This is a genomic window from Salegentibacter echinorum, from assembly GCF_900129445.1.
GTDB lineage: Bacteria > Bacteroidota > Bacteroidia > Flavobacteriales > Flavobacteriaceae > Salegentibacter > Salegentibacter echinorum.
The window spans coordinates 1-84,344 of the sequence record NZ_FQVT01000011.1; the positions used below are offsets into that span (position 1 = coordinate 1).

The window sequence follows — 84,344 nt, forward strand, 5'->3', positions numbered from 1 at the left end:
TTCGTTTTTGGACAAGAGATGGGCACTCAAAAAAGAATAATTATAGATGTAGGACACGGCGGAAAAGATTCTGGCGCAATTGGTATCAATGGCATCCTGGAAAAGGATGTGGTGCTGGATATTGCCAATGAAATCTTGAAGCTTAATAATGAACTGGAAGAACCGCTTGATATTTATTTGACCAGGTACAGCGATACGCTTATTTCATTATCGGATAGAACGAAGCTGTCGAAATCTCTAAAAGCTGATTTGTTTGTGTCGTTGCATTGTAATCATTCAGATAACCCTAATGCGAGAGGTGTGGAAGTTTATGTGGCAGGGGTAGAATCTAAATTCTCAGACGAATCGGTCTGGTTTGCTTTTCAGTTGCAGGAAGCGCTCAATACGAGGTTGAGTTTTGAGAGTCGAGGTGTAAAATTTGCTAATTTTCAAGTGCTACGGGAAACCACCGATACCGCTGTTGCCCTGCTTTTGGAATTGGGGTTTTTAAGCAATGCAGATGAATCTCATTATTTATCAAATCCTGCTAGCATTAAAAACCTGGCACAAATAATATATCAGTATCTACGCAAACTTTAAAAAAGCTAGTTATGAAAACACTATGGCATAAAATCTTTCAAAATCTTCAAGCTATTCTTAAACGCTATATCTTGGAAATTCTAAAAATCATGCCTTTAAAAAAGAAGTGAAAATTATGCTCTGGTAACCTAGGAAAAAGTTAATTAGATTGGCTTTGAATTTTTATCTACGTTTATCCTGACTGTGCTCTTCAAAAGCAATTAAATTAAATAATTCCCGCATGCGGCTGCGTACCCGACTCCCATAGCGGTTCTCCAGCTCTTCCGCATTGAGGTTAGTAGTGGCATGAGTTTTTAGCTTATGTCTGGTATCCAGATATAGTTCATAACGGGAAAGCAAAACTTCGCCCATAACGTTGAGATCTTTGCCATAAAATCTTCCGGCCGGTTCCACGCCCAGATCATCAAAACAATAGAATCTAGAATCTCCATAATCTTCAATGGTTTTAAAACCAAGATGGTTAAAACTAAAAGTTACATTCCGGCAGGGGATCATTTCATAAGGGCGTTGCCTGGGAACCAGGTGGCGCAGTAATTTCATAATACTCGTTTTTCCACAGCCAATGGGACCGGAAAGCAAAATGCCCTTGCTTAGATCTATCGCGTGTTTTTCACAGCTCCGCTTATCCCTTATAAAATAAGAGCACAACTTTAAGAGCAGGGCTTTATCCTTTTTATAAATTTTAAAATCTTTTCCAAAAAGCAGTTTGCCCTTAGCATCCAGGTAAATTAAAATTTTTGAAAAATCGTAATTCACCTGTTTTCCATCAAATTCCCCCAGGGAATATTCCACGCCACCTTCGATAATTTTAGAGGGGTTGTCCATAATTTTTCGTTTTAGTGGTTTTTAAATGATCCCAATCTTGATGATTCTTTCGATGTGAGGTTACGCTTTTATTCGCTTTTTTCCTTTTTTGGTATAATTTAGAGCGATTTATCCAATTTTTGGCCAACGCCTGCCAATTTTGAATCGCTGCCCCATCTCGGGTTCGCCAATTATTGGCACTATAATATTCAAAGAACTTTTTTCCTTCCTCAGCATTAAAACCATGTTCTTCAAAAAAATTAAAAACAGCCTGCCTGCCATTTGGTTTATTTATGTTTATAGTTTTAATATTGTTTATATTAGATACCAGCGCTTGTCCATTTTTGGGATGGTAGTGATTCAAAGCCTGTTCATTATCGGAACGGTCCTCTGTCACTACTTGTTCATCTTCTGGAGGGTTGCAGTTCATTACCGGTTCATCTTTGGGATAGTAGTGTTCCGCAAGCTGTTCTAATTCGGGACTGTAAGCTTTTGGTTCTTCAGCATCATTTTTGGGTACGACCGGATCAAATTCCGTGGTGTTTTCAAGAATCAACATCTTGATCTTACTTCCTTTAAATGGATTATTCGAAGGAAAATACGTAAGATAGCTCCATTTATGCAGGTCTCTAAGACAGCGATGATAGGTAGAATTAGAGCCAATTTTGGCTTTCTTCATCACTTCCCTGCGCCACACATAGAAATCCTTTGCGAAACGGGTATTGTTCCATTCCTGGAACAGCGCCATATATAAACTGACATGACTAGGGTTTAAACGGTCATCCTCGTAAAAAGTTGCAAAGGCTGCTTGTAGTGTTTTTATATAGTTCATCGCTTAAAAATTTAGTCCGTGTTGCACGCGGTTATCATCCATAACTTTTTGAATTTCTGCGGCATCATAATAAATAATGCCCCCTATTTTGGTGTAAGGCAAGGTGCCGTTGACCCTTAAGTTTTGGAGGGTTCCAGGGCTCACTTGCAAAAGGTCCATAACTGCTGCCGATTTTAGGTATTTCTTGCTACTTATTGGAGCATGTTGTTGGCTTAAAAGATTTTTAATGTCATCGAGCAATTCCATTTTGAATTCCCGAAGATCGTCGGTGGTAATAATACTTACTGGCATAATACATTGATTTTAAAGAAAGGGACTATCAAATTCTTTAACCTTTTAATTGATAGCGCCTGACCTGGTTTGACTTTCGTTCTACAAATTTGATAAAGATTATGCCCATTCTTTCACCAGATCTTTCGTAGTACGAAAAAAATTAACATGTAATAGATTATGCTCGAATATGGTATAGTTTGAAGGGAAGATATAGGTAGAGGGAATAGAATTTCCTATAAAATTAATTGGAAGTTAATTTTTCGTAGTAACGTTCTACTACGAAAAATCACTTTTCATCATCTTTGCGCATTCTTGCTATCAGGATGGTAGCAATCTCATAAAGATATTTAGCCTTTGGATCGGTCCGCCGCTTCATCTCCCCATAAGTTTTATAATAATTTGGAAGCTTAATATTAAGAAAATCTTCAAAAGCGGAAATTATAGTTTTAAGATCTGCGGTGCCGTGGTTAAAATCCCCTTTGAGATATAAGGCGTAGATTATTTCTACCAAGGAGGTTTTAGAACCGGTCCACAAGAGTAGTTTGGGTTGACGCTCCCTAAAATCTCCACTGCTTCCAGGTTGAATGAGTTCTAATTTTTCACGGATATAATGAATAAAACGATAAAGCGCCTGTACTTTAGCCCATAACATATCATGACTGGTGGAGAATTCCGGATTTTGGTAATAATTAATGGTTGGGGTAAATGAAAAATCCCTTCTTCCACCTCGACTGAAGAACTGAAAATCGAGATAATTATGGCTCTGTTCCATATAATTCACAAAACTGTTATTGGCAGAGAAAAACTTATTGATTTTTTTGATCTCCTTTTCCAAGAACCGTACTTTATGGGAATTTCCAGCTTTAGGTAACAACAATTCACAAGAACGCACCTCGGTAAAATAGATGAGATAACTCATGGGGATAGGTTTCATATTCTTGAAAAAATTAATTTCCACCTGACTATCCTCAAAATCATCCCGTTCCACTAACTTTTGCAGCTTGGATAAAGTTTTAACGCATAAGCTTATACCGTCTTCAGCCTTATTCAAATCGGTTTTTCCCGACTGAATTAAGCCTTCGATTTTTTCGATAAATACCGAAATCACTTTCTCGAACATAGGATTCGTATTGAGGGAAAACAAATAATACCGTTGCTGGGCTATTTTCAAGTTTGTTTTGTTTAGAATATTGGCGTAGCCTCATAAAAAGATAAATTAACACAAAGTGTAATACTTTTATTCAATAAGCCCCAATAATTACTAAAAATTCATACAATTCACAACTTTACCTTTAGAACATATAAGTATTTTGTCAAATTAATAGATTATATTTGATAACAATTTATCTGGCTTAGCCAGATATTCCTTCTTTAAAAACCATTCTTAACGAAAATAAGCCCCTCATGTTTGAAGGTAAGTATGGCACATATTGGATCACTGATGATATACTCTTCGTTGTATATAAAGCTGGCCTTGCAGTAACATTAAAGGTTGCAAAAGAGATTGTGAGTGATCGTCTAGAGGTTCAAAAAAATGTAGAATATCCAGTTTTTTGTGATATTACAGGAATAGTTAGTTCTAATTCCGAAGCTCGTTATTTTCTCTCACAGGAAGGAACTCTTCTAATCAAAGCACTGGCCATATATGCAACAGAACCGGTGAGCATTCGTCTTACTGAATTTTATCTTAAAACTCTTAGCCATAAGATACCAACAAAATTATTTGTAAATAAGAACCAATCAATAAGTTTCTTAAAACCTTATAGCAAATGATATAATAACTAAAATTTTAAAATTATGAGACGTGAATTTAATAGGGCAAATTTACGTGGCATCTATCGTATGTTAACAGAATGGGCAAAAGGTAATTTTGCTTATCAGATTAAACGAAGCCATCATCAGGATGAATTAGAAGGTTTGGTTGCATATTTTAACCAAACGGGAGAAGAATTGAATAACAATCGAAATCAATTTCTATGGCTTAATCGCCAAAATGAAATCATGGTTATTCAAACAGCTATCTTTTTACTTAATGATAATCTAGAAGTTATAGATTACAGCTATAAACATCCTGATAATAAAATAATTCCTTCCTATAAAATTCTAGGAAAACCCTTCAGAACTTTATTGGAGAAAAAAACTCAATCTCAATGGCAGGATAGAATAAAAGCTTTTAAAAAAGATAGAGCGCAGTCATTTAATATAATGCTGGAGTACCAATTTGATGAATCTTTAAAGTTAAATTTAAATTCAGTAGTCTCCAGGTTAATGGAAAATGTAAAGTCAAGTTTTATAGTAATATCCTTTCTATTAGATACTTCAATAGATTATTTTCCTGAATTACCTGAAAATGCAGAAATAAAAACCTTTTCAAAATGGGATCAAAAACTCTTTCACGAAATCCATATTTACATTATACATCATCTCGATGAACCATCAAGGTCTTTGGATGAACTAGCAAAACTTTTTAATACTAATGAATATAAAATCAAAACTGGGTTTAAAGAAATTTTTGGCTGTTCGCCATTTCAATACCATGCAGACCAACGTATTAAACACTGTAAAATCCTAATTGAAAATACAGACCTTAGTTTAACCGAAATCTCCATAAAAATGGGCTTTGCCTCTTATCCTCATTTCTCCAAAAACTTTAAGGAGAAAACTAAAATGTCACCTAGATATTATAAAAAGATTATACGAAACTCATAGATTTTGGATGAATTTATCCTAAATTGACAAGTTTATCTCACCTTTTGCTAAGTATTAATCCTGACATTTACCTTATTCAAATACAGTTAATTACAACTGGTTCGTGAAGCTTAATTCGAATAGTTTTTAAGAAGGTCTATAATTTTAATTTCTCGAAACAGTTTTTAAAAATATTATTGCGCGATGATGCAGGTGAGGCCGAATACCTGCTTTACAACGGCATTTTATTAACGTATAAATTTTACTATTATGAAATATTTAAAAATGATTTTACCGATGATGGCAATGGTATTTGCCATAGGATTAATGTTTGCAAACACACCGACTGAAATGGATCCGGATAATGATTACGTTCTTACTAATAATGGTGTTGTTACCATTGATGAAGTGGATTGCGGAGAAGGTGATATCCCATGTGAGGGACAGTTCTCTGGTGATAATAATCAGTATCCCATTTACGATGACCCAGCCTTAACTATAAGAAAAGAAGGTAGTGGGACAGACCTTGATTTGTAGGAGTGAGTAATAAGTAAGCCGGGCTACCCCGGCTTACTTTATTTCAAATTTCAAGGTTAATCCTAAGTAACTTTATTATTCTTTCTCATTTTTAAATACAAATTCATATAAATTTTCCTTCTTTAGATATTTTTTAGCAGTTTTCAAAATATCCTCAGGGGTTAGTTTTTTCAGATAGTTCTGCATTTCTTTATTATCCACCCATGGACTATTAAATCGAATATGGTTGTAAAGTTTTCTCTGGGTAAGAACTTGGCTATTTTTAAATCCATTGGACTCAAATTCCTGAATTTTACGATTTAAACTTTGCGACAGTAAATCCTCCGAAATTGGTGCTGATTTTAAACCAGTTATGATTATATGATATTCATTTCTAAGCTGATCCAATTCTTTAGCCGGAACATCGAACCTTCCTGCTATCTTAACTTGTCCTGCAGCATAGTTGAATTCCCCTAAAGCAGTTGGTGCATACATCGCATATCCTTTTACAAACCGTAACTCGTATAGCTTGATTTTTAATATGGCACCTAGAACCTCTACCCGTAGTTTCTCTTTCCAATTTTCATTCTTAATTGGCTCAAGAAAGAGTGACAAATACTTACTATTCTTCTTGTTATAAGTTCCTGGATATATAAATTCTTTATAAAAAGGGCCTTCAGGTAAAGATTTACTTATTATTTCAGTTGGCTGAGGAGAGCTTTTTTTATTTCCGGACAGGCTTCCGAGGTACTTATTTAGTTCTGGTAAAATTTCAAGAATCTTAAAATCCCCAGTGATCAAAAAAGTAAAGTCTTCTGTATTATTAAATAACTTGCGGTAAATTTCCAAACCTCTTTTTCTCTCTGTTTTATTCATTCCCAGAAAGCGCGCTGTTCCCCTTAGAACATCTGATCGATCTGTTAATTCATTTTTTATTTTTGTATTAAGATCAGCAAAACTTATATCGCCGCTTTTCGGATTCTCATACAACCTCTCTTCATTCAATTTCCAATCCTGAAACCCCTCCTCAGTAGCTTTAGTCTCCGTATAAAACAAATGGATGAGTTGTAACATGATTTCAAAATCCTCTGAATTAGCATCAATTCTAATTCCCGATTCCAAATTATGAATGTAGGGATATATGCCCAACCAAAAAATACTTTTATCGGAAAGAAAACGCTGAAGGTCAAATTTATTAAAACCACCAACGCCACTATTTTTAATAAATTCAGGAGCATTTGTGGCCGAAAAATAATCCTCTTTAGGAAAACTCAATGCACCTACTGAGCTAAAACCATGTATGAATATCTTATCTTTGCCCGCCCCACTTGGCTTGAACGGCTTCAAAATAAGTTTAATTCCATTTCTCAATTGTACTTCGGTTATTCCAGACAACTTTCTATCACTTTGAGAATACTCCCTGACTGGAAATGAACTTACCTCTGAAGCATTCATTAGGGTTTCGGGTACCTCTGGTGAAACATAAGGGTCTGTTGTTTTATTAAATGCATCTATAATGGTTGAACGTAGTCGTTTTTCTGAAAATATATCAGTCGGAAGTCCGGAAGGTACTATTAACCCTATATCCTCTGGCATTTCCAGGTTAGATTCGTTTATAAATTCATTAAAATCTTCCATGGTATATGTAGTTAACCAACTTTCCAGAGCATCTAATTTATTTTCAGGAAGTACCTCGCCATAAATGAAATGGTCCTTTATTTCATTTAACCAATAACTTGGGGCTTCAACCTTATCATCATTAGAAGATAAATTTGAAAGTTGTTGCTTTAACGCTTCTTGGTACTCATTTTTATTTACCCCATGCTCCTGAATTTGTTTAATAGAACAAATTGCTTTAATCAATGCTTTCAGATTTTTATCTTTACTGGTCTTTATATGAACTTCCAAAGCGGGAGGAATTCCCCCACTTTTATAGGTATGGGAAATTCGAATTTCGCTTTGGTTATTATAGATATTTGTTTTCTCCCTAAACCTTCTATTTAAAATTTCATGCAAAATGGACCATTTAACTAATCTCTTTATACCACTAAGCGCATGTAAGTCCTTGCTCGTTTTTGCGTCTCTATAATATAATCGAAAAACAGTACTGGAATCAGATATAGTGATTGAATCAGATTTCCGATTTATTACGGCAAAATTAGGAGGTTGTTCATAGAAAAGGGAATCAAAGTTTTTGATTTTTCTCGGATTATTTACCGGATTAATTTTAGAAAACCGTTTTTTAATCTCTGCAATTAAACTATCTGGATTTTCAATATTACCTACCACACTTACGGCCATAAGATCAGGCCGATACCAATCCTTATAAAAGCGTTTCAAAACCTCTCGTTGAAATGTTTTGATATGATCAAAAAAGCCATCCAAACTTTCACCTCCAGGAAATAATTCCGATCTTAACTGGCTTTTATTTAGGTTCTTTTGAAAATCATCCCCGCCTCTTACAATATATTCCTGCATATAAACACCTCGTTCCTTATTGATATCCTCTTCATTTAGTTTTAAGCGACCATTAGCTATATCTTCAAACCAAAGTAATCCGGTATTGAATGCCAAATTGTTGTTTATCGGAGCCTTAAACGTATATTCAGTAAGCCTTGCTCCGGAATGTCCATTGAAATCAAATTGGGAAGTGTTGATCTCATTCAATCGTCCAAAGTCATTGTGAATCCCTTGTGGAAAATGCTCACTGGCCTTAAATGCCATATGTTCTAAAAAATGTGCAAGACCTTGCTGATCAGCATCATGATTGTTGCTTCCTGCTTTAACGTATAAGCGTAATTGTAATTTGGGATGCGGCTTGGTAATAGGTTTTATATAGTAAGTCAAACCATTCTTCAACTGACCATAACGAATACTTTTATCAAGCTTATCCGATTCTATTGAGCCGCCTTGCCCAAATATGGATTGCATACTGCAGAGTAGGAACAATAACAAAAATATAATCTGATTTCGAATTTTCATTATAGAATTTTTAAATTTTAATAACCGGGATTTTGATTAAGGTTAGGGTTCTTCATAAGTTCTTCGGCAGGAATGGGAAATAACACATCCATACTATCCCAACCAGAAGTTTTTTCGCTAAGTACAGATAAAGCGCGTTCTGTACGTTTTAAATTCAACCAACGATGTCCCCATTCGGTAAAAAACTCCTTTCTCTTTTCTTCCCAAATAAGCATTGATAATTCATCTTTTCTGATATTAGGATCAGTATTTGAAATGAGTTCAAGACCCGCCCGGGCTCGTATTTTGTCTAGATCACTAATGGCCCCTTCTAAGTTATTTTGCATAAGCCTCGCCTCGGCACGAATTAAGTATTGTTCAGCAAGCCGCAATACCATGGAATATTCGGTTATATTCCCCATACTGCTCCTATCTTTATATTTGAATGGATAATAGTTGTCCGTATCTTCGTGGTAACCCACCCAATTCAATAGACGCTTATCCTGCTCTTCAAAGGTCTCCACAATTTCTGTGGTTAAAGCCACCTTTGTAAGGCTTGCCAAAACCGGATGAAAAATAAAGGTGGTTCCTTCATTGGTATAGGTGAGAATACCACCACTTCCACCTATTGGTGAAATTTGCCAAATTGCTTCTTTACTATTGGCAAGGAAAACTTGATTCAAATCATCTTTAAGCTCATAGGTATCGGTCTGGGCTATAACGTTACTGCTCAAGCGTTCTGCTTCTACCCAATTCCCGAGGAAAAGATGGACACGGGCTAGTAATGCTTCAGCCGCCGATTTATTTATGTGGGTGCGGTCGTCCTCCCGGTAAGTCACTTTAAGTAAATCAATAGCTTTTGTAAGATCTTGAGTTATTTGATCATAAATTTCATCGGTGGAATTTGCTGAAGCAAGACTGTTTTCGTTATAATCCGTTGTTAATATTAAAGGAACTTCCCCATACAAATTAACCAGATAAAAATAGGTGAAGGCTCTTATAAATTTTGCTTCCCCCTCCAGATTGCTCTTCACTTCTTTCGTTAAACTTTCCGAGATGGTAATACCTTCCAGAATCGAATTGGTCATATAAATTATATTATAAGTACTTGACCATATTGATAAGTTACGCGAATTGTTCGGTTGAATAGTGTTCTCTTCAAACTCTAAAAGATTCAAATTGTTTGGGTTTAGGTTTTTCAGCTCATCAGCTGCAAGACCCGCCAATACGTGAATACTAGTTTCTCTTCCCCCACCGGCATAAGAAGCCCGGAACAATTCGTTATAAATTCCGGTCATGGTGCTAATTGCCGTTTCATCATTGTTGAAAACCGTTTCACTTACAATTTTGTGATTAGGCGCTTCCACATCTAAAAACTCTTCGCAAGACCAGAGCGCATAACAGGCCATTATAGCCAGTAAGGTTTTTGTATATATTTTACTTTTCATAATATTTATAATTAAAAATTAAGTTGTATTCCTCCTGTAATAGACCGTAAACCTGCAAAAGCACTTCCCCGTCCGGGCTTTTCAGGATCCATTCCTTGATAGGAAGTTATAGTCAATAAGTTCTGCCCCCCGATAAAAAGTTTACCTGAGGATAATCCAAGGCTTCTCGTAAGAGTATCGGGAATCGCATAAGCCAAATTCAGTGTTTTTAACCGTAAATAGGAAGCATCAACAATAGGAAAGTCGGAGTTCAATACATTGTTATAAGCCCTTGAGGCAGCTATCGAACTTGAAATTTGCTGAAACCTTGATTCCGAACCTAAGGCTTGTACTACTTCAGTTCTTTGATTTTCCAGTGGGCCAGCATCAAAAAGAGCTAGCATTCCCTCTTGCTTCACAAATTGCCATAGGAATTGTAATGAGAAGTTTTTATAACTTATAGAATTATCAATCCCTCCAAAAAACTCAGAGTTTCGATCCCATATTAGAACCCTGTCTTTAAAGTCTAAAGTACCATCTTCATTGATATCTCTCACTTTATAATAATTTGTTTCAGGGTTTAATCCATCATACTCATATAAAAGAGATATGTTGAGAGGCTGTCCCACTCTATAAGTGTTGGCATAAGAAGATTCCTCAATATCTGGATAACTTATTAACTTATTCCTGGGAAAGGTGAGATTAAAAGAGGTTTGCCAACGAAACTCACCCGAACGGATATTAAAACTGGAAAATTCTATTTCCAGACCGGTATTTTCTACCGTAGCAGGTAAATTGGCTTGCACCGAAGAAAAGCCAGTTATGGCTGGAAGTGAAAAACCTACGAGTTGGCTTGAGGATCTATTACTATACCAACTTAAGCCCAGGTTAATCTTTCCCTTAAAAAGACCAAGTTCTAATGCTGCTTCAAGTTTTTTATTTACCTCCCAGGAGTAATTTGGATTGGAAAGTTGGTTGGGGTATAACCCGCCCGGTCCTATGGTAGATTCATAAGCATCAAAATAGCCGTAGTCCCCAATTTGATCGTTACCCGTAGTACCATAACTACCTCTTAACTTCCCAAAGGATATAAAAGGCAAAAAGTTTTCAATAAAAGTCTGCTCAGAAAATATCCAAGCCCCACCAACAGCCCCAAAATTAGCCCATCGTTTTCCTGGACCAAACCGAGAAGAACCATCCCTTCTCCCTGTTAGGTTGATATAGTACTTTTTATCCCAGTTAAAACCCAGACGGGCAAATATGGCATTGTAACGATAATCAAAATTTTGATTTAATGGGGAAAGAATATTCTCGGCTGCACTTAAATTTCCAATTAAGGCTTCCGAAACATAGCCTTCCCCCTGTAATCCCAGTTCATTATTTTCACTTTGTTGAAAAGTCCCACCTAAAAGAGCATCTAAATTTCCTTTTCCTATTTTATTATTATAGATGATTTGTGGCTCAATTATCCAGGAATTCCTTCGGTTTATACGATGATTAGAGCGATTTGTGAGGCTTTGCGAACTAGCGGGGTTGTATGATCTTTTCGGACGTTTCACCAGTTCATCCCCATTTAAATTGGTATAACCAAAATTAGATTTTATGCGAAATCCTTCTGCTAATTCATAGGAAACCACCAAATTGGAATTAAAATTGTTAATGCGTGTTTCACTATGGTTATGGAAACCGGTCAATGGATTGTCCAGACCTACTGCACTCCAATCTTCCCAGTTAAGTAGCCCAGTTTCAGTAAATAAAGAAGGTGCATTGGGAGCAAGTCTAAATGCCGGTTCAGAAAGGTTCATATACCCCACTAACTCATTATGGTCTGCCCCATAGTTGATCGAAAAATTAAGGTTCAGCCTTTTATTTTCAGACGAATGGTTTATGTTCGCTCCGGCCGTTACCTTTTGATAATCGTAATCTCCTAAATAAACAGATCCCTGGGAATGATAGGAGCCACTTAATCGAAAGCTTGTATTTTTGTTTCCACCAGTGGCATTTAGGTTGATATCGGTAACTGCAGAGGTACCTCCAAAAAATTGATCCTGCCAATCAGTATTTTGGTTTTGATCCCAAACCAGTAAATCATAAGCATTACTCTCCATAGGTTCTTCGCCGTCATTTTCAAAGGCACGTTGCCTGATTTGCAAATATTCTTCGGTATCCAATAAATCTAGCCGGTTAGGAACACTGGAAGCTCCGGTATAATAACGTGCTGATAATTCTGTTTTCCCTATCCGACCTTTTTTTGTGGTTATTAAAATAATACCATTAGCACCTCGGGAACCGTAAATAGCGGTGGCATCCGCATCTTTTAAAACCTCTATACTTTCAATATTAGATAGATTGAGAGTATTTAATGGATCTATTCTTCCGGTATCCAAATTGCTATAACTGTCAATGGGTGTAGAGTTCAAAGGCACCCCGTCAATAATATACAAAGGAAAATTTCCTTCTTCCCGAAGGCTGTTGGTTCCACGGATACGAATGGTGGAGGCATTTCCAGGCAAATTTCCATTAGATACAATCTCTACCCCCGCCATTCTACCTTGCAACGCCTGTAGCGGGCTTACCACAGGCTGCAACTCTATCTCTTCCGCAGTTACCCGGGAAATATTTCCTGTACTTTCCCTGCGTGTAGTATTGTAATACCCCGCATTAATTTTCACTTCACCCAGTGCCGAAATATCTTCCTGCAACTGAATATTTATTTCTTTTCGGTTATTTGTTTTTTCCCTGTGGGTTTTAAAGCCTATATAAGAAAAGACTAGAGTAGCATTTGTGGGGGCTACTATGGTATATTCTCCATCTAAATTGGTAACTGTTCCTTTTGAAGTAGCATCTATCGTAATGGTGACTCCCGGAATAGGCAAGCCTTTTTGATCACGCACTATCCCATAAACTTCCTGTTGTTGAAATATTGGATGTGCAGTATTTGCCGCAGTTGCGGTCATTGCCAGGAAAAAGAATGCCCCGACAACAATAATTAGAGCCACCCATTTGAGGCGCGAATAATTATTTTTCATAATTTTGTGTGGTATTTAAATGAAACTTTGTTTTATTTAAGCTTAGGCCTTCCCCACTAGACTCCAATCTTGCGGGAAGGCTTTTTGGCTTAATAGCTTTAACTAAGGCTAATTCACTTTTCTTTTCATTTGCAATTTTTTATAAACCGGCACCCTTTTACCGATTTTTTGAACTAAAATTTAATAATCTTACCCAAGGTCCATTAAGGACCCCGCCCAAAGCTGTTATTGAAAATAGGGCACAAAGACAGCCGCCCACGGGATTGTTTTGATTTTAGACCTGTCCCGCAACAGGTTTACGGTTAGAAGTATCTGTTTGCCCACGATTTGGGCTGCGAGACTTATTAATTGCAGAAGATTACTTTGAAATATAAGAAGAGAAACGGGTCTGTTTTTGCTAAACAAAAAGAGACGTGAAGACTCAACTTATGCTTTGAGGTACTGGTATACCCTGCACACAATAAGTGAGCCCACGTCCCGGGTCGTGAGCACTTCACCTATCCTCTCGTGTGCTAAAAATTACCAGTTTTCAAAGCGAGATTCAAAGCGAATGCTTCTAATATTTTATTTTAAGAAGTTTCGCAAAAATAATTTATTATTTCAAATATACACATTTTTTTAAATCATTCTCTATCGAGAATAGATAATTTTTGAATATTAACTTATTTGTTGGTTAAATAATTCCATTTTGGCCTCGAAGAACACCAAGTCTCAAGTAATTCAGCAACAAAAACTAATTAATAAATTAATCTGTAGATTCATTACGGAAAAATTTTTATCACCAACTCGAGACGAAAATGGTAGAGAGATATCGCAAAATGAATATTCGGAAATCATTGATATCTCGTCTTCTGTTTTGACAAAGATGAAAAATGAAGTAGGTTATAATATACCTTTGTCCACTATATATAGCATTTGTGAAAAGGAACAATTATCCTTATCAGATTTTTTTAGGCAATTCGAGCAAAGATTTCCTGAAGCTATTATAAAGTGATTAATATATTATTTATTGTACTAACCAACACTTATCAGTCCTTAATATCATATTCTCCTACTTGGAAAATTTGAGATCAGGTTATTATAAATAATGACACGCCTCTGGAAAATTTATTAGTTATGTGGAACCCACCAAATACCGAGATCCAAAAATCTAATAAAAAGGATAAACTGGAACAAAACTTCCTATTATCCCGTCAAATATAAAGGATATTAAGTATTTTTATCAGCATATAACAAGTTATGTGCAATTTGAACGAAACGACCAAAATTCAATAAAATAACAGAATATGAATAACGAATTATACGAAAACGAAAAAGTTGATTTATTTCAAGAACCTGCAGGAAATGAAACAAAATTAACCAATGAACAAATTAATGAAAAGTATAAAAAAGGTGAAGTAAGAATCATAACTGAACAAGCTCGTTATCCACTTAATACTATTGTGAATTTGGTAAATAGTGAAGATTATATTCTAAATCCAGAGTTTCAAAGAAGACATAGATGGGATGGAACAAGAAAATCAAAGCTCATAGAATCGTTTATAATGAACGTTCCAATTCCACCTATTTTCCTTTATGAAAGAGAATATTCTGTTTATGAAGTGATGGATGGCCTTCAAAGACTTACCGCAATATCTCAGTTTTACGAAGACAAGTTTGCATTACAAGATTTGGTTGAATGGAAAGAATTAAATGGTTTAAAATATTCTCAATTACCTGAGCAAATAAGAAAAGGAATTGACAGAAGATACATATCGTCAATAATATTACTGCAAGAGACTGCAAAATCTGAATCAGAAGCAAACAGATTAAAACAATTAGTTTTCGAGAGAATTAATAGTGGTGGAGAAAAATTAAAAGCTCAAGAAATAAGGAATGCTTTATTTCCAGGTGGTTTAAATGACTTAACGATAAGTCTTTCTCGAAACGTCTATTTCTGTAAATTATGGAATATTCCAGAACCTGACGAAACAGAATTAACAACAGGACAAGCTAGACAAGAAGTAATTGAAGACAAGTACTTTAAAGATATGTCGGATGCAGAACTAGTTCTTAGATTTTTTGCTTATCGTCAAATTGACCAATGGCAAGGGAACACAATGGAATATTTTTTAGATGAATTCTTAAAAAAGGGTAATGAACAATTTGATGAAAGTGTCTTAAATAATTTAAAAAAATTATTCAATGATACGATAGAGTTTGCATATGAATTATTCGATGAAAAGGCTTTTTGGCTTCATAGAAGTAGAGAGAATAAATGGTTTCATTACGAAAGACCTACTAAAATATTGTATGACCCAATGATGCAAGTATTAGCAAATAATTTGGACAAAAAATCTGAAATTTTAGCTAAAAAAAGTCAAATTATTGATGGACTAGCAGATTTTCATAAATCACAATATGATTCCTTTAAAGGACGTGATACAAATAAAACCAAAGTCTTAGAAAGAATTGAAGTACTAAATAAATATCTAAATAGTTTTATTAATGCGTAATATTTTAAGTGAATTCCAAAAGGAAATGGATTTGCTTAAATTATATATAGATTTTCAGAATGCGAGTTATAAAAATCAATCTAAAATTGAAAAATTAAAAACTGATTCTGTTTTAAAATCGCTTACGATATCTAAAATTAAGCAATTCGATTTTAACTCTCATATTATATCAATTTATGGTGCATATGAACATTTCGTCGAACAACTTTTTGTAAAATACTTAAATGTGATTTGTTCATTTATCACAAGTTATAATTTACTTCCAGAAGAGATTCAAAAAAATAATTTGAATAAAACTTTAGAAATTATTAAGCAATTAGATTATCGGAAAAATAAAAATGTTAAGCCTGAAAAATTAATCGAAATTTTACATAAAAATATAAATGAAAATTCTTCAGTAATTAATATTGACGCCTTTAAAAACCATAGTGCAAACTTTAGAATTTCAGTTATTGATACCTATTTTTCTGAAATAGGAATTAAAAACACATCCAGCTTAATTAGACAATATGAACCGTTAAAAAGTTTTTTAACTATTAATGTTTCTGATTTTGCATCCAAAAAAAACAATATTGTATTTCCAATTCTTGAACATATTTGTGACCTTAGAAATGATATTGCTCACGGAGTAAACAATGTTCAATTGATTAATAAATCAATTCTATTTGAGTATATCGATTTTATGAAAATATTTGCTACATCATTATTCGAATTAATAAACGATAACTATTTATCCAAAAAATTTGAGTCTAATAAAAATGAAATTGAAGTAATTAACATTTTCAATAAAGAAATATTGTGTTTTAATACTAAAGGGAATAAAATTGATAGAAATTCCAAAATATTAGTGAAATCAGAAAATCATTTTCCGAATGTATTTTTAGCAAATATTAAAGACATTCAGCATAATAATGTAAGTATTGACCAAACAGAACCAAATAATAATATTGACATTGGAATCTTAGTTGACAAAAAAATTAAAAACACTATGAACTTCAAACTAATTGCGGAATAAAAACTGCACATAATCGAGTAGACGGGTGACGACCTAATGGCCGCCACTGCGCCTCTCACACCACCGTACGTACGGGTCTCGTATACGGCGGTTCAATAATGAAACTTATCGATTATAGTATTCAATTAAACTAACATAACCTTTCATTTTTAAGCGTTCTACGGTAATGGTGGTACGCAAAATAGGACTTTGAGCTACTGCCCAACCGCCCATTCTGGTACGGCTCCAAGCATAGGCGTGGTCAAAGTCAATCCCCAAGCGAATCAGATTTTTCCGCTTTCGTTCGGGTTTCTTCCAATGATGCCAAATGCAATACCGTAAACGGTTTCTTAGCCATTCTTCAAGCTTTTTAAGCTTTCCTTGAATGGATGCTGGTCTGAAGTAATTTACCCAGCCTCGAAGTAGCAGGTTGATGCGTTGGATACGTTCTTCAAAACTCGCGGGTACCGTCTTTTTGGTCAGGTATTTAAGCTTTGCTTTAAACTCCTTCCATTTCGACAATCCTGCCACCAGTTGATATTTGCCTTTTTCCCCTTTCTTGTAGGTTGGCACAAAACCAAACCCCAATACTTGAAAATCTAAAGGTTTACGTATGCCACTCTTCTCCCTGTTTATGGGAAGCTGGAGCTTGTCCCGCAAGAATTTGTAGATACTGTTGCCTACTCGTTTTGCAGCTTTCTTACTTCTGACGTAGATACTGAAATCATCGGCATATCTTACATAACGATGTCCACGTTTTTCCAGTTCTTTATCCAGCTCGTTGAGCAGAATATTGGAAAGCAGTGGACTTAAAGGAGAGCCTTGTGGTACCCCTTTTCTGCGTTTATGTAGTTTACCGTCAATCAGTATTGGCGCTCTAAGAAATGAACGCAACAGCTTCATCGTTGGCTTGCACTTCACCTTTTTATAAATCAACTCCAAAAGAACATAGTGTTCCACTTCATCAAAGAAACTCTTTAAGTCGATATCCACTATGTACTGATAACCGGAGTTAATATTTTCAAGGCTCTGTCTCACGGCCTGATGAGCGTTGCGCTTTGGTCTGAACCCATAACTATGCTTCTGAAAGCTTGGCTCAAATACAGGTTGCAAAACTTGTTGCAGTGCTTGTTGAAACACCCTGTCCACAACTGTGGGAATACCGAGTAATCGTTTCTTCCCATTGCTTTTTGGTATTTCAACACCCAGTATTGGAGATACCTGATAGGACTCCCTTTCTATCTGATCGGTGTATTGCTTGCCGTGAGTTTGCAGAATGGATTTTAGTTCTATTACTTGAATTTCATCTACTCCTGCTGCTCCTTTATTGCAGTACACCTGCCGATAGGCAGCGTTTAGGTTCTTTTTACTTGTTAATTGTTTAATCATAAATCATTACAATCGATTCGCTGTCCCGCTTAATCAAGGGCTACTATCTTACTGGAACACTATCCGCAAGCGTAAGATTGCTCCCTCGTTTATTAAGGACCATTATCGTTCAGTCCTTCACCAACCTATCAGGTGGCTGGCTACTACGACGTCGGCTGATTTCTCCATATAGTTACACGTAACTTTAGAGACCTCCCCAGGTAAGAACATCTTCTTTCCCTCGATTCCTGCCAGATCTACTGTTTTGGTGTTCACTTTTAAGTGTTTCGGACGTCACAATGATGTGCTTGCTTATCCAACCTCACAGCCTCATATCTGGTTCCTGTTCGTCAGTACCGAGGTTTGTAGTCCTGCTTCCTTCACTTCCTGTCTCACGACAGACAAGCTTGCAGCTTACTAATGGTTCAAGGCGTTACCCCTGCCCACAAGGGACTTGCACCCTCTAGATTAATATCATATCTTCGATATGATAAAGATGCCCATGCTGGGCACACACAATGTGTATAAGTAATAGCGGTTTAAGTGATAAAACGAAAGCAAAAACATAAAATAAAGGTCAGTGCAAAACCAAAAGGTTTGTAAGTAGAAATCCGCTACTACTCATACACGAGACCGTTAGCGGTCAGGCAATAAAACGACCCGAGAAACAAATCGGGTTATTTTTAAAATATTGTATTTTAGCATTTGCTTAAATAAACAAGTTGACTATCTTTGTGTTTATGGAAAACAATTCTTGCATAAGACAACAAGCGGACATTAAACAAATCAACCGTTGTAAAGACCGAGTTGCAGAACTCAACGGCTCGTTTGACTACTTATCGAACGGACTTGAATTGGCGGGTAACAACGTCAGACTGAAAATCCTGTTCCTGCTTTATGAAGAGAAACAACTTTGCGTTTGCGACCTGAGTGATGTTCTTGGAATGACCATTTCGGCAGTTTCTCAACACCTGCGAAAACTCAAAGACCGAAAACTCATTGAAACAGAAAGGCAAGCACAGACCATTTTCTATTCGCTGACAAACGAATACAAAAACTTGCTTGAACCGTTTTTCATAATACTTGACGAAAACAAAATTTTGGAGACAATATGAAAAAGGACAATAAACTAATCGGAGCAGGAATTTTAACGGCATTCGCTGCTTCTCTATGCTGTATTACACCAGTTTTGGCACTAATTGCAGGAACAAGCGGACTTGCTGCCTCTTTTTCGTGGCTTGAACCTTTCCGACCGTATTTAATTGGTTTGACAATTTTGGTTCTTGGTTTTGCTTGGTATCAAAAACTAAAACCGAAAAAGGAAATAGACTGTGATTGTGAAACTGATGAAAAGCCAAAATTCATTCAGAGTAAAAAGTTTTTAGGAATTGTTACAGCATTCGCAATTGTAATGCTTGCCTTTCCTTACTATGCACATATTTTCTACCCTAAGACAGAAAAACAAGTAATAGTAGTTGACAAATCAAATTTACAGACCGTTGAGTTTACTATCAGCGGAATGACTTGTGCAGGATGCGAAGAACACGTAAACCACGAAGTGAACAAACTTTCAGGAATAATCAAATCAACTGCTTCATACGAGAATGGAAACGCAATCGTTGAATTTGACAACTCAAAAACTAACATAGCCGAAATCGAAATAGCAATTAACGGAACAGGATATTCAGTAAGAGACAAAAAGGAAAAATAAAATGGAAATAAAATTGCAATCAACAATCACTTGCCCCAACTGCGGACACAAAAAAGAAGAAACAATGCCGACAGATGCTTGCCAATACTTTTACGAGTGCGAAAACTGCAAAACTGTATTGAAACCACAACAAGGAGACTGCTGTGTTTATTGCAGTTATGGGAGCGAGAAATGTCCACCAATTCAACAAGACGAGAAATGTTGCTGACCGAAGAAAAAAAGCCCGAACCGCTAATCGAGTGGGCGGTTCCGTCATTAAATGACGGAGTGCACCCCTCACACCACTCAGCGTACGGGTCTCGTACTGAGCGGTTCACAATCCATCTTTTCAATCGCTCTTTACACCAATCGAAACTATTCTGTACTTTTTCAACAGGCTACAGATTTTCTTGGGAATCGGTCACCCAATTAATGAAAATCACTGCTCCCATCATAATTTTCAGAAGGATTGCGTTCAGTCCTTCCCCATCCGTGAGACCTATGCAGTTTTTCTGCACCTCGTTTCCAGTGGGTACTATGACGTCGGCTGACTTCTCCACTATGCCAACTCGTGACTGTGGAGACCTCCCCAGGTAAGAACATCTTCTTTCCCTCGATTCCTGCCAGATCTACTGTTTCGGTATTCACTTTAAAGTGTTTAGGACATCACAATGATGTGCTTGCTCATCCAACCTTACAGCCTCTTATCCAGTTCCTGTTCGTCAGTACCAAGGTTTGTAGTCCTGCTTCCTTCACTTCCTGTCTCACGTCAGACAAGCTTGCAGCTTACTAATGGTTCAAGGCGTTACACCTGCCCATAAGGGACTTGCACCCTCTAGATTAATATCATATCTTCGATATGATAAAGATGCCCATGCTGGGCACACACACGGCATATAAGCCATACCCTGTTGAAGATTAGTATTTTAATTCATATTTGTTTCTACGGGTACGGCTCATATACCCATTCCGTTAGGCGTCATTGATCACATAAACTATAATTTTAATGAAGATATATTTAGAGAAAATAATATTTGTTAATAGAGCTCCATTTGAAAACCTTGATTTAAACTTATATGAAAATGACATAAATGTACTAATGGCTGTAAATGGAAGTGGTAAAACAACAATACTATCTCATATTACAGATGCCTTTTATGAAATGGCAAAACCTCATTTTCAAAATGAATTTGAAGAAAATCAAAATAAATATTATAGGGTCTCATCAAATATTTATAATCTAAACTTTAATAATTTTTCCCTTGTCTATTTTAGGTTTATCACACCAGAAGGAAAAATTGACTATATCGATGTAAGAAATCAAATGAGCTCTGCAGACTATGACAGACACGTCCAGCTCGATGATAAAATACCATACAATGAAATAAATGGTGCACTCGTAAATGCCCACAACGTAAAAAAAGTTTCAAAAGAACTTAATAAAGATTCTGCTTTAAAAATTTTCAATAATAATGTTTTAACCTTTTTTCCCTCGTATAGGTATGAAAATCCTGGTTATTTAAATCAACCCTATGAAGTAAAGCTGGAATTCAAAAAAAGTTCAGGATTTGCTGGATATCTAAACAATCCCTTAGAGGTTATAACAGGTTTACCAGAATTGGCTAATTGGATTATGGATATAGTCTTAGATATGAGGATGAATCAGCAACTGCCAGACTTACTAATATTTAATAACCTGAACAATATCATTTCTCAAACTTTAAAATCCAAAGGCTTGCAAAACTGCCGATTTGGCGTTGGACCAAGGGGTTATGGTAATACAAGAATTCAAATAGTTGAAAATCAAGGAAAACAAGTATATCCAAACATCTTTAATTTGTCATCAGGTGAAAGCTCTTTGCTATGTATTTTTGGTGAAATTTTAAGACAAGCCGATAACAATAGAAGCAATACAATCCTTAGTCATATTCACGGAATCGTTCTTATCGATGAAATTGATAAGCATTTACATATAAGTCTACAAAAGGAAGTACTTCCAGAGTTATTAAGATTATTTCCAAATATTCAATTTATTCTAAGTTCTCATTCTCCCTTTTTAAGTATGGGGCTTGCCGAAAAACTCGAAAATAGATCAAAAATAATCGATTTAGATAATTTCGGAATTACCAAAGATCCATCAGAAAATAAAATGTATGAGGAAGTTTATGAAATGATGATTAATGAAAATAAAAGGTTTAAAAACCTTTATCAAAATCTAGAAAGCTCAATTAACAATAATAATAAAACCTTAATAATTACAGAAGGAAAAACAGATATACAGCATATTCAGAAATCTGCAGAAATATTAGGATCGTTTGATTTTGAGGTAGAATATTTTAATGCAGAGTCCGATTCTAAGTTATTAGCAATGTTAGAACAGCTATCCAAGCTTCCAAGGACAAGAAAAATAATTGGAATATTTGATAGAGATGTTCCTAAAACGGTTTCTAAAATTGAAAAAAATGGTAATACAACCTTGGAATATGGGAATAATGTTTATGCTTTTTGCCTGCCTATTCCGGAACACAGAGAGGGTTATACGAATGTGTCGATCGAATTCTATTATCCAGACAAAGATTTAAAGAAACCGCATAACGGAAAATGTCTTTACTTCAGTAATGAGTTAAATTTTAATAGCAATAGAAAACCTATATCTCCTATAAATGAACCAGAAGATGATTTAGACAAAAAAATTTGGTGTGAAAATATCGGAGATTTAGAATGGATTCATTCAAAATCAAGATTTGCAGATTTAGTGGTAAATAATCCAGAATTTATTTCAAATTTCAACTTTGATAGTTTCAAATTGGTTCACAAAAAAATAGAAGAAATCAACGCCGCCTAGTCGAGTAGGTAAAGGGGAATCTCACCCCTAAACCTCTCACAGAACCGTACGTGAACCTCTCAATTCATACGGCTCTTATTATACAGTCGATTTGGTCTATTTATTTAGACCAACTTATATCCCAATTCCCAGTGATAGAACAGATTCGGATACCCTCTCGTAATTTGTCGAAGCCATTTTGCTGCTTTAACTTTACTTCCTTTGAAGCTTTTATACTTGTTGAGTATCCATCTGATCATCCGGTTGTGTAAATAATAAAACACTGGCTGTAAGCTCCGGCGGCTTATCTTTCCATAATATTGAATCCAGCCTTTAGCTAAATCCTGTATGCCGCGTTGGGTTTTGTTATGGAATGCAAGTTCTCGCAGTTCTCTTGTAATGCGAACCTTTGATTTTCGGCTCATTTTACAGTCAAATTGAAGAAAACTACCGCCTCTTTTCAGCTTGAACCGTATAGGCTGAAAGCTGAAACCTAGAAAATCAAATTGCACAGGGTAACCCTTAAGGTTTCTGCCATCTTTCTTACAGTACACTATTTTCGTCTTTTCGGGATGCGCTTTTAAATCGCATTCTTCCAGACGGCTTTTTAATGCTGTAAGTATTTCAACGGCCTTCTTATTACTCCGGCAATGGATAATCAGGTCATCAGCATAACGCACCATTCTTTGCGATGGATGGTATTTCTCCAGCCACTTGTCCACACAATAATGCAAATATAAATTGGCAAGCAATGGACTGATTACCCCTCCTTGAGGAGTCCCTTTTCCATTGGGTGTCTTAACTGTTCCATCTTCAAGTATCACTGGAGCTTCCAGCCATCTTTTAATGTACAATAACACCCATTTCTCTGAAACGTGTCGTTCCAAAGCTTTCAGTAGAAGGCTATGGTTGACGTTTTCAAAGAATTCTTGAATATCCAAATCTATCACCCAGCTCAGGTATCGTACATTGTAACGTACTTTCTCAATAGCCAGATGTGCATTCCTGTTTGGACGGTATCCATAAGAATTATCTGAAAATATGGATTCAAGCCTGGGTTCTAAGTATTCCTTGATCACTTGTTGGGCAATCCTATCACTTACAGTGGGAATACCCAAAGGTCGGGTTTTACCTCCTGCCTTGGGAATATTAACCCGCTTTATCGCAGGCGCGAAGTAACTTCCAGATGCCAGTCTGTTCCACACCTTGTACAGTTCCTCAGAACGTATCCTATCGAAATCTGATAGGCTCTGTTGGTCTATTCCGGCACTTCCTCGGTTCCTTTTCACCTTCTTATAGGACGCCCACACCATTTCCTTGGTAATCGGTATCGACTTTGTTTGTTCTTTAAAAATCATCCTTACATTTTAAGTTGTTCTTAAATCTAAACTGTATAATTGAAGCCCTTCGCTCCGCTCCCATTACAGGAGTTTCATCACTACTACAACTTCATCCGCCACCTATGTGCTCGTCAGTAATCAACTTACAGGTATTTCCTGCTTGTGTTTTCCTTTTAGCATAGCACATAAGCTTCCTGTGGTTCCACAATAAAGCCTAGATAGAAGTCATGCCTGCTTTATGACGGTTGCCGTATAGACAGTAATTAGGTTGCCTCTACACTTATCCCTGACTCCTCGATATGAATCAGGTTTTGACAACGACTGGTCTTTTCGTCACTTCATCGCAAGGTTCGCTTTCGCTCATCTCTTCTAGCCTTACCTGACTATTTAAAATAGCCTTTTCTTCTATCGCTTCACACATCTTTGTTGCCTTGGATGCATCATAAAAGTGGTTTGATGAGTTTTCCTAAAAACCCTCATCGGAGGACCTACCTCCATCTTTATTATAGCTTACACAGCACACATTGAGTGGATGGCTCCGCCATCAAATGACGGAGTACATCCCTCACACCACCCAGCGCACATGTCTTCCCGAAAAGAAATCGGGACAGGCTGTACTTGGGCGGTTCGTAAACCATTCTTATTTCTAAAAGGAACGCGTTCGGTCTTTCCTAACTTGTGAGTATCCACTCCACCAAGTAGATATTGCTAGATCCCCTACCCTGTATATAGCTTTGCTTAAAAATAATTACAATGAGTAAAAAACAGGAAATGTTTACCTTGAACCAAAAGCTAACTCTATTTTTTATAGATAACTATTTTAAAAAACAATCTTATCTAAATCTTTGAATTTCATTGGTTTTATTAAATAAGAAGATACGATTTTATATTCCTTTGCTCTATTAATATCCGCGGAATCAACCGATGACGATAGGATATTAATTTTCACTTTAAGTTTATTTCTTTTCTCTAAAATTTTGTCTAACAATTCCCACCCATCCATAATAGGAATGTTAAGATCAAGAAATATTAGATATGTATTTTCGGTATAGCGTTCCAGGTAATTTAGGGCTTCATTACTTTTTTCAAAAATTAGGATTTCGGTATTAGGAAACTTTTTCTTTATGGTACATTGATTAATATAGTTCGTTATCGGATCGTCATCGATCAATAAGATCTGCTTCATGTTTAAATTTATTCGTCATTTCTACTATCTTTTTTACAACGGTATCCAACTCTTCCGCTGATTCGCCAATATAGTCCAGAATTTCTTCTAAGGTTTTCTCCCCGCCATTGGCATCTTTATATAAATAAACTAATCCTAAAATTCTCGAGAGTGGGGAGCGTATGGTGTGTGATTGCAACCACGCAATCTCCTGCAATTGTTCATTTTGTTTTCTTATACTTTGTGTTTGCCTTTTTGAATTGCTTATATCAAGGACTGAACCAACTACTTTAATAGGGTTCCTATCCTTATCTCTTAAAATATAACACCTGTCAACAAGGTAAACAATGGAATTATCTCTATTTAGTATTCTATATTCTCCATTCCAAAAATTCCTTTCTTCACACTTCAGTATTTCTTCAAATGAAGTACAGACACGCTCAAAATCTTCACTGTAAATTTTATTTGTCCAGGAATTATTTATGGACAATTTTTCTTTTGTATTATAATCTATATAATTTAAATAGCCTTCCCCTCTCGAAATTGTTTTATTCCGAAAATCCATCTCCCAGATTAATTCGTTGCTTGCTTTTTGAGCCAATACAAATCTTTCATTGCTTAATTTTAATTTTAGTTCTTGATTCTTTTTTTCGGTTATGTCCTGAATAATTCCCTCTATTCTATTTGGGGTATTGTCTTCGTCAGCAATTACCTTTATTTTTTGCTTTACCCACCTCATTTGCTTACTATCCGTTATAATTCGATGTTCAAATTCTGGATTTTGCCCCGGAATAACATATTTATCATATGGATTTTCCAAATAGTGCCTATCGTCTGGATGAAATGCTTTAATTATATTTTCCTTGGTGGGTATGAAGTTATTTTTTTCTTTTCCGTAAATTTTATAGGTTTCTTCACTCCAAACGGAAAGATCAGAATCTAAATCCCTACTCCAATATCCGATTTTTGCAATTTTCTGTGCTGCTTTTAGTTTTGTATAAGCCAAATTTAATTTTTCCTCCGACTTTATTTGTATGGTTATATCTTTAGCTACTAAGATTATATTTTTTGTCTCAGGAATAACTTTACCATTCCATTCCAACCATTTAATTTCTTTGCTCTTTGAGATAAATCTTGTCCGAAGTGACTGAAATACCTTATTTTTAAGAGCAAATTTGATTCTTGTTATTATATTTTTATCTTCATCCGGATGTAAAAAATTAAAAATATTACTACCTAATATTTCGAGAATAGGATATTGAAGAAGTTCTGTAAATGACTGATTACATTTTTTAATTACCCCCTTATAATCAACAATGCAATGAGGGTAAGGAGAAAGGTTGAAAAAATTATTGTAATTTTCTTCTACTACTTTTTGTTTTATAACTGGCCCAATATGCTTTCCAATATCTACTAGAAACTCAGTTTGACCCTTTAGCTCCTCTTTTCTGTATTTTGATAGACAAAGTAAACATCCTAGAACTTCCTCATTGTAGAAGATCGGTATTCCTATTCCTGTCTTAATATTAGCTTTTAAAGCATTGGATCTTCTAATAAATTTTTGGTTTTGCTGTAAATCATCCCAAATAATAGGACTCTGCTCCATCCAAATGTTTCCGGGTAGTCCCACTCCTGGTTTAAAACGATTTACTGCTTTAGTCATATAAAAATCTCCTTTTAATTTAACCTCGTTACTTAGGGAGCAAAATAAATCCATGTCACTTTTATCCTCCGACACTAACCAGATTTCAGCAATATTTATCGTTGAAAATCGCAACACCCTTCTTAACACTTCATTAAGACTTTCTAGCAAGGTTCCAGTTTGACTTGCAGAATTAACCAGAGATTTAATTATCTCTTTATTTAACCTTTCTTCTACTTTATGTGTAATATCATTAGATATAGCAATGATTCCTTGTATAGTAGGATCTGAAAGATCGTTAACAAGTTGAGTTTCTAGCCAACGCCATTTTTTATTTACATCCCTAAAACGGTAAGGTGGAATAAAAACATGTTTTGTATTATTTATTAAATTTAATGACTCTTTAACCTTAGGTAGATCTTCTAAATGAATAAAATTAAGTGCATTATTTCCAATAAACTCATTTACTTCTATACCTAATACCTCTTCTGCGTTCCCACTTACATACTTATAAAAACCTTTTTTATCAATTACGGCAATTAAACCTGATATATCCGCATCGAAGATCTTAGAGCGAACTTTTTTTTCCGTAATTTTTTCGTTTTCTCCGTTTAAACTACAATTCGAGGTACAATTTTCCTTCTCATTCTTATAATCCACTTTGACTACACAATCTCCTAAATCAGAAATAGTAAGCATAATGGCATTTTTTGACTGAAAAATTATCGGTTGATCCTTAACGCGTACAGCAATTTCTTTTTCATCTTTTCTCAGCTTGAGAATCTTCTCAAGCTGCGGTATTTTATTTTCTAATTTGCACGAACTTATGTCTTCCAGACTTAATTCCAGGAATTCATCAACGCTATACCCATATAATTTCTTAGCTTCTTTATTTATAGCTAAAATTTTTTGATTTTGTTTTTCATAAATCAAAATAGGATACGGTATTACTTGAAACAGAAGTTTATATTCTTCCATTTGTTCATCTCGGGATAGGGCACCTAACATAGATTCGGAGAATGTTAAAGACAACTCCAAATATAACTTTTTTTAAATTTTTAACAAAGGTAGTTACTGTTTTAACCAAATAAACAATAAGGCTTCAAATCATTTACGTTAAAAAACGCAATACAAGCTATAATCATGTGTTTTACATAAATTACAGATAAGCATGCGATAACTCACTTATTTTGGGAATAAAAGATTTTTGGAAGAAGAGTTTGGAAATAATAAATCCTTCAGGCTCTTTTAGTGGGGTATGTGCGCAGGATCCGTAATCGGTAATATCATAAATGACCAACTTATCCGAATCTCAACTTTCTGGTCCTTGAAAACTTTCTGGCCATTAGGTTCGTGCTTGGCCCCTTCAAGATTCTTATTTTTCTAAACAAATGCTGATAGGTTATTGCTGATACCATTATTTTTTGGATCTTTATATTTCTTCAACCGAGCTTCCAATTCGACGAACAAAATTTGAAATATAAATTTTCTTCGGGGATCAGCTCAAGTTGTTCTAGTGTTATTTTATTACAAACGGTTAAATTAAAGATTAAAGATAAAAAGGGGTTCTTCAGATATTAGGATAAAAGATGATAGTTTTGGGAATTTATTTTCTTAAGGATTAAGATATTAAAACAAACTCCCCTGCTCTATCATCTTCCACCGGATTTGAAATTTCCGGAGTATTAGAGTTTATTTCACGCTTGTAAATGTTGGCCACCGTATGTGCTTTGAAATCCTCTTTTATAAAACCGTGCTTAACCAGGTCTAGAATACCTTTGTCCGTTAAATCTTCCCGGAGCCACTCCCCTTCAAAAGATGGGTCTAAAACCAGTGGCATTCTTTTTTTCTTGTTGTGTACTTTTTCAAAAAAGTCATTAGCTTCGGTAGTTACCAAGCTTACGCTCCAGTAATCTGATTCGTATTCGTTGTAGATTCCGGCGAAGGTGAACAATTTTGGTTTTCTAAATATCAATATTTCGGAACCGCGCCACCTTTAAAATTATTGGGATAATGGGGTTCAAAATAGCCATCGGTAAAATTAAACAACGCCTTTCTAGTGAGTTTTATAGGTGTTTATTCATCTATTAAAGTGTTTTGAACTTCACAATGATTTAATTGCTTAATCGGAGATAATACAAATTGGCAATTCCTCCAAAATTTTTAATTTGGCTTATTAAAAAGAGATGATAAGAAAGCTAAACTATCATCGTCTCAAACCGTTGGGTTATATTCCGGCTAAAGATGACGTATATTCCAACCTAATTGCGGCAGGTAGATAATAAAGAGCAAAATTCCTCTGGCCACGGTGAGAGGACTTAGAATGGAATAATCATCCCCTTAAAAAACGCTAAAGTCTTCGCCTAAAGACGAGGAATTTTCACCCAGATTGAAATATTAAAAAATTCGGCTTGTGTTAAACCGAAAAGTTATCGATAATTTATACGCTACGAGCCATATACAAACACGGTATGTGCACTAAACCGAAACGACAACGTACCAATGACAACAATAGACAAAATTCTCGACAACATATATTCGCTTCCCGAAACGTCTAAACAAATGCTACAAAAGCACATTAACAAAGTCAGTTTTCCGAAGGGCCATATCTTGTTACGAGCGAACAGAATTGAAAAGAACATTTACTTTATTAAACAAGGGATTGTTCGGGCTTATGCTAAAACAGCCGACAGCGAAGTAACTTTTTGGTTTGGAAAAGAAAACGACACCGTTATTTCTATGAAAAGTTATATTGAAAATTTGAAAGGATATGAAGACATAGAATTGTTGGAAGATTGTGAACTGTATGAACTAAAAGCAGAAGAACTGAAAAGACTTTTTGAAAAAGATATAAGAATTTCAAATTTTGGAAGAAAGTTGGCAGAAAAAGAACTTATAAAAATCGAAGAAAAACTTATAGCACAACAATTCAAAACAGCTACGCAAAAATATAAAGAACTAATTAAACATAATCCCGATTTAGTTCAACGAGTGCAGTTAAGATATATTGCTTCTTATTTAGGTATAACCCAAGTCAGTTTAAGTAGAATTAGAGCACAAATAAAGTAAATAGCTATTATTTATCATTTGTAAAATTTATCCTCAATTTCATTTCCGACCTTTGCCAATAAAATTTTAAAGGAATAAGAACATGAATTGGATTATTTTAGTTGCTGCCGGGATTTTTGAAATAGGGTGGCCCTTAGGTTTAAAAATGGCTCAACAAACAGGAAGTAATAAACTTGGATGGATATTCGTTGCTGCAACATCTATGGCGATTAGTGGTGGATTATTGTTTTCTGCCCAAAAAACAATACCTATAGGTACGGCTTATGCAGTATGGACAGGAATAGGTGCTGTTGGAACACTATTAGTTGGGATATTCTTTTTTGGTGACTCAGCCAGTATTTTAAGATTATTATCAGCAATGCTCATTGTTACAGGAATAATAGGATTAAAGATATTCTAGTTTTTTTGAGGTCTCCCTTTATTACTGCGTTAATAGCGCTATTGTTGAACAAAAAGCAGTTTCCACTAATCTATAACAAGCACATAGTCGAGTAGGCATAGGGGAATCTCCCTCCCTTTACCTCTCACAGAATAGTATCCCGAAGAAATTCGGAACAGGCAGTGAACCTCTCAATTCACACGGCTCTTATTACAAAGACGGTTTGGTCTATTTATTTAAATCAATTTGTAACCCAATTCCCAATGGTAGAACAGATTTGGATCCCTCTAACAATCTCTCTGTATCATTTTATTGCTTTGGCTTTGCTTAAAGCTTTTATACTTGTTGAGCATCCATCTAATTATACGGTTATGTATGTCATAAACTAACCGTAAGCTCTCGAAGGCTTATTCACTAGTAAATTGCATCTGCTAACCAAAGGAATTTTTTCATCGACCTCATAAAACACATCAAGTTTTATGATCTAAATAAGGTTTCATTTTGATTACGAGTAAAGTAAATCATCTGTTACCAAATGAAAGGGCAGAATGGAAAAGAGCAAATTGTTGTACCTATGTTGTACCTGCATTAAAAAAGGCAGAAACGAATAAACGTAACTGCCTCATAATCAAGTAGCGAGACCGAGATTTGAACTCGGGACCTCCGGGTTATGAATCCGACGCTCTAACCAACTGAGCTACCTCGCCTTAGGTGTCGCATCCTGCTATTCACGTGTCTTTACAGCGCCTTACAGCTTTCTAGAATGCGGGTGCAAATATATAAACATTTTGTTTTGACACAAACATTATTTTCTAAAAAAATTTATTTTGTTTTCTTTTTATCTCTCCAATTAATATCTATATTGCCCAAAACTAATTAAAATCTAATATGGAAGATAAGATCAAGTACGAAATGGAATTTCCCATTCAAGCGTCTCCATCATTACTATACCAATATATTTCTACTCCATCTGGATTAAGTGAATGGTATGCAGATAATGTAAATTCACGTGGCGAATTATTCACTTTTATTTGGGAAGGTAGTGAAGAAAAAGCTAAATTAATTAGCAAAAAAAGCGATGAGCGGGTAAAATTTAGATGGGTGGAAGAAGAAGATACCCCATATTTTTTTGAGATAAGAATTCAAGTGGACGATATTACCAAAGATGTCTCTATAATGATTACCGATTTTGCCGATGATGAGGATGAGGTGGATGAAGGAAAAATGCTTTGGGATAATATGATTACAGATTTAAAACAAGTATTAGGATCGGCTTAATATTCATAACTGTTTTTGACTAAAAAATAATTGGAATCCTGGTTTTTAATATCAAATTCTAAATCTAGAAAAGTCTGAAACAGCTTTAAAAGAAAGCCAAAGTAACTTGTAAAAGTTTCTACCGAACAATACTGATTCATAAGATAAATATTAATTTTGCCCTGTTCTTTAAAACAGGGCTTTTTCTATGATAAATTTAAACGGAAAATTAGTAGCAAACGATAAAGCATCCCTTTCTATTACAAATCGAGGCTTCGCTTACGGGGATTCTGTCTTTGAAACCATAAGGGTTATTAACGGGAAAATTGTTTTTTGGGAAGATCATTATTTTAGATTAATGGCTTCTATGCGTATTATGAGGATGGAAATTCCCGCTACGTTCTCACCAGAATTCCTGGAAAAAGAAATTTTAAGCCTGGTTAAAGAAAACGAACTAGATACTACTGCCGCTCGTGTTAAATTCTCGGTTTACCGGGAAGAAGGCGGTTATTATAGGCCTAAGACTAAAAATGTAGGCTACCTGATAAATGCAGAAAAGCTCTCCCAGGCTTTTTACGAATTAAATGAAGAAGATTATATAATAGAACTTTTTAAGGATCATTATATTAACAGTGGCTTACTGGCTACCATAAAATCTAACAATCGAGCTGTAAATGTACTGGGGAGCATTTATGCCGATGAAAATGACTATGAGAACTGTTTGCTTCTCAACGAAAAAAAACACGTGGTAGAAGCACTCAACGGAAATATTTTCCTGGTAAAAGGTAACACCATTAAAACGCCACCACTTAGTGATGGCGCTCTAAATGGCATTACCCGCAAGAAACTTTTGGAGATAATTGAGAAAACAGACGATCTAAATTTAGAAGAAGCCACCATCTCCCCTTTTGAATTACAAAAAGCCGATGAACTTTTTATTACCAATGTGATTACCGGAGTGCAACCTATTACCAAATACCGTAAAAAAAGTTTCGGGAACAATGTGGCTAAAAGTCTATTGTCAAAATTGAACGTAAAAGCAAAATTAGGTTAAGATCTTTAGCAGGTTTTATTCAAAAAAAATACTTAGTTATAGGTAGAAGAGGTATGCTTCCAAAAAAATCCTCTATTTAGAGACAAGTCCCCGGGAAGTAAAGCCCTGGCCATCGTCTCGCGATTAAAATTCTAAATATGGTAAATTCTCCGGCAAGTTTTTCTTTAGACTTTGAGTTGAAATCTATTATGTCAACTTAATTTTTTAAAGTCGCGCAGAAATTCATTTTTTTCTATGATGCTGCAATTGATATGCATGACCTTTGTAATTAGGCCATTAGAAGTATAACTACCGGCCGCAAGAGAAAATAGAACATAATAAAAGAGGTTGAATACGTCATTACATTGTTAAATTGCTATTATTTCAATATCACCGTTTTTCATTTTTTATCCGGAGAGCTTCAGTTAACATTGAACTCATTTATAGCCCAAGATTAAAATTCGTTTTTGTAACAAATGTTACCCTTACTTCAGACTTAATTTCATAATTTTGCTATTAGTGAAAACCAAAGCTTACATATCGATTCTTTTGGTAGCCGTTTTTCTTATGAAATTTGTAGCTATAGAGGCGAACGTATTAAATGTTATCTATAGCGGTGACAACATTGTTTTTGTAGATCTTTATTGCAAAAAAGAAAATGGTCAAAAAGACTCCAAAGAATTTCCAAGATTAGCCCAGGCAGATCAAAAAACCTTACACAGTATTAGTGTAGAAGGATACTGTACCCCACAGTTTCAGTTTGAATTGTCCTCTTGGGAAGCAGGGGATTTAGAACCAATTAGAGTTCATACCGAACATGCAACACAAAAGCTTAGTTATCGCTATTTAGAACATAGCTCCCCTCCTCCCCGCCAGGCGTAATTGTATTCTCATTTAAAGACGTTGCTAACTTCTTCTTTTACCTAAATTATAGGGAAAAGTTGATTCTAGCTTTATGCAGCGCACACAATTAGGTTTTTAACATATTTCAGTATATTATGACGACCAAAATTTTAATAGATCGTCGGTCCATACAGCTATTACGCGTATTAGTAAGCGGTATTTTCCTGGTAGCGGGCACTAACCACTTACTCAATACATCTAAGGTTGCAAAAAGAATAGAACAAGCTAGTTTTAAAGGTATTGCCTATTTTTTTGGCGAACCCCAATGGCTAATTGTCCTTTCTGGCATCGTAATGGTAGTGGCTGGCTTTATATTTCTTATTGGCTATAAAACCAAATGGGCGGCAATTATTCTTATGATGGTACTAATCCCCATCACCTTGACGGTTCAGGTGGGTCAAGTAACCACCCTGGGACCTCTTTTTAAAAACATTGCAATTTTTGGCGGACTTCTTTTTTTTATAATGAATGATACCAATAAACTTTTAAAATAAAATCAGCTTGCTGCTGAAGTCTAAATAGGCAAAAGAAGAAAATTAAAACCTATGTCTTTTTTACTCGGCTTAAAAGCTAAAATATAAATATATGAAATCACTTTTTTTAAGTTCGGTCTTTTTAATGCTTAGTATTTTAAGTACAGCTAATTTACAGGCCCAACAGGAAAACAATTATGTGGTGCTTACCAAAAAAGTGCCCCAGTTACAACCAATTATTCTGGCAGCTAAAGCTCTTAAAGCAGAAGACGGAACCAGTTTTGGAGATTTTCAGGTAATTATCTGCGGAAAAGGAATAAAAGCCATTACGCAGCCCGAAGAAATAAACGGTTTTATTGAAAAGGCCGAAGAAGTAGGAGTTCAAATAGTGGCTTGCGGATTTTCCCTGAATAAATTCCAGGTAGATCAAACAAAAATACCCAAAGAAATAAAAACTGTTGAAAATGGTATTCTTTACAATTTTCAACTTCAGAAAAAAAATTATAAAAGTATAAGTTTATAAAGCTTAAATAAATTTAAAATTAAGAAAATGACTAAAATGAAAAATAATAAAACGAAAAAATCCTTAATCCAATATGGTGTTATTGCAGCCATTGCGCTTATACTTTACACCACAGGAATGCACGCCGAAGTAATTGGATTTGCGCAACGCGGCTTGCTGGCTACGGGTCTTATGAATCCTAACATAGAAAAAGTAGCAACTAAAGAAGCAACCAAGGAAAAGACAGACGTTAAAGACAAGATCAAGGCAGATTTAAGCATGAAATTTCGCGATCCCGAGGGAAACATAAAAACTCTGGAAGATTTTAAAGGAAAGGTTATTTTTATTAATATGTGGGCGACCTGGTGCCCTCCATGTATAGCCGAAATGCCCAGCATAGACAAATTGCACGAAAAAATGGGCGATGAAGTGGCCTTCGTTATGCTCTCCCTGGATAGAAATTTTGATAAGGCCATAGATTTTGATAAACGTAAAGGCTACGATTTACCTATCTATACCAGAGCGGCTCAACTGCCTCAAATGTATCAATCCGCGGCAATTCCTACCACTTACGTGATAGATGCCGAAGGGAATCTTGCGCTTACCCACAAGGGAATGGCAGATTATGGGGATGATGAGTTTGTAGATTTCCTAAAAAGTTTACAATAATTTTTTTCTGAAAAGGAGTCTTTGAATTAAAGCTTCAACTTTCCTTTTCAGCATTTAACTAAGTTAGAAACACTATGAAAAAGCTAAAATTAACCCTACTTTTCCTATTCACGTTAATAAGTCAGGGGGCGTTTTCTCAAATGATGGATGCTCCCCAGTGGAATGTACAGGTTGAAGAAGACAATATAAAGAAAGGAGAAACCCTAAGCGTAATTTTTACTGCCGAAATCCCCGATAACTGGTATATGTACTCCAGTGACTTTGATCCCAATGTTGGACCAATGGTGACAGAATTCAGCTATAACGAAAATGAGCAGTATGAAGTTTTAGGAGAGGTCCAGCCTATTGGACAACAGGAAAAATACGACGAGCTTTTTGAAGGCGATTATACCTATTTCACTAAAAAGGCAAAGTTTAAACAGGAGTTTAAAATTTTAGAAGATAATCCCGAAATTATAGCTACCGTATCCTACCAGATTTGCTCAGATAAAAATGGACAATGTATTCCTTTTGAAAGTGATATTCAGGTTGCTGGAAAATCAGTTGACGAAGCTCCTGCGGTAGCCGCGACAAAAGCAGGTAACAGTACTCCCAAAGCATTACCGTCTTTTCAAAATGATTTTAAAACCAATGAAACCAAAGGGGAAGGATTAAGTTTTCTACTTACCTTCTTCGTGTTATCCTTTGGTGGCGGATTAATTGCTCTACTTACCCCTTGTGTGTTTCCTATGATTCCTATGACGGTGAGTTATTTTACCAAATCTAACACCAGCCGAAAAAAAGGAATTATACAAGCCCTGGTATATGGTATTTCCATAATTGCCATTTATACCCTGGTGGGAACATTGTTTTCGGTACTTTTTGGTGCCGACTTCGCTAATTTCTTAAGTACACATTGGATTCCAAATCTATTTTTCTTCGGAATATTTGTCTTATTTGCCCTCTCATTTTTCGGTTTATTTGAGATACGTATGCCCAATAAATTTGTGAATAAAGTCGATTCACAATCTAATAAAAGTGGGTTGTTAGGAATTTTCTTTATGGCCTTTACCCTGGTTTTGGTAAGCTTTAGCTGTACCGGGCCTATTGCCGGTACTATCCTCTTACAGGCATCGGGTGGAGAAACTATAAAACCTCTCGTAGGTATGTTTGGTTTTTCCCTTGCATTTGCTTTGCCATTTACTTTGTTTGCTATTTTCCCAAACTGGTTAAAATCCTTACCCAGCAGTGGTGGTTGGCTCAACACCGTAAAAGTTGTACTTGGATTTTTGGAACTAGCCCTGGCTTTAAAATTCTTAAGTATTGTAGATCAGGTTTATCACTGGGAGCTTTTAAACAGGGATGTTTATTTAGCATTGTGGATCGTTATTTTTTCATTTCTTGGGTTTTACCTACTTGGGAAAATCACGTTTCCCCATGAACAAAAACAGAATAGCACTTCGGTAGCAAGGGTAATTTCGGCTATTTTGGTATTTAGTTTTGTCGTTTATTTAATCCCCGGTTTAATAGGTGCACCACTTAAAGCTTTAGCCGGTTATATGCCACCTATGAGTTCGCAAAGTTTTGTGATGAATACCTCCTTCACCGTTCCTTCCGGCTCCAATAATGTTTCCCAGGTTGCAGAATGTGGAGCACCAAAATATGGGGAGTTCTTGAAAATACCGCACGGCATTCAGGGGTATTTTGATTATGAGCAAGCACTCGCCTGCGCTAAAAAGCAAGGCAAACCATTATTTATAGACTTTACCGGCCACGGTTGTGTAAACTGCCGTGAGATGGAAGCCGCTGTATGGTCAGACCCTGCAGTCTTGAAACGATTAAAAGAGGATTATGTAGTTGTAGCGCTTTATGTAGATGAAAAAACCGAATTACCAGAAGATGAATGGTATGTTTCTGCAAGGGATAACCGTTTAAAGAAAAGTATTGGTAAGCAAAACCTCGATTTTATGATTCAAAAGTTAGATGCTAATGCACAACCATATTATACGCTGGTTGACACCAATGGCTCCCTACTAAGCGCACCACATGCATATGATCTTGATGTTGGTAATTTTATTGAATTTTTAGATAATGGGCTTCAGGAGTTCAACGAGAGAACAGATCTGGAAATTGCCGATAAAAACAAAATACAATCTTCAGAATCTAACATTATGGTGAATTAAGCAATATCGCGGTAATAATTCTTTATCATTATTTTGAGCTATACCCCGAGTAACTTTCTAGTTGCTTCGGGGTATTTTATTATTGGTATAATAAAGTGATTCTGAATAAAAATAGATTGCCGAGTTCACAGGAATAAGCATAAAATATTTTAAACTTTAGTTCTAAAAAGTTTTAAACTTCTAAAAAAACGTTTTCCAAAGTTTAGTACCAAGCTTAACAATTAATAAAACTACAATTCCTACCACAAGGCCAACTATAAACTCCAAAAGAATGCTGGGAATATTTTCAAATAATCCGTGCATAAAATCGAGGTTATGTACAAAAATACCTCCGGAAACCAACAAAAGAGCGATAGTCCCAATTACCGAAAGGCTTTTAATCACTTTTGGCAGTGCATTAATAAGAAACCTACCAATTTTATCTGAAATACTATTTTCCCGTTTATTAAGGTTTACCAATTTAGCACCAAACTCATCCATTCTTACAATAAGCGCCACAATACCATAAACGCCTACGGTGGCGACCAAAGCAATAAAAGAAACCACCAGGATTTGATTCAACAAAGCTGCAGTAGCCACAGTTCCCAAAGCAATAATCACAATCTCTACCGAAAGAATAAAATCTGTAATCACTGCCGATTTAATTTTATCTTTTTCCCGCTTTAGAGCCTCTTCTTTAGAGAGGTTCTCAAGCTTTGGCGCTTCTTTTTTATGAACGTGCGGAAAAGCGAATTCATAGATTTTTTCAGCTCCTTCATAAGCAAGGTACAATCCGCCAAGAAGTAAGATCACGGTTATGGCCGTCGGAATAAAAGCACTTAACAAAAATGCCAGGGGGAGAATAATTAGCTTGTTAAGAAATGAACCTTTAGTAATTGCCCAGAGCACAGGAATTTCCCTGGAAGACATAAACCCGGAAGCTTTTTCTGCATTTACAGCTAGATCGTCCCCTAAGATTCCCGCAGTCTTTTTGCCGGCAACTTTACTCATTAAAGCTACATCATCCATTAGCGTAGCAATATCATCAAGAAGCGCAAAAAAACCTGAAGCCATAGTTTATTAATTTTGGGAAAGATAAGTGGTTTTCAGAAAATCAAATCATAAAATTATTAAAAATCTTTTCTGGGTTATGCGTAGTTAGTTATCGGTTACCATTTTATGGATTGTGGATTCCTGAATATTGCGACTGTCCACTAAATTTCAAACTTTTTTCTCCACATCTTATTTAAGATAATTTTGTCCGAATAGCAAATTCCTTTACCTTAGCACATTAAATTAATTGAAAATGTTTTCCAAAGCTTGCGAATACGGTATTAAAGCCAGCACCTATATTGCCCTGCAATCCCTGGAAATGAACCGGGTAAGCCTAAAAGAGATTGCTTCAGAAATTAATTCTCCAATTGCCTTTACAGCTAAAATATTGCACAAATTGGCGAAAAATGATATTCTGGAGTCGGTAAAAGGTCCTTATGGCGGATTTCAAATTAAGAAGGAAAGAATAGATTCAATAAAGCTGGCCCATATTGTTGCGGCTATAGATGGTGATGATATTTACAATGGTTGCGCCCTTGGCTTAGATGAGTGTAATGCTTTACAGCCCTGTCCCCTGCACGAAAAGTTTGTTGGTATAAGAAGTGATTTGAAAAAAATGCTCGAAAACACCAGTTTATATGAGGTAGCAACAGGATTGGAAGTGGGGCTAACCTTTTTGAAAAGATAAGATTCTACTGGATATGATGGAGAGGACATCCTGGTAGTATTTTGAAGAAAAACAAAAAAGATTTATATTTTAAGATTGAAGTTAGGTTTTCTTAATAGGATTTCAATAATTAAAAATATTACCTCTTAATAGTAGGTAACTTTTCTGAGGTAAAAACTTGGAAAATATTATATTTTTTTCGTTTCGGCTAAAGTTCTGGAAGTTTTGTATCCCATATAGTTCACTTTATTAATGTGAGCTGTTTTTATAGGACAGGTTACTCCTAGATTTTGGAAATTCATTTTTTGTATCAAGAAATGTTAATTGAACTTAGTCGCTTTAGAAGATTCAGTAATTTTTATAAATAATACAGATTAATCTCGTTGAACGAGTAAAATGATTACAATTTATATGAAAAAGCTTAAAATTTCACTTTCTTTTCTCACCATTCTTCTCCCGGGACTTCTCGCTGCTCAAAGTGAAGGAGCTACAGATAATTGGTTAGCAAGCCCCGGTATTATTGGTACAATTTTTTTGGTGGTTTTAGTACTTGTTATTGCGGTTATTATTTTATTAACCCGCTTTAATGCATACCTTACCTCTTATAAGGATAAGCAGAAGCATAAGGATAGATCAGATTTTACCGATGAAATCTCTGGTCTGGAAGATGACGAAATAGATGCCATTCTAGAGAATAGGAAAAAAGCAAAAAAATATCGCCTTCAGGGTAATGAGTTGGGCAGCGAAAATAAAGCGGTAGATAAGAAAGGGCTAATTCATAACCTTACCCAGCGCCCGAATAATCCTTTGTTCGATGAAAAGAAAAAACATAAGATTAGGCTGGAAACTCCGGAAGAGTTAAAAAAAATAATGATCTATTATCTGGGAGCTGCTATTTTTTGGCTGGTTTTTGGAACTTTAGTGGGGGAATACCTGGGTTTAAAGTTTGTCTGGCCAGAGCTGGATAAAGTTTCCTGGCTCTCATTTGGTCGCTTAAGACCTGTTCATACTAATACTGTCTTTTGGGGCTGGTCCTCCCTGGCAATGATAGGTTTAGGGTATTTTGTCATCGCCAGAACCTCCAATACCAGGATAAACAGTTATAAAATGGCCTGGTGGGCATTTATACTTATTAACCTTACCGTTGTGTTTGGAAATATTGCTCTTATGGCCGGGATCAATAATGGTGGTGCTGAATACAGAGAATATATCTGGCCTATTATGCTTCTATTTGCAATAGGTCTTGTGCTTACCTTTATAAACTTTTATAAAACCGTAGCGCAAAGGAAGATTTCTGAAATTTATATCTCAAACTGGTTTATCCTTGCTTCCTTGTTATGGACCATTACCCTTTCCATAATTGGTTATTTACCATTTTATCAAGATGGTTTAGGAGAAACCGTGGTACAGGGTTATTATATGCACCAGGGTGTAGGTATGTGGTTTATGACGTTTACCCTGGGGCTGGTTTATTATTACCTGCCCGCGGCGTTAAATAAACCAATTTATTCCTATTCTTTGGGAGTTTTGGCATTTTGGACACAAATGCTTTTTTACACACTCATTGGGACACACCATTTTGTGTTTAGCCCGTTGCCATGGTGGCTGCAAACTGTAGCGATTGTATTTAGTGCGGGAATGTTTATTCCTGTAATTGCAGGAACCACCAACTTTTTAATGACCATGAAGGGCAGTTGGAGCCATATTTCAAAAAGTTATGTCCTACCCTTCTTTTTAGTAGGAACCGTCTTTTACTTTGTAGGTTCCTCCCAGGGTAGTTTCCAGGCTTTTAGGTTTACGCAGTATATATGGCACTTTAACGATTTTAATGTGGCTCACTCTCATATGACAATGTATGGAATTGTAGCTTTCTTCCTTTGGGCCGGTGTGTATAGTATTTTTCCAAAGATTACAGGAAAAGAACCACCACAAACCCTGGTAGGAGCACATTTTTGGGTCGCTTTCATCGGTTTATTTGCGTATATGATCTCCCTAATGATTGGCGGAACTTTCCGCGGATTAAGCTGGATTGAAGGAAACGCTTTTATTGAATCGGTAATCCTAATGAAGGAATATTGGGTATGGCGTGCCGTGGGGGGAACTTTAATGTTCTTCTCCCATATAATTTTCGCCTATAACTTTTATTATATGATAAAAAACCGTTCTAAAACAGATGTTGCTGTAGAAGGAAAAGAGAGACCGGTATATACCACTGAATCTAAAGAAATAAATGCATAATTATGTTTAACTTTCATAAAGACCATAAAAAACTGGTAATTGTCGCACTTTCAGTGTTTGTGATACTAAGTATCTTTATTTCTGTTGTGCCGGCTTCGAACTTGCAATATGTACAACCTTTTCCTACAGATGAAGCTCTAACCGAAGCGGAAAGAGCAGGTTTAAATGTATATGTGCAGGAAAACTGCGTGGCTTGCCATACGCAGCAGGTCCGTGGAATAGAAATGGACAAAATGTGGGGAGATCGCCCTTCCCTTCCATCAGATTATTACTATACCAAAAAACGATTGGATGTTTGGAGACAATCGCCATCTTTGTTAGGTAGTGAACGTACCGGTCCAGATCTTACCAATATCGGTAAGCGACAACCGGGGGAGGGATGGCACTTGCTTCACCTTTACAATCCAAGATCTGTGGTAAATGCTTCTATTATGCCTAGCTATCCCTGGATGTTTGAAGAAAAAGATGCTACCAGGATTACAGATGAAGATGTGGTAGTACCAGTACCAGAAGAATATCTTAACGAACCGGGCAAAAAAATTGTAGCTAAGCCCAAAGCTTTAAACCTCGTAGCGTACTTACAGAGTTTAAAGCAACCGGAAATGCCGGGTAATGAAGATGTAGAATTTATCCCCTCTATAAAAGATGATTTAGATGTTGCCCAGGAAGCCAGGAAAAGCGGCGGAGTGGATGGTGAAAAACTATATATGAATACCTGTGCGGCCTGCCACCAGCAATCTGGTAAAGGCCTGGTTGGGGCATTTCCACCCCTGGAAGGAAGCTCTATTGTATTAGATGACGATCCTGAGCTTATGCTTCAAATTATTTTAGCGGGATATGATGCCCGAAGCGATTATGGAGTTATGCCACCATTTGCTGCACAATTGAATGATGAAGAAATTGCTGCTATTGCCAATCACGAACGCACTAGCTGGGGTAACGATGCTTCTGAAGTAACCGCTGAAGATGTGAAAAAAGTTAGGGAATATGTAATGGAAATGAATCAATAATGATTTATTGCTGAATTGAATTACACAGCATATTAAAATTAATTGACTATGAAAATTAAACATTTATGGATTTTTAGCTTCTTCCTTTTGCTTTTAGCCTGTAAGGAAAATAAAAACAATGCCACCCAAAACACTACATCTGAAGAAGTAACAGAATCTTCTGAAAATATGGAAAGATCTAAAACATCAGAAACCGGGGCATTAACTGTTCTTGATGGTACCTGGCTGCTTGAGACTTTTAATAAAGAAACTATAGAAACTACCGATGCCTATAAAATTCCCACCTTAGAAATAAAAGCTGACGAAGGCAAAATTATTGGCAATGCGGGGTGCAATGAATACAAGGGAGAAATTGCAGTAAGAAATGAATCTGAAATTGATATAAAAGCAGAAAAAGTTTCAAAATTAGAATGTCCTGAAAGCAGTTTGGAAGAAGAGTTTCTAAGCGCAATTGAAGCCAATGACCTGGCCTATAAAATGCAGGATAAAGATCAGCTTATATTTTTCACAGACAAGGTGACCATGATGTTTAAAAGATCTATGTAATAATCTTAATTTGAGCTCTAAAGAAGTTAATTATGAAAAGAAATATAATATTATTCGTCGCCCTTTTTATCACAGGCTTTAGAACTTTTGCATGTGAAGTATGTGAAAATAATCAGCCAGAACCCTTAAAGGGAATTACGCACGGGCAAGGTCCCACGGGAACTTTAGATTATATCATTATTGGCATTGCTTCGGTTATTGTGTTGGTAGCCCTCTTTTTGAGTATCAAATTTTTAGTAAAGCCAAGGGAAGGAAACCCAGATCACATTAAAAATATTGTATTGGATGAAAACTAAAATGGAAGAAGATAAGAGAATTGTAAAGGTGTTTTTAGACGATGAAACGCAGCCTTTTGCTGAATTCGCCCCACCTGTTAAGTTTGTGTTGGATTCCACCAAAATACCCGATGGAAAACATAAACTTAAAATTGTAGCCAAATCCTCCAGTGGTGTAGAGGGTATTCGTATTGTTCCTTTTGAAGTTAGAAACGGTCCCGAAATTTCCCTGGTAGGACTAAAGGATAATGAAGTGATAGATACACAGAACACCATTACTATTAACGCCTATGGAAGTGAAACCAATGACTCTTTTGTTATTCGCGGGTCCGAAACTCCCAAAGCCATACCTGCCTGGGTTTGGATGCTGGTAATTGCATTTATCGCCTTTGGCTTATTTTATATAGTGATGTACTGGACCCCGGAATTCTATAAATCTTTCTTTTAAACTTAGAAGAAGATAAATAATCCATAACTCATAACCTTTTCGAAAGAAATTTTAAAAATACCATGTCAAAAGAAATTTTAAGCTTAGATGATGTGAAATTACTTGTAGATAGCTTTTACGGCAAAGTACAGGAAGACAAACTTTTAAAAGATGTTTTCAACAATGTAATTGAAGATCGCTGGCCAGAACATTTAGAAAAAATGTACACTTTTTGGCAAACTGTACTTTTAGGTGAACACACTTACTACGGTGCACCTTTTGTTCCACACGCTAAATTACCGGTAGATAAAAAACATTTTGACCGCTGGTTGGAGTTGTTTTATAAAACTTTAGACGAACATTTTGAAGGTGAAAAAGCCGAAGAAGCCAAATGGAGAGCTACAAAGATGGCACAAATGTTTCAGCTTAAAATTGAGCATTTTCAGCAAACAAATACAAAACCTTTAATTTAATTTTTTAAAATTATTGCTGAAGGTTTTCAACTAAAATCCTGTTGTTACTACAAAAACCTTTTAAGTTAGGTTTTAACAAGCACAGTTTAAAGATTTCCTGATAAGCGCATAGGTTTATGATTGAAAATTCATAGGTTTATAGCAATTTTAAGCGCGGGGCGATAGCCAGGGTTTTATTTCCCCAGGCTTGCCTCGAAATAAAAGTTTTTTTAGGGAAGCATATCTCGCACCCTTGGGTCGAGGTTGTTGATTACAAATTTTTCAGAGTACATTACCTCGGGGAAACTCACGAGGTTTTATTTAGAATAAACATTTGATTTCCAGACAAACTTCGGAACTCCCGATAAATATCTGGATAAATCTCGATTATCGAGTAAATTTCTCGTTACTATGGCAAATATTAATGACCAATTAACCCAAAAATATAAAGACCTGGGTGAAAATCCTGACACATATTTAAAAGGCCTACTATATACCAAACCTGTTAATTATTGGGATTATATTGGCGTAGAAACACTGCTTTCGCTGCAAAATCCAAGGACTAATTATAAAGATGAAAAGATCTTTATTATGTACCATCAGGTTACCGAGCTTTTCTTAAAAATGTTATTGCACGAAATAAAACAATTGGTTGCTTTAGAGAATTTTTCTGAAGAAATATGGTTAGACAAACTCAACCGGATGCATCGTTATGTAAGCATGCTTATTTCTTCTTTCGATATTATGAAAGACGGTATGAACTATGATGATTATAATGAGTTTAGAACTGCTCTGGCACCAGCCAGCGGATTTCAAAGTGCACAATTTAGATATATTGAAATTTACTGCACCCCTTTAGCCAATTTAATAAATGAAGAGGGGCAAAAACGCTTATCCCACTCCCCTTCTACCCGGGAATATTTTAACAATATTTATTGGAAAGATGCCGGCATCAAGAAAGATGGTTCAAAGACTCTTACTATGCTTCAGTTTGAAGAAAAATACCTCGATTCATTTATTGGGCTTGCCGAAAAAGTAAAAGGCGAAACTTTACAGGAAAAATTCCGGAAAATAGAAAATCCTTCCAGGGCTTTAAAAGAAAAACTACTCGAATTTGATAAACTTTATAATGTAGAATGGCCTTTGGTGCATCTAAGAACAGCACAACATTACCTCGATAAAAAAGGCGAAAATAAAAAAGCCACCGGCGGCTCGGAATGGAAAAAATACCTACATCCCAAATTTCAACAGAGAAAATTCTTTCCACAACTCTGGTGAAGATTAGGTGGCGGTGAGCAGTGTCAGTAGGCAGTTAGAAGTTCCATTTGACAGGAAATGCCAATTAATAGTTTTATACCAATAGCGTCCTAAACTGTAAAATCATGTTAACTTAGAATTCTTATAGTTTTTTTGTGGTAAAGAATTTAATTTTCGATTCAACTAAGTTGCCGATTTTTTTAATTATGGAGGTCTCGACTGCGCTCGACCTGACAAAGGCAATATTTTTTAGTAAATAATGTGTCACTTCGAGCTTAGTCGAGAAGTTTTTCTACGAATTGTTTCGTTCTATAATTATTTAGGACGTTATCAAACTAACCTTAACCACAAAGACTCAAAAACACAAAGAAATACCAGAAGTAGACTTCCTTTTTACTTTGTGCATTTTGGTGGCTTCCTGTCTTAATGGCAAAATAACTCAAAACTCACAACCAAGAACCAATCAATAAATCTCTTAAAATTATATTTCTGATAAATTTGTCCGAAATAGAAATTTGCTTAACTTTACTCAGGTGTAAAAGTTACGGGTTGCCGTTAAAATGACAAACCGTAAACAAAAGGCAAATTGCTTTTGCCTTCTTTGCTTAAAATACTTTCGAATTAATAATCCATTTTAATTGAAGCAAAAATTATGAATCATGTCGAACCAGCAAAAGCAAAAGGCCATTTATTGCTCGCAAAAATGGGTGAAAAAGTATTGCGACCCGGCGGAAAAGAACTTACTCAAAACCTTATTGCCGATTTAAAAATTTCTTCAGAAGATAAAATCGTGGAGTTCCCTCCCAGTTTGGGCTATACCGCTTCCTTTATTTTAGCAAGAAAACCAAAAAATGTATCCTGGGTATGCGCAAGTCTTTTTAAAAAAACAACACATTAGCGCTATAAGTATTATTGCTCAAAAAGTTTAAGATCCTATCATCTACCACATAAAATTTACATAAGTCACTAAATTTAGATATCTTAAAAAGGAAAACAAAAGTTCACAAAAATTAATTCCAATTTTATGTCTCATAAGGGTGAAATATTGAATTCAGTTCAAATAGAAGTCGATAAATTAAAAACCAAAGATTATGTCTAAAAATCCATTTAAAATCAAAAAGGAATTACAGGTTCAGGATAAAAAACTCACTTATTACAGTTTACCAGAACTTGAAAAACAAGGGCATAGCATAAGCAAACTCCCTTTTTCGATTCGTATTCTTCTGGAAAACGCTTTGCGTAATTTTGATGACTTTGCAATCACTAAAGATCATATCAACACCTTACTAAACTGGCAACCCGAGGCTTCTGATAAAGATATTCCTTATAAGCCTGCCCGGGTTTTAATGCAAGATTTCACTGGTGTCCCGGCTGTGGTAGATATTGCTGCACTGCGCTCAGAAATAGCCCGTAAAGGAAAAGATCCTAATGCAATAAATCCGCTTATCCCGGTAGATCTCGTGGTAGATCACTCGGTGCAGGTAGATTATTTTGGCACTAATTATTCCTATAAACGCAATATGGACGAGGAATACAAACGTAACCGGGAACGTTATCAATTTTTAAAATGGGCCCAGCAGTCTTTCGATAATTTTAGTGTGGTTCCTCCCGGGATGGGAATTTGTCACCAGGTAAACCTGGAGTACCTGGCAAAAGGCGTTGTAGCCAGGGATGGCGAAGTATTTCCAGATACTTTGGTGGGTACAGATAGCCACACTCCTATGGTTAATGGAATTGGCGTTGTAGGTTGGGGCGTTGGCGGGATTGAAGCCGAAGCTGCAATTCTGGGACAACCTATATATTTTATTATGCCCCAGGTAGTAGGTTTAAAACTTACTGGAAAATTACCTTTAGGTTCTACTGCTACAGATCTGGTATTGAATATTGCGTATTTATTGAGAAAACACGGCGTTGTTGGTAAGTTCGTAGAAGTTTTTGGTCCCGGTTTAAATCATCTTTCGGTACCAGACCGTGCTACTATTGGGAATATGTCGCCAGAATTTGGCTGCACAGTCACTTATTTTCCCATTGATGATAAAACTTTAGACTATATGCGGCAAACCAACCGCGATGAAGAACAGGTAAAATTGGTAGAAAAATATTGCAAAACCAATATGTTATGGCGGGAAAATGAAGAAGAGATCAATTATTCTACAATATTAGAATTAGACGTTTCTAACATAGAACCAACCGTCGCCGGTCCTAAAAGACCACAGGATAAAATCTTGCTTAAAGAGTTTAAAGGAAAGTTCATTGATTTATTAGATGACTCCTTTGGTCGCCAATACATTGATCCCGGCAAGCGGGAATTAGATAAATCTATCGCCAGATGGAAAGCTGAAGGCGGAAATCAACCCATGCCTAAATCAAAAACAGTACATCCTGATACAGAAATTGAAGAAGATAAAAATGATTTAAGAACGGTATGGATCACCCGTGGGCAGGACAAATTTATGTTGTCTGACGGTTCTGTAGCTATCGCCGCAATAACTTCCTGTACCAATACTTCCAATCCTTTTGTGATGATTGGTGCCGGCCTGGTAGCACGAAAAGCCCGCGAGCACGGTATAGATGTTAAACCCTGGGTAAAAACCTCCCTGGCACCCGGTTCTAAAGTAGTGACAGATTATTTGGAAAAAGGCGATCTTATGAAAGACCTGGAAGCACTACAGTTTCACCTGGTTGGATATGGCTGTACTTCCTGTATTGGGAATTCGGGGCCGTTGCCTCCTCAAATTGCCAAAGCGGTAGATGAATATGACCTGGTTGTGGCCTCGGTGCTTTCGGGTAATCGTAATTTTGAAGCAAGGGTACATCCGCAGGTGAAAATGAACTTTTTAATGTCCCCAATGTTGGTAGTGGCTTATGCCCTGGCCGGCAGGGTTGATATAGATTTGGTAAACGATCCCATAAGCTATGATAAGAATGAGCAACCGGTTTACTTAAAAGATATTTGGCCAACTAATGATGAGATTAATGAAATTCTAAGTAAAGTGCTTTCTCCCGGTGATTTCGATAAAAATTACGGAGAAATCTTCGCCGGAAATGAAATTTGGAGAAACCTGGAAGTGCCAAAGGATAAAGTTTATAAATGGGATAAGGATTCAACCTATATTAAAGAAATTCCTTTCTTTCAGGATATTTCAGAAAAACCCGAAGATTTTCAGGATATTAAATCGGCAAAAGCCTTGCTGGTTTTAGGCGATAGTATAACTACAGATCATATATCGCCGGCGGGTGCTTTCAGCAAAAATTCCGCAGCGGGAAAATATTTAATCGAACAGGGAGTAGACGAAAAAGCTTTTAACTCTTACGGTTCCCGCCGTGGCAATGATGAAGTGATGGTGCGGGGTACTTTTGCCAATGTGCGTATTAAGAATAAACTGGCAGAAAAAGAAGGCGGCTACACTACTTATCTTCCGAATGGAGAAGAGATGACGGTTTATGATGCTGCACAAAAATATAAAGAAGGCAGTACACCTTTAATAGTTTTGGCCGGAAAAGAATACGGTAGCGGATCTTCCCGGGACTGGGCTGCAAAAGGAACTTTTTTACTGGGAATAAAATGCGTACTTGCTGAAAGTTATGAACGCATTCACCGTAGCAACCTGGTGGGACTTGGCGTACTTCCGCTGCAATACAAAGAAGGAGAAAACGCAGAAAAATTAGGATTGAGCGGTAAAGAAAGTTTTAGCATCACCGGAATCGCCGAAGGCCTTAAACCACAAAAGGAACTGCAGGTAATTGCTGAAGATAAAGAAGGTGAGAAAATAAGTTTTAAAGTACTTGCAAGATTAGATTCTGAAATTGAAATAGACTATTATCAAAATGGTGGAATATTGCAATATGTATTGCGCCAGTTTTTAGAAAAAGAGTCAAAATAAATGAATTACCATTATTGATGAATTAGCGGGATTATAAAGTCCGCTATAAATATTCTAGATTAATCTAATTAATTATACTGCATACACAACTGAACATTTTAAATAAAAACAATAATTAAACTAAAAATTATGATTACAGCATCTTTAACAGACAATGTTGAATACAACGAAAAACGTCCTGCAATTAAAGTTTTACTGGATACAGAAACCGGGAAAGAGATTAGGATAGCCTTTAAAGAAGGACAGGTAATGAAAGAACATAAAACACCATTCCCCATAGTTGTAGAAATTTTTGAAGGGAGTATAGATTTTGGCGTAAATGGAGAAGTTCATACCGTATATAAAGGAGACCTGTTAAGCTTAGAAGGTAACGTACCACACGACCTTAAGGCTCTAAAAGATAGTATTGTAAGATTAAGCCTAAACAAAGCCGATACCGCCAAGCGTGTGGAGGATGTTGCTAAGTCTTAAAATTGTTCTTCGGAATAGCTTAATTTGAAATCAACAACCTCGACCCAAGGGTGCGAGGTATGCTTCCGAAAAAGCTCTTTTATTTCGAGGCAAGCCCCGGGGAATTTAACCCTTGGCTATCGCCCTGCGATTAAAAGCTATTCCGAAGAAATTATTTATCTAATATGGAATCAAAAAACAATAAAATAATTTGGACTATTGGACATTCCACCCGCAGCTTAGATGAGTTTTTAAACTTGTTAAGCTCTGTCGGTATAACGCAATTGGTAGATGTTAGAAGTTTTCCCGGCTCTCGCAAGTTTCCGCAGTTTAACAAGGATAATTTAGCTACTTCCTTACCCAAACACGATATTAAATACATTCATTTAAAAAGTTTAGGTGGACGCCGAAAGGCGAAGCCAGAATCACAAAATAAGGTGTGGCGGCATCCTTCTTTTAGAGGCTATGCCGATTACATGGAAACTTCGGCTTTTAAAGAAGCCTTAGAAGATCTTAAAAATCTGGCACGGCAAAACAACACTGCAATAATGTGTGCTGAAGCAGTTTGGTGGCGTTGTCATCGCTCTATGGTTTCAGACGTTTTAAAAGCAGAAGGTTGGAAGGTTATGCATATTATGGGAGAGAATAATGTACAGGAGCATCCTTATACAAAACCGGCGAAAATAATTTCTGGTGAACTCTACTATCAGGAAGAAAAGGAATAGCTAAATTTTGAATCCTCTAAAGCCTTTTGCATATTATAGGTTGGAATTAGCCTAGAAAGAAAATAAAATTATTAAAAATTCAGAAAACTCTATGGAGAAAAAAAAACCAATTAAAAGACACGAAGCTTTAAAGCCTTTAAGCCGCCAACATCACTTCGGATTATTATTTTCCTGGAAAGTGCGCAAAGGCTTTTCCAGGGGTATTGCCGTGGAAAGAATAAAAAATTATGCCGACTGGTTTTTTCAAGCGGAAATTAAGCCGCACTTTAAACTGGAAGAAGAGCATATTTTCCCAATTCTGGACGAAGAAGATCCCTTGATAAAACGGGCTTTAAAAGAACATCGGCGTATAGTTAGGTTATTTTCCGATAAGGAAAATCCGGAGAAATCGCTCAATATCCTGGAAGAAGAATTACAGGCCCACATTAGGTTTGAAGAGCGAATATTATTCAATGAAATTCAAAAAGTAGCTACCCAAAAAGAACTGGAGATCATTGAAGAAATCCATCAAGAACCCGAAGAAAAAGAAGAATACGAAGACCAGTTTTGGGAGAAATAGGTCGGTTCTCAGTTATGGGTTATGAGGATAGAGTTCTAATTGAGCTATGAGTTATACTATACTAGAACTGATTAGATACGTTCATTGCGCGTGACAAAGGAGCGAGGCAATCTGGTATTGTTCATTGTTTAACGTTTGTCGTTTGTCGTTTGTTGATGATTTTTTAAACCTTGAAACTCAAACTTTGAACTTTGAACCTAATTTTCTACCATTTTATCAAAAAATCCATAAAGTTCGCCTTTGGTAATATTTGCCCCTTGTTTGATTAATGCAAATATATCTTTATTGCGATCGTCGCTTAAAGCTTTGGAAGACGTGTAGATATTCACAGATTCGTCTAACAAATTAGTTTGCAACCAGGCATATCCTTTACGTGTGGTGAGGTCTATTCCCTGGTGTTCTACTTTAATTGCAATAAGGTGAATAGTTACTGTCGTGATATGAAAAAGATAAATTTGATTAGCAGAAAAATGCTCCAAATATTCTACTTTATTTAAAACCCCTTCCCAAACCAGGTCGCTAAAGACGTCTAATTCCTGTTCGGCAACTTCAGGCTTATTTTTTTTAATATCTTCCCATTCATCTGCAGTAATAGATTGTGAAGCCAGGAAATTAATAAATTCCTGCTTCATTTCTTCAAATTGCTCTTTGGTTAATCTGGAATATTTCATTTTTGAAAAAGATTAAAATAGATACCGACCTTTGTCGGGATAAGTTCAACCAACTAATTGACGGCGAAGCGTCGCTATTTGTAAATTAGGATCTCACTAAAATAAGAAAAGCCCACTACGTTAGCGGGCTTTTAATTCAATAGGTCATTAGATTATGCGTCTGCAACAACATCAAAAGTGAAAGTAGAAACTACTTCACGGTGAAAACGTAAAGTTGCATCATACTGTCCTAATCGCTTGATGTTTCCACCGGCAATACTAATAAATTTCTTTTCGATTTCTACTCCTTCTTTAGCAAGGGCATCTGCAAGATCTCCATTAGTAATAGAGCCAAATAATTTGTCTCCAGCACCAGTTTTAGCCGGCATCTTAATTTCTATATCATTAAGTTTTTCAGCCTGCTTCTTAGCTTCATCTATATGTTTTTGCTCTTTATAAGCTCTTTGTTTCAGGGTTTCAGCCAACATTTTTTTTGCTGAAGGCGTCGCAAGATTTGCATATCCCTGTGGTATAAGATAATTTCTTCCGTAACCGTTTTTCACGTTTACCACATCATCTTTAAAGCCTAAATTATCTACGTCTTGTTTAAGTATCAATTCCATAATTGCCTCTTTTTATTTTAGTAAATCACCAACGTATGGCATTAACGCCAAATGACGTGCTCTCTTTACGGCAACAGCCACTTTTCTTTGGTATTTTAAAGAAGTACCTGTTAAACGACGAGGCAATAATTTTCCCTGTTCGTTTACAAGTCCCATTAAGAAATCTGGATCTTTATAATCGATATACTTAATACCAGATCTTTTAAATCTACAATACTTCCTTCTTTTAGCGGTCTCAATATTTAAAGGCGTTAGATATCTAATCTCACCGTCTTTTTTTCCTTTTGCTTGTTGTTCAATAGATGATGCCATACTTATGCTTTTTCTTGTTTTCTTCTACTTCTTCTTTTTTCAGCCCAGGCAACCGCGTGTTTATCTAGCTTCACAGTTAGATAACGCATCATACGCTCGTCCCTTCTAAAAGCTAATTCCAATGGTTCAATTACCTCACCAGGAGCTTTGTATTCCAATAAGTGATAAAAGCCACTTTTTTTGTGTTGAATTGGGTAAGCCAACTTTCTAAGCCCCCAATTTTCTTTCGATACCATCTCGGCCCCTTTAGAAACAAGAAAATCTTCGTATTTCTGAACTGTCTCCTTTATCTGCTCATCAGATAAAACGGGATTCAAGATGAAAACAGTTTCATAATTGTTCATAAAAAATTCTTTAAATTTATTTGGCTGCAAAAGTAAACTAATTAATTCTATCTACAAAGTAAAAATGTGGGGATAAAATACCCAATTTATACCACGAAGTTGAATTTTCTCTTGCGATTATAAGATATTATACTTAATATTGCTATGACCTAACTTATTACGTGTGGAAGAATTTTTACTCAAATGTATCGTCGTAGATGATTCTAGTTTACAGCGCCTGGCTTTAGTTAAATTAATTAAAGACCACCCCAATCTTAAATTGGTGGCAGAATACAATAATGCCATTGAAACAAAAAATGGGTTATTAGACACAGAAGCCGATTTAATTTTTCTTGATATCGAAATGCCGGTACTTACAGGCTTCGAACTATTAGACGATCTTCCCAACAAACCACAAATTATTTTTGTAACCGGTAAAACACAATATGCTTTTAAAGCTTTTGATTATGATGCCGTAGATTATATTCACAAACCTGTTACCAAAGATCGTTTTAGTAATGCGGTTAATAAAGCGATTAACTTATATAAACTTAAGCATCAAATCTCCAGTATTCCAGAAGATGAAGACTACATTTTCGTAAAAAGCAATCTAAAAAACCGAAAAGTATTCTTAAATAAATTAAAGTACATACAGGCCCTGGGTGATTATGTGAAATTTGTGACCGAAAAGGATAATTTTATAGTCCTTGCGACCATGAAGTCATTCGAGGAACAACTTCCTACCGATAAGTTTTTGAGAACTCATAAATCTTATATTGTAAACCTCGATAAAATTGAACGTTATAATAGTAAGAATATTGAAATAGACAAACAACAACTCCCCCTTAGCCGCCATAAAAAATCTAATTTGGTAGAAGCCTTAAGTGCCATTCAATAGTTCAATAGCTTGATTTCTATTCAAGTAGAATTAAGGTTAGAAACTAAACTGTATGACACAGATAAAAAGCCCACTCTGCATTTTAAAACCTTTTATTTTATTCTGAATTGAGTTTTCCAAGATTAGCTCAATTATATTGCTGGCTCTTAATTTTAAAATACATTAATCAGGCAAATCCTTTGCAATAATATTTATTGCTGAAGATATTCAGATTAGTCCCCTACTATCACTACTCAACGTCTAACCAAAGCCTTCTAATCCTTAGGATACTAAACCTAAAAATTGTCTGGGTTAAGTTAGGCATACTTTAAAAGCACAATTTTCACTTCTCCTACAATTGTAAAGTTTTCCCATGTTTTATGATAGTTTTTGTTCAAAAACTTAATTTTATCAAACTAAACCATCTAAATTAAACAGAACAATGGATTCTAAATTAGAAAAAATGGCTCGTACGGGTTATGTCGCAAAAGCCGCAGTTTATGCAATAACCGGGGTATTAACTTTTATGGCTGCATTTGGAATGGGCGGTCAAAAAACCGGAAAAATGCAGGCTTTGGAATTTCTTGAAAAACAAGCTTATGGGAATGTTCTCTTAGCTCTTATAGGTATAGGGTTGCTATGTTACAGTACATGGCGTTTTATCCAATCTATAAAGGACCCTGAAAATATTGGGGATGATAAAGAAGGAAAGGGAAAACGCGTTGCATATTTTATAAGTGCTGTAATTTATCTAGGTTTAGCGGCACTTACTTTTTTAAAACTTATTAATGCCGGTTCTACGGGAGGCGGCGGTTCATCTTCTGGTGGAAGCGGAATGCTTACAGGTACTTTAGGAGTAGTGGTTTTTGCCATTATTGGCGCAGGATTAATTGTGGCCAGTATTGCACAGTTTAAAAAAGCCTTTTCTAAAGATTTCTTACAGGATTTCGATTATCAATCAATATCAGATGAAAAAAAACGGAAAACTATTAAAAACACCGGTTACCTTGGTTTAATTGCCCGCGGAGTAATCTTTGGTATTCTGGCCTTTATTTTTATAAGAGGTGCAGTAGCTTCAAATACTTCTAACTTAAAAGGCACTACCGATGCTTTTTCGTTTTTACAGGAATCGAATTATGGCTCCTGGCTTATGGGGATAGTTGCCGCAGGTCTTGTATGTTACGCAATTTATGTAGTGATGCTTGCCCGGTATCGCAAATTTAAAGCATGACATCTTGTTAAAACTCTAACAAGCTCAAGTTAAATTTCATTACACAGCAATAGTTTCCATGTAATTTTGTTCATCTAACCAAAAAAACTGATTTTATGTTAACTATTATTTTAAATATTTTATTACCGCCGTTAGCTGTTTTTATGAAACACGGGTTGGGAGTTACTTTCCTAATAAGTCTTTTACTAACAATTTTAGGCTGGCTTCCCGGAGTTATTCACGCGTTTATTGTGAATGGTACTCGCTAAAACCTAATTGGGTTTAGAAAAATAAACCGGACATTTTTGGGCAATAAAAAAAGTCTTCAACACAGGAAAAGTAATTTTTACCGTGTTGAAGACTTTTTATTTATAGGTTGAAATAAACTATTGCGCTGCTTCTTCTTCCTCTTTCACTACTTTCTTTTGCCACTCCCAGGCACTCTTTAACGCTTCGTCTAAATGACGCTTGGTTTTCCAACCCAGCTCTTTATTGGCTTTTTCGGTATCAGCATAAGCAGCTGTGATATCTCCTTCTCTCCTATCTACAATTTTATATGGCAATTTTTGGCCAGTAGATCTTTCAAAAGAATTAATAACCTCTAACACTGAGCTTCCTTTTCCTGTTCCCAGGTTAAAGACTTCATAATTAGATTTTTCTTTTTGCTCTCTTAGTCGCTCCATCGCTATCACGTGAGCCTGTGCAAGGTCCATTACATGTATATAATCCCTTATACAGGTTCCGTCCTCGGTTGGATAGTCATCTCCAAAAACCGACAATTCTTTTCTCTTACCTATAGCAGTTTGTGTGATAAAAGGCACTAAATTTTGTGGTGTTCCTATTGGCAATTCTCCTATTTCGGCACTTGGGTGCGCGCCTATAGGATTGAAATAACGCAAAGAAATAGCTTTGAAATTCTTATTAATTTTTGCAGTATCAGCAATAATTTCCTCACCAATTTGCTTGGTATTTCCATAAGGAGACTCTGCTTTTTTCACAGGAGCATCTTCGGTTATTGGCAATTGGTCTGCCTGCCCGTAAACGGTACAGGAAGAACTAAAAATGAAGTTTGCCTGCTTTTTTTGCTGTAATTCCTGTAATAGGTAGGTAAGTGTAGTTAAATTATTTTCATAATATAATAGCGGATTTTCAACACTCTCCCCTACTGCTTTAGAAGCCGCAAAGTGAATTACGCTATCAATTTCAGGATATTTTTCAAAGAATTCTTTTACCTGCGATTTATCTCTTAATTCAATATTTTCAAATGCAGGTGTTTTTTGGGTGATTTTGGTAATTCCTGCCAAAACATCTAAAGAAGAGTTGGAAAGGTTGTCTATAATTACAACTTCAAAACCTTTTTCTTGCAGGGCAACTACAGTGTGCGAACCGATAAACCCAAGTCCGCCGGTTACCAATATTTTAGAACTCATTATCTTATTTTTTTGTAAGCTGCAAATTAATGAAAATGATTTATTTGACGATATAAATATTATACAATTTACCCTACACCCCCTTTAATTAAAGCTAACTTAAAAAATCAATAACCTGGGAGCAAGCCCAAAAGGTATCCATTGAAAAATACTTACGTAAATTTCACGGGAAAGCCCCGGAGAATTAAACTCACTGTAAGGATTAAAATCTGCCTACTTTACACCTTTTATTTCTTCAGTATAAAAACAAAAACTAACTTTTAGTTCAATTTTGGAAAGTTTAAATGAATTCTCTGTATAAAAACTATCTTTGCAAATTAATTCTATAGATTATGACCTTAGTAAAACAAAAACAGACATTTAAATACATTAGTATATTAGAAGGAATTTCCTTTTTACTTCTATTATTTATAGCAATGCCATTAAAATATATCTGGGATCTACCGCAAATGGTAGAACAGGTAGGAATGGCGCATGGTGTACTTTTTATCGCATATGTAATGGGGGCAATTTGGTTATTTAAGCCCTTAAACTGGAATATAAAACAATTGGCATTAATCCTGGCGTGTTCCCTGGTACCTTTTGGTCCTTTTTATGTTGAAAAAAAATATCTATAGGGCATGGATTTTAGTGCAGGATTTGAAAATCTGATAAAACTTTTTGAGGATTTCCTGGTAGATCAAGGTGTGAACCCCAGCCTGGCGATCTATCTAAATCTCGCAGTAAATCTCATTATTTTAACATTGATTCTAGCTGGAATCAAGTACCTCACTAAAACTTTTGTGATTGAAATTTTTAAAAATTTCAGTAATAAAACAAAAACAACTTTTGATGATTTTCTTATAAGTTCCAGGTTTCCAAAGTATTTAGGACAAATTCTCCCACTATTTATTCTTTATTACACCATCCCAATTATATTTATAGGTTTTCCCTTAATCATAAAGGTCTTTTATTTTCTCATTGAGATATACATTATTATACTGATAGTTTGGATACTAAGAAGTATTCTAAACACTACAAGAAGATACCTTAGAACCCTGGAGGCTTTTCACGATAAACCGGTAAAAAGCTATACTCAGGTCATCCTTATTATTATTTGGATGTTTGCTTTTCTATTTATTTTAGCAAAGGTTACTAATAGAGATGTAGTAGATTTTATAATTTCCCTGGGGGCTGCTTCAGCGGTTTTATTGCTTATTTTTAAGGATACCATTTTAGGTTTTGTTGCCTCTATTCAGGTAAGTGTGAACGATATTGTTAGAATTGGCGACTGGATTACTTTTGCGAAATATGGGGCCGATGGTACTGTGACCGAAATAAGCCTTGCCACTGTACGCGTTCAAAATTTCGATAATACCTTCACTTCTATTCCAACCTATAGTCTTATTTCTGAATCATTTCAAAATTGGCGCGGAATGCAGGAGTCTCCCGGTCGCAGAATTAAAAGATCGGTTTTTATAAAACAAAATTCAGTAAAATTTATTACTCCTGAAGAGTACGAAAAATACGAAAACATTGCTTTGATAGCTACCTATTTTGAGGATCGCCAAAAAGATATAGACAGCTATAATAAAAGCAACCAAATAGATAAAAACTCCCTTATAAACGGAAGAAATCAAACCAACCTGGGACTTTTTAGAAAATACATAGACACTTATTTAAAAAACCATTCGGCTGTACATAAAGAGATGTACAGTATCGTGAGGCATTTACAACCTACCGAACACGGCATTCCTATTGAAATTTTATGCTTTAGTAGGGATAAACGTTGGGCTAATTTCGAATATATTACTGCCGATATTTTTGATCATATCATTGCCGCTATTCCTTATTTTGACCTGCAACTGTTTGAATCCCCATCGGGTGACGATCTTAGGGAGTACCTTAACAAAACTGAAGAAGCCAACCCAGGAAAAGATATAGAAAACTAATTATCTTAATTTCTAGCAGCTTTTATTCAAAAGAATAAGCTTATGTTTCTTCGGAAATCAATAAGCTTGAATCAGGAATACGAGATTTGCTCCCAAAAAATTCTTTTATTTTAAGTCAAGTCCCGAGGTCCAGGTTATCCTCCTGCGATAAAATCAGTTAGGCATCAATCTGCAATGTAGGTTAGGATACTGATATTAAAAATTTTAGAGCATCCTAAACACTCCTTTAACTTTATTGATGTTTTCGAATAATGTAAAATACCTTCCATAAAATCTTAAAGAGTTTTCGAAGTTATAATTTACTATAAGAGGTTTACCGCGCTCTATTCCTCCTGAATTTTGTTTTAAGTAATCTTTTACCAATTCTCTTAAATAAAACCCAAAGTACCTGTAAGGGAATAATATCCTCAATAATCTTTCTAAATTTAACTAATGTTGAATTAGTTTAAAAGAATGGTTTATTCTTTAAATCCAAAAATTTTGAGAAAACAGCATGCTAAAGCTATCTAAATTAAGTCCAAATTCGATTAATCAAATTTTACAAAGCCTGGAAGACGATGGGAAAATTAGTGCTTCCCTACCCGGTGGCGGGTTACTTCATATAGAAGAAGACCTTCCATATCTTCTGGTTTATAGAAAGAGAAAAAATGATGAAGGAACTTCCAGGATTGTTTTAAGCGAAGCTTCCTATCTTTTAATTGGTGACAAAGACTTTGAAGACTATCAAAAATTGGTTTTTTACCTGGCAGAAAAGCTGGCGAGTAGGTTCAAGTCATATATGCTTTTTGAAATTTACACGGGAGAAGACAGGCAGCGCTTTACCATAAAAGCACCGGCCGAAAAACTTCCCACAACGCTTGAAGTGCTTCAAAAAGACTTAAACAATATAAACAATGTGTTTTCTGGAATTTATCTCAATTCAGAAATAAAAGACACCCCTCACCGCCAGAAGGAAGGTGACAAAGATTTACTTACCATTGTTGAAGCAAAGCAATCTGGGGCGGTATTAGTAGGGCTGGAAATTCCGCCAATTTTTAGAGATACAGATGAAAAAGTTTATCCCGTTTTTCTTCGAAAATTTAAGGATTATCTCGTTACCAGTATCCACAAGTCTATTTACGATTATATTAGGGTACAAACCACCTGCGGGGTTGCCAGTTACCAGGCGCTAGGAAGAAAATATTTAAAAGAAAAAGTATTTGAAATAGATAAAGCCCTCTCTAAAATAGAAAACTCATACCAGTTTTTATGGTTAGTATCCCCTTCTAATATCCAGGAGATAAAGAACACATTTTTTGAAAGTGATTATGAAAAGGTATTAGACTATCATTATCGTTTGCTTCCCATAGACCCCGATCTTTTAAAAAGAGAATTATACAACTTAAAAATCGAGGAAATAGACGATCCTGCTATGTCTCATATTTTTAGGGAGAAAAGAGAAGAGTTAGACCAACAAATTACCATGTTGAACGAACGGGGTACTTCAAATTTCTTTTACAACAGTATTAGATTGTATAAAGGACTTAGTCCAGAATTGAGCCAGGAAGCCGGTAAAATATTGCGGGAAATTCCAGAAACCGAAGAAAATAAAGATACAGAATACCTGGATGCCAAAGCCTTTAGCAGTTTAGCGCGCAAGGAGTTTGACTATTTTGCCGAACAAAACCCCGATTTTAAAAGTAAAGTTCATATTCGGGAAGATGTGAATATCATTATGGTAAGTAACGGGGAACTATATGTACCCGCAGATTACCGCACCACTAAAACCGAGGCTAATGCATTGATTCAACACGAGGTTGGCACACATGTACTCACCCATTTTAACGGTTCCCGTCAACCTCTGCAACTTTTAAGCAGCGGTCTGGCAGATTATGATCCCCTACAGGAAGGTCTGGCTGTAATGTCTGAATATATGGTAGATGGCCTTACAGGAAACCGACTTAGAACTCTGGCTGGTCGCGTTATTGCCGGTTCTGCCTTAATGGAAGGGGCCGAATTTCCGCAGTTATTTAGATTATTAAAAATGGAGTATGGCTTTTCAGCAGAAAGAGCCTTTAATATTACTTCCAGAATTATGCAGGGTGGCGGCTTTTTAAAAGATATTATTTACTTAAAAGGCTTGGTGCATCTTAGGACCCACTTGCAAAACGGCGGGGAATACGAACCTCTAATGGCTGGAAAATTCGGATTAAAACATATCGATATCATAAGGGAGTTAACCGAAAGAAAAGTTTTAGAGCCAGCAGCTTTGCGCCCAAGTTTCTTATTAACCAAAAATATTACTAATAAGTTAAATTTAATCAGGGAGGGATTACCCCTTTCACAAATGATCACACAATGAAGATATGCTTTGTAATAAATGATATAGAAACCGAAAGTTGTGGAACTTCGGTTATGCTCATGACAACTGCTCATAACCGTGGGCACGAAGTTTATGTGATGGGCGTTGGTGATTTTAATTTTCACCATGATGCTCCAATTAGCATTTATAGCACCCAGGTGCCAAAAAATACCAAAACAAAATCGCCAAAGAAATATTTGGAAGCGCTGCAAAGTTCTAAAGCCAGGAAACGCAAGATTACTGCAAAAACTTTAGACGTGCTTTTTATAAGAAACAACCCTACGGAAGAAGAATCTGGCCGGGCCTGGGCAGAACAAGCTGGGGTTGCTTTTGGTAGAATGATGCAGCAACAGGGTGCTTTAGTGCTCAATGACGCTTATGCCCTATCGCACGCATTTATCGATAAATTATATTTTGAAGAATTGCCGCAGGAAATTAAACCAAATTCTTTGATCACCCGAAATAAAGAGGATATTATAAAATTTTGGGAAGAAAATAATAAAAAAGTAGTGTTAAAACCACTGGAAGGTTCTGGCGGACAAAATGTTTTTCTAATTGATGAAAATGAGAAAAACATGAATCAGATTATTGAAACCATTAGTCAGCAGGGATATGTAATTGCGCAAGAATTCCTGCCGGCAGTAAAAGATGGAGATGTTCGTATTATATTAATGAATGGCCGCGTAATGGTGAAAGATGGAAAACAAGCCATCATTAGGCGCGTGAGTGGCGAAGGAGAGTTTAGGAGCAATTTTGCACTGGGCGCCACTGCAGATAGCAGTGACCTTACCCCCGCGATGCAACGTATTGTTGATCTTACTGCCCCAAAGTTAATTCGTGATGGTTTGTTTTTTGTTGGTCTCGATGTAGTAAAAGACAAGCTTATTGAAATTAATGTGCTTAGTCCCGGCGGGATGGAACATTTTAAAGATATAGGACTACCAGATTTTACCAACACAGTAATTGAAGCTATAGAAAGGAAAGTAGAATATAAAGAACTATACGGAAACCAGTTTACCAATCGCGAACTGGCCTGTATGCAATAAAATTATTGACATGAATAATAAACCAGATCATCATATACCAAGAATAATTGGAAAATACAGCAGTAATCAAAAAGGTCCGCTGCTTTTTGTCACCGCTGGAATACACGGGAATGAACCCAGTGGAATAAAAGCCCTGGAAGAAGTTTTTAAACAGCTGGAAAAAATAAAGCCGCAGATTAAAGGCTGTATAGTTGGCGTATCTGGCAATCAAAAAGCGCTTAATCGAAATAAACGTTTTATAGACGAAGATCTTAACAGGGTATGGACAGAGGAAAATGTGGAGCAAAAGAAGAGTGAGACCCATGAACAGAAAGAGATGTGGGAAATTATAGATGTTTTAAATCAATTTCCAAAGGAAGATTTTACAAAACGCTATTTTTTAGATTGTCACACCACTTCTTCTTCCAGTTTGCCTTATGTTTCTGTGCAGGTAGTGAACGATAATGATTCCTGGGCTCATAATTTTCCAACCTATATTGTGCGCGGATTTAGTGACATTATCACAGGTGATATAGACCATTATTTAAGCCGAACCGGAATGACAGGCTTTGTTTTTGAAGCCGGCCAACACGAGGATAAAGCTTCTACCGAAAATCACGAAGGAGTGATATGGTTGGCGTTAAAAGAAGCTTGCGGACTAGATCTCGAAAAGATTGAAACTTACCCTGAATGCGTTAATAATTTTGCTGAAAAGAATGCGCCGAAACAAAAGACTTTCGAGTTGAAATATAGACATGGCTTAAAAGATTCAGACACTTTTGAAATGAAACCGGGTTATAAAAACTTTCAGGAAATTAAGAAGGGGGAATTATTGGCCAAACAAAATGGAGAGCCGGTGAAAAGCGAGTGGAACGCTCGTATTTTTATGCCCTTATATCAAGCCCAGGGCAACGACGGATTTTTTATCATTGAAGAAGTAGAAGGAAAATAAAAATAGTAAAAGCAGTTGTCAGTTTTGAGTTGTCAGTTGTACAAAAATCTGAGAACTCAAAACTGCTCTATTCATGTAAAATCCCGAAAAACAAAAGATGGCAAGTTTCGCAACGATTTCTTAACCAACTGAAGACCGAGAACCCACAACCCACAACTGATTCTACGGTACAATTTCAATACAAACAGGTGTCATAACTTCTACAGGAAGTAAATGAGGTTCCAATTCCCCCGTTTGTTCATCAATTTTAAATATTGTCACACTATTGCTGTCCTGATTAGCTGCGTATAGGTATTTTCCATTTGGTGAAATTGCAAAATTTCTTGGAGTTTCTCCTCTGGTAGCGTAATATCCAATTTCATCCAATATACCTGTTTTCTTATTTAGCTTAAAGGCGGCAATGCTGTTATGCCCGCGATTTGAAGCATATATAAAATCCCCGGTAGGATGCAAATGAATATCTGCCGCATAGCTTTCTTTGTTAAAATCTATTGGTAAACTGGAAACAGTTTCGATGATACTCAAATCTCCATCTTTTTCGACTTTAAAAGAGGTAATTGTAGAATTTAATTCATTAATGGAAAAAGCAAAAGCATGATCTTTTGAGAAAACAAAATGTCTTGGTCCTGCGCCTTTTTTCAATTCCACAAAAGCATTTTCTTTCGGAGTCAATCTCCCTGTTTCTGAATCAAAGTTATAAATCCATATCTTATCATTTCCAAGATCTGCGATATAGGCGGTTTTATTATCTTCAGCAATAGTAACAGAATGCGCGTGTGCCTTTTCCGGATTATCGAGTTCTATTTTTTGCTGTTTCTTAAGCACTCCGTTTTCACCTCTTTTATACATCATTACTACTCCCCCAACATAATTAGAAACAAAAACATAATTTCCGCTTTGGTCTGTTTCGATGTGGCAGGGAGCAAAGCCGGCTGTACCAAGCTTCCCAATTTCTTCAAGACTGTTATCTGGATTTCTTTTAAAGGAATAGACGAAACCGGTAGCAGCATCTGAACTTCCCAATTCACTTACGGCATAAAGATTTTTCCCGTCTTCGGTAACTTTTACAAAGCTGGGATTTGTGACTTCGGCCGCAGTCTTTAAAGGTGTTAAACTTCCATTCTTAAGATTTTGCTTTCCAACAAAAATCCCTTTTGCCTGGCCATCTACATGTCCTTCTTTTTTGGTATAGGTGCCAAAATAAACTATATTTTCAGGCTTTTTAGCTCCACAGCCTACTAAGAGTAGTATCATAAAAAATAAAAAAGTAGATCTTAACATCGTTCAGTTTTAATTATTCAAAAAAATATTTCAAAAGTAGCGATAGAAATCTACAGCCATTTCTTACGTTTAAAATAGATTAGCATTAAAATAAAAATAGCGATCATTACACCCCAAAGCACGTAATAGCTGTATTTCCAATGGAGCTCTGGCATAAATTCAAAATTCATCCCATAAATTCCGGCGATGAACGTTAGAGGAATAAATATGGACGCCATAATCGTTAAAACTTTCATCACCTCGTTCATCCTGTTACTAATCGTGGTCATGTACATATCCATTAAACCCCAGGTAATTTCGCGATAGAGATCTATATTCTCGGTAATATGAATAATATGGTCGTGCAGATCGTTTATGTAATTCCTGGTGCGGGATTGTATCATGGTATTTTCCATTTTTTCCAATCTTGAAATAACTTCTCTAAGCGGAAGTACAGATCTTCTAATTTTTAAAATCGCGCGTTTTAGATCCTGTATTTCATGAGTGATATTTTCCCGCGGCTTATTTTTAAAAAGCTCCTCTTCTAATTCTTCTACCTTTTCAGCTATTTCATCTATTACGATAAAGTAGTTATCTACAATAGCATCGAGAAGCGCAAATACCAAATAATCAGACCCATTGGTTCTTATTCTTCCGTTAGAGTTTTCCAATCTGTTCCTAACACCATCAAAAACATCCCCACCTGCTTCCTGAAAAGTAAGTACATAATCTTTCCCCAGTACAAAACTTATGTGCTCATTCTCTAACCTTCCGTTCTTTTTAAAATACAACATCTTGGCTACAATAAATAAATAGTCTTCATATTCATCTATTTTCGGCCGCTGACTTGTATTAACAATATCTTCAATAATAAGAGGATGTAATTGATAATACTTCCCAACTTTTTCAATTTCTTTAGTATTGCTCAATCCATCTAAATTCACCCAGGTTATTCTATCGGGATGATCAAAATTAAACGCATCAATTGGTTGTTTAGAGTTAAAGCGCTCAAAGTTATTTTTATTATAATCTATAACCTCAAGTAGGGTTTCCATAGATCTTTTTCTACCTACATAGGTCACCGTACCCGGCGCCTGGTGCACAGATCTCATCTTTGGGCGCCTTAAGCTATTCTTAAGTTTTCTTACCATATAAATTCTTTGTCGAGCTAAAGATAAAAAAGATTTCGGTTTAAAAGATTTAACCTTTTATCAGAAATTCTTAGAGTTGTTAAATAAATTTTGCGTCTCTATAATATTACAATTCTTTGGGCTTTAAATGCATATTACCAAGACTTCTATATTTTATTTTTTACTATCTTTAAATAAGTGACATAATATTTTATATATGAAGCAATATAGGATTTTAATAGTACCGTGTATTCTATTCATTTTTTCCTGCGCCAGCCTTGATTCAGTAAAAAGTACTGGAAAAATCACGCAAAGTTTAAGTAATTCTAAAGAAGTTTATGATAATAAACTTTGTGATATAGATTTTGTCTTTAATGATCAGGATAGTGATTACTGTGAAAAATATACATTAAACGACTCGATAAGAATTAAAACTATTGATCTGCTTACAGTATATGGCAAAACTTTAGAGCAATTTGTGGAACAATCAAGGTTCTCGGCAGGTGATCAAATAAGTTTATTAATGGGAAGTGCCAATGCTGCAAATTGGACGAGATTTTCAGGCGATCAAATTGAAGGCTCTCAAAAAATTTCAAATTCTATTTTCTCAATCATAAATAATAAGGTTAAGCAAAAAACACTGCGAAACTTAATTTTAGATAATAATGAAGCATTTCAAAAAATAATTAATTCCCTAAGCAATGATTTAGTGCTTAGAAAAGAATTTTATACCCGTATTGCCCAAAGCATTGAGACTTATATGAATAGTGACACCCAATTGGATGCAGACCGCCGTGAAGTTCTTGACAATGAAACCAATACTATTGGATTTGCAAAAAGAAACAGGCTGGATAATATAAATATTAGGATTATTCAAAATAATATTGAAGCTGAACTTATTAAAATTGAAAGTGCTTTAAAACGGTTCAAGGCAGTAGGTCACGCCCACGATATATTGGCGAAAAATTATACTGATATTGGAACTAAGGAAGATTTTAAAGTTTTGGAGTTAATTATAAACGATCTTAAAAATATTTACGAGGGAATGGAAAAACTAAAACCATCTGAAAATAATTAAAATACACATGGCAAAAGAAGATATCATAACAAAAACTATTGAAATTTCTGAAGCTTATGACAATATGGCCTCAAAGATTTTCGAAAACGCTAAGTTATTGCTTAAAAAAGGTGTTATAAGCTATAAAGAGTACAAGCAAATGATGGATAATTACTATTTGCCATTAATGAATTATTCTTCAAAAATCCTCATTGACCATAGTAATTTGATTATTGATGGAATGGAAGAGTATATTAATAAAATTAAAAATGCTACAGAAGAACTTAGAACGGTATCCAAAAAGTTAAAAAAATCGGAAGAAATTTTTAGCGGAATTATCTATTTACTGGCTTCTGCAGCTTCGGTTGCAACTTTCACCTTAGCACCTTCCCGCATAAGTTTTTCGGCGGCGTTTAATACTTTATCCACTTCAATAGAAAAACTTAAAGCTTTAACTAAAAAAGAAAATACGTAAGATTTTTTCAAAATTAAAATAAGAATGAGCGTTGTGGCCAGATTCAAATTATTGTATTCCCCCGGAAGGAGGCGGGATATTTATATTTTTATCTTCTTTTAAAAGTAAAACTTCATCTAGAGCCCTAATTTTTGAGAAATTTTCCTCTTCCAAAACTCCAGAAATTACGCCAAACTCATAAACATTTTTTATGATCATTCCTTCTTTCCGAAGATTACTAAGCGTGTTATCTATCTCCTCAAGATAGTGGTCATTTAGTGTTATAACAATATTCTTTTTCAAAATATATTTTTTAAGGTGCGATTGCTAAGCCAACGCCAACATCTATGCCGGGCAACGGTAGTCTTCGCGCCATATTTCTCAATTCTTCTTTTATTTCATAGATAGTCCCTTCTGGATATTTCTCACATAAAAGTCCCAATATGCCCGCAATGTGGGGAGTAGCCATGCTTGTACCAGAAATAGTTCTATTTCTTGTTGGCATAATCCAGGATGAGTAAATAGATACCCCTGGTGCTGCAATATCAATTTGACTTTCTGGGTTTATAGACCTATTCGAAAAATCGGCAACATTTAAATTGGAATCTAGGGCGCCCACGGCAAGTACAGATGGACAATTAGCGGGACTACTTACAGGAATATATTGTTTAAAAGACCTACGGCTATCATTGCCAGCTGCGGCTACGGTTATTGCTCCATTTGATAAGGCAAATTTTGCCGCTTTTTCATACGCTAAATCATAACCTTCTCCCGGATATATTTTAGACCCCAGTGACATAGAAATTACTTTACAATTGTTCTTTACAGCCCAGGTTATACCATTTAGAATCCAGGATTGTGCGCCGCTACCTTCATTACTCAACACTTTACCAGCATATATGTTCGCACTTTTAGCAACACCATATCTAAAACCCTGGCTATCCTTGTTACCACAAGCCGTACCAATACAATGCGTGCCGTGCCCATGCATATCCTTACTTGTTTCATTGGGCACAAATGACTCTGCAACCACTTCTCTATCACAAAAATCTGGATGGTTTGCATCAAACCCAGTATCTAAAACAGCTATTTTCACATCTCTTCCAGTAAAATTTGAGTCAACAACCCGGGTCACATTTAATCCCCAGGTAGCTGGGATGTTTATACTTACCGGCAAATCATCGGGAACATATACTACTCGTTCGGGTTGGATAATAAAATCACTTGATTCAGCTTCTAACATTCTAATTTGTTCTTCATTCCCATCAATTAGTGCTATTCCCAATTCGTCGTAAATTAAGGCATCTGCATCAGTAAAAGAGGTCTCATTTAAATTTTCAGAAATAAAATCCCTTGAGTTTGCTATTTTGAAGTTCAATTTATCCTTAAATAGTTTTTGAGGACTTTTAAAATCATTTCCTTTAGTGTTCACCATAAGATGCCGACCGGTAAAAAGTGGTACGCTAGATGCTACCCGCTCATAACACTCATTCATATACTTTTCAAAAGCTTTGCTATGGTCTGTGTTTTCTTTTAAAAACGTTCGTTTACCTAAGATTGGTTGTCTCATAGTTTTTGATATATCTGTAATTAAATATAGCAACTATTTTAATAAATTAAAAGTATTACAACCAAACACTTATATAATTTAAAGTTATTGTTTCGCTTTTAAATATTTGGTAATAGTACATTTTTGATTAAAGATATTCGCCCGAAACTACTATTCCCAATTATTACTCGTCTCGAGGTTAAGCCATATATAATTATTTTAAAAATTTAAAATAATTATAAAATCTCTCCTAAGCGTTATTGAGAAAAGAGTTTTCTAATTCATTTTGTTTTTTAATCTAACGCAGACTTTTCTAGTAAGACCGAAGAGAAACATGCAAATCATTTCATAGTTTTGTACGTTATTCAACAATCTTAAAATTATGTTAATTATTTTATCTGGCAAATTCGCTTTAATTCCAGATTGTATGATTTCTATCATATTTTAAAAGCGATTTTTCAATAAAATTTGCGAACAAATTTAGACGATATATGAAAAGCTGTTTTCATTGTGGGGAAGCGTGCAAAGATGATCACCTTATTTTTGAGGAGAAAGATTTTTGTTGCAATGGATGTAAAACTGTTTTTGAAATCCTGCACGAAAGTGATCTTACTTATTATTACGATCTCGAAGAAAGACCTGGCATCTCGCCAGAACATGCTGAAGGAAAATATGATTTTCTTGATAATCCTGAAATTGCTGAAAAATTACTGGAATTTAACGAGAATAACACCCAAATTGTATCTTTTCTAATTCCCTCCATGCATTGTAGCTCCTGTATTTGGGTGTTAGAGAATCTTGGGAAGTTACACAGTGGTGTAAAATCGGCACAAGTAGATTTTCCCAAGAAAACAGCGCGCATAAGTTTTTCTTCGGAAAAAATAAATCTTAAGAGCCTGGTTTATCTTTTAAGCCGCATTGGTTATGAGCCATATATCTCGCTGAAAGATTACGATGAGAAGGATCATAGAGTTAACCGTAGTCTCATTTACAAGCTTGGCGTGGCAGGTTTCGCCTTTGGAAATGTGATGTTCCTCTCTTTCCCCGAATATTTTGAAGTCAAAGAATTTTGGTTAGAGCAGTTTAAATATCTTTTTAGGTGGCTTATGTTTGCATTCTCCTTACCAGTTGTATTCTACTCGGGGTCAGATTATTTTATTTCTGCATTTAAAGGATTGCGGGCCAAAATATTAAATATTGATGTGCCTATTGCTCTGGGAATCGCGGTGTTGTTCATTAGAAGCGCTTCAGAAATTATTTTGGACCTGGGCAGCGGATTTTTTGATAGCCTCACAGGTCTCGTATTTTTCCTGCTTTTAGGAAAATTCTTTCAACAGAAAACTTATAATTACCTCTCTTTTGAGCGGGATTACAAGTCGTATTTTCCAATGGCAGTAACACGCTTAAACAATAAAAATTCCGGAGAAAAAATAGAAGAACAGGTGCAGGTATATGCCATAAAGCCGGGAGATCGCATTTTAATTAGAAATGGCGAGTTAATTCCTATTGATGCTGTGTTGATAAAAGGCGATGCACATATTGATTACAGTTTTGTAACCGGGGAAGCCGAAGCTGTTAAAAAAGAATCGGGAGAAACGCTCTATGCCGGCGGAAGACAACAGGGTGCTATCCTGGAGATCGAAGCCGTTAAAGCTATAGACCAAAGCTACCTTACCAAACTTTGGGGCAATGATGTATTTAAGAAAGATAAACGAAGCGAATTTCAAACTTTAATCAATCAAATTAGTAAACGCTTTACCGCCGCGGTGCTAAGCATTGCTTTTCTGGCTACCTTATTTTGGCTTTTTTACGATCCCTCTAAAGCTTTAAATGTGTTTACCGCAGTGCTTATTATTGCCTGTCCCTGTGCAATTGCCCTTGCCACACCTTTTACTTTAGGAAATTTGCTCCGCATTTTTGGAAGGCATAAATTCTATCTTAAAGAAGCTGGCGTGATTGAACAAATGGCTAAAATTGATTGTCTGGTTTTTGATAAAACCGGCACCATCACCAGCAATAAAAAAACCGAAGTTTATTATGAAGGTTTAAATCTTAATGCTGAAGAACAAGAATTATTGAGCAATAGTCTAAGAGCTTCGGGGCATCCTTTAAGCAGACAATTATATGATATTCTCGATAAAAACAATATTGATGTGCCGGAAGAGTTTGAAGAACTTACCGGTCATGGAATTAGCTCTGGCAACCGGGGCAATCGCATGAAAATAGGCTCTGCTGCTTTTGTAAAAGACTCTACTAAAAATATTCGGGATAAAAATAATGAGCTCATATCCAGTGGTGAGGGTTTGCCAAATAATGATAAACAGCCGAAACAGGTAGAAAATAAAACGGCGGTACACATAAGTAGCAATGAAGAATACAAAGGTCGTTATGTGTTTAAAAATGCGTACCGGGAAGGATTATCAGAATTATTTTCTGCATTGGGCAGGGACAAAAAGCTGTATATCCTTTCTGGTGATAATGCCGGGGAAAAAGAAAGATTACAGGAAATGCTCCCTGCAGAAACCAGGTATTACTTTAATCAAAAACCGGGACATAAATTAGAGTTTATTAAAAAGCTTCAGCAGGAAAGGAAATCGGTAATGATGATAGGCGACGGACTTAATGATGCGGGAGCACTTGCTCAAAGTGATGTGGGTGTTGCCGTTTCGGAAAATATAAATGTTTTCTCCCCGGCCTGTGATGGGATCTTAGAAGCTTCAAATTTAACCAGATTGGCAGCATATTTTAAGCTTTCAGCAAAAGGAATGCGCATTATAAAATGGAGTTTTGTGCTAAGCCTTTGTTACAATCTCATAGGTTTAAGTTTTGCCGTAACCGGAAATTTAATGCCGGTAATCGCAGCTATTTTAATGCCACTTAGCTCCATAACTATTGTAGCCTATACTAGTATTGCGACTAATTTGGCGGGGAGAAAGATCATGAAGAACCGAAAATAAATAATCATTAAAACAACCCAGGATTTAAATATTGATTGAGAATTATTAAAAATCCCGGCTTATAATTAATAAAACTGTAGCAGTTCAATTTTACAAAAACTGATCTACGTCATATTTTAAATTTTAACATGATTTTAAATTTGTCAAAAATATTTATCTCGCTATGAATATCATTTACCTACTACTGGCCTTAAGTGTACTGGTAGCTATCATTTTTTTTATCGCTTTTATTGTTTCTGTAAAAAAAGGACAATATGACGATGTTTACACGCCATCGGTAAGGATGCTCTTTGACGATGAATTAGTAAAATCGAAATCAAAACAATCTAAAACCTCCAAAAACGAGAAATCTAACTAACTATGGAAGTAGAACAGTTTCACTACGACAATAAGATCGTAAAAAAGTTTACAATGGCCACCCTGTTTTGGGGTATTGTAGGTATGAGCGTTGGTCTTCTTTTGGCCTTTATGTTTATGTTTCCCAACCTTACCGACGGTATTTCCTGGTTAAGTTTTGGGCGATTAAGGCCGTTGCATACCAACGCCGTCATTTTTGCCTTTGTAGGGAATGCCATTTTTGCCGGGGTTTATTACTCTACCCAGCGGTTGCTCAAAGCAAGGATGTATAGTGATTTCTTGAGTAATTTCAACTTTTGGGGATGGCAGGCCATTATTGTCGCCGCTGCTATTACCCTACCTATGGGTTTTACCAGTTCTAAGGAATATGCCGAACTGGAATGGCCTATAGATATTGCGATTGCATTGGTATGGGTTGCTTTTGGTGCCAACCTTATTGGTACTATGATCAAAAGAAGGCAACGTCACCTTTATGTGGCTATTTGGTTTTACCTGGCCACTTTTGTAACCGTTGCCGTGTTGCATATTGTAAATAACATTGAAATTCCTGTTTCTGCTTTTAAGAGTTACTCGGTGTATTCTGGTGTTCAGGATGCTTTGGTACAGTGGTGGTACGGGCACAATGCGGTTGCCTTTTTCTTAACCACACCCTTCCTGGGCTTAATGTATTATTTTGTTCCAAAAGCAGCTAATCGTCCGGTTTATTCTTATAGATTATCTATTGTACACTTTTGGTCTTTGATCTTTATCTACATTTGGGCGGGACCACACCACTTATTATACTCTTCGCTACCAGATTGGGCTCAAAACCTTGGGGTTGCTTTCTCAGTAATGCTATTGTTCCCATCCTGGGGTGGTATGATCAACGGTTTATTAACCTTGCGTGGCGCCTGGGATAAAGTACGAACCGATCCAGTATTAAAATTTATGGTAGTTGCAATTACCGGATATGGGATGGCAACTTTTGAAGGTCCCATGCTTTCTCTTAAGAACGTAAATGCTATTGCCCACTTTAGTGACTGGATTATTGCTCACGTACACGTTGGCGCTTTAGCCTGGAATGGTTTCCTAACCTTTGGTATGGTCTATTGGCTCGTACCAAGATTATTTAAAACGAAACTATTTAGTACAAAGTTGGCCAATGCACATTTCTGGATAGGAACATTGGGTATTATTATTTATACCATGCCCTTATATGTTGCAGGATTTGTACAGGCTTCTATGTGGAAACAATTTAATCCAGATGGAACACTTACTTATGGTAACTTCCTGGAAACAGTAACTTCTATTATGCCAATGTACTGGATGCGTGCTATTGGTGGTAGTTTGTACATTATAGGTGCTTTTATCCTGCTTTATAATATTGTACAAACTGTTAGACAAGGTAAACCTGTGGAAGATGAGTTGGCAGAAGCTGCTCCATTAGAGAAAGTGACTCGCAAAAGAACGGGTGGAGAAGCTTACCATAGCTGGTTAGAAAGACGTCCTGTTAAACTTACTATTTTTGCTACTATCGCTATTCTTATAGGTGGAATGGTGCAAATTATCCCCTCTTTAATGGTAGATGAATATGTGCCTAAAATTTCCAGCGTAAAACCTTATACGCCTTTAGAGATGGAAGGCCGGGATATATATATTAGAGAAGGTTGTGTTTCCTGTCACTCGCAAATGGTACGACCATTTAGAAGTGAGGTAGAACGTTATGGGGAGTATTCTAAAGCAGGAGAATATGTTTATGATTATCCATTCTTATGGGGAAGTAAACGTACCGGCCCAGATTTGATGCGGGTTGGAGGAAAATACTCAGATAACTGGCACTTTAACCATATGTATGATCCACAAAGTACCTCTTCTGGTTCTATAATGCCGTCATACAAATGGATTATTACAGATGAATTAGATAAATCTGACACTGAAACTAAGATGAGAGCGCTTAGTAATCTGGGCGTACCTTATTCTGAAGAAGAAATAGCCGCAGCGCAAGAGCAGATGTTGGAGCAGGGAACTCAAATTGAGAAAAATCTGTATGCCGATCCAGATTTTGAAAAGAGCTATGAAGCCGATAAAAAATTCGCTAAAGAAAACGGTACCGAGTTTATAGAAATGAGAAACCGTGAAATTGTAGCCTTAATTGCTTATTTACAGCGACTGGGAACAGATATAAAAGCGAAAGACGTTAATATTTCAGATAACAAAACAGAATAATCATGCTAAAATTCGTAAAAGGAAATTTAGAAAATATAGATGGGGTGCAAATCTACCCTATGATTTCACTTCTTATATTTTTCATCTTTTTTGTTGGTCTTTTTATATGGGTTATTACCGCAAAAAAGAAGCACATTGAAGAGGTAAGCAATTTACCATTGGAAGATAATATTAAAAACGAAGAATTATGAAGACCTCATCATATTTAAGAATTGCAGGATTTTTAATTCTCGCGATAGTTTTAATTGAAATGACCGTGGAAACTGAAGCTTCCTGGGCCATTGTAGAATATCCAATTACCTGGGTAATCCTGGGAATAATCCTGGTTATCGCCATAGCAATAGAGGTTTCAATATCGGCTTTAGACAGCATGGTGTTTAGAAGCCTAAAGCCAGAGGCGCAGGAACGTTATACGCAAATTCAGGTTAAAAATAATGATAAGCAGTTAAGATGGCTTAAGGATTTTTATCAAAAAATGCTTAGCCGAAAATCTGTAGAAAAAGAAGAGGAGATTTTGTTAGATCATTCCTACGATGGCATCAAAGAATTGGACAACGACCTTCCCTCCTGGTGGCTTTATGGCTTTTATGTAAGTATTTTCTTTGCCTTTGCGTATATGTTGTATTACCACGTTTTTGATGGAACAGATCAAAAAGAAGAATACCTGGCCGAAGTCGCCCAGGCTAAAGAAGAAATAGAGGCCTATAAAGCAGCTAATCCCGATCTAATTGATGCATCTACCGTAGAATTATTAACAGATGCTTCAGATCTTAAAGCAGGAGAAGAAATCTTTGCCCAAAACTGCGTAGCCTGTCACCGTGCTGATGGTGGTGGTTCAATTGGACCCAACCTTACCGACGAATACTGGATCTTAGGAGGCGGTATTAGTAATGTTTTTCACACTATTTCTGAAGGAGGTCGTGATGGTAAAGGAATGGTTGCCTGGAAATCTGAACTACAGGGTGATGAAATGGCGCAGGTTGCAAGTTATGTAATTAGCCTGCAAGGCACAGATCCCGCCGATGCGAAAGCACCCGAAGGAGATATTTGGGAAGGGGAATCTGAATAATCTAGTTTAAAAATAAAGCTCAACCGCTGCCCGTCTTTATGGCGGGCCGGGCTTTAAAAGCGGAAGATTGCCAGGAGGTTTAATATGAGAAGATTATTTTGATTTTGAGGCAAGTCTCAGATCATTTAAATCTCGATTTTCGAGTAAAAAGAAAAAGTTTGCATTTTGGGAGAGAAAGAGAAATTCAGGGACAGTATTGCTACTGTAGATGATGAAGGAAAAAGAGCGTGGGTTTTTCCAAAGAAACCATCCGGAAGGTTCTATGAGTACCGGAAATACGTTAGTTATGTATTACTCGTAATTCTATTTGTATCGCCATTTATAAAAGTAAATGGCAATCAATTCTTAATGTTCAACATCCTGGAAAGAAGGTTCAATATTTTTGGCTTTCCTTTCTGGCCACAGGATTTCCACATTTTTGTAATTATGATGGTGCTGGGAGTAGTGTTTATCATTCTCTTCACTGTAGCATTTGGTAGGATTTTCTGCGGCTGGCTATGCCCACAAACCATTTTTATGGAAATGGTTTTCCGTAGGATTGAATATTGGATAGATGGAGATCGCGGGAAGCAAATGCGTTTGGATCGCCAAAAATGGGATGCTGAAAAAATTAGGAAAAGGGCATTAAAATGGTTTATCTTTTTTATAATATCATTTTTAATTGCGAATGTTTTTCTGGCTTATTTAATTGGTAGTGACCGTTTGATCCAGTATATCGTAGATGGGCCAACGGCGCACTTAAGCACGCTCACTTCACTACTAATCTTTACTGCAGTTTTTTACTTTGTTTTTGCCTGGTTTAGAGAACAGGTTTGCACATTAGCCTGTCCCTATGGAAGACTTCAGGGAGTATTACTGGACAATAAATCTATAGTTGTGGCTTATGACCACAAACGGGGCGAAAAAGAAAAAGGACGCGCTAAATTTAAAAAGAACGAAGACCGTGTTGTCAGCGGGAAAGGAGATTGTATAGATTGTTTTCAATGTGTACAGGTATGTCCTACCGGTATCGATATTAGAAACGGCACCCAGCTGGAGTGCATTAATTGCACGGCTTGTATTGACGCTTGTGATAGTATGATGGAAGCTGTAGATCTTCCCAAGGGATTAATTAGATATGCCAGCGAAGAAAACATAGAAAAGAAAGCCAAATTTAAATTTACACCTCGTTTAAAGGGATACTCTGTTATTCTGGGTATTCTTACCGCCGTTTTGGTAGGAATGTTATTTGTGAGGAGTGAGGTTGAAGCTAAAATTTTACGATTGCCAGGCCAGTTGTACGAACGAAAAGAGAATAATATAATCAGCAATGTTTTTACCTATAAATTGGTAAATAAAACAACTGCCGATTTTCACGATATAGAGTTTAAGTTATTATCGCACGAGGGAAAAGTGATCCCGGTAAAAAAACAATCGGAAATTATGGTTCCCGGACAGGATTTTAGTGAAGGTACATTTTTTATACAAATCAATGCTGCAGCCCTCGATGATGAAAAACAAAAGCTTGAAATTGGAGTTTATAGTGGTGATAAGCTAATAGAAACCACAAAAACGATGTTTATGGGGCCACGAAGTTTTAATTAAGGGCCCCCTACACCCTGTGGAGAATAAAATTTTGAATTTTCAGGAATTATTGTTTTGGGAGATTTGTAGTATAAAATCATAAAAGTACGGACTGGAAAAATAACTGGATACGAATTCAAACCGATAATTATCGGAACTAATTTAAAATACCGCACGCGGTGAGTATGTGTAATGAATTAAAAACACCCTTTAATGGGCATGAGATATGAAAATAAACTGGGGAACAGGAATAGTAATAGGAATGGTTATATTTATCAGCTTTATTCTGTTTTTAGTAGTAAATATGCTTACTGATGATAAGTTTAACCACGATTTGGTAACCGAAGAATACTACCAGAAAGAATTGCATTATCAGGAAGAGATAGATGCAGAAACCAACGCTTTTGCCTTAGAGGAGAATATAAAAGATTATCGGGTAAAAAATGGATGGGTGGTAGAGTTTCCAGAAAACCTGGAGCTTTCTAAAATATCTGGAGACCTAAATTTCTATAGACCTTCTAATAAAAAACTGGATTTCAGTATTCCATTAGATTTAAAAAAGCGAAAAATTCATATTTCTGAAGATCAATTGATAGGTGGACGTTGGAATATTAATATTTATTGGAAATACGAGAACACAGAATTATTATACAAAAAAGAAATAACTTATTAAATGTGGGTTTCAGCATTCATATTTGGTTTATTGGGTAGTTTTCACTGCGTGGGAATGTGCGGTCCAATCGCATTTCTCCTTCCCGTAGATCGTGAAAATAAGCTAAAAAAATTCTTTCAGATTTTTCTCTATCATTTTGGAAGAATTAGCTCCTATGCCATTATTGGTTTGCTGTTTGGATTGCTGGGAAAAAGCTTCAGTTTATTTGGCTTGCAACAACAGCTTTCTATCCTGGTGGGTGTACTTATGATCCTGGCGATGATTATTCCCTATAATAAACTGAGCAAATACAATGGTTCAAAACCTATGTTTAAGTTGGTTTCAAGGGTAAAATCGAGCATGGGTAAACAACTTAAAAAGAAAACCGCAGATACTTTTTTCACTATTGGCTTTTTAAATGGATTTCTACCCTGCGGACTGGTTTATATGGCTGTTTTTGCTGCAATAGCTTCCGCTAATGCTTTACAAGGTAGTCTTTATATGGCACTTTTTGGCGCCGGAACGATACCTTTAATGACAACAGCTATTTATTTAGGAAATTTTATAAGTGTAAATGTTCGTTCTAAAATTAGGAAAACGGTACCCGCCTTTGTAATTATTATCGGTTTACTGTTTATCCTACGGGGAATGGGATTGGGAATTCCCTACCTTTCTCCTAGCGAACTTGAACCAGAAATTACCGCTTCACATTCATGCCACTAACTAAATTTAATATTATGACACTATTTGATTCTTTAGCACTCGTAAACTGGGGAATGGGCACTTTCCTAATTGGTATTTTTGCTGTGGTTTGTATTGCCCTTGTTCTCATCGTATTGAACATGATGAACAACGACAAGAAAAAAGAAGATATAGAAGAAAAATAGGGTAGTCCTAATCAGTTGTGAGTTGTCGGTTCTCAGTTTAGGTTTTGTAGCTCTCATCATTTATGGGCTATTAGACCTACTGAATCTGCGACTGGTAACTTTGTTACGGGTTGCGGGTTGCGGGTTGCGGGTTGCGAGTTGGAACGTTAATCTCAAACCTTAAACTTTATATTTTTGCAAGCTTTGCGAAAAACTTTGCGCTTTCTTTGCGTGAAATTCGCGGTTCTTGTTTTACTGAAAACTGCGACTGCCTACTGAATAAGACTAGTTGCGGGTTGCGGGGGTTCCGATCTTGGAACGTTCACCTTAAACTTTATATTTTTGCGGGCTTTGCGAAAGACTTTCCGCTTCCTTTGCATGAAATTCACGGTTCTTGTTTTACTACAAACTGCGACTGCCTACTGAACACTGAGTCTGGTAACCAATTGCGGGTTGGATCGTTTCTGTCAATGCTATTTAGGCATGCCCAGTTTGAAAACCTTGAACCTTGAACCTGAAACCTTGAACTTTATTTACACCGTCATAGAAAACAGCTGTGTATCTGGTTTATTAGCTTTCATTTTTAGATCGAATGCCATACAAATATTACGTACAAATGGTCTTCCGGCTTCTAAAACCTTTAAACCGTGATCTAAAAATGTAAGTAAGCCATCCTCTTCCATTTCTTTAAGACTCATAAGCACTTCGGGCAATTCCTTAAAGTAGTTTTCTGGTGTTTCCCAGCTTGTCTCCAGGTTGCACATAATATTAAGAATGTGTTTTCTAATAGTTAAGTCTTCCTCGTTTAAAATATGTCCTTTTACCACCGGGATAACGCCTTCAGCAATTTTTGCTTCATAGGCTTCTACTGTCTTTTCATTTTGTGCGAAACCAAACCAGCTATCACTAATTGCAGATACGCCCAGGCCAATCATCGAGGTTTTTGAAGATGTAGTATAACCCATAAAGTTTCTATGCAATTCTTTTTGCTCCATGGCTTTGTATAAAGAATCAGATTTTAAGGCAAAATGATCCATGCCTATTTCTACATAACCGGCTTCCTCCAGCATTTGCTTTCCGGTTTCATACATGTCCCGCTTTTCACTGGCCGTTGGCAAATCGGCTTCTTTAAATCCTCGTTGCCCATTTCCTTTTATCCACGGCACGTGCGCATAACTGTAGAAAGCAATCCTATCTGGCATTAACTGCTTGGTTTTCTCTATAGATTCAACAATATGATCTTTATTCTGAAATGGCAACCCAAAGATGATGTCGTGTCCCACAGAGTCAAATCCCGTTTGCCTCGCCTCGTCTGTCGCTCTTTTTACATTGGCAAAAGGCTGAATTCTATGAATTGCTTTTTGAACTTTCTCATTGTAATCCTGCACGCCATAACTCACCCGGTTAAAACCTAAGTTAGCCAGGCTTGTTAAGTGTTCTTTAGTAGTATTGTTGGGATGACCTTCAAAACTCAATTCGGCATTAGGATGCTTTTCAGCTTTACTAAATAGTGTTTCCAGCAAAAGTTGAAGGTTTTGTGGAGCGAAAAAAGTTGGGGTACCACCACCCAGATGTACTTCCCTAATAATTGGTTTTTCGCCCAAAAGCTCCAAATACATATCCCATTCTTTGATGAGGTTATTTATATAAGGAGATTCCACCGAATGCTTCTTGGTGATACGTTTGTTACATCCGCAAAAGGTGCAAAGGCTTTCACAAAAAGGTAAGTGAATATAAAGACTTATATTTTTATTGTCTTTAAAGCTACGTAGTAAACTTTTGTTCCAGGCTGCCGGTGAAAAGCTTTCCTGATCCCAGTAAGGCACCGTTGGATAACTGGTATATCTTGGTCCCGGCACATTATATTTTCGAATTAAATTATTGGTCATAACAATTTTTTTACAAATTTAAAAAGATTGTATTCTTTAGAATATGAGCAAGATCATGTTTAAAAACAAGAAAGTTTGTGACAGATCCTTCAAAGTTATTTTATTACCTACAAACTTACCTGTACATTTGATTAATGTGGATAGAAAAAATACGCTTAAACCACTTCTTAATGCATCATCGTATAAAACAACAATTTCAGGGGTTTTTAGCCACGCCCCCACTTTGGCAGGATTCCTTTATGGGCCTACAGCAATTTGAACTTCCAAAAAACAATATAAGCCTGGAAAATCCTGAAATTGAAATTCCTTCCCTTGCCAATAATTTTGTACTGGGAAAACGTATGGAAAGTTTTTTTCAATTCTGCGTACAAAAAAATGAACAGTTCAAATTGTTGGCTGCGAATATCCAAATAAGTAAGGAGCAAATTACGATAGGAGAACTTGATTTTTTGCTGAAAGATTTATTCACCAATAAAATCTTTCACATAGAAATGATATATAAATTCTATGTTTACGATCCTGGTTTTTCTTCGGAAATGCAAGCTTGGATTGGTCCAAATAGAAAAGACAGCCTTTTGCAAAAAGTAGATAAATTAAAAGAAAAACAGTTCCCTCTGTTGTTTAGATCTGAAACGGAAGAACTTCTACAATCATTGGAAGTAAATAGTGATGAAGTAATTCAAAAAACATATTTTAAGGCCAATTTATTTATACCCAAAAGTCTTAGACAAAAAGTATTTTCTAAAATAAACCCTGCTTGTATTGCCGGTACCTGGGTACATTTTAATGAATTTAATTCAGCAACTTACAGCAATTTTGAGTTCTTTTCACCAAAGAAACAAGACTGGCCTATCGCTCCAAAATTTGGGGAAACCTGGGTATCTCATTCAGAAATACTAGAAGAAATCCGGCTACATTTTCAGAAGAAAAAATCACCACTTATATGGATTAAGAAACCCGGGAGTGAATTTGAGCGCCTATTTGTCGTCTGGTGGTAAAGATTTATAATATAATCCCTTTAAATTTGTATTCCACACCTCAAATTATACTATGCAAGAAAAAACCGATAAAGCTATTAAAGCCTCCTGGCTTAGTATTTTAGGAAATGCTTTGTTGGCAATTGCTAAATTCCTAACCGGGATCTTCGGAAATTCTTATGCCCTTATTGCCGACGGGATAGAATCTACCACCGATGTTTTTTCCTCTTTTTTGGTATTACTGGGTCTCAAGTATTCCAGCAAGCCACCAGATGAGAACCATCCTTATGGGCACGGGAAAGCCGAACCCTTAATTACTTTTGCCGTAGTAGGTTTTTTGGTTCTTTCTGCGATTCTTATCGCTTACGAAAGCATTCAACACATTCAAACGCCACATAAAGTACCAGAACCATACACCCTGGTAGTACTTGGAATTATTGTGATTATCAAAGAAATTTTTTACCGAAAGATTTCTAAAAAAAGTGAGGAGACCAATAGTACTTCCCTAAAAGCCGATGCCTGGCATCACCGTAGTGATGCGATTACTTCCCTTATGGCCTTTATTGGAATTTCCATCGCGCTTTTTATGGGCAAAGGATATGAAGCCGCCGATGATTGGGCGGCGCTTTTTGCATCGGGTTTTATACTTTACAACGCTTACCTAATTCTTAGACCGGCCCTGGCAGAGGTTATGGACGAGCACGTATATGATGATTTTATTGCCAATATTCGCAAGGTAACGATAAAAGTACCTGGGGTTTTAGAAACCGAAAAATGTAATGTACGCAAAACAGGAATGGCCTATCACGTAGATTTGCATATCATTGTTAATTCTGAAATAAGTGTTAGAAAAGGACACGATATCGCGCACCAGGTAAAAAACGAACTACTCGCCCATTACCCGGAAATACTGGATGTACTTATTCACGTAGAACCAAACTGAAATTCTTAAAATTTGAAGCATGAAAACCTGTGCTTGCATAGTAATTTAACACTGTTGTAATTTTTAAAAAATACTTAAGCCTCCGGTTTTACCATTGTTGTCCGCTTAACCGTCACTAAAATAAATTAGAGTAGATGTAGTGTCTCGGTGCTCAATCCCCACTTAGTTGAACTTCATTTTTGATACTCAAAAATGTTAGGGAAACTTTGTCGCTACAAAGATTTATTTCTAATTTCATGACTCTTCTGAGTTAACATTAGCGTTAAAGCCCTGCTAAAGCCTTTTGAATTAAAGCGAAATCAACTTATATTTCAGGAACAGTTAACCAAAAAAGATAAATTATGAGTTTGATACGTGAAAAAGATTTGGAAAAACTAATGAATGTTCAGGGAAAACCCTGTGTTTCTATTTTTATTCCTACTGAAAGAGCGGGGAAAGATGTGTTAGAAGAAAAAAACAGGACACACTTGAAGTCACTCTGGAAAGAAGTGGCAGAAAAACTGGAAGAACAGGGGGTTTCAGAAGAAAAAATCGAAACAATTGGAGCACCAATTCTTAAATTAATGGAAGATAAATCTTTTTGGCGTCATCAAAGTGACGGACTCGCAATTTTTGCGGCTGAAGACCTTTTTCAAAAATTCACCCTTCCGGTAAATTTCGAAACACATACTTATGTATCTAAAGAATTCTATATAAAACCACTGGTACCAATGTTCTCGGGAGATGAACGTTTTTATCTATTGGCACTTCAATTAGAAGATGTAGCGCTTTATGAAGCTACAACATACAGTATTGGAAAAGTAGAGGTAGACGACCTTACCCCTTCCAGATTAGAAGAACGTGTAGGATTTGATTATAAACAAAAACATTTAGAATTCAGGACGCAAAATGCCGGGGGCGACAAAGCTGTTTTTCACGGTCATGGTAGTGGCAATGAAGAAGAACGAAAAGAAGAAATTTTAAAGTATTTTAGAGCTGTAGACAAAGGTTTGGATACTGTGTTGCACAATGATAACGCACCATTGGTAGTAGCTACACAAGATTATCTATTCCCTATTTATGAGCAGGCAAACAGTTATAATCATTTATTTGATAAAGTGATTTCCGGAAATCCATCAGATACCGATATGTTGGGACTTCACGAAAAAGCGGTAAAAACCCTGGAACCATTATTGGAAAAAACCAGGAGAGAGAAAAAAGAAAAGTTTGCTGAATTAAATAATACTGAAAAAACCGGCTCTTCGGTAACAGATATTCTTCCTGCGATACAACAAGGAAAAGTTGACACCCTATTTTTAGAAAATCAAACTGAGATTTGGGGTACCTACAACAGCGATAATATGAATACCAGTATTCAGGATGAGCAAGACACCAATAATTACTCCCTTATGAACTGGGCAGTAAAAGAAGTGCTAAAACAGGGCGGAAATGTATTTTTAATACCCAGAGCCCAAATGCCCAGTAAAGAGTCTAAAATGAATGCATTATATAGGTTTAATTAGATTCATATATTCCCTAATTATCCATAAATCCAACGAAGCCTCAATCCCTCACAGGTGTAAAAAATCTGTGAGGTCTTTAATATCGAGAACTTTTGTAAGGGTTTAGTTGAAATAAAATTTGATATGACTGTTTACAGATATGCAGTTAGATTTTAGTAAAAATATTGAAAGGACGGCTCAAAGCCGTCTTTTCTATGCAAAAGAATTACCTTTATCCCCAAATTGAAAAAACCATGGAAACGAATCTCGCAGTACTTATAGATGGTGATAATATCCCTTCGGCTTATATTAAAGAAATGATGGAAGAAATAGCTAAATATGGTAACCCCACCGTAAAAAGAATTTACGGAGATTGGACAAAACCTCATTTGGCGAAATGGAAAGCTGTATTGTTGGAAAACGCGATTAATCCCATTCAGCAATATGGATATACCCAGGGCAAAAATGCAACAGATTCTGCGATGATTATAGACGCGATGGATATTCTGTATTCCGATAAAGTTGACGGATTCTGCCTGGTTTCCAGTGATAGTGATTTTACGCGATTAGCCACCCGACTAAGGGAAGCCGGAAAAAATGTGATTGGTATTGGCGAAAAGAAAACCCCAGATCCTTTTATCGTTGCCTGCGATAGGTTTATTTACCTGGAGATTTTAAAAGATAATGAAGAACAGGAAACAGGAACGAATAAAAAAGGTAAAACGGGGAAAAAGAAAAGTGTTGATAAAATCACCCCAAAAGTGATTAAACTAATAAAACAAACCATCTCTGATGTTGCCGATGAAGATGGCTGGGCTTTTCTTGGGGATGTGGGCAGTTTACTGCAGAAAAAACAGCCTAATTTTGATGCACGTAACTACGGGTTCCAAAAACTCACCCCGTTAATTCATTCCATAGATAAATTTGAAATTGAATCCCGTACCAACCAAAACAGTAAATTTAAATTAATCTACGTTCGCAATAAAGATTAAGCTTACGTTATAATTGGGTTAAATAGTTTGTAAGTACTTTTAAGTTACTTAGTTTGGGTAAAATCGAAAAAACAACGTTATGAATATTAGCTTAGAGCAAGCGCAAAAAATTGTTGCCGCAGGAGAGAAAAAGTCTAAAGAATTAGACGTGAAAATGAATATAGCAGTTGTAGATGCCGGTGCTAACCTTACTGCTTTTGCGAGAATGAATGGCGCCTGGTTAGGTTCAGTTGATATCGCTATTAAAAAGGCTGAAACTGCCAGATATTTCGACATGAATTCTGGAGAAATAGGGAAACTCGCCCAACCAGGAGGTTCATTGTATAATATAGAGCATTCCAACAATGGTTTAATTACTTTCCCGGGCGGAATTCCTTTAAAAAATAAAGACGGCGATATTATTGGTGCCGTAGGAGTTTCAGGGAGCACAGTTGATAACGATCACGCCGTAGCCAGTTTTGCCGCTGAAAATTTCTAATGCTCAGATAGAGTAAATAATTAAAAAGCCCATTTAAGTTTTAGATGGGCTTTTTTTATTTTTCGGTTGTGGGTTTTCAGTTTATGGATTGTGAGTCAGTTTGTCATTGCGAGACCCACTACAAAAAATTTGAAAAACGGCAATATTGACGTAAACTTACGGTACAAATCAAAAGCGGCCATTTGTAACCGTCTT

The 84,344-nt window shown here is 36.1% G+C and carries 79 protein-coding genes and 1 tRNA gene; 56 read left to right on the forward strand and 24 right to left on the reverse strand.

The window, feature by feature from the left end; translation table 11 throughout:
• A partial coding sequence (locus tag BUA71_RS13380; protein ID WP_072880637.1) for an N-acetylmuramoyl-L-alanine amidase family protein occupies positions 1–579 on the forward strand: 579 nt, incomplete at its 5' end.
• 162 nt (positions 580–741) lie between these two features.
• On the opposite strand, the gene BUA71_RS13385 is transcribed toward BUA71_RS13380, so the two are convergent.
• The 4 genes from BUA71_RS13385 to BUA71_RS13400 form a co-directional block, all read right to left on the reverse strand.
• The gene (locus BUA71_RS13385) at positions 742–1,404 is read right to left on the reverse strand and encodes a P-loop NTPase family protein (RefSeq protein ID WP_072880639.1); all 663 of its coding nucleotides are present in this window, start codon (positions 1,402–1,404) and stop codon (positions 742–744) included.
• On the reverse strand, positions 1,388–2,215 hold the full coding sequence (locus tag BUA71_RS13390) for a hypothetical protein (protein WP_072880642.1): 828 nt from the start codon (positions 2,213–2,215) through the stop codon (positions 1,388–1,390). Before BUA71_RS13390 ends, BUA71_RS13385 begins: the two co-directional genes overlap by 17 nt.
• Positions 2,216–2,218: 3 nt before the next feature.
• Entirely contained in the window at positions 2,219–2,506 is a 288-nt protein-coding gene (locus tag BUA71_RS13395; protein ID WP_072880644.1) for a helix-turn-helix domain-containing protein, read from the reverse strand.
• Between the two features lie 268 nt (positions 2,507–2,774).
• On the reverse strand, positions 2,775–3,608 hold the full coding sequence (locus tag BUA71_RS13400; RefSeq protein WP_072880646.1) for an RteC domain-containing protein: 834 nt from the start codon (positions 3,606–3,608) through the stop codon (positions 2,775–2,777).
• Positions 3,609–3,892: 284 nt separating this feature from the next.
• Here BUA71_RS13400 and BUA71_RS13405 point away from each other — a divergent pair, with 284 nt between their 5' ends.
• The 3 genes from BUA71_RS13405 to BUA71_RS13415 all read left to right on the forward strand — a co-directional run bounded on the left by BUA71_RS13405 (position 3,893) and on the right by BUA71_RS13415 (position 5,713).
• Positions 3,893–4,261 carry a DUF7793 family protein gene (locus BUA71_RS13405; RefSeq protein ID WP_072880648.1) on the forward strand — a complete coding sequence of 123 codons (369 nt, stop codon included), beginning with the start codon at positions 3,893–3,895 and terminating at the stop codon, positions 4,259–4,261.
• 24 nt (positions 4,262–4,285) lie between these two features.
• Complete coding sequence (locus BUA71_RS13410; protein ID WP_072880649.1) at positions 4,286–5,197, forward strand: helix-turn-helix domain-containing protein; 912 nt, start codon at positions 4,286–4,288, stop codon at positions 5,195–5,197.
• A 249-nt stretch (positions 5,198–5,446) separates the two neighbouring features.
• The gene (locus tag BUA71_RS13415) at positions 5,447–5,713 is read left to right on the forward strand and encodes a DUF6520 family protein (RefSeq protein ID WP_072880651.1); all 267 of its coding nucleotides are present in this window, start codon (positions 5,447–5,449) and stop codon (positions 5,711–5,713) included.
• A 75-nt stretch (positions 5,714–5,788) separates the two neighbouring features.
• Here the strand turns inward: BUA71_RS13415 and BUA71_RS13420 are convergent, their stop codons facing one another.
• Genes BUA71_RS13420 through BUA71_RS13430 form a run of 3 tightly spaced genes read right to left on the reverse strand, consistent with a single transcriptional unit; the run spans position 5,789 to position 13,109 of the window.
• The gene (locus BUA71_RS13420; protein ID WP_072880652.1) at positions 5,789–8,674 is read right to left on the reverse strand and encodes a M16 family metallopeptidase; all 2,886 of its coding nucleotides are present in this window, start codon (positions 8,672–8,674) and stop codon (positions 5,789–5,791) included.
• 17 nt (positions 8,675–8,691) lie between these two features.
• Positions 8,692–10,101, reverse strand: coding sequence for a RagB/SusD family nutrient uptake outer membrane protein (locus tag BUA71_RS13425; protein WP_072880653.1), 1,410 nt, complete (start codon positions 10,099–10,101; stop codon positions 8,692–8,694).
• Between the two features lie 11 nt (positions 10,102–10,112).
• Positions 10,113–13,109: a SusC/RagA family TonB-linked outer membrane protein gene (locus tag BUA71_RS13430; protein WP_072880654.1), complete on the reverse strand. Its 2,997-nt coding sequence runs from the start codon at positions 13,107–13,109 to the stop codon at positions 10,113–10,115.
• A 1,286-nt stretch (positions 13,110–14,395) separates the two neighbouring features.
• Between BUA71_RS13430 and BUA71_RS13440 the strand changes: the two genes are divergently transcribed.
• Both BUA71_RS13440 and BUA71_RS13445 read left to right on the forward strand, forming a co-directional pair.
• Positions 14,396–15,604, forward strand: coding sequence for a DUF262 domain-containing protein (locus tag BUA71_RS13440; RefSeq protein ID WP_072880655.1), 1,209 nt, complete (start codon positions 14,396–14,398; stop codon positions 15,602–15,604).
• Positions 15,597–16,619, forward strand: a complete 1,023-nt coding sequence (locus BUA71_RS13445) for a HEPN domain-containing protein (RefSeq protein ID WP_072880656.1) — start codon at positions 15,597–15,599, stop codon at positions 16,617–16,619. Before BUA71_RS13440 ends, BUA71_RS13445 begins: the two co-directional genes overlap by 8 nt.
• 105 nt (positions 16,620–16,724) lie before the next feature.
• Here BUA71_RS13445 and ltrA (BUA71_RS13450) read toward each other — a convergent pair whose 3' ends face one another.
• Positions 16,725–17,987, reverse strand: a complete 1,263-nt coding sequence (gene ltrA, locus BUA71_RS13450; RefSeq protein WP_072880657.1) for a group II intron reverse transcriptase/maturase — start codon at positions 17,985–17,987, stop codon at positions 16,725–16,727.
• Between the two features lie 719 nt (positions 17,988–18,706).
• Between ltrA (BUA71_RS13450) and BUA71_RS13455 the strand changes: the two genes are divergently transcribed.
• From BUA71_RS13455 to BUA71_RS13475, 4 genes are all read left to right on the forward strand, one after another.
• Complete coding sequence (locus BUA71_RS13455; RefSeq protein ID WP_008992945.1) at positions 18,707–19,081, forward strand: ArsR/SmtB family transcription factor; 375 nt, start codon at positions 18,707–18,709, stop codon at positions 19,079–19,081.
• On the forward strand, positions 19,078–19,677 hold the full coding sequence (gene merTP, locus BUA71_RS13460) for a mercuric transport protein MerTP (protein WP_072880658.1): 600 nt from the start codon (positions 19,078–19,080) through the stop codon (positions 19,675–19,677). The genes BUA71_RS13455 and merTP overlap by 4 nt, the downstream gene beginning before the upstream one ends.
• Position 19,678: 1 nt before the next feature.
• The gene (locus BUA71_RS17855) at positions 19,679–19,885 is read left to right on the forward strand and encodes a GDCCVxC domain-containing (seleno)protein (RefSeq protein ID WP_008992943.1); all 207 of its coding nucleotides are present in this window, start codon (positions 19,679–19,681) and stop codon (positions 19,883–19,885) included.
• Between the two features lie 777 nt (positions 19,886–20,662).
• Complete coding sequence (locus tag BUA71_RS13475) at positions 20,663–22,501, forward strand: AAA family ATPase (protein WP_072880660.1); 1,839 nt, start codon at positions 20,663–20,665, stop codon at positions 22,499–22,501.
• 104 nt (positions 22,502–22,605) lie between these two features.
• Here BUA71_RS13475 and ltrA (BUA71_RS13480) read toward each other — a convergent pair whose 3' ends face one another.
• The 4 genes from ltrA (BUA71_RS13480) to BUA71_RS13495 form a co-directional block, all read right to left on the reverse strand.
• Complete coding sequence (ltrA, locus tag BUA71_RS13480) at positions 22,606–23,838, reverse strand: group II intron reverse transcriptase/maturase (protein WP_072880661.1); 1,233 nt, start codon at positions 23,836–23,838, stop codon at positions 22,606–22,608.
• A gap of 802 nt (positions 23,839–24,640) precedes the next feature.
• Positions 24,641–25,006 (reverse strand): response regulator, encoded by a 366-nt coding sequence (locus BUA71_RS13485; protein WP_072880662.1) that lies wholly within the window; start codon positions 25,004–25,006, stop codon positions 24,641–24,643.
• Complete coding sequence (locus BUA71_RS13490; RefSeq protein ID WP_175545961.1) at positions 24,981–27,605, reverse strand: PAS domain-containing protein; 2,625 nt, start codon at positions 27,603–27,605, stop codon at positions 24,981–24,983. The genes BUA71_RS13485 and BUA71_RS13490 overlap by 26 nt, the downstream gene beginning before the upstream one ends.
• Positions 27,606–28,248: 643 nt before the next feature.
• Positions 28,249–28,602: an SOS response-associated peptidase family protein gene (locus BUA71_RS13495; protein WP_245812591.1), complete on the reverse strand. Its 354-nt coding sequence runs from the start codon at positions 28,600–28,602 to the stop codon at positions 28,249–28,251.
• Between the two features lie 527 nt (positions 28,603–29,129).
• On the opposite strand from BUA71_RS13495, the gene BUA71_RS13500 reads away from it, so the two are divergent.
• Positions 29,130–29,696 carry a Crp/Fnr family transcriptional regulator gene (locus tag BUA71_RS13500; RefSeq protein ID WP_072880669.1) on the forward strand — a complete coding sequence of 189 codons (567 nt, stop codon included), beginning with the start codon at positions 29,130–29,132 and terminating at the stop codon, positions 29,694–29,696.
• An 82-nt stretch (positions 29,697–29,778) separates the two neighbouring features.
• Positions 29,779–30,096 carry a DMT family transporter gene (locus tag BUA71_RS13505; protein ID WP_072880671.1) on the forward strand — a complete coding sequence of 106 codons (318 nt, stop codon included), beginning with the start codon at positions 29,779–29,781 and terminating at the stop codon, positions 30,094–30,096.
• Between the two features lie 612 nt (positions 30,097–30,708).
• Here BUA71_RS13505 and BUA71_RS13510 read toward each other — a convergent pair.
• A tRNA-Met gene (locus BUA71_RS13510) sits at positions 30,709–30,782 on the reverse strand.
• Positions 30,783–30,963: 181 nt separating this feature from the next.
• On the opposite strand from BUA71_RS13510, the gene BUA71_RS13515 reads away from it, so the two are divergent.
• The 7 genes from BUA71_RS13515 (at position 30,964) to BUA71_RS13545 (ending at position 37,074) form a co-directional block, all read left to right on the forward strand.
• A complete protein-coding gene (locus BUA71_RS13515; RefSeq protein WP_072880673.1) occupies positions 30,964–31,353 on the forward strand; it encodes an START-like domain-containing protein in 390 nt (129 codons plus the stop codon).
• Positions 31,354–31,540: 187 nt separating this feature from the next.
• Complete coding sequence (locus tag BUA71_RS13520; protein WP_072880676.1) at positions 31,541–32,386, forward strand: aminotransferase class IV; 846 nt, start codon at positions 31,541–31,543, stop codon at positions 32,384–32,386.
• 498 nt (positions 32,387–32,884) lie between these two features.
• Positions 32,885–33,247: a hypothetical protein gene (locus BUA71_RS13525; protein ID WP_139277105.1), complete on the forward strand. Its 363-nt coding sequence runs from the start codon at positions 32,885–32,887 to the stop codon at positions 33,245–33,247.
• Between the two features lie 116 nt (positions 33,248–33,363).
• Positions 33,364–33,762, forward strand: coding sequence for a DoxX family protein (locus BUA71_RS13530; RefSeq protein WP_072880678.1), 399 nt, complete (start codon positions 33,364–33,366; stop codon positions 33,760–33,762).
• 91 nt (positions 33,763–33,853) lie between these two features.
• On the forward strand, positions 33,854–34,264 hold the full coding sequence (locus tag BUA71_RS13535; RefSeq protein ID WP_072880680.1) for a sulfur reduction protein DsrE: 411 nt from the start codon (positions 33,854–33,856) through the stop codon (positions 34,262–34,264).
• 27 nt (positions 34,265–34,291) lie between these two features.
• Complete coding sequence (locus BUA71_RS13540) at positions 34,292–34,912, forward strand: TlpA family protein disulfide reductase (protein WP_072880682.1); 621 nt, start codon at positions 34,292–34,294, stop codon at positions 34,910–34,912.
• Between the two features lie 74 nt (positions 34,913–34,986).
• Positions 34,987–37,074 carry a protein-disulfide reductase DsbD family protein gene (locus BUA71_RS13545; RefSeq protein ID WP_072880684.1) on the forward strand — a complete coding sequence of 696 codons (2,088 nt, stop codon included), beginning with the start codon at positions 34,987–34,989 and terminating at the stop codon, positions 37,072–37,074.
• 180 nt (positions 37,075–37,254) lie between these two features.
• Here the strand turns inward: BUA71_RS13545 and BUA71_RS13550 are convergent, their stop codons facing one another.
• Positions 37,255–38,127, reverse strand: coding sequence for a DUF808 domain-containing protein (locus BUA71_RS13550; protein WP_072880686.1), 873 nt, complete (start codon positions 38,125–38,127; stop codon positions 37,255–37,257).
• Between the two features lie 232 nt (positions 38,128–38,359).
• On the opposite strand from BUA71_RS13550, the gene BUA71_RS13555 reads away from it, so the two are divergent.
• The 13 genes from BUA71_RS13555 to BUA71_RS13615 all read left to right on the forward strand — a co-directional run bounded on the left by BUA71_RS13555 (position 38,360) and on the right by BUA71_RS13615 (position 50,596).
• Positions 38,360–38,794, forward strand: coding sequence for an RrF2 family transcriptional regulator (locus tag BUA71_RS13555; protein ID WP_072880687.1), 435 nt, complete (start codon positions 38,360–38,362; stop codon positions 38,792–38,794).
• Between the two features lie 390 nt (positions 38,795–39,184).
• Positions 39,185–41,011: a cbb3-type cytochrome c oxidase subunit I gene (locus BUA71_RS13560; protein WP_072880689.1), complete on the forward strand. Its 1,827-nt coding sequence runs from the start codon at positions 39,185–39,187 to the stop codon at positions 41,009–41,011.
• A gap of 2 nt (positions 41,012–41,013) precedes the next feature.
• Positions 41,014–42,021: a cbb3-type cytochrome c oxidase subunit II gene (locus BUA71_RS13565; protein WP_072880691.1), complete on the forward strand. Its 1,008-nt coding sequence runs from the start codon at positions 41,014–41,016 to the stop codon at positions 42,019–42,021.
• A 48-nt stretch (positions 42,022–42,069) separates the two neighbouring features.
• Positions 42,070–42,567, forward strand: a complete 498-nt coding sequence (locus BUA71_RS13570) for an META domain-containing protein (protein WP_072880693.1) — start codon at positions 42,070–42,072, stop codon at positions 42,565–42,567.
• A gap of 32 nt (positions 42,568–42,599) precedes the next feature.
• A complete protein-coding gene (locus tag BUA71_RS13575) occupies positions 42,600–42,863 on the forward strand; it encodes a hypothetical protein (protein WP_072880695.1) in 264 nt (87 codons plus the stop codon).
• The gene (locus BUA71_RS13580) at positions 42,853–43,290 is read left to right on the forward strand and encodes a cytochrome C (protein ID WP_245812592.1); all 438 of its coding nucleotides are present in this window, start codon (positions 42,853–42,855) and stop codon (positions 43,288–43,290) included. The genes BUA71_RS13575 and BUA71_RS13580 overlap by 11 nt, the downstream gene beginning before the upstream one ends.
• Before the next feature lie 62 nt (positions 43,291–43,352).
• On the forward strand, positions 43,353–43,742 hold the full coding sequence (locus tag BUA71_RS13585) for a group III truncated hemoglobin (RefSeq protein ID WP_072880697.1): 390 nt from the start codon (positions 43,353–43,355) through the stop codon (positions 43,740–43,742).
• Between the two features lie 390 nt (positions 43,743–44,132).
• Complete coding sequence (locus BUA71_RS13590) at positions 44,133–44,999, forward strand: tryptophan 2,3-dioxygenase family protein (RefSeq protein ID WP_139277106.1); 867 nt, start codon at positions 44,133–44,135, stop codon at positions 44,997–44,999.
• 631 nt (positions 45,000–45,630) lie between these two features.
• Positions 45,631–45,876, forward strand: a complete 246-nt coding sequence (locus tag BUA71_RS13595; RefSeq protein ID WP_072880699.1) for a hypothetical protein — start codon at positions 45,631–45,633, stop codon at positions 45,874–45,876.
• A 193-nt stretch (positions 45,877–46,069) separates the two neighbouring features.
• Positions 46,070–48,862, forward strand: coding sequence for an aconitate hydratase AcnA (gene acnA, locus BUA71_RS13600; RefSeq protein ID WP_072880701.1), 2,793 nt, complete (start codon positions 46,070–46,072; stop codon positions 48,860–48,862).
• A gap of 129 nt (positions 48,863–48,991) precedes the next feature.
• Positions 48,992–49,333, forward strand: a complete 342-nt coding sequence (locus tag BUA71_RS13605) for a cupin domain-containing protein (protein WP_072880703.1) — start codon at positions 48,992–48,994, stop codon at positions 49,331–49,333.
• Between the two features lie 164 nt (positions 49,334–49,497).
• On the forward strand, positions 49,498–50,037 hold the full coding sequence (locus BUA71_RS13610; RefSeq protein ID WP_072880705.1) for a DUF488 domain-containing protein: 540 nt from the start codon (positions 49,498–49,500) through the stop codon (positions 50,035–50,037).
• Positions 50,038–50,128: 91 nt separating this feature from the next.
• The gene (locus BUA71_RS13615) at positions 50,129–50,596 is read left to right on the forward strand and encodes a hemerythrin domain-containing protein (RefSeq protein WP_072880707.1); all 468 of its coding nucleotides are present in this window, start codon (positions 50,129–50,131) and stop codon (positions 50,594–50,596) included.
• A gap of 197 nt (positions 50,597–50,793) precedes the next feature.
• Here BUA71_RS13615 and BUA71_RS13620 read toward each other — a convergent pair whose 3' ends face one another.
• The 4 genes from BUA71_RS13620 to rpsF all read right to left on the reverse strand — a co-directional run bounded on the left by BUA71_RS13620 (position 50,794) and on the right by rpsF (position 52,525).
• Positions 50,794–51,267 carry a DUF6495 family protein gene (locus tag BUA71_RS13620; protein WP_072880709.1) on the reverse strand — a complete coding sequence of 158 codons (474 nt, stop codon included), beginning with the start codon at positions 51,265–51,267 and terminating at the stop codon, positions 50,794–50,796.
• 152 nt (positions 51,268–51,419) lie between these two features.
• A complete protein-coding gene (gene rplI / locus BUA71_RS13625) occupies positions 51,420–51,869 on the reverse strand; it encodes a 50S ribosomal protein L9 (RefSeq protein WP_072880711.1) in 450 nt (149 codons plus the stop codon).
• A gap of 12 nt (positions 51,870–51,881) precedes the next feature.
• Positions 51,882–52,181: a 30S ribosomal protein S18 gene (rpsR, locus tag BUA71_RS13630; RefSeq protein WP_072880713.1), complete on the reverse strand. Its 300-nt coding sequence runs from the start codon at positions 52,179–52,181 to the stop codon at positions 51,882–51,884.
• Positions 52,182–52,183: 2 nt separating this feature from the next.
• Positions 52,184–52,525, reverse strand: coding sequence for a 30S ribosomal protein S6 (gene rpsF, locus BUA71_RS13635; protein ID WP_072880775.1), 342 nt, complete (start codon positions 52,523–52,525; stop codon positions 52,184–52,186).
• Between the two features lie 163 nt (positions 52,526–52,688).
• On the opposite strand from rpsF, the gene BUA71_RS13640 reads away from it, so the two are divergent.
• The 3 genes from BUA71_RS13640 (at position 52,689) to BUA71_RS13650 (ending at position 54,860) form a co-directional block, all read left to right on the forward strand.
• Positions 52,689–53,402: a LytR/AlgR family response regulator transcription factor gene (locus BUA71_RS13640; protein WP_072880715.1), complete on the forward strand. Its 714-nt coding sequence runs from the start codon at positions 52,689–52,691 to the stop codon at positions 53,400–53,402.
• 421 nt (positions 53,403–53,823) lie between these two features.
• Positions 53,824–54,612, forward strand: coding sequence for a DUF1206 domain-containing protein (locus BUA71_RS13645; protein WP_072880717.1), 789 nt, complete (start codon positions 53,824–53,826; stop codon positions 54,610–54,612).
• A gap of 95 nt (positions 54,613–54,707) precedes the next feature.
• On the forward strand, positions 54,708–54,860 hold the full coding sequence (locus BUA71_RS13650) for a YqaE/Pmp3 family membrane protein (protein WP_072880719.1): 153 nt from the start codon (positions 54,708–54,710) through the stop codon (positions 54,858–54,860).
• Positions 54,861–54,977: 117 nt separating this feature from the next.
• On the opposite strand, the gene galE is transcribed toward BUA71_RS13650, so the two are convergent.
• On the reverse strand, positions 54,978–56,021 hold the full coding sequence (gene galE, locus BUA71_RS13655) for a UDP-glucose 4-epimerase GalE (RefSeq protein ID WP_072880721.1): 1,044 nt from the start codon (positions 56,019–56,021) through the stop codon (positions 54,978–54,980).
• Between the two features lie 332 nt (positions 56,022–56,353).
• Here galE and BUA71_RS13660 point away from each other — a divergent pair, with 332 nt between their 5' ends.
• From BUA71_RS13660 to BUA71_RS13680, 5 genes are all read left to right on the forward strand, one after another.
• Complete coding sequence (locus tag BUA71_RS13660) at positions 56,354–56,638, forward strand: DUF3817 domain-containing protein (RefSeq protein ID WP_072880723.1); 285 nt, start codon at positions 56,354–56,356, stop codon at positions 56,636–56,638.
• A gap of 3 nt (positions 56,639–56,641) precedes the next feature.
• Positions 56,642–57,952, forward strand: coding sequence for a mechanosensitive ion channel family protein (locus tag BUA71_RS13665; RefSeq protein WP_072880724.1), 1,311 nt, complete (start codon positions 56,642–56,644; stop codon positions 57,950–57,952).
• A 493-nt stretch (positions 57,953–58,445) separates the two neighbouring features.
• Positions 58,446–60,293 carry a peptidase MATCAP family protein gene (locus tag BUA71_RS13670; protein ID WP_072880726.1) on the forward strand — a complete coding sequence of 616 codons (1,848 nt, stop codon included), beginning with the start codon at positions 58,446–58,448 and terminating at the stop codon, positions 60,291–60,293.
• Positions 60,290–61,339 carry a glutathione synthetase gene (locus tag BUA71_RS13675; protein WP_072880728.1) on the forward strand — a complete coding sequence of 350 codons (1,050 nt, stop codon included), beginning with the start codon at positions 60,290–60,292 and terminating at the stop codon, positions 61,337–61,339. The genes BUA71_RS13670 and BUA71_RS13675 overlap by 4 nt, the downstream gene beginning before the upstream one ends.
• A 10-nt stretch (positions 61,340–61,349) precedes the next feature.
• On the forward strand, positions 61,350–62,270 hold the full coding sequence (locus BUA71_RS13680) for a M14 family metallopeptidase (RefSeq protein ID WP_072880730.1): 921 nt from the start codon (positions 61,350–61,352) through the stop codon (positions 62,268–62,270).
• A gap of 162 nt (positions 62,271–62,432) precedes the next feature.
• Here the strand turns inward: BUA71_RS13680 and BUA71_RS13685 are convergent, their stop codons facing one another.
• Together BUA71_RS13685 and corA are read right to left on the reverse strand one after the other, a co-directional pair.
• The gene (locus BUA71_RS13685) at positions 62,433–63,524 is read right to left on the reverse strand and encodes a lactonase family protein (RefSeq protein WP_245812593.1); all 1,092 of its coding nucleotides are present in this window, start codon (positions 63,522–63,524) and stop codon (positions 62,433–62,435) included.
• A gap of 77 nt (positions 63,525–63,601) precedes the next feature.
• Positions 63,602–64,642, reverse strand: coding sequence for a magnesium/cobalt transporter CorA (corA, locus tag BUA71_RS13690; protein WP_245812594.1), 1,041 nt, complete (start codon positions 64,640–64,642; stop codon positions 63,602–63,604).
• Positions 64,643–64,877: 235 nt separating this feature from the next.
• Between corA and BUA71_RS13695 the strand changes: the two genes are divergently transcribed.
• Complete coding sequence (locus BUA71_RS13695; protein WP_072880736.1) at positions 64,878–65,738, forward strand: hypothetical protein; 861 nt, start codon at positions 64,878–64,880, stop codon at positions 65,736–65,738.
• A 7-nt stretch (positions 65,739–65,745) separates the two neighbouring features.
• Positions 65,746–66,192 (forward strand): hypothetical protein, encoded by a 447-nt coding sequence (locus BUA71_RS13700; RefSeq protein ID WP_072880738.1) that lies wholly within the window; start codon positions 65,746–65,748, stop codon positions 66,190–66,192.
• 48 nt (positions 66,193–66,240) lie between these two features.
• Here the strand turns inward: BUA71_RS13700 and BUA71_RS13705 are convergent, their stop codons facing one another.
• On the reverse strand, positions 66,241–66,474 hold the full coding sequence (locus BUA71_RS13705; RefSeq protein WP_072880740.1) for a hypothetical protein: 234 nt from the start codon (positions 66,472–66,474) through the stop codon (positions 66,241–66,243).
• Positions 66,475–66,484: 10 nt separating this feature from the next.
• Complete coding sequence (locus BUA71_RS13710) at positions 66,485–67,741, reverse strand: S8 family serine peptidase (protein ID WP_083572106.1); 1,257 nt, start codon at positions 67,739–67,741, stop codon at positions 66,485–66,487.
• 470 nt (positions 67,742–68,211) lie between these two features.
• Between BUA71_RS13710 and BUA71_RS13715 the strand changes: the two genes are divergently transcribed.
• From BUA71_RS13715 to BUA71_RS17645, 9 genes are all read left to right on the forward strand, one after another.
• Entirely contained in the window at positions 68,212–70,677 is a 2,466-nt protein-coding gene (locus BUA71_RS13715; protein WP_072880742.1) for a heavy metal translocating P-type ATPase, read from the forward strand.
• 163 nt (positions 70,678–70,840) lie between these two features.
• The gene (gene ccoS / locus BUA71_RS13720) at positions 70,841–71,035 is read left to right on the forward strand and encodes a cbb3-type cytochrome oxidase assembly protein CcoS (RefSeq protein WP_072880744.1); all 195 of its coding nucleotides are present in this window, start codon (positions 70,841–70,843) and stop codon (positions 71,033–71,035) included.
• Positions 71,036–71,037: 2 nt separating this feature from the next.
• Positions 71,038–73,239: a cytochrome-c oxidase, cbb3-type subunit I gene (gene ccoN / locus BUA71_RS13725; protein WP_072880746.1), complete on the forward strand. Its 2,202-nt coding sequence runs from the start codon at positions 71,038–71,040 to the stop codon at positions 73,237–73,239.
• A 2-nt stretch (positions 73,240–73,241) separates the two neighbouring features.
• The gene (locus tag BUA71_RS13730) at positions 73,242–73,430 is read left to right on the forward strand and encodes a cbb3-type cytochrome c oxidase subunit 3 (RefSeq protein WP_072880748.1); all 189 of its coding nucleotides are present in this window, start codon (positions 73,242–73,244) and stop codon (positions 73,428–73,430) included.
• Positions 73,427–74,308, forward strand: coding sequence for a cbb3-type cytochrome c oxidase N-terminal domain-containing protein (locus tag BUA71_RS13735; protein ID WP_072880750.1), 882 nt, complete (start codon positions 73,427–73,429; stop codon positions 74,306–74,308). The genes BUA71_RS13730 and BUA71_RS13735 overlap by 4 nt, the downstream gene beginning before the upstream one ends.
• Before the next feature lie 165 nt (positions 74,309–74,473).
• Positions 74,474–75,892 carry a cytochrome c oxidase accessory protein CcoG gene (ccoG, locus tag BUA71_RS13740; protein ID WP_072880752.1) on the forward strand — a complete coding sequence of 473 codons (1,419 nt, stop codon included), beginning with the start codon at positions 74,474–74,476 and terminating at the stop codon, positions 75,890–75,892.
• 205 nt (positions 75,893–76,097) lie between these two features.
• Positions 76,098–76,544: a FixH family protein gene (locus BUA71_RS13745; protein WP_072880754.1), complete on the forward strand. Its 447-nt coding sequence runs from the start codon at positions 76,098–76,100 to the stop codon at positions 76,542–76,544.
• Positions 76,545–77,246 carry a sulfite exporter TauE/SafE family protein gene (locus tag BUA71_RS13750; RefSeq protein WP_072880756.1) on the forward strand — a complete coding sequence of 234 codons (702 nt, stop codon included), beginning with the start codon at positions 76,545–76,547 and terminating at the stop codon, positions 77,244–77,246. It abuts the gene before it with no gap.
• 14 nt (positions 77,247–77,260) lie between these two features.
• A complete protein-coding gene (locus BUA71_RS17645) occupies positions 77,261–77,410 on the forward strand; it encodes a hypothetical protein (RefSeq protein WP_175545962.1) in 150 nt (49 codons plus the stop codon).
• A gap of 512 nt (positions 77,411–77,922) precedes the next feature.
• Here the strand turns inward: BUA71_RS17645 and hemN are convergent.
• Positions 77,923–79,278: an oxygen-independent coproporphyrinogen III oxidase gene (gene hemN, locus BUA71_RS13755; RefSeq protein WP_072880757.1), complete on the reverse strand. Its 1,356-nt coding sequence runs from the start codon at positions 79,276–79,278 to the stop codon at positions 77,923–77,925.
• Positions 79,279–79,448: 170 nt separating this feature from the next.
• Here hemN and BUA71_RS13760 point away from each other — a divergent pair, with 170 nt between their 5' ends.
• The 5 genes from BUA71_RS13760 (at position 79,449) to BUA71_RS13780 (ending at position 84,149) form a co-directional block, all read left to right on the forward strand.
• A complete protein-coding gene (locus tag BUA71_RS13760) occupies positions 79,449–80,276 on the forward strand; it encodes a DUF1853 family protein (protein ID WP_072880759.1) in 828 nt (275 codons plus the stop codon).
• A 52-nt stretch (positions 80,277–80,328) separates the two neighbouring features.
• Entirely contained in the window at positions 80,329–81,198 is an 870-nt protein-coding gene (locus BUA71_RS13765) for a cation diffusion facilitator family transporter (protein WP_072880761.1), read from the forward strand.
• A 341-nt stretch (positions 81,199–81,539) separates the two neighbouring features.
• Entirely contained in the window at positions 81,540–82,700 is a 1,161-nt protein-coding gene (locus BUA71_RS13770; protein WP_072880763.1) for a baeRF7 domain-containing protein, read from the forward strand.
• A gap of 233 nt (positions 82,701–82,933) precedes the next feature.
• Positions 82,934–83,671, forward strand: a complete 738-nt coding sequence (locus BUA71_RS13775) for an NYN domain-containing protein (RefSeq protein WP_072880779.1) — start codon at positions 82,934–82,936, stop codon at positions 83,669–83,671.
• A 79-nt stretch (positions 83,672–83,750) separates the two neighbouring features.
• Entirely contained in the window at positions 83,751–84,149 is a 399-nt protein-coding gene (locus BUA71_RS13780) for a GlcG/HbpS family heme-binding protein (protein WP_072880765.1), read from the forward strand.
• Positions 84,150–84,344: the final 195 nt, after the last annotated feature.

Bases quoted from the DNA above. Each gene is read 5' to 3' on its own strand.
- BUA71_RS13390 (WP_072880642.1), bottom strand. From the start codon at position 2,215: ATGAACTATATAAAAACACTACAAGCAGCCTTTGCAACTTTTTACGAG.
- ccoS (WP_072880744.1), top strand. From the start codon at position 70,841: ATGAATATCATTTACCTACTACTGGCCTTAAGTGTACTGGTAGCTATC.
- BUA71_RS13615 (WP_072880707.1), top strand. From the start codon at position 50,129: ATGGAGAAAAAAAAACCAATTAAAAGACACGAAGCTTTAAAGCCTTTA.
- BUA71_RS13475 (WP_072880660.1), top strand. From the start codon at position 20,663: ATGAAGATATATTTAGAGAAAATAATATTTGTTAATAGAGCTCCATTT.
- rplI (WP_072880711.1), bottom strand. From the start codon at position 51,869: ATGGAATTGATACTTAAACAAGACGTAGATAATTTAGGCTTTAAAGAT.
- BUA71_RS13735 (WP_072880750.1), top strand. From the start codon at position 73,427: ATGAAGACCTCATCATATTTAAGAATTGCAGGATTTTTAATTCTCGCG.
- BUA71_RS13500 (WP_072880669.1), top strand. From the start codon at position 29,130: ATGACAACAATAGACAAAATTCTCGACAACATATATTCGCTTCCCGAA.
- BUA71_RS13610 (WP_072880705.1), top strand. From the start codon at position 49,498: ATGGAATCAAAAAACAATAAAATAATTTGGACTATTGGACATTCCACC.
- BUA71_RS13565 (WP_072880691.1), top strand. From the start codon at position 41,014: ATGTTTAACTTTCATAAAGACCATAAAAAACTGGTAATTGTCGCACTT.
- BUA71_RS13680 (WP_072880730.1), top strand. From the start codon at position 61,350: ATGAATAATAAACCAGATCATCATATACCAAGAATAATTGGAAAATAC.
- BUA71_RS13750 (WP_072880756.1), top strand. From the start codon at position 76,545: ATGTGGGTTTCAGCATTCATATTTGGTTTATTGGGTAGTTTTCACTGC.
- BUA71_RS13545 (WP_072880684.1), top strand. From the start codon at position 34,987: ATGAAAAAGCTAAAATTAACCCTACTTTTCCTATTCACGTTAATAAGT.
- BUA71_RS13535 (WP_072880680.1), top strand. From the start codon at position 33,854: ATGAAATCACTTTTTTTAAGTTCGGTCTTTTTAATGCTTAGTATTTTA.
- acnA (WP_072880701.1), top strand. From the start codon at position 46,070: ATGTCTAAAAATCCATTTAAAATCAAAAAGGAATTACAGGTTCAGGAT.
- BUA71_RS13695 (WP_072880736.1), top strand. From the start codon at position 64,878: ATGAAGCAATATAGGATTTTAATAGTACCGTGTATTCTATTCATTTTT.
- BUA71_RS13455 (WP_008992945.1), top strand. From the start codon at position 18,707: ATGGAAAACAATTCTTGCATAAGACAACAAGCGGACATTAAACAAATC.
- BUA71_RS13700 (WP_072880738.1), top strand. From the start codon at position 65,746: ATGGCAAAAGAAGATATCATAACAAAAACTATTGAAATTTCTGAAGCT.
- BUA71_RS17645 (WP_175545962.1), top strand. From the start codon at position 77,261: ATGACACTATTTGATTCTTTAGCACTCGTAAACTGGGGAATGGGCACT.
- galE (WP_072880721.1), bottom strand. From the start codon at position 56,021: ATGAGTTCTAAAATATTGGTAACCGGCGGACTTGGGTTTATCGGTTCG.
- ltrA (WP_072880661.1), bottom strand. From the start codon at position 23,838: ATGATTTTTAAAGAACAAACAAAGTCGATACCGATTACCAAGGAAATG.
- merTP (WP_072880658.1), top strand. From the start codon at position 19,078: ATGAAAAAGGACAATAAACTAATCGGAGCAGGAATTTTAACGGCATTC.
- BUA71_RS13605 (WP_072880703.1), top strand. From the start codon at position 48,992: ATGATTACAGCATCTTTAACAGACAATGTTGAATACAACGAAAAACGT.
- BUA71_RS13730 (WP_072880748.1), top strand. From the start codon at position 73,242: ATGCTAAAATTCGTAAAAGGAAATTTAGAAAATATAGATGGGGTGCAA.
- BUA71_RS13420 (WP_072880652.1), bottom strand. From the start codon at position 8,674: ATGAAAATTCGAAATCAGATTATATTTTTGTTATTGTTCCTACTCTGC.
- BUA71_RS13440 (WP_072880655.1), top strand. From the start codon at position 14,396: ATGAATAACGAATTATACGAAAACGAAAAAGTTGATTTATTTCAAGAA.
- BUA71_RS13685 (WP_245812593.1), bottom strand. From the start codon at position 63,524: ATGATACTACTCTTAGTAGGCTGTGGAGCTAAAAAGCCTGAAAATATA.
- BUA71_RS13385 (WP_072880639.1), bottom strand. From the start codon at position 1,404: ATGGACAACCCCTCTAAAATTATCGAAGGTGGCGTGGAATATTCCCTG.
- BUA71_RS13780 (WP_072880765.1), top strand. From the start codon at position 83,751: ATGAATATTAGCTTAGAGCAAGCGCAAAAAATTGTTGCCGCAGGAGAG.
- BUA71_RS13550 (WP_072880686.1), bottom strand. From the start codon at position 38,127: ATGGCTTCAGGTTTTTTTGCGCTTCTTGATGATATTGCTACGCTAATG.
- ltrA (WP_072880657.1), bottom strand. From the start codon at position 17,987: ATGATTAAACAATTAACAAGTAAAAAGAACCTAAACGCTGCCTATCGG.
- BUA71_RS13485 (WP_072880662.1), bottom strand. From the start codon at position 25,006: ATGAAGCAGATCTTATTGATCGATGACGATCCGATAACGAACTATATT.
- rpsF (WP_072880775.1), bottom strand. From the start codon at position 52,525: ATGAACAATTATGAAACTGTTTTCATCTTGAATCCCGTTTTATCTGAT.
- BUA71_RS13765 (WP_072880761.1), top strand. From the start codon at position 80,329: ATGCAAGAAAAAACCGATAAAGCTATTAAAGCCTCCTGGCTTAGTATT.
- BUA71_RS13670 (WP_072880726.1), top strand. From the start codon at position 58,446: ATGCTAAAGCTATCTAAATTAAGTCCAAATTCGATTAATCAAATTTTA.
- BUA71_RS13430 (WP_072880654.1), bottom strand. From the start codon at position 13,109: ATGAAAAATAATTATTCGCGCCTCAAATGGGTGGCTCTAATTATTGTT.
- BUA71_RS13580 (WP_245812592.1), top strand. From the start codon at position 42,853: ATGAAAACTAAAATGGAAGAAGATAAGAGAATTGTAAAGGTGTTTTTA.
- BUA71_RS13405 (WP_072880648.1), top strand. From the start codon at position 3,893: ATGTTTGAAGGTAAGTATGGCACATATTGGATCACTGATGATATACTC.
- BUA71_RS13620 (WP_072880709.1), bottom strand. From the start codon at position 51,267: ATGAAATATTCCAGATTAACCAAAGAGCAATTTGAAGAAATGAAGCAG.
- BUA71_RS13570 (WP_072880693.1), top strand. From the start codon at position 42,070: ATGAAAATTAAACATTTATGGATTTTTAGCTTCTTCCTTTTGCTTTTA.
- BUA71_RS13590 (WP_139277106.1), top strand. From the start codon at position 44,133: ATGGCAAATATTAATGACCAATTAACCCAAAAATATAAAGACCTGGGT.
- BUA71_RS13760 (WP_072880759.1), top strand. From the start codon at position 79,449: ATGCATCATCGTATAAAACAACAATTTCAGGGGTTTTTAGCCACGCCC.
- BUA71_RS13645 (WP_072880717.1), top strand. From the start codon at position 53,824: ATGGATTCTAAATTAGAAAAAATGGCTCGTACGGGTTATGTCGCAAAA.
- BUA71_RS13585 (WP_072880697.1), top strand. From the start codon at position 43,353: ATGTCAAAAGAAATTTTAAGCTTAGATGATGTGAAATTACTTGTAGAT.
- BUA71_RS13595 (WP_072880699.1), top strand. From the start codon at position 45,631: ATGAATCATGTCGAACCAGCAAAAGCAAAAGGCCATTTATTGCTCGCA.
- BUA71_RS13710 (WP_083572106.1), bottom strand. From the start codon at position 67,741: ATGAGACAACCAATCTTAGGTAAACGAACGTTTTTAAAAGAAAACACA.
- BUA71_RS13400 (WP_072880646.1), bottom strand. From the start codon at position 3,608: ATGTTCGAGAAAGTGATTTCGGTATTTATCGAAAAAATCGAAGGCTTA.
- BUA71_RS13490 (WP_175545961.1), bottom strand. From the start codon at position 27,605: ATGGAAGAATATAAACTTCTGTTTCAAGTAATACCGTATCCTATTTTG.
- BUA71_RS13650 (WP_072880719.1), top strand. From the start codon at position 54,708: ATGTTAACTATTATTTTAAATATTTTATTACCGCCGTTAGCTGTTTTT.
- BUA71_RS13555 (WP_072880687.1), top strand. From the start codon at position 38,360: ATGTTTTCCAAAGCTTGCGAATACGGTATTAAAGCCAGCACCTATATT.
- BUA71_RS13715 (WP_072880742.1), top strand. From the start codon at position 68,212: ATGAAAAGCTGTTTTCATTGTGGGGAAGCGTGCAAAGATGATCACCTT.
- BUA71_RS13530 (WP_072880678.1), top strand. From the start codon at position 33,364: ATGACGACCAAAATTTTAATAGATCGTCGGTCCATACAGCTATTACGC.
- corA (WP_245812594.1), bottom strand. From the start codon at position 64,642: ATGAGATCTGTGCACCAGGCGCCGGGTACGGTGACCTATGTAGGTAGA.
- BUA71_RS13660 (WP_072880723.1), top strand. From the start codon at position 56,354: ATGACCTTAGTAAAACAAAAACAGACATTTAAATACATTAGTATATTA.
- BUA71_RS13575 (WP_072880695.1), top strand. From the start codon at position 42,600: ATGAAAAGAAATATAATATTATTCGTCGCCCTTTTTATCACAGGCTTT.
- BUA71_RS13675 (WP_072880728.1), top strand. From the start codon at position 60,290: ATGAAGATATGCTTTGTAATAAATGATATAGAAACCGAAAGTTGTGGA.
- BUA71_RS13775 (WP_072880779.1), top strand. From the start codon at position 82,934: ATGGAAACGAATCTCGCAGTACTTATAGATGGTGATAATATCCCTTCG.
- hemN (WP_072880757.1), bottom strand. From the start codon at position 79,278: ATGACCAATAATTTAATTCGAAAATATAATGTGCCGGGACCAAGATAT.
- BUA71_RS13505 (WP_072880671.1), top strand. From the start codon at position 29,779: ATGAATTGGATTATTTTAGTTGCTGCCGGGATTTTTGAAATAGGGTGG.
- BUA71_RS17855 (WP_008992943.1), top strand. From the start codon at position 19,679: ATGGAAATAAAATTGCAATCAACAATCACTTGCCCCAACTGCGGACAC.
- ccoN (WP_072880746.1), top strand. From the start codon at position 71,038: ATGGAAGTAGAACAGTTTCACTACGACAATAAGATCGTAAAAAAGTTT.
- BUA71_RS13425 (WP_072880653.1), bottom strand. From the start codon at position 10,101: ATGAAAAGTAAAATATATACAAAAACCTTACTGGCTATAATGGCCTGT.
- BUA71_RS13395 (WP_072880644.1), bottom strand. From the start codon at position 2,506: ATGCCAGTAAGTATTATTACCACCGACGATCTTCGGGAATTCAAAATG.
- BUA71_RS13445 (WP_072880656.1), top strand. From the start codon at position 15,597: ATGCGTAATATTTTAAGTGAATTCCAAAAGGAAATGGATTTGCTTAAA.
- BUA71_RS13415 (WP_072880651.1), top strand. From the start codon at position 5,447: ATGAAATATTTAAAAATGATTTTACCGATGATGGCAATGGTATTTGCC.
- BUA71_RS13520 (WP_072880676.1), top strand. From the start codon at position 31,541: ATGATAAATTTAAACGGAAAATTAGTAGCAAACGATAAAGCATCCCTT.
- BUA71_RS13410 (WP_072880649.1), top strand. From the start codon at position 4,286: ATGAGACGTGAATTTAATAGGGCAAATTTACGTGGCATCTATCGTATG.
- BUA71_RS13665 (WP_072880724.1), top strand. From the start codon at position 56,642: ATGGATTTTAGTGCAGGATTTGAAAATCTGATAAAACTTTTTGAGGAT.
- BUA71_RS13745 (WP_072880754.1), top strand. From the start codon at position 76,098: ATGAAAATAAACTGGGGAACAGGAATAGTAATAGGAATGGTTATATTT.
- rpsR (WP_072880713.1), bottom strand. From the start codon at position 52,181: ATGGCATCATCTATTGAACAACAAGCAAAAGGAAAAAAAGACGGTGAG.
- BUA71_RS13770 (WP_072880763.1), top strand. From the start codon at position 81,540: ATGAGTTTGATACGTGAAAAAGATTTGGAAAAACTAATGAATGTTCAG.
- BUA71_RS13560 (WP_072880689.1), top strand. From the start codon at position 39,185: ATGAAAAAGCTTAAAATTTCACTTTCTTTTCTCACCATTCTTCTCCCG.
- BUA71_RS13515 (WP_072880673.1), top strand. From the start codon at position 30,964: ATGGAAGATAAGATCAAGTACGAAATGGAATTTCCCATTCAAGCGTCT.
- BUA71_RS13540 (WP_072880682.1), top strand. From the start codon at position 34,292: ATGACTAAAATGAAAAATAATAAAACGAAAAAATCCTTAATCCAATAT.